111 protein-coding genes, 3 tRNA genes and 1 riboswitch (2 of these 115 running past the window's edge) are annotated in these 115,343 nt (G+C 44.1%); of the genes, 64 read left to right on the forward strand and 50 right to left on the reverse strand.

From position 1 onward, the window contains the following. Window positions 1–984: the 3' portion of an NAD-dependent succinate-semialdehyde dehydrogenase gene (locus ACQP6D_RS02950; protein ID WP_427857388.1), read on the forward strand. Its footprint begins 387 nt before the window's first position; 984 of the gene's 1,371 nt are visible here — the last part of the coding sequence; the start codon falls outside the window, past its left edge; its stop codon occupies window positions 982–984. A gap of 100 nt (window positions 985–1,084) precedes the next feature. Here ACQP6D_RS02950 and ACQP6D_RS02955 read toward each other — a convergent pair whose 3' ends face one another. The 9 genes from ACQP6D_RS02955 to gluQRS all read right to left on the reverse strand — a co-directional run bounded on the left by ACQP6D_RS02955 (window position 1,085) and on the right by gluQRS (window position 10,328). Then, window positions 1,085–1,567, reverse strand: a complete 483-nt coding sequence (locus ACQP6D_RS02955) for a hypothetical protein (RefSeq protein WP_267408193.1) — start codon at window positions 1,565–1,567, stop codon at window positions 1,085–1,087. 29 nt (window positions 1,568–1,596) lie between these two features. Continuing rightward, window positions 1,597–1,959, reverse strand: coding sequence for a DUF423 domain-containing protein (locus ACQP6D_RS02960; RefSeq protein ID WP_427857389.1), 363 nt, complete (start codon window positions 1,957–1,959; stop codon window positions 1,597–1,599). A 263-nt stretch (window positions 1,960–2,222) separates the two neighbouring features. Continuing rightward, entirely contained in the window at window positions 2,223–2,504 is a 282-nt protein-coding gene (locus ACQP6D_RS02965) for a hypothetical protein (RefSeq protein ID WP_427857390.1), read from the reverse strand. A gap of 250 nt (window positions 2,505–2,754) precedes the next feature. Then, the gene (gene cydX / locus ACQP6D_RS02970) at window positions 2,755–2,877 is read right to left on the reverse strand and encodes a cytochrome bd-I oxidase subunit CydX (protein WP_427857391.1); all 123 of its coding nucleotides are present in this window, start codon (window positions 2,875–2,877) and stop codon (window positions 2,755–2,757) included. 58 nt (window positions 2,878–2,935) lie between these two features. Continuing rightward, window positions 2,936–4,084 carry a cytochrome d ubiquinol oxidase subunit II gene (gene cydB, locus ACQP6D_RS02975; protein WP_427857392.1) on the reverse strand — a complete coding sequence of 383 codons (1,149 nt, stop codon included), beginning with the start codon at window positions 4,082–4,084 and terminating at the stop codon, window positions 2,936–2,938. Window positions 4,085–4,093: 9 nt separating this feature from the next. Beyond that, window positions 4,094–5,638, reverse strand: a complete 1,545-nt coding sequence (locus ACQP6D_RS02980) for a cytochrome ubiquinol oxidase subunit I (RefSeq protein WP_267408195.1) — start codon at window positions 5,636–5,638, stop codon at window positions 4,094–4,096. Between the two features lie 399 nt (window positions 5,639–6,037). Next, a complete protein-coding gene (locus tag ACQP6D_RS02985; protein ID WP_427857393.1) occupies window positions 6,038–7,696 on the reverse strand; it encodes an amino acid ABC transporter ATP-binding/permease protein in 1,659 nt (552 codons plus the stop codon). Further along, a complete protein-coding gene (gene cydD, locus ACQP6D_RS02990) occupies window positions 7,693–9,396 on the reverse strand; it encodes a thiol reductant ABC exporter subunit CydD (protein ID WP_427857394.1) in 1,704 nt (567 codons plus the stop codon). Before cydD ends, ACQP6D_RS02985 begins: the two co-directional genes overlap by 4 nt. Window positions 9,397–9,434: 38 nt before the next feature. Further along, the gene (gene gluQRS / locus ACQP6D_RS02995) at window positions 9,435–10,328 is read right to left on the reverse strand and encodes a tRNA glutamyl-Q(34) synthetase GluQRS (RefSeq protein ID WP_427857472.1); all 894 of its coding nucleotides are present in this window, start codon (window positions 10,326–10,328) and stop codon (window positions 9,435–9,437) included. 247 nt (window positions 10,329–10,575) lie between these two features. Between gluQRS and tsaB the strand changes: the two genes are divergently transcribed. The 10 genes from tsaB to ACQP6D_RS03045 all read left to right on the forward strand — a co-directional run bounded on the left by tsaB (window position 10,576) and on the right by ACQP6D_RS03045 (window position 20,150). After that, window positions 10,576–11,259: a tRNA (adenosine(37)-N6)-threonylcarbamoyltransferase complex dimerization subunit type 1 TsaB gene (gene tsaB / locus ACQP6D_RS03000; RefSeq protein ID WP_427857395.1), complete on the forward strand. Its 684-nt coding sequence runs from the start codon at window positions 10,576–10,578 to the stop codon at window positions 11,257–11,259. Next, window positions 11,256–11,687 (forward strand): ribosomal protein S18-alanine N-acetyltransferase, encoded by a 432-nt coding sequence (rimI, locus tag ACQP6D_RS03005; protein WP_427857396.1) that lies wholly within the window; start codon window positions 11,256–11,258, stop codon window positions 11,685–11,687. The genes tsaB and rimI overlap by 4 nt, the downstream gene beginning before the upstream one ends. After that, window positions 11,681–12,532 (forward strand): uracil-DNA glycosylase, encoded by an 852-nt coding sequence (locus tag ACQP6D_RS03010; RefSeq protein WP_427857397.1) that lies wholly within the window; start codon window positions 11,681–11,683, stop codon window positions 12,530–12,532. Before rimI ends, ACQP6D_RS03010 begins: the two co-directional genes overlap by 7 nt. A gap of 90 nt (window positions 12,533–12,622) precedes the next feature. Then, the gene (locus ACQP6D_RS03015) at window positions 12,623–14,596 is read left to right on the forward strand and encodes a cation:proton antiporter (protein ID WP_370389360.1); all 1,974 of its coding nucleotides are present in this window, start codon (window positions 12,623–12,625) and stop codon (window positions 14,594–14,596) included. A gap of 65 nt (window positions 14,597–14,661) precedes the next feature. Continuing rightward, a tRNA-Val gene (locus tag ACQP6D_RS03020) sits at window positions 14,662–14,737 on the forward strand. A gap of 32 nt (window positions 14,738–14,769) precedes the next feature. After that, window positions 14,770–14,846 (forward strand) — tRNA-Asp (locus ACQP6D_RS03025). Window positions 14,847–15,826: 980 nt separating this feature from the next. Then, window positions 15,827–16,777: an ABC transporter ATP-binding protein gene (locus tag ACQP6D_RS03030; protein WP_427857398.1), complete on the forward strand. Its 951-nt coding sequence runs from the start codon at window positions 15,827–15,829 to the stop codon at window positions 16,775–16,777. Next, on the forward strand, window positions 16,777–17,577 hold the full coding sequence (locus tag ACQP6D_RS03035; RefSeq protein WP_427857399.1) for an ABC transporter permease: 801 nt from the start codon (window positions 16,777–16,779) through the stop codon (window positions 17,575–17,577). Before ACQP6D_RS03030 ends, ACQP6D_RS03035 begins: the two co-directional genes overlap by 1 nt. Before the next feature lie 399 nt (window positions 17,578–17,976). Continuing rightward, window positions 17,977–18,948, forward strand: a complete 972-nt coding sequence (locus tag ACQP6D_RS03040) for a LysR family transcriptional regulator (protein WP_427857400.1) — start codon at window positions 17,977–17,979, stop codon at window positions 18,946–18,948. A 194-nt stretch (window positions 18,949–19,142) separates the two neighbouring features. Next, window positions 19,143–20,150, forward strand: coding sequence for an aldo/keto reductase (locus tag ACQP6D_RS03045; protein WP_370389680.1), 1,008 nt, complete (start codon window positions 19,143–19,145; stop codon window positions 20,148–20,150). Between the two features lie 88 nt (window positions 20,151–20,238). On the opposite strand, the gene ACQP6D_RS03050 is transcribed toward ACQP6D_RS03045, so the two are convergent. The 5 genes from ACQP6D_RS03050 to ACQP6D_RS03070 form a co-directional block, all read right to left on the reverse strand. Continuing rightward, window positions 20,239–21,279, reverse strand: a complete 1,041-nt coding sequence (locus ACQP6D_RS03050; RefSeq protein ID WP_427857401.1) for a zinc-dependent alcohol dehydrogenase family protein — start codon at window positions 21,277–21,279, stop codon at window positions 20,239–20,241. Between the two features lie 808 nt (window positions 21,280–22,087). Next, a complete protein-coding gene (locus ACQP6D_RS03055) occupies window positions 22,088–22,765 on the reverse strand; it encodes a protein-L-isoaspartate(D-aspartate) O-methyltransferase (RefSeq protein ID WP_323811382.1) in 678 nt (225 codons plus the stop codon). Further along, window positions 22,759–23,511, reverse strand: coding sequence for a 5'/3'-nucleotidase SurE (gene surE / locus ACQP6D_RS03060; protein ID WP_427857402.1), 753 nt, complete (start codon window positions 23,509–23,511; stop codon window positions 22,759–22,761). The genes ACQP6D_RS03055 and surE overlap by 7 nt, the downstream gene beginning before the upstream one ends. 411 nt (window positions 23,512–23,922) lie before the next feature. Then, window positions 23,923–25,059, reverse strand: a complete 1,137-nt coding sequence (locus ACQP6D_RS03065) for a polyamine ABC transporter substrate-binding protein (protein ID WP_427857403.1) — start codon at window positions 25,057–25,059, stop codon at window positions 23,923–23,925. 176 nt (window positions 25,060–25,235) lie between these two features. Then, complete coding sequence (locus ACQP6D_RS03070) at window positions 25,236–26,813, reverse strand: inorganic phosphate transporter (protein WP_267404546.1); 1,578 nt, start codon at window positions 26,811–26,813, stop codon at window positions 25,236–25,238. A gap of 650 nt (window positions 26,814–27,463) precedes the next feature. Here ACQP6D_RS03070 and ACQP6D_RS03075 point away from each other — a divergent pair. Then, complete coding sequence (locus ACQP6D_RS03075; RefSeq protein ID WP_267408206.1) at window positions 27,464–29,107, forward strand: lactate permease LctP family transporter; 1,644 nt, start codon at window positions 27,464–27,466, stop codon at window positions 29,105–29,107. A gap of 55 nt (window positions 29,108–29,162) precedes the next feature. On the opposite strand, the gene moaA is transcribed toward ACQP6D_RS03075, so the two are convergent. Beyond that, window positions 29,163–30,137, reverse strand: coding sequence for a GTP 3',8-cyclase MoaA (moaA, locus tag ACQP6D_RS03080; RefSeq protein WP_367434498.1), 975 nt, complete (start codon window positions 30,135–30,137; stop codon window positions 29,163–29,165). A gap of 185 nt (window positions 30,138–30,322) precedes the next feature. Between moaA and ACQP6D_RS03085 the strand changes: the two genes are divergently transcribed. The 4 genes from ACQP6D_RS03085 to ACQP6D_RS03100 are packed head-to-tail and all read left to right on the forward strand — an operon-like array spanning window position 30,323 to window position 32,823. Continuing rightward, on the forward strand, window positions 30,323–30,571 hold the full coding sequence (locus ACQP6D_RS03085) for a MoaD/ThiS family protein (protein ID WP_267391244.1): 249 nt from the start codon (window positions 30,323–30,325) through the stop codon (window positions 30,569–30,571). Between the two features lies 1 nt (window position 30,572). Beyond that, complete coding sequence (locus ACQP6D_RS03090) at window positions 30,573–31,034, forward strand: molybdenum cofactor biosynthesis protein MoaE (protein ID WP_367434115.1); 462 nt, start codon at window positions 30,573–30,575, stop codon at window positions 31,032–31,034. After that, window positions 31,025–31,609, forward strand: a complete 585-nt coding sequence (mobA, locus tag ACQP6D_RS03095) for a molybdenum cofactor guanylyltransferase (protein WP_427857404.1) — start codon at window positions 31,025–31,027, stop codon at window positions 31,607–31,609. Before ACQP6D_RS03090 ends, mobA begins: the two co-directional genes overlap by 10 nt. A gap of 23 nt (window positions 31,610–31,632) precedes the next feature. Next, the gene (locus tag ACQP6D_RS03100; RefSeq protein ID WP_427857405.1) at window positions 31,633–32,823 is read left to right on the forward strand and encodes a molybdopterin molybdotransferase MoeA; all 1,191 of its coding nucleotides are present in this window, start codon (window positions 31,633–31,635) and stop codon (window positions 32,821–32,823) included. A gap of 493 nt (window positions 32,824–33,316) precedes the next feature. Here the strand turns inward: ACQP6D_RS03100 and ACQP6D_RS03105 are convergent, their stop codons facing one another. The 7 genes from ACQP6D_RS03105 to fdnG all read right to left on the reverse strand — a co-directional run bounded on the left by ACQP6D_RS03105 (window position 33,317) and on the right by fdnG (window position 42,259). Then, on the reverse strand, window positions 33,317–33,877 hold the full coding sequence (locus ACQP6D_RS03105) for a hypothetical protein (RefSeq protein ID WP_267404555.1): 561 nt from the start codon (window positions 33,875–33,877) through the stop codon (window positions 33,317–33,319). Between the two features lie 141 nt (window positions 33,878–34,018). After that, window positions 34,019–34,948: a formate dehydrogenase accessory protein FdhE gene (locus ACQP6D_RS03110; RefSeq protein WP_370389672.1), complete on the reverse strand. Its 930-nt coding sequence runs from the start codon at window positions 34,946–34,948 to the stop codon at window positions 34,019–34,021. A 252-nt stretch (window positions 34,949–35,200) separates the two neighbouring features. Next, window positions 35,201–36,526 carry a cation:dicarboxylate symporter family transporter gene (locus tag ACQP6D_RS03115; protein WP_100139801.1) on the reverse strand — a complete coding sequence of 442 codons (1,326 nt, stop codon included), beginning with the start codon at window positions 36,524–36,526 and terminating at the stop codon, window positions 35,201–35,203. Between the two features lie 89 nt (window positions 36,527–36,615). Beyond that, window positions 36,616–37,428: a formate dehydrogenase accessory sulfurtransferase FdhD gene (gene fdhD / locus ACQP6D_RS03120; RefSeq protein WP_427857406.1), complete on the reverse strand. Its 813-nt coding sequence runs from the start codon at window positions 37,426–37,428 to the stop codon at window positions 36,616–36,618. 134 nt (window positions 37,429–37,562) lie between these two features. Then, entirely contained in the window at window positions 37,563–38,225 is a 663-nt protein-coding gene (locus ACQP6D_RS03125; protein WP_427857407.1) for a formate dehydrogenase subunit gamma, read from the reverse strand. After that, window positions 38,225–39,139: a formate dehydrogenase subunit beta gene (gene fdxH, locus ACQP6D_RS03130; protein ID WP_100139798.1), complete on the reverse strand. Its 915-nt coding sequence runs from the start codon at window positions 39,137–39,139 to the stop codon at window positions 38,225–38,227. Before fdxH ends, ACQP6D_RS03125 begins: the two co-directional genes overlap by 1 nt. Before the next feature lie 12 nt (window positions 39,140–39,151). After that, window positions 39,152–42,259 (reverse strand): formate dehydrogenase-N subunit alpha, encoded by a 3,108-nt coding sequence (fdnG, locus tag ACQP6D_RS03135; RefSeq protein WP_427857408.1) that lies wholly within the window; start codon window positions 42,257–42,259, stop codon window positions 39,152–39,154. A gap of 473 nt (window positions 42,260–42,732) precedes the next feature. Between fdnG and modA the strand changes: the two genes are divergently transcribed. From modA to ACQP6D_RS03155, 4 genes are read left to right on the forward strand one after another with little or no spacing between them, the layout of a single operon-like run. Beyond that, window positions 42,733–43,500, forward strand: a complete 768-nt coding sequence (gene modA, locus ACQP6D_RS03140; RefSeq protein ID WP_427857409.1) for a molybdate ABC transporter substrate-binding protein — start codon at window positions 42,733–42,735, stop codon at window positions 43,498–43,500. A gap of 51 nt (window positions 43,501–43,551) precedes the next feature. After that, window positions 43,552–44,232 carry a molybdate ABC transporter permease subunit gene (modB, locus tag ACQP6D_RS03145; RefSeq protein ID WP_100152280.1) on the forward strand — a complete coding sequence of 227 codons (681 nt, stop codon included), beginning with the start codon at window positions 43,552–43,554 and terminating at the stop codon, window positions 44,230–44,232. 56 nt (window positions 44,233–44,288) lie between these two features. Then, window positions 44,289–44,978, forward strand: a complete 690-nt coding sequence (locus ACQP6D_RS03150; protein ID WP_427857410.1) for a sulfate/molybdate ABC transporter ATP-binding protein — start codon at window positions 44,289–44,291, stop codon at window positions 44,976–44,978. Then, complete coding sequence (locus ACQP6D_RS03155) at window positions 44,896–45,765, forward strand: TOBE domain-containing protein (protein WP_427857411.1); 870 nt, start codon at window positions 44,896–44,898, stop codon at window positions 45,763–45,765. The genes ACQP6D_RS03150 and ACQP6D_RS03155 overlap by 83 nt, the downstream gene beginning before the upstream one ends. A gap of 438 nt (window positions 45,766–46,203) precedes the next feature. Here ACQP6D_RS03155 and ACQP6D_RS03160 read toward each other — a convergent pair whose 3' ends face one another. From ACQP6D_RS03160 to ACQP6D_RS03175, 4 genes are all read right to left on the reverse strand, one after another. Then, window positions 46,204–46,725 (reverse strand): TPM domain-containing protein, encoded by a 522-nt coding sequence (locus tag ACQP6D_RS03160; RefSeq protein ID WP_427857412.1) that lies wholly within the window; start codon window positions 46,723–46,725, stop codon window positions 46,204–46,206. Between the two features lie 440 nt (window positions 46,726–47,165). After that, window positions 47,166–48,095, reverse strand: coding sequence for a DnaJ domain-containing protein (locus ACQP6D_RS03165; protein ID WP_427857413.1), 930 nt, complete (start codon window positions 48,093–48,095; stop codon window positions 47,166–47,168). Then, complete coding sequence (locus ACQP6D_RS03170) at window positions 48,088–48,222, reverse strand: hypothetical protein (protein WP_427857414.1); 135 nt, start codon at window positions 48,220–48,222, stop codon at window positions 48,088–48,090. The genes ACQP6D_RS03165 and ACQP6D_RS03170 overlap by 8 nt, the downstream gene beginning before the upstream one ends. After that, window positions 48,219–49,088 (reverse strand): TPM domain-containing protein, encoded by an 870-nt coding sequence (locus ACQP6D_RS03175; protein WP_267408220.1) that lies wholly within the window; start codon window positions 49,086–49,088, stop codon window positions 48,219–48,221. Before ACQP6D_RS03175 ends, ACQP6D_RS03170 begins: the two co-directional genes overlap by 4 nt. A 600-nt stretch (window positions 49,089–49,688) precedes the next feature. On the opposite strand from ACQP6D_RS03175, the gene ACQP6D_RS03180 reads away from it, so the two are divergent. Continuing rightward, window positions 49,689–50,282: a glutathione S-transferase family protein gene (locus tag ACQP6D_RS03180; protein ID WP_267404571.1), complete on the forward strand. Its 594-nt coding sequence runs from the start codon at window positions 49,689–49,691 to the stop codon at window positions 50,280–50,282. Window positions 50,283–51,117: 835 nt separating this feature from the next. Here ACQP6D_RS03180 and ACQP6D_RS03185 read toward each other — a convergent pair. Next, the gene (locus ACQP6D_RS03185) at window positions 51,118–51,708 is read right to left on the reverse strand and encodes a LemA family protein (protein ID WP_180295865.1); all 591 of its coding nucleotides are present in this window, start codon (window positions 51,706–51,708) and stop codon (window positions 51,118–51,120) included. Between the two features lie 144 nt (window positions 51,709–51,852). Between ACQP6D_RS03185 and ACQP6D_RS03190 the strand changes: the two genes are divergently transcribed. Continuing rightward, window positions 51,853–52,074, forward strand: a complete 222-nt coding sequence (locus ACQP6D_RS03190) for a YdcH family protein (RefSeq protein WP_100139789.1) — start codon at window positions 51,853–51,855, stop codon at window positions 52,072–52,074. Window positions 52,075–52,100: 26 nt separating this feature from the next. Here the strand turns inward: ACQP6D_RS03190 and ACQP6D_RS03195 are convergent, their stop codons facing one another. From ACQP6D_RS03195 to ACQP6D_RS03215, 5 genes are all read right to left on the reverse strand, one after another. Continuing rightward, a complete protein-coding gene (locus ACQP6D_RS03195; RefSeq protein WP_267408223.1) occupies window positions 52,101–52,562 on the reverse strand; it encodes an acyl-CoA thioesterase in 462 nt (153 codons plus the stop codon). A gap of 6 nt (window positions 52,563–52,568) precedes the next feature. Further along, a complete protein-coding gene (gene pyrC, locus ACQP6D_RS03200) occupies window positions 52,569–53,603 on the reverse strand; it encodes a dihydroorotase (RefSeq protein ID WP_267408224.1) in 1,035 nt (344 codons plus the stop codon). A gap of 138 nt (window positions 53,604–53,741) precedes the next feature. Beyond that, the gene (locus tag ACQP6D_RS03205; RefSeq protein WP_427857415.1) at window positions 53,742–53,981 is read right to left on the reverse strand and encodes a sulfurtransferase TusA family protein; all 240 of its coding nucleotides are present in this window, start codon (window positions 53,979–53,981) and stop codon (window positions 53,742–53,744) included. An 820-nt stretch (window positions 53,982–54,801) separates the two neighbouring features. Continuing rightward, window positions 54,802–56,463 carry a DNA repair protein RecN gene (gene recN / locus ACQP6D_RS03210; protein ID WP_427857416.1) on the reverse strand — a complete coding sequence of 554 codons (1,662 nt, stop codon included), beginning with the start codon at window positions 56,461–56,463 and terminating at the stop codon, window positions 54,802–54,804. A 240-nt stretch (window positions 56,464–56,703) separates the two neighbouring features. Then, window positions 56,704–57,594 (reverse strand): NAD(+) kinase, encoded by an 891-nt coding sequence (locus ACQP6D_RS03215; protein WP_427857417.1) that lies wholly within the window; start codon window positions 57,592–57,594, stop codon window positions 56,704–56,706. A 495-nt stretch (window positions 57,595–58,089) separates the two neighbouring features. Here ACQP6D_RS03215 and miaA point away from each other — a divergent pair, with 495 nt between their 5' ends. From miaA to ACQP6D_RS03240, 5 genes are all read left to right on the forward strand, one after another. Further along, window positions 58,090–59,034, forward strand: a complete 945-nt coding sequence (gene miaA, locus ACQP6D_RS03220; protein WP_427857418.1) for a tRNA (adenosine(37)-N6)-dimethylallyltransferase MiaA — start codon at window positions 58,090–58,092, stop codon at window positions 59,032–59,034. A gap of 354 nt (window positions 59,035–59,388) precedes the next feature. Further along, window positions 59,389–60,906 (forward strand): acetyl-CoA hydrolase/transferase family protein, encoded by a 1,518-nt coding sequence (locus ACQP6D_RS03225; RefSeq protein WP_267391265.1) that lies wholly within the window; start codon window positions 59,389–59,391, stop codon window positions 60,904–60,906. A gap of 331 nt (window positions 60,907–61,237) precedes the next feature. Further along, window positions 61,238–62,488 carry a serine hydroxymethyltransferase gene (gene glyA, locus ACQP6D_RS03230; protein WP_100139781.1) on the forward strand — a complete coding sequence of 417 codons (1,251 nt, stop codon included), beginning with the start codon at window positions 61,238–61,240 and terminating at the stop codon, window positions 62,486–62,488. 279 nt (window positions 62,489–62,767) lie between these two features. Further along, window positions 62,768–62,974 carry a hypothetical protein gene (locus tag ACQP6D_RS03235; protein ID WP_100139780.1) on the forward strand — a complete coding sequence of 69 codons (207 nt, stop codon included), beginning with the start codon at window positions 62,768–62,770 and terminating at the stop codon, window positions 62,972–62,974. Window positions 62,975–63,266: 292 nt separating this feature from the next. Beyond that, window positions 63,267–63,518: a GlsB/YeaQ/YmgE family stress response membrane protein gene (locus tag ACQP6D_RS03240; protein ID WP_100139779.1), complete on the forward strand. Its 252-nt coding sequence runs from the start codon at window positions 63,267–63,269 to the stop codon at window positions 63,516–63,518. A 58-nt stretch (window positions 63,519–63,576) separates the two neighbouring features. On the opposite strand, the gene ACQP6D_RS03245 is transcribed toward ACQP6D_RS03240, so the two are convergent. Further along, window positions 63,577–64,194 carry an MlaC/ttg2D family ABC transporter substrate-binding protein gene (locus tag ACQP6D_RS03245; protein WP_370387153.1) on the reverse strand — a complete coding sequence of 206 codons (618 nt, stop codon included), beginning with the start codon at window positions 64,192–64,194 and terminating at the stop codon, window positions 63,577–63,579. An 87-nt stretch (window positions 64,195–64,281) separates the two neighbouring features. After that, the gene (gene alaS, locus ACQP6D_RS03250) at window positions 64,282–66,909 is read right to left on the reverse strand and encodes an alanine--tRNA ligase (protein WP_427857419.1); all 2,628 of its coding nucleotides are present in this window, start codon (window positions 66,907–66,909) and stop codon (window positions 64,282–64,284) included. Between alaS and ACQP6D_RS03255 the strand changes: the two genes are divergently transcribed. Then, window positions 66,908–67,177, forward strand: coding sequence for a hypothetical protein (locus ACQP6D_RS03255; protein ID WP_100152267.1), 270 nt, complete (start codon window positions 66,908–66,910; stop codon window positions 67,175–67,177). The genes alaS and ACQP6D_RS03255 overlap by 2 nt on opposite strands. Window positions 67,178–67,232: 55 nt before the next feature. After that, window positions 67,233–68,396 (forward strand): polyamine ABC transporter substrate-binding protein, encoded by a 1,164-nt coding sequence (locus ACQP6D_RS03260; RefSeq protein WP_267391268.1) that lies wholly within the window; start codon window positions 67,233–67,235, stop codon window positions 68,394–68,396. Between the two features lie 87 nt (window positions 68,397–68,483). On the opposite strand, the gene ACQP6D_RS03265 is transcribed toward ACQP6D_RS03260, so the two are convergent. Continuing rightward, a complete protein-coding gene (locus tag ACQP6D_RS03265; protein ID WP_427857420.1) occupies window positions 68,484–68,981 on the reverse strand; it encodes a hypothetical protein in 498 nt (165 codons plus the stop codon). A 238-nt stretch (window positions 68,982–69,219) separates the two neighbouring features. On the opposite strand from ACQP6D_RS03265, the gene ACQP6D_RS03270 reads away from it, so the two are divergent. Together ACQP6D_RS03270 and ACQP6D_RS03275 are read left to right on the forward strand one after the other, a co-directional pair. Then, complete coding sequence (locus ACQP6D_RS03270) at window positions 69,220–69,855, forward strand: flavin prenyltransferase UbiX (protein ID WP_367440243.1); 636 nt, start codon at window positions 69,220–69,222, stop codon at window positions 69,853–69,855. 199 nt (window positions 69,856–70,054) lie between these two features. Then, on the forward strand, window positions 70,055–70,630 hold the full coding sequence (locus tag ACQP6D_RS03275; protein WP_267391271.1) for a hypothetical protein: 576 nt from the start codon (window positions 70,055–70,057) through the stop codon (window positions 70,628–70,630). A 9-nt stretch (window positions 70,631–70,639) separates the two neighbouring features. Here the strand turns inward: ACQP6D_RS03275 and ACQP6D_RS03280 are convergent, their stop codons facing one another. Beyond that, the gene (locus tag ACQP6D_RS03280) at window positions 70,640–71,032 is read right to left on the reverse strand and encodes an Lrp/AsnC family transcriptional regulator (RefSeq protein WP_267408230.1); all 393 of its coding nucleotides are present in this window, start codon (window positions 71,030–71,032) and stop codon (window positions 70,640–70,642) included. Between the two features lie 105 nt (window positions 71,033–71,137). Between ACQP6D_RS03280 and ACQP6D_RS03285 the strand changes: the two genes are divergently transcribed. After that, on the forward strand, window positions 71,138–71,695 hold the full coding sequence (locus tag ACQP6D_RS03285) for a cysteine hydrolase family protein (RefSeq protein WP_370387149.1): 558 nt from the start codon (window positions 71,138–71,140) through the stop codon (window positions 71,693–71,695). 330 nt (window positions 71,696–72,025) lie between these two features. On the opposite strand, the gene ACQP6D_RS03290 is transcribed toward ACQP6D_RS03285, so the two are convergent. Beyond that, entirely contained in the window at window positions 72,026–72,955 is a 930-nt protein-coding gene (locus tag ACQP6D_RS03290; RefSeq protein ID WP_427857421.1) for a peptidoglycan DD-metalloendopeptidase family protein, read from the reverse strand. Between the two features lie 144 nt (window positions 72,956–73,099). Continuing rightward, window positions 73,100–73,984 (reverse strand): 16S rRNA (cytidine(1402)-2'-O)-methyltransferase, encoded by an 885-nt coding sequence (gene rsmI / locus ACQP6D_RS03295; RefSeq protein ID WP_367418081.1) that lies wholly within the window; start codon window positions 73,982–73,984, stop codon window positions 73,100–73,102. A gap of 243 nt (window positions 73,985–74,227) precedes the next feature. On the opposite strand from rsmI, the gene ACQP6D_RS03300 reads away from it, so the two are divergent. The 3 genes from ACQP6D_RS03300 to ACQP6D_RS03310 all read left to right on the forward strand — a co-directional run bounded on the left by ACQP6D_RS03300 (window position 74,228) and on the right by ACQP6D_RS03310 (window position 76,141). Then, on the forward strand, window positions 74,228–74,815 hold the full coding sequence (locus ACQP6D_RS03300; RefSeq protein ID WP_427857422.1) for a D-sedoheptulose-7-phosphate isomerase: 588 nt from the start codon (window positions 74,228–74,230) through the stop codon (window positions 74,813–74,815). Between the two features lie 31 nt (window positions 74,816–74,846). Continuing rightward, the gene (locus ACQP6D_RS03305; protein WP_267391276.1) at window positions 74,847–75,473 is read left to right on the forward strand and encodes a BON domain-containing protein; all 627 of its coding nucleotides are present in this window, start codon (window positions 74,847–74,849) and stop codon (window positions 75,471–75,473) included. Window positions 75,474–75,616: 143 nt separating this feature from the next. Continuing rightward, window positions 75,617–76,141: a hypothetical protein gene (locus ACQP6D_RS03310; protein WP_267391277.1), complete on the forward strand. Its 525-nt coding sequence runs from the start codon at window positions 75,617–75,619 to the stop codon at window positions 76,139–76,141. A 260-nt stretch (window positions 76,142–76,401) separates the two neighbouring features. On the opposite strand, the gene ACQP6D_RS03315 is transcribed toward ACQP6D_RS03310, so the two are convergent. Both ACQP6D_RS03315 and ACQP6D_RS03320 read right to left on the reverse strand, forming a co-directional pair. Beyond that, entirely contained in the window at window positions 76,402–76,620 is a 219-nt protein-coding gene (locus ACQP6D_RS03315; RefSeq protein WP_100139765.1) for a hypothetical protein, read from the reverse strand. Further along, entirely contained in the window at window positions 76,620–77,138 is a 519-nt protein-coding gene (locus ACQP6D_RS03320; RefSeq protein WP_367577800.1) for a C40 family peptidase, read from the reverse strand. The genes ACQP6D_RS03315 and ACQP6D_RS03320 overlap by 1 nt, the downstream gene beginning before the upstream one ends. A gap of 94 nt (window positions 77,139–77,232) precedes the next feature. Between ACQP6D_RS03320 and ACQP6D_RS03325 the strand changes: the two genes are divergently transcribed. From ACQP6D_RS03325 to ACQP6D_RS03350, 6 genes are all read left to right on the forward strand, one after another. Further along, complete coding sequence (locus ACQP6D_RS03325) at window positions 77,233–78,897, forward strand: ABC1 kinase family protein (protein WP_427857423.1); 1,665 nt, start codon at window positions 77,233–77,235, stop codon at window positions 78,895–78,897. 115 nt (window positions 78,898–79,012) lie between these two features. Next, a riboswitch (PreQ1 riboswitch) is annotated at window positions 79,013–79,058 on the forward strand. Window positions 79,059–79,144: 86 nt separating this feature from the next. Next, the gene (gene queD, locus ACQP6D_RS03330) at window positions 79,145–79,567 is read left to right on the forward strand and encodes a 6-carboxytetrahydropterin synthase QueD (protein WP_367644291.1); all 423 of its coding nucleotides are present in this window, start codon (window positions 79,145–79,147) and stop codon (window positions 79,565–79,567) included. A gap of 2 nt (window positions 79,568–79,569) precedes the next feature. Continuing rightward, entirely contained in the window at window positions 79,570–80,184 is a 615-nt protein-coding gene (locus tag ACQP6D_RS03335; RefSeq protein ID WP_370388609.1) for a 7-carboxy-7-deazaguanine synthase QueE, read from the forward strand. A 210-nt stretch (window positions 80,185–80,394) separates the two neighbouring features. Next, complete coding sequence (locus ACQP6D_RS03340) at window positions 80,395–81,087, forward strand: Bax inhibitor-1 family protein (RefSeq protein WP_367577795.1); 693 nt, start codon at window positions 80,395–80,397, stop codon at window positions 81,085–81,087. A gap of 147 nt (window positions 81,088–81,234) precedes the next feature. Next, window positions 81,235–82,341, forward strand: coding sequence for a methyltransferase (locus ACQP6D_RS03345; protein WP_370388608.1), 1,107 nt, complete (start codon window positions 81,235–81,237; stop codon window positions 82,339–82,341). A gap of 334 nt (window positions 82,342–82,675) precedes the next feature. Beyond that, the gene (locus ACQP6D_RS03350; protein WP_100139759.1) at window positions 82,676–83,020 is read left to right on the forward strand and encodes a DMT family protein; all 345 of its coding nucleotides are present in this window, start codon (window positions 82,676–82,678) and stop codon (window positions 83,018–83,020) included. A gap of 45 nt (window positions 83,021–83,065) precedes the next feature. Here ACQP6D_RS03350 and dcd read toward each other — a convergent pair whose 3' ends face one another. Together dcd and ACQP6D_RS03360 are read right to left on the reverse strand one after the other, a co-directional pair. Next, a complete protein-coding gene (gene dcd, locus ACQP6D_RS03355) occupies window positions 83,066–83,632 on the reverse strand; it encodes a dCTP deaminase (RefSeq protein ID WP_100139758.1) in 567 nt (188 codons plus the stop codon). Between the two features lie 89 nt (window positions 83,633–83,721). Then, the gene (locus tag ACQP6D_RS03360; protein WP_267391284.1) at window positions 83,722–84,624 is read right to left on the reverse strand and encodes a recombination-associated protein RdgC; all 903 of its coding nucleotides are present in this window, start codon (window positions 84,622–84,624) and stop codon (window positions 83,722–83,724) included. 411 nt (window positions 84,625–85,035) lie between these two features. Here ACQP6D_RS03360 and ACQP6D_RS03365 point away from each other — a divergent pair, with 411 nt between their 5' ends. The 3 genes from ACQP6D_RS03365 to ACQP6D_RS03375 are packed head-to-tail and all read left to right on the forward strand — an operon-like array spanning window position 85,036 to window position 90,996. Further along, window positions 85,036–87,438 carry a TerB N-terminal domain-containing protein gene (locus tag ACQP6D_RS03365; RefSeq protein ID WP_427857424.1) on the forward strand — a complete coding sequence of 801 codons (2,403 nt, stop codon included), beginning with the start codon at window positions 85,036–85,038 and terminating at the stop codon, window positions 87,436–87,438. Window positions 87,439–87,445: 7 nt separating this feature from the next. Then, window positions 87,446–88,759: an ATP-binding protein gene (locus tag ACQP6D_RS03370; RefSeq protein WP_100152253.1), complete on the forward strand. Its 1,314-nt coding sequence runs from the start codon at window positions 87,446–87,448 to the stop codon at window positions 88,757–88,759. Next, window positions 88,759–90,996, forward strand: a complete 2,238-nt coding sequence (locus ACQP6D_RS03375; protein WP_427857425.1) for a DEAD/DEAH box helicase — start codon at window positions 88,759–88,761, stop codon at window positions 90,994–90,996. The genes ACQP6D_RS03370 and ACQP6D_RS03375 overlap by 1 nt, the downstream gene beginning before the upstream one ends. Before the next feature lie 28 nt (window positions 90,997–91,024). Here ACQP6D_RS03375 and ACQP6D_RS03380 read toward each other — a convergent pair whose 3' ends face one another. Then, entirely contained in the window at window positions 91,025–92,641 is a 1,617-nt protein-coding gene (locus ACQP6D_RS03380) for a phosphoethanolamine transferase (RefSeq protein ID WP_427857426.1), read from the reverse strand. Between the two features lie 143 nt (window positions 92,642–92,784). Here ACQP6D_RS03380 and ACQP6D_RS03385 point away from each other — a divergent pair, with 143 nt between their 5' ends. The 6 genes from ACQP6D_RS03385 to ACQP6D_RS03410 all read left to right on the forward strand — a co-directional run bounded on the left by ACQP6D_RS03385 (window position 92,785) and on the right by ACQP6D_RS03410 (window position 99,060). Next, window positions 92,785–93,483, forward strand: a complete 699-nt coding sequence (locus ACQP6D_RS03385; RefSeq protein ID WP_427857427.1) for a VIT1/CCC1 transporter family protein — start codon at window positions 92,785–92,787, stop codon at window positions 93,481–93,483. 5 nt (window positions 93,484–93,488) lie between these two features. Continuing rightward, window positions 93,489–94,151 carry a response regulator gene (locus ACQP6D_RS03390; protein ID WP_267391293.1) on the forward strand — a complete coding sequence of 221 codons (663 nt, stop codon included), beginning with the start codon at window positions 93,489–93,491 and terminating at the stop codon, window positions 94,149–94,151. After that, window positions 94,148–95,506: an ATP-binding protein gene (locus tag ACQP6D_RS03395; RefSeq protein WP_267391294.1), complete on the forward strand. Its 1,359-nt coding sequence runs from the start codon at window positions 94,148–94,150 to the stop codon at window positions 95,504–95,506. The genes ACQP6D_RS03390 and ACQP6D_RS03395 overlap by 4 nt, the downstream gene beginning before the upstream one ends. A gap of 312 nt (window positions 95,507–95,818) precedes the next feature. Then, on the forward strand, window positions 95,819–96,403 hold the full coding sequence (locus ACQP6D_RS03400) for a hypothetical protein (protein WP_267391295.1): 585 nt from the start codon (window positions 95,819–95,821) through the stop codon (window positions 96,401–96,403). 231 nt (window positions 96,404–96,634) lie between these two features. Then, window positions 96,635–98,221, forward strand: a complete 1,587-nt coding sequence (locus ACQP6D_RS03405) for a hypothetical protein (protein WP_427857428.1) — start codon at window positions 96,635–96,637, stop codon at window positions 98,219–98,221. 263 nt (window positions 98,222–98,484) lie between these two features. Continuing rightward, window positions 98,485–99,060, forward strand: a complete 576-nt coding sequence (locus ACQP6D_RS03410) for a hypothetical protein (protein ID WP_427857429.1) — start codon at window positions 98,485–98,487, stop codon at window positions 99,058–99,060. A 409-nt stretch (window positions 99,061–99,469) separates the two neighbouring features. Here ACQP6D_RS03410 and ACQP6D_RS03415 read toward each other — a convergent pair whose 3' ends face one another. Both ACQP6D_RS03415 and ACQP6D_RS03420 read right to left on the reverse strand, forming a co-directional pair. After that, complete coding sequence (locus ACQP6D_RS03415) at window positions 99,470–99,628, reverse strand: hypothetical protein (protein WP_427857430.1); 159 nt, start codon at window positions 99,626–99,628, stop codon at window positions 99,470–99,472. A 249-nt stretch (window positions 99,629–99,877) separates the two neighbouring features. Then, window positions 99,878–100,108, reverse strand: coding sequence for a hypothetical protein (locus ACQP6D_RS03420; protein WP_427857431.1), 231 nt, complete (start codon window positions 100,106–100,108; stop codon window positions 99,878–99,880). Between the two features lie 558 nt (window positions 100,109–100,666). Here ACQP6D_RS03420 and ACQP6D_RS03425 point away from each other — a divergent pair. Next, window positions 100,667–100,742 (forward strand) — tRNA-Glu (locus ACQP6D_RS03425). A gap of 232 nt (window positions 100,743–100,974) precedes the next feature. Here ACQP6D_RS03425 and ACQP6D_RS03430 read toward each other — a convergent pair. Continuing rightward, window positions 100,975–103,020: an OPT family oligopeptide transporter gene (locus ACQP6D_RS03430; RefSeq protein ID WP_427857432.1), complete on the reverse strand. Its 2,046-nt coding sequence runs from the start codon at window positions 103,018–103,020 to the stop codon at window positions 100,975–100,977. A gap of 308 nt (window positions 103,021–103,328) precedes the next feature. Here ACQP6D_RS03430 and serB point away from each other — a divergent pair, with 308 nt between their 5' ends. Both serB and pip read left to right on the forward strand, forming a co-directional pair. Then, window positions 103,329–104,171, forward strand: a complete 843-nt coding sequence (gene serB / locus ACQP6D_RS03435) for a phosphoserine phosphatase SerB (RefSeq protein ID WP_427857433.1) — start codon at window positions 103,329–103,331, stop codon at window positions 104,169–104,171. Between the two features lie 101 nt (window positions 104,172–104,272). Beyond that, a complete protein-coding gene (gene pip / locus ACQP6D_RS03440; protein ID WP_427857434.1) occupies window positions 104,273–105,214 on the forward strand; it encodes a prolyl aminopeptidase in 942 nt (313 codons plus the stop codon). An 85-nt stretch (window positions 105,215–105,299) separates the two neighbouring features. Here the strand turns inward: pip and ACQP6D_RS03445 are convergent, their stop codons facing one another. Further along, window positions 105,300–105,839, reverse strand: a complete 540-nt coding sequence (locus tag ACQP6D_RS03445; protein ID WP_427857435.1) for an NAD(P)H-dependent oxidoreductase — start codon at window positions 105,837–105,839, stop codon at window positions 105,300–105,302. Window positions 105,840–105,943: 104 nt separating this feature from the next. On the opposite strand from ACQP6D_RS03445, the gene ACQP6D_RS03450 reads away from it, so the two are divergent. The 11 genes from ACQP6D_RS03450 (at window position 105,944) to iscX (ending at window position 113,369) form a co-directional block, all read left to right on the forward strand. Beyond that, on the forward strand, window positions 105,944–106,306 hold the full coding sequence (locus tag ACQP6D_RS03450; protein WP_427857436.1) for a winged helix-turn-helix transcriptional regulator: 363 nt from the start codon (window positions 105,944–105,946) through the stop codon (window positions 106,304–106,306). 197 nt (window positions 106,307–106,503) lie between these two features. Continuing rightward, window positions 106,504–106,974 carry an Rrf2 family transcriptional regulator gene (locus tag ACQP6D_RS03455; protein WP_100139742.1) on the forward strand — a complete coding sequence of 157 codons (471 nt, stop codon included), beginning with the start codon at window positions 106,504–106,506 and terminating at the stop codon, window positions 106,972–106,974. 38 nt (window positions 106,975–107,012) lie between these two features. Further along, a complete protein-coding gene (locus ACQP6D_RS03460; protein WP_100139741.1) occupies window positions 107,013–108,227 on the forward strand; it encodes an IscS subfamily cysteine desulfurase in 1,215 nt (404 codons plus the stop codon). Between the two features lie 135 nt (window positions 108,228–108,362). Further along, complete coding sequence (gene iscU, locus ACQP6D_RS03465; protein WP_025330175.1) at window positions 108,363–108,746, forward strand: Fe-S cluster assembly scaffold IscU; 384 nt, start codon at window positions 108,363–108,365, stop codon at window positions 108,744–108,746. A gap of 7 nt (window positions 108,747–108,753) precedes the next feature. After that, on the forward strand, window positions 108,754–109,014 hold the full coding sequence (locus tag ACQP6D_RS03470) for a TraR/DksA C4-type zinc finger protein (protein WP_267391371.1): 261 nt from the start codon (window positions 108,754–108,756) through the stop codon (window positions 109,012–109,014). Window positions 109,015–109,057: 43 nt separating this feature from the next. Beyond that, complete coding sequence (iscA, locus tag ACQP6D_RS03475) at window positions 109,058–109,378, forward strand: iron-sulfur cluster assembly protein IscA (protein ID WP_100139739.1); 321 nt, start codon at window positions 109,058–109,060, stop codon at window positions 109,376–109,378. Between the two features lie 158 nt (window positions 109,379–109,536). Continuing rightward, complete coding sequence (hscB, locus tag ACQP6D_RS03480; protein ID WP_267391372.1) at window positions 109,537–110,040, forward strand: Fe-S protein assembly co-chaperone HscB; 504 nt, start codon at window positions 109,537–109,539, stop codon at window positions 110,038–110,040. Between the two features lie 86 nt (window positions 110,041–110,126). After that, window positions 110,127–111,995, forward strand: coding sequence for a Fe-S protein assembly chaperone HscA (gene hscA / locus ACQP6D_RS03485; RefSeq protein ID WP_370388597.1), 1,869 nt, complete (start codon window positions 110,127–110,129; stop codon window positions 111,993–111,995). A 52-nt stretch (window positions 111,996–112,047) separates the two neighbouring features. After that, window positions 112,048–112,674: a glutathione S-transferase family protein gene (locus ACQP6D_RS03490; protein ID WP_370388596.1), complete on the forward strand. Its 627-nt coding sequence runs from the start codon at window positions 112,048–112,050 to the stop codon at window positions 112,672–112,674. A gap of 78 nt (window positions 112,675–112,752) precedes the next feature. Then, complete coding sequence (fdx, locus tag ACQP6D_RS03495) at window positions 112,753–113,094, forward strand: ISC system 2Fe-2S type ferredoxin (RefSeq protein ID WP_100139735.1); 342 nt, start codon at window positions 112,753–112,755, stop codon at window positions 113,092–113,094. Between the two features lie 80 nt (window positions 113,095–113,174). Then, window positions 113,175–113,369, forward strand: a complete 195-nt coding sequence (gene iscX / locus ACQP6D_RS03500; protein ID WP_370388594.1) for a Fe-S cluster assembly protein IscX — start codon at window positions 113,175–113,177, stop codon at window positions 113,367–113,369. Window positions 113,370–113,502: 133 nt separating this feature from the next. Here the strand turns inward: iscX and ACQP6D_RS03505 are convergent, their stop codons facing one another. The 3 genes in view from ACQP6D_RS03505 to ispH are tightly spaced (each overlapping or abutting the next) and all read right to left on the reverse strand, a layout consistent with a single transcriptional unit that may run on beyond the window. Next, on the reverse strand, window positions 113,503–114,312 hold the full coding sequence (locus ACQP6D_RS03505; protein ID WP_100139733.1) for an ABC transporter permease: 810 nt from the start codon (window positions 114,310–114,312) through the stop codon (window positions 113,503–113,505). Beyond that, entirely contained in the window at window positions 114,312–115,016 is a 705-nt protein-coding gene (locus ACQP6D_RS03510) for an ABC transporter ATP-binding protein (protein ID WP_427857437.1), read from the reverse strand. The genes ACQP6D_RS03505 and ACQP6D_RS03510 overlap by 1 nt, the downstream gene beginning before the upstream one ends. Next, a protein-coding gene (gene ispH / locus ACQP6D_RS03515; protein WP_427857438.1) for a 4-hydroxy-3-methylbut-2-enyl diphosphate reductase crosses the window boundary here: on the reverse strand, window positions 115,013–115,343 show its final stretch. Its footprint extends 611 nt past the window's final position; only the last 331 of its 942 coding nucleotides appear in the window; its start codon lies beyond the right edge, outside the window; its stop codon occupies window positions 115,013–115,015. The genes ACQP6D_RS03510 and ispH overlap by 4 nt, the downstream gene beginning before the upstream one ends.

Consider the following 115,343-nt stretch of genomic DNA (forward strand, 5'->3'; position numbering starts at 1 on the left):
GAACCATGGAATTTTCCAATATATCAATTGATTCGTGTGATTGCGCCAGCAATGGCTGTTGGCAATCCAGTGGTTGCCAAACATGCAAGCAATGTGCCGCAATGTGCACAACTGATGGAAGATTTGCTGCACGAAGCCAATGCACCAGCCGGCGCCTATACCAATTTGTTTGTTAGCACACAGCAGATTGCCACTATTATTAGCGACAAGCGCGTACAAGGCGTGGCACTCACCGGTTCTGAAGGTGCCGGCAGCATAGTAGCCGGACAGGCTGGCAGCAAATTGAAAAAAGCCACCATGGAGCTGGGTGGCAATGATGTCTTTGTAGTGACTGAAGATGCAGACGTGGCAGCAGCAGCACATACGGCCGTTGGTGGCCGCCTGTTCAATGCCGGACAAGTATGTATCGCCGCAAAACGATTTATCGTGCATGAACAAGTGGCCGAAGAGTTTATCCGAATTGTCAAAGAAGATTTTGCCAATGTGGTAATGGGAGATCCACTAGATGAACATACCACACTCGCACCGCTATCATCTCGCAAGGGCAAAGAGGATTTGCAGAAACAACTTGATGCAGCTATCAGCCATGGCGCCAAAGTATTATGCGGCAATCAACCGGCTGAAGGTAACTTCTTTACCCCTACCCTGATTACTGATATCAGCCGCGACAATCCAGCTTATTTTGAAGAATTTTTTGGTCCGGTAGCGCAGCTGTATGTGGTGAAAAATGATGATGAAGCTGTCGCTCTGGCCAATGATTCTAATTTTGGGCTGGGCGGAACTGTGTTTTCGAAAGACATCGAACGCGCTAAAAAACTGGCTTCCCGTATCGAAACCGGTATGGTATTCATCAACCGCTTTGGGGATTCAGTGGCTGAGCTGCCATTTGGCGGAGTAAAACGCTCCGGTTTCGGCCGCGAACTGAGCGATCTGGGCATTAAAGAATTCGTAAACCACAAACTGGTAGTAGTTGGTCAGGAATAAATTTTCTTTATTAAAAAAAGCAGTCTGTTATTCAGACTGCTTTTTTGCACTTCACCTATGCCATCTCTAGAACACATCAACACCCAACTCAAACAAATATTTATTTTCGGATATTAAAATCCACCTGCTGAGGCAAATTTTTTGGCACAATCAATAATACAAACGGATGCATCTGATAATCAAGCGCGGTACCGTTGTGGATACGTATATCTAATATCAGTTTATCCCGCGTGCGACTGAGTGCCATAGGGGTGATATCAAGCTGCCGCTGCACAATTCCAGCATCATAAACCAGAACATCGTGAGTGTTAAAATCAATCGGTGTTGGCTGACCATTAGGTCCCATAGTTGCAGCCATAGCAAAATAACGTGAAAACTCGGATGCAGTATTGATATGCCTTGGTACCGGCCGGTTGACCGTATTTTTAATAAAATAGTGTCTTGCCTCTTGATAAGGGACGGTAGTAACAGCCTGTGCTTGGGGCACCAAACCTTTTGCCGCTTTTGCTGTAACTCGATGACAGGCACTCAGAAAAGCAGCCACAAACCAAGCCAACATTATGACGTAAACCGTACTGCGCATACCATACCTCCTGTCTGGCAAAATTGCCGCTAAGACTGCTTAAACGCCATCCAAGCTAGCGTTAACCAGCCAATAATCATTGTTACCCCACCTACTGGTGTTACAGCACCCAGCCAGCGCGGTAAACCTAAAGCCATCAGATACAATGAGCCACAAAAAATAATTAGCCCCAGCTGCAACAGCCAGAATGGAGTTTTAACGGCAAAAGCCGGTACAGTTCTGGCCAGCACACCGAGCATCAGCAATCCCAGTGCATGCCAAAAAAAATACTGTGTGGCTGTATGCCACCATTCAAGCTGCTGTGCACTGGCCATCTGCTTTAAACCATGTGCACCAAATGCACCGAGCATTACCGCTAGAGCTAGATTTATTGCTGCCGTACCTAACCACATATCATTCCCCTTAATTTATTCAATCATAAAATCTGTTTTACTGATCATATATCAGACACCCATATACTCTGTTTCTGCCAGATAATCACAGTATATCTTCCACCCGTGTGGATAACAAACCACATTACTACTAGGTGACCCACCACCGATCGAGCATCAATCGCTTATACCATCGCCCTGAGCCAAATTGCCAGTAAAAAACAGGCCAATCCCAACGATTGGCCTGTTTTATATTCTTTACAGGAAAAGCTTGAATCAGCAGCTTATTTGCAACTGATACCAGCAATCTGCGGTGTCTGTCCTGTGCCTACTTTAATCACACATTTAGTACTGCTGGCGCCAGATACTGTCAGACTTCCAGCGGCCAAATTCATATTCAGAGGCTCTTTCACACCCATTTTTACAGCAGTGCTGGCCAGCTTTTGCACTTCTTCCGGTGCATAGGAAGTATTGTTGCCGTCAATTTTAATATCCTTAGCGCCAGCGCTCATAGCCAGCAGCATAGAAACAGAAAACATCAAGCCATTACGTATCAATTTATTCATCGGAGTCCTTTCCGAAGAGAATATCCATCAAACATAATAATATAAAAATGCAAAAATTTCCAGAAAAATTAATCTCTTCAACCCACATTTACCGCAAAAGGAGCAACCATCTAGATACTTTCACCACTCAATGAATATACGCCGTAAGCAAAAAAAGCTGTATACCCGTTACATAGGTATACAGCAAACCAAAGGAACTGTTCAGATTACCTGAGCTTATTCCGCTCAGCCTGATTCTGCATAAATTTTCTTATGGTTCTGATGAGTTCTGCTCTAAAGAATCTCTATCCTGCTGATATTCGCCCCATAATGCATTCACTACACCCAGCAATATGGCAAAACCAATGCCCAAACACCAAGCAAAATACCACATAATATACTCCCGTCTGTTTAGCCATACCTGCCGGTGCGCACCGGCAGGTACTACGTTATCAATATGCGCTGTGATCGTTGCGGCGGATATGCTCACTGGTTACCTTACCGCGCATCACACGGTAGCACCAGCTGGTATAAAACAGCACAATCGGCACAAAGATAACTGCAGCCACCAGCATTACTTTCAAAGTAAATTCACTGGAGCTAGCATCCCATACTGTTAAACTCGAACGCAAATCGGTATTGGATGGCATGATAAATGGAAACATAGCCACACCAGCAGTAGCAATCACTCCAGCTAGACCCAGTGCAGACGACCAAAACGCTGCAAATGCTTTACCATTTTTGGCCAGCAGCCAAGCCAGAATAAAGCCCAGATAAGCCAGCACCGGAATCACCAGCAACAGCGGATATTGCTGATAGTTTTGCATCCACGCACCCGTGGCGGTGACCACTTGTTTGTGGAGTGGGTCGGGTGCGGCTGCTGGTAGATAGCTACCAGCTACCATGCTGTAACCCTTGATACCAAAATTAATCCACAGACCAGCCAAAGAAAAGGTCACCACTACCACTATTAGCGCGATGGTACTTGCTTGTAGCGCACGTTTTTTCACCACATCTTCCGTACGTAAAGCCAGATAAATGGCACCGTGGAAAATAATCATTGCTGCTGAAACCACACCGCACAATAGACTAAATGGATTTAGCAGCCCCCAGAAACTACCGGTGTAGAAAGAACGCAAATCATCATCAAAATGAAATGGCACCCCTAAAAGCAGATTGCCGAATGCAACACCAAAAATCAGCGGCGGCACAAAACTGCCTACAAACAATAACCAGTCCCAGCTGGAGCGCCATAGAGGATTATTAATTTTACTGCGGTAATCAAACCCCACCGGCCGGAAAAACAGCGCCCACAATACGGCCATCATGGCCCAGTAAAAACCGGAAAAAGCAGTAGCATATGCATATGGCCAAGCAGCAAAAATCGCGCCACCTCCAGTAATAAACCATACTTGATTGCCATCCCAATGCGGGCCTACCGTATTAATAATCACACGGCGCTCATTATCGTTTTTGCCCACAAACGGCAGCAAAGCGCCAACCCCCATGTCTTGTCCATCCATTATGGCAAAGCCGATCAGCAGCACGCCCAGCAGTAACCACCAGATGAATTTCAATACCGGATAATCCAAGAATTCCATGCTCAACTCCTAATGCTCTGCTTCATTGGCATAACGACCCGTGCCCAGCGAGCCCGGTCCCTGACGCGAAAACCGTACCATCAGATAAACTTCCACAATCAGCAGTATCGTGTACAAAGTCACAAAGCCGAAAATAGAACCCCAGATGTTGGCGGCAGTTAACGAAGATACAGACAGATTAGTGGGCAGCACGCCGTATACCGTCCATGGCTGGCGGCCATATTCGGCCACAAACCATCCTGCTTCACAAGCCAGCCATGGCAGAGGCAGACTCCAGAACGTCCATTTCAGCAACCAGCGCTTTTCAGCAAAATTATTTTTAACCGAAGCATAAAATGCCACTGCCATCAATAACAGCATCAGAAATCCGCACAGCACCATAATGCGGAAACTCCAGAACATCGGAGCCACACGCGGAATAGTTTCCCGCGCCGCATGTGCAATATCAGCTTCAGTAGCCTGCCGCACATCTGGTACATATGATTTCAGCAGTAAACCAAAGCCTAAATCATCACCATATTTTTTCAGGTTTTCTTTAGCCAGCTCATCAGAACGATTTTTACGCAATGCTTCCAGTGCAATTACTGCTTCACGTCCGTTACGGATACGCTCAATGTTGTCAACAATGATTTCCTTAATTCCCGGAATTTGCTTATCCAACGAGCGCGTACCAATCAAGCCCATTGCCCATGGAATCCGGACTGTAAAATCATTTTTCATCGCATCTTCATTGGGCAGAGCAATTAAATTAAAAGAAGCTGGCGCCGGTTCTGTTTCCCACATGGCTTCTAGCGCAGCCATTTTGGTTTGCTGTGATTTACCAACCGTATAGCCGGATTCATCACCAAGCACTATCACCGACAAAATCGAAGCCACACCAAAACCCACCGCGATACGGAAACTTTTCTTAGCAAATTCCACATCCTGACGCTTCAACATATACCAGGCAGAAATCGCCATCACGAAAATTGCACCAGTCACATAACCGGCGGAAACTGTATGCACGAATTTATTTTGCGCCACCTCGTTCAGAAAGATTTCCGAAAAGCTGGTCATTTCCATGCGCATAGATTCAAAATTGAAATGCGCACCCACCGGATCCTGCATCCAACCATTGGCTACCAAAATCCACAATGCAGACAAATTGGTACCCAGCGCCATCAGCACCGTAACCAGCAGATGGCCAGGACGACTCAAGCGATCCCAAGCAAAAAAGAACAAACCTACAAACGTAGATTCAAGAAAGAAAGCCATCAGACCTTCAATTGCCAGAGGGGCACCAAAAATATCACCCACATAATGTGAGTAATAAGACCAGTTGGTACCAAACTGGAATTCCATGGTAATACCGGTAGTCACCCCAAGTGCGAAATTGATACCGAATAATTTACCCCAGAAACGCGTCATATCCTTATAAATTTGCTTGCCGGTTAGCACATATACTGATTCCATAATGACCAGAATCCATGTCATCCCAATTGTGAGCGGCACAAACAAAAAATGATAAAGCGCGACTAGAGCAAACTGCAGCCGAGACAGCTCCACCAAATCCATAGCCTTGTTCCTTGTTTTAATTAATTAAATTTTATTCAGTAAAATCACAGCCCGAATAGCACATATATCCCAATTACATAGATAAAATAATACTATTCAAATCGAGAATATGAAACTTAACATAAAATTTTTCAAATACTTATAATTAGAATAAATTTAAAATTGTAAAGTTTGATTATAAATTACCGAAAAGATATCACACATAATTAGAAAATACTTACTCTACAACTTAAAAAATTCATACACATATAAGTATAAATTATAAAACAATGGATTTATCAATATTTATTATCTGCACAGCATTAACTTGATTTAAATCAAACAACGTGTTTCTTTTCAAAATAAAAACAGCCACAATGTGGCTGTATCAATACGCATACTGCAATAAAGACATACCGCTCAACTCGTGCCTACTTGCAAAACCTGTGCTTGTGGCCATGGATTAGCTTGATGGCTGGCCACAACCAAAATGCCATGCTGCTGATGTTGCTGAAGCATTGCAGCCAGTGCAAACTGCGTATCTTCATCCATACCTGCAAAAGGTTCATCCAGAATCAGCAGCACATAAGGGCGCAGCAACAATCGAGCCAGTGCAATCCGTCGCGCCTGCCCGCCTGAAACTGCGGCACCGTATTCTCCCAGCGGCGTATCCAGCTGCTTAGGCTGATGCTCAGCCCACACCATCAGCCCCACACTGGCCAGCACTGCCCATAGCTCTTCATCAGTCGCGTCCGCTTTGCCCAGCCGCAGATTCTCTGCCAGCGTTAAATCAAAAATATCTAGCTGCTGTGCCAGATATCCCACCTGCCTTGTCCATTGCCAATGCGCAAACGGCCTACCATTACAGCTTAGCTCACCATCATTTGCCTCCAGCTCTCCGGCCAGCACCGCCAGTAAAGTAGACTTACCGGCACCGGAGGCACCTTGCAACAATAAAATATCCCCGTTTTTCACATCGAAACTAATATGCTCAGCACCATTCAGTGCCTGCGGCCAGCGCGCACACAAATTTCTTGCCTGCAAATGCAGTTGCAGAGGTAAATCTTTTTTTGGTTCAGACACCGGCACACCGCTGGGCACAATCGCATTGAGACGGGTACAGGCGGCGCGACACAAACCAAAAGTCATCACATTCATTCCCAGCACCAATACCAGCTCAGCAAAGCCGAATATTGCCAGCAGCAAAGCTAGCAACATCGCCACAGACAACTTTCCCGTACTCAACAAAGCACTACCCTGCCACAATAGCACCGCAGCCGCTGCTGCGAGACACAACTGCTGTAGCAGCACCACTTTACCCGCCAGCCGCTGCTGACTTAGCTGCGCGCCAACATAACTCCCATCCTCTGCAAAAAATGCAGTCGCAAAACGTGGCCATTGCTGCCATTGCAATAGTGCGGTTAGCGCCTCCAGTGGTTGCAGTAAAGCAGTTCGTCGAATTTCTGCCTGCATCGCTTGCCGACGACCCCAATTCTGCCCGTAGCCAGCAGCCAGTGCCGGAATTACCAGTGTTGCCAGAACCAAAGGAATACTCAGAGCCAGCGTTAGCCCGCCACCGGCTACAACCAGAGTTAAACCAAGAATACCCAGCAACAACATAAACGCCCACAACCATGGCAACACCACATTTAGCGGCCAATTATTCAAGAGTTCAATATCACTTAATAACCGATGCATCTGCTGAAGCGAGCTCACTTGCTGCTGTCTGGCAGCGGCCAACCGCGCAAACAGACCACTACGCAAATCAGCCAGCAATCCCAGTACCGCATCGTGCGAACCCAGACGCTCGCCATAGCGTCCAGCCGTACGTAAAATAGCCAGCAAGCGGATAACTCCTGCTGGCGTAAAATAATTAAAGGTATAAGCCGTAGCCAGACTCACCATTCCTGCCAGCCCTGCCGCCGTAATAAACCAGCCGGACAGAGCCAGCAGAGCAATACCAGCAATTGCCGTAGCCTGCCCTAGAAACCACGCCAGAATCCACGCACCCTGCTGGCTGCGTAAAAGACCCGATAACTTCAGCTCCCGCCCCGACCACAACAAATCATAACGTTTCATCGCACCCGCTCCTGCTCAGAAGACAGCATTATTTCTCGGTCAGTCCAACATGCATAACTCACATCATGGCTCACTAGCAACACCGTCTTGCCGTAGCTGAGTCTGTCCAGTAACCGCATAATTTCTTCTGCTGTTTGCGCATCCAAATGTGCAGTCGGCTCATCCAACAGCCACAAAGGGGAATTGCGCAGCAGCATCTGTGCCAGCGCTAGACGTTGCAACTGGCCACCTGACAATCCTTTGCCTCGCTCACCCAATAGCGTATTTAACTGAGCCGGCAGCCTCTGTACCAGCACCCACAAACCCACCTGCTGCAACACTTCACGCAACTGCTCATCTGAAGCACTGGCATTAGCCAGCCGCAAATTATCAGCAATCGACAACGCCAAAATCGGCGGCGACTGCGCCAGATAAGCCACCGATTGTCTGAGTAGTGGCAGATTCAAATCGACATAATCATATTGATTAATCCGTAAAATACCGGAGTAAGGTGCAAATCCAAGCAAAGCCTGCAACAGACTCGACTTACCACTACCACTGGCGCCCCGCAGCAGCACCCGCTCGCCAGCCTGTACACTGAAACTAAACTGAGGCAACCTCACCCGCTTATCTCGCCCGTAAACCACCAGATATTCACCTCGCAGCTCAGGCGGACTCTGCAATACAAAATCCACCTCAGCAGTGGACGCTGTCACCGTTTCAGTAACTTCAAACAAAGGGATTAATGCCTCTGCTGCCGCTTCCGCTTTGGCCTTATCATGATAATTCGCACCTAGCTGGCGCAGCGGCGCATAAAATTCAGGAGCCAGCAGCAAAATAAACAACGCCCCCTGATAAGGTACCGGCACCTGACCATTTGCCCACGGCAACACACCCAGTAGCCCCAATCCCAGATACACCGCCACCAGTGCAATCGCCAAGGAAGCAAACAACTCCAACACCGCCGTAGACAGAAATGCCAGACGCAGCACTGCCATAGTACGCTTGCGGTAGGTATGAGCAGCCGAATCAATTGCCTGCTGCGCAATCTGCTGTGCCCCCAGCCGACGTAACGTCGGCAGACCACGCAATAAATCTAGAAACCGACCGCTCAATGCAGCAAGCGCCGACAATTGCGCCCGATTTTTTCGCGCAGCAGCCTGCCCTAGCAGAATCATAAACACCGGCACCAATGGTGCCGTCAGCAACAACAAAGCCGCTGCAAAAGGACTGTAAAAACAGGTTGCCGCTGCAATCAGCAATGGCATCAGTGCTGCCAACTGCTGTTGCAGCACATAATGGCTAAAATAACCATCTAGCGCATCCACCTGCTCCAACACCAAGGAAGACAGCGCGCCATCACTGCCATATTGGCTGCGTTCCGGCCCCAGAAAAGCCAAAGCGCTTAACAACTGGCTGCGTAGCTGCATGCGGATAGACGCACTGGCTTGCGCCACCAACCGATCTTTAAAATAATTCAGCAACGGTCGCAGCAACCAACACACCAGCAAATAAGGCAGAAACTGGCGGAGAACCGCCATCACATTCTCACCACCCAGCCACAATGCAAACAGATTGGCCAATAAAGCACTTTGCACGATAATTAATACCGCTGCCGTCAGCATCAGCACCCATGCCAGCCGGAAAGACCGACGCTGGCGCTTTTGCCACATACGCAGATAAAAACGCGCAGAAAATGCTTGAACATTTGGTGTAGCCAACCTGCTTCTCCCTTTAATCTAAAATCCCTTACCTAAAACTATTCAGCCACAATAGCGTGTGGCCGAACACGCTCTAGCCGCCAATGCAATACCGCCCATTCCAGCAAATCCGCCAAACTATCCACTTGCGGCGCCAGCGGCAGCCCCAGATAAAGCAAAACCTGCCGTAACAAATCCTCACGTCGACGCAAATCCAGTGCCGGTGCCCGCGTCTGCTTCGACCACTTCTGACCCTGCGCATTTGTTAACAACGGCAAATGAGCATACTCAGGCTGAGCAAGACCTAACAACTGCTGTACATAAATCTGCCGTGGCGTCGACACCAGCAAATCCTGACCACGCACCACATGATTTACACCCTGTGCTGCATCATCGACCACCACCGCCAGCTGATAAGCCCAGCAGCCATCCGCACGCAGCAAAATAAAATCGCCCGTATCACTAGCCAGACACTGCTGCTGCCAGCCCTGTACCGCATCCTGAAAACCGATAATGGCTGTATCTGTGCGTAAACGCCATGCCGGAGGCTTATGCGCAACTGCATATATCGCTGCATCATTTAATGCACATCTACCACCATAAATTACGCCATCCACACCCATACCCCGTGCTTCAGCCTGCACCGTCTTACGACTACAAAAACAAGGATAGACTCTATTCTGTGCACGCAAGGCATCCAATGCCGCTGCATACAAATGATGGCGGCGGCTCTGATACACCACCTCACCATCCCAGTACAGCGAAAATGCCTCCAGTGTCGACAAAATAGAAGCAGCCGCACCGGGCATTTCCCGCGGCGGATCCAAATCTTCCATACGCACCAGCCAACGTCCCTGCCGGCTGCGTGCATCCAGATACGAAGCCACAGCCGTCAGCAGTGAACCAATATGCAATAAACCAGTCGGACTGGGCGCAAACCGCCCCACATACATCTCAGCCACAAACCGCTTCCATCCTGAACATCACCTGCAACTTGACATTCCATTTGCAAAAGAACAAACCACCCAATTCACATAGCAGCAAGCTCTGCAAGATAAACAATTAATTATTAAAATTTACCCCATAATAGCATTTATTAGCCCTGCCCCGGTCATAATGGATACAGCAAACTCAGACATCAGGGTCATTTAAAAAGCTATAAAAAGGTATAATCCACCCATCTAAACATTCTGACACACCATGATCAGTACCAATTCACGTCTGCTGGTGATCGATACCAGCACCGGCTACCTATCATTAGGCCTTCATCACAACGGACATACCCACAGCATTTACGAAGCAGTGGGCGCAAAACAGTCTGAACTGATATTACCGCGTATCCGGCAACTGCTGGAAACAGCAAACCTAACCCTAGCCGACCTGAATGGCATAGTCTATGCACAAGGGCCGGGGGCTTTTACCGGTCTTCGCATCGGACTGGGGGTAGCAACCGGTTTAGCTTTGCCGAACAACCTATCTCTGATTGGTATACCTTGTCTGGACGCTGTGGCTGCACAGATGCCAGATCAACCATGCGTACTGGCGGCTACCGATGCCCGCATGAACGAACTCTTTTATGCCTGGTATGACACCCGTAATCTGAACCGCCTCACTGATTATCGCGTTGACAGTGCCAGCAACATCCACCTGCCAGACGGCCATCTCCATGGCACCGGTGTCGGCAACGCTTATGCATTGGATATTGAGTTACCCGTCACAGGGCAAAACCAAATGCCACAAGCAGACGTATATGCACAACTGGCTTTAACCGGGCGCTATCCCGTAACCACCGCTGCAGAAGCAAGCCTACATTATGTGCGTAACAAAATTGCCTTAACCGCCACCGAACAAGCGGCCAGACGTTCAACAGGACAGCCAGCATGACCATACGTCCTGCTCAACTAACCGACATTCCAGTTTTGGAAACGCTAGAACAGCTTTGCAATCCATCACCATGGTCTACAGCACAGCTAACCACCATTATCTCTGCACCGCAACCCGTTTGGGTTGTCGACCTACCCGAACATGGCATCGTAGCCATGCTAGTATGGCAAAAAATACCGAATGAAGCAGAAATTCACCTGCTTGACACCCATCCGGCACACAGACGCCAAGGCTATGCTCAGCAATTATTAAATCATCTCTTTCACTGTGTACAATCAGAGACTATCGACCGTATATTGCTCGAAGTACGCACCAGCAACATGGGCGCCATCAAGCTGTACAAGTGCAATGGTTTTGAAAACTGTGGCTTGCGCAAAAGCTATTACCAAAATGGTGAAGATGCCATAATCATGGAAAAACGATGTTAGACAGCCGTTATCTGTATTTACACGAAGCACTCGGGCTGGGACCGATGTGGTTGGCACAGACTGCCTGCCTGCTCCCCGTACAGCCAGCTCCGGCACAAACCGTCACAGCTAAGCAACCTGCACCGCCTGGCGAATCCGTACATTCCAGTACCAGTGCCATACAGAATCCAACAACAAAAGAAACTATCCATCATTCACACCACGCAGCCCTTCAACACATCATCAGGCAGCCACCTCAAGCAGCTAGAGATACCACGACCACCACTCAAACTGAAGAACGGCAAAACTTCTGCAGCCAGAGCACAACAGACAATTTAAAACTCAGCTACGAAGCCATACCCGAAGCATTAGCTGCCTGCACTCGCTGCAACCTCCATCAGGAGCGCTGCACGCCCCTATCTGGCTATGGTTCGGCAAATGCTCGTCTACTGGTTATCAGCACCAATCCGGCACCACCTGACGACAGCAATCAGCAACTATTCAGCGGCGAAGTCGGCCAACTGCTTAGCAATATGCTCGCCGCCATCAACATTAGCTCAGATGAAGTTTTCTATACCAGTCAAGTAAAATGTGCGCCCAATGTTAGTCTTAAAGTAACCAGCGAACAGCTGCAAGCATGTCTGCCTTATCTGAGTGCACAAATCAAACACATTCAGCCTCAGGCAATATTACTTTTAGGACAAACATTCAGCCGCCTTGATCAATCAGTGCTGGCTCAGAATCTGCACAACATTCCCTATGTCATCTCTCCTCATCCGGCAAGATTATTGCGCCAAAGCCATTTAAAAGCCACAGCATGGACCGCATTAAAACAATTGCGCAAATATTTACATAAACTCACCTGAAAAAATCAGCAATACTCAGGATTATCCGCACAAGCCAAAACATCTATGTTAAAATATGATAATAAAATTTTAATTAAATAAAATCAAAGAATTATGCATATTTCTCTTGGCCCTGTCGTGATGATTCTTTTGGTAGCCGTTTTGGCCGCCATCATCTGCCGACGTCTGCACATTCCCGCCATGCTTGGCTATCTCGTCGTCGGTTTTATGGCCGGTCCGGGCTGGCTGCATTTAATTAACCAAAGCCATGCCACTGAATTCATCGGTGAAATCGGCATCACCTTCCTCATGTTCAGCATCGGACTTGAATTTTCCATTGGCAAACTCAAAGCCATGCGCCGGCTGGTACTTGGACTAGGAGGACTACAAGTTATCCTTACGCTCCTAGCCCTGTTTATCATTTTTGGGCTGATGGGGATTCAACTTACATGGGCTTTTACCCTTGCTGCTGCCATGACGATGTCGTCTACCGCTATCGTCAGCCGCATTATGGTTGAAAAAAACGAACTCAGCCAACATTACGGCCACATGATTATGGGCGTACTGCTGATGCAGGACATAGCCGTCGTACCCTTAATGATTCTGTTTCCAGCACTAGCACACAGTAGTGACGGCCTAATACTGCAAATGGGCAAAGCACTTCTAACTATGGCACTGGCACTTGGTTTGTTGCTGATAGTCGGCAGCAGAATCATGCCCGTATGGTTTCGCTTAATTGCACGTACCAAGTCCAGTGAACTTTTCATGATAAACGTATTGCTGGTGACCCTTGGCGTGGCCTATCTCACCCAATTAGCCGGCCTGTCACTGGCACTTGGTGCATTCGTTGCAGGCATGCTGATATCCGAAACCGAATACCGTTATCAAGTAGAAGACGACATTCGCCCCTTCCGCGACATTCTCCTCGGTTTTTTCTTTATCACCATTGGCATGAAGCTAAACATACAAGTATTACAATCCAGCTGGCTCATGATACTGGTTCTATGTGCTCTTCTCATTGTCCTTAAAGCAGGGGTTCTCTACGGCATTGGCCGCTACATGAAAGAAAACAGCAGCGACAGCACAAAAACAGCCTTGTATCTGGCACAAGGAGGCGAATTTGGTTTTGTTATGCTTGCCATCAGCGGTGCGCTTGGACTTATCTCACTCAATTTGCAACAAGCTGCCATCGCCGCCATCCTACTCTCCATGATACTGGCGCCCTTTATCATGAAAAGTGCAGATAAACTCTCAGGATTATTGGTAAAACGCAGCTGGGACGAACAGGCTGCAGACTTGCAAACCATACTCGTTGAAACCATGAGCAAGTCCGACCACATCCTTATCATCGGCTTTGGACGTTGCGGCCAGAGCATCGCCCGCATATTGCAACAAGAAGACACACCCTACTATGCCATTGATTTGGATGCTGAGCGCGTTGCCACAGCCAAAGCGGCCGGTGAACCAGTCACCTTTGGTGATGCCAAACGACAGGAAGTTTTGCAGGCAGCAGGCTTGAAACGAGCCAATACCGTACTCATTACCATCAACAACATGACCGAGGCCAAACACATCCTCAACAACATCATGCTTATTGCACCCACCATGCCTGTAATCGTGCGCGTAACCAACGACGACAACATTCCAGTGTTTACCAACATGGGTGCAGACGACATCGTCTCCGACGAAAAAGAATCAAGCCTGACATTGGCCAGCCAAGCATTGCTCAGTTCCGGAAAACCATTTGATGAAGTGTATCAAATCATGCAGCGCATCCGCCAAAACCGCTACCAAGCGCTCGAAGGCCTGTTTGCTGGCAGCGATGATGAACTGTCCGAAGAAAACATACATTACTATCGTCAAGCCTTCACCCTACCACCTGATGCTTTTCTCGTCGGCAAAAGCATCAACGAACTCCCACTTGAGAAACTAAAAATCAAACTACTTTCCGTACGCCGCAATGCACATCAGCTACGCGCATTCAGTCCTGATTTTCAGTTTAAGGCCGAAGATACACTTGTCGTACTTGGTCCTAGAGACAAAGTAATACTCTTTGAAAACTGGTCATTACAAGGTACAAGCTAATTTTTTCACATCCAACACTTGCCAGCCGACAGCATATCTGGTTTAATAGCGTCTTTCCCAAGTACGGGTGATTAGCTCAGTTGGTAGAGCGTCTGCCTTACAAGCAGAATGTCGGCGGTTCGACTCCGTCATCACCCACCAGTTTTTGTTTTATGCAATAGCGTAAAACTTGCGCGGTGGTAGCTCAGTTGGTTAGAGTACCGGCCTGTCACGCCGGGGGTCGCGGGTTCGAGCCCCGTCCGCCGCGCCAAATAATATAAAAAAGCACAGCTTATGCTGTGCTTTTTTATTATCAGCCCTACCCAAGAATTTTCACACTAGCCAATCTTGTTAAGAATTCAACAAATATACTCCCAGTAGCGATCAACTTGTATTCTGCTCTAGAGCTAAAAATTTCTACTTCAGCATCATCCAAACAAGCCAGCACTCAAGCACTATCCTGCTTGCCAAGCTTCAACACAAATTGGGGCTACATTCCAGTATTCATACTAATTAGTAAAAAAGCAATATAATCCAAATTTTTCAGAATCCTAATAAACCAAGAACTTTAGAACCAACAAAGACAAAATTGCTAATCTTTTAATAAGCCTTAAATAAACCTTGTTGCCCTAATAAAAATGTTTTTAAATCATTATTGAGAAATAAACGATATCAAAAATTTAAAGAGGTACCTAAAATACTGGTTATAAAATCAAGCAAATATATACCAATATATTTATTAATATAAAAATATTCAAAAAAATTTAAAAACAACTTTTATACTAATGTAACCAATCAATTGATTTAAAAAAGATTACAACGAACTAATAAAAAACAGCGACATATTAGTAGCCATGCCTTTATTTCTAAAAAAATGCGGACGCAATACCTCCGTGTAAAATCATTAATCTGAATAAAACACTTGGTTACTTATCAAGGTCTAATCCGTAACAAAAAAATCAAACCCTTTTAGCTGTAGATTAAATCAATTTCACAAGTTATCTGTTAAATATCCTGGCCCAAAAAAACCACAAAAATCAAAACTCATACATATCAACTAATGCGCACAAACATAAAAGTTACTCTGCATATTTATTAGATATAATTGTTAATTTTTGTATAATACATTATTATTTAAAAATATTTTGAAATCATTATTCATATATCTTTTCATCGGAGACAAATATGCAAAACTTGAAACTCTTGCATCAAATCGATTCACAACAAAACAAACAATAAGAAAGGCTTATCGTGAGCAATACTGATTATCTGATAGAAGTAAACCAAGTTTCCAAAAAAATTTCAGGCCGGCAGATTCTGGAAAACATCAGCTTTAAAATTGCCCCCGGACGCATCATGGGATTTATAGGGCCAAATGGCGCTGGTAAAACCACCATGCTGAAAATGCTTACCGGCCTAATGTTTCCCAATAGCGGAGAAATCAAAATCTGTGGTTATGATATCCAGAAAGATTTTGAAAAAGCGGCATTCAATTTAGGCACAATAATCGAAAACCCAGAATTCTATAATTACATGTCTGGTTTCAGAAATCTGCAAATTTTTGCCAATATGAGCCGCCGGGCCATCACCAATGAAGAGATCATGCAAACATTGGCCCATACTGGACTTAAAGGCGCAGAAAAGAAAAAAGTAAAAGGCTTCTCCCTAGGCATGCGGCAAAGATTAGGTGTTGCCAATGCCACCATTCATCAGCCTAAAGTTCTTATTCTGGACGAACCCATGAATGGGCTTGATCCTGAGGGAATAAAAGATTTTCGTAGCCTAATGAAAGACTTTGTCCGCGACGGCAACAGCATTATTATTTCCAGCCATCTCCTCTCCGAATTACAGGAAATTGTTAACGATATTTTCATTATCAATCGAGGAAAACAAATATATGCAGGCTCCATACATGATTTTCTAGGGAAATCCAATAATATCATTCATCTAGAAGTCGGAGGAAACATATTACAGGCTGAAGAAATACTTCAGCAACATGGTTATCAGGTAAACAATCAGCTTAACAGTCTCGAAATCATGATTAACCAATCTGAAGAAGACCCAAGAGCACAAATAGCCAAACTACTAATTGAACACAATATACCCCTGCTGAGCATAAAACTAACCCAAAGCTCACTGGAAGAATCATTCCTCAGCATCATTCATAACGATAATCAAAAGTATCAAAAAGGAATTAAATAATGAAGTTAATTTTAAATGAATGGCGTAAATACCTTAGTAAATCCACCTACACAATTGTTATGCCATTAATATTATTGTTTGTATATATCTTTTATTATGGCGGAATATATCTAGCCGTCAGCAAATCAGATACAGCTATTACACCTGAAAAATCAGAAAAGATATTTATTTGGGGGATGACAATATGCTATTATTATTCTAATTATATTGCCATATTAATGGCATCTAATACACTGAGCACAGAAATATCCCGTGGTACAATCAAATTTATTCTTACTCGCCCCTACCAGCGTTATAAAATACTACTAGCAAAAATAGGCTCCATTATTCTGTTTATGCCGGTATTACAGATATTAAGTGCAATCGGTGTTTTATTATTACAGCTATTGGCCACAGCTCATCTGCCCGAATTCAATGCAATATTGAAAACGATCGTGTTATTTATTGCACTCTCATTAGTCGTAACGATATTTTACTCCTCTCTAGCACTACTACTTTCAACCTTCACCAACAGTACCGCCTTTATAACCGCCTTCTGTTTTATCTATTATTTCTTTGCAGATATTCTGTGGAAAATTATAAATTTACGCTATTTTGATTTATCCCCAGATAGTTTAATCTATAAATTATCCCCTCTAAACGCAAATAATTATTTGATTGAATTGATCAAAAACACATACTTTCAATCTATAGATAAAGATTTATATATTACCTTTACGGCCAATATTGTCTATACCTGCATCTTATTTCTTATAGCAGTAATGATATTTAGACGGCGGGATATATCTTTAGCCAATTAAACTTAATCTAATAAAGAAGTTCACGAGCTGAATTGGCATTGCAAACCTACCAATTCAGCTAAACTTACTCACACGCTGCTCTTGATATTCATCTGTAGTGTTGGTATAGGCCATTAGATTAAGCCAGTATCCACTTCTCTTATACCTGTTTTATTACACCCATTCTTCAGTGTAAAAATTTCACTGTCTGGGTCTTTGTAACTGGCTTCATTTTTTTAGATACTGCATCATCAGTTGCTCAGAATGAATTTTTTTCAACAGATTGCAAATACCGGCAAAATTATGAAAATAAATAAATAAATTAACATTTCGTAACCAGAATACATATATTTTTTTGAAATTAAATTGATTTATACTATCTCTATTGCTGTTTTTTCATTACTTTAAACAGGGGAAAATATGCTTTATTCATCACCGCCTCAGGAACAATTACATCCAGACAATTCAGTTCTTTACAGTCGGCATCTGCCAACTATAAAGCAGCTGCAATACTTTCTGGCAGTGTGTGAAGAAGGTAATTTCCGGAAAGCAGCCAGCCGCCTAGGCATTAGTCAGCCGCCGCTATCTATGCAAATCAAGGAATTGGAACAAAAACTGCAAACTACTTTGCTGGTGCGCAATACCCGTTATGTGTTGCTGACCGAACAAGGCAGAGAATTCAGGGAAAAAGCGAAAAGCTGGCTGGAAGGTTTATCACAGGCAGTCAATTATGTGCATAATTTGCCTGCTGGTAAGGTAACAATGGGTATTACCAAGATTCTTGGTTTTAATTTTATTCCACTGTTCAGTGAATTTATCCGCCGCTTTAATCAACATATCGACTTGTTACAGCAAGATTATACTTGCAAAGAACTTATGGCTGAATTTAATAAAAGCAATATAGATATGGTGATTATTTCTGAATATAAAAACACCAGCCTTCAAGCCAAAAGTTTATTAGTTCATAGGGAAAAACTGGTTTTGGCTTTGCCCGAGCAGCATCCTGCCAGTGTAGAGCAAGAAATTAATTTAAATATGGTGCAGGATTTGCCGCTGTATTGGTGTAAGCGTTATCAGCATCCTAATTTGTACGATAAGTTACAAAAGGTAAATAGTCAACTTAGCAAGCCACTGTTGCTAAAAGAAAAGTTACCTAATTTTTTGACTATGCTTATGGAAATAGCTATGGGCAGAGCCATGTTGCTACTACCTGATTCAATGGCACAGGCTCAAGTAGCAGGCGTGGTATATAAAAAACTGACTGCGAAATATGAACAAATGCTTTCGATGGATATGCATCTTCTGTGGCATACTTCAGCTATGGATAATCCTACTATTCTGGCCATCACGGAATACTTTACACAACAAGATTTACCTAAAGAATCAGCATAAGCTAATGTTTGTGATAAGTAAAAATTTACAACCACATTGATATGTTTTTTGTATCAATAATTTTGTATTTCTCTAAACAGATTTGATTAATTACTATCAGTATCAGCAATTAAGCATTGTTCAGAGCTGCGCCGAAAAGATAAATTCCTGAAAGACACAGTTCTGGCATTATTTCACTGATAGGAAAATCAATAATGACTCAATCTCTACCACAAAGAAAACTTGGCCAGCATTTAACCGTTTCAGCTATTGGCTATGGTGCCATGGGGCTGAGTGAATTTTATGGCGACATTGATACAGCTAAAGCAAGCTCAATGTTGCATGAGGTAATCGACAGCGGCGTTACGCTAATTGACACAGCCGATATGTATGGGCGCGGAGCTAATGAAAAGCTGATTGGTTCAGTATTAAAAACCCTGCCGGCTTCAACCCGCGCTGGGCTGACAATCGCGTCTAAGTGCGGTATAGACAGAAACAGTACTTCCGGATATAACCGCAATATTAATAACCATCCAGACTATATTAGAAAATGCTGTGATGAATCTTTGGCACGACTAGGTATTGAGCAGATTGATCTCTATTATATCCATCGTATTGACCCAGATGCGGTAATAGAAGAAACCATGCAAACTTTGGCTGATCTGGTAAAAGAAGGCAAAATTGCCAATGTTGGTTTATGCGAAGTATCTGTGCCTGTATTACAGCGCGCCTGTGCTGTTTATCCGGTAGATGTAGTTCAAACCGAATATTCTTTATGGACACGCGAAATTGAAGATGACATCCTTCCAATTTTGAAAAAATCAAATATTGGTTTGGTGCCCTACTCTCCACTGGGTCGTGGTTTCCTGACTGGTAAAATTCAAAACAAAGACGAATTGTCTGAAAATGATTTCCGCCGCACTAACCCACGCTTTCAGGATGAAAATCTTGAACATAATAAACGGCTGCTACAGGCACTCGAACCAATGACAGTTAAATACAACTGCACTATGGGACAAATTGCACTGGCCTGGTTGCTGGCACAATGGGAACATATCGTACCAATTCCAGGTACCAAAAACCCTAAATACCTGCACGAAAACAATCAGGCAAGTCTGTTAAAGCTCGACGCAGCTGATGTTCAGACTTTAAATGATTTAAAAAATACTATCAACATTCAGGGCGAACGTTATACCCCTGAAGGCATGAAAGGTATCTTTTAATTTTAAAGCATAGCAATGTAAAACATTATTGAAAAAATATATTCCCTGCCAGATAGTTAATTACCGGCAGGGAATTTTTTATCATCAATTAATTATCAATAACTAACAAAGACTTAATCGCCTTACGCTGATCCATGGCTTCATATGCAGCCTGAATATCATTTAAAGCAAAACGCTGGGTAAATACTTTTCCCGGCTGAATTTTTTCATCCAACACTGCTTGAAGCAACAAATTCTTATCGTAAGTGGTTACGCTGGCGATACCGCCACGCAGCCCTATATTGCGCCAGAAAATATCACCTGTTTTGATTTCGTTTTGATGCGGCACGCCAACACAACCTACAACAGCTCCTGGCCGCGCAACCGCGATAGCAGTTTGTAAAGATTCTTCACTGCCTACACATTCCAGCACCGCATCCGCGCCTGCTCCAGCCGTCATGGACAAAACTTTTGCAACAGCTGCTTCGCCGCGTTCGGGCACAATATCTGTGGCACCAAATTCCTGTGCCAGCAATGCCCTGTCCGGATGGCGACTCATGGCAATAATGCGTTTTGCTCCACGTAGTTTGGCTGCTATTACACCACACAAGCCGACGGCACCATCTCCCATCACCACCACAGTATCCCCTGCTTTAACTTCAGCACTGGAAGCCGCATGATAGCCGGTAGCCATCACATCAGCCAGTGTTAGCAACGAATTGAGCACTGCGTCTGAATAATCCTGTGGCTGACCAGGAATTTTTACCAGAGCCCAGTCAGCATTACTGAAACGCAGATATTCACCTTGATAGCCGCCATTGCCACCATCTTGTTTGTTCAGGCAGTTACCATCAAAACCAGCCTCACATGCAGCGCAATGGCCGCAGCCATGGGTGAAAGGGACGATAACAAAATCACCTTTTCGAATATGAGTTACGGCATCGCCAACCTCATCCACCACACCAATGGCTTCGTGACCCACTGTGCTACCAGACTCGCGCTGGCTGATACCGCGAAACCACCATAAGTCTGAACCACAAACACAGGCACGAACAATACGAATAATGGCATCAGTGGGCTGCTGTATAACTGGTTTGTCCATTTCTCGTATGGCTACTTTACCGGGTTCCACAAAAACGGCAACTTTCATCTTTATCTATCCCTATCTTATTGAATCGGTTGATTCCAGATTCATTAAATTGCTTATAGCGGATAATTCATCTGCTTTGATTATCTTACTTCTCCCACCGGCACTGGTAAAGATGATACAAACTCTGCCCTAACTGACAAACCAATTTTCAGAGCAAATTTTGTTCATATCGCTTTTCCAGTAATTCTGTTTTATACAGGATTTTATTAATAGGGTAATAATTAAAGTTGTTTAGGAAATATAAAAAGTCTATTTTAGTGCTATTGTTTTTGCTGCGGTCAGGCTGTTGTACCTTCCATTTATTAGTAGTATCTGAAAGATGAGCGCAGCAACAGTGTGAATGTTTGCATCAGCATTGTAATCTAACCAATAATGAAGATATGACCAAATATTTCAGTGCGTTAAAGTTAGCAAAAGCTATTATTACAAGTGTTTTAAGCCTAAGCTGCCTATCAGCTACGAAGGAAGAAAGGTTATTTCGACACTTCGTTTGCCGATGGCGCTGTTGATACTACAAATATTTGCGGCCATTTCATCGTGGTTAGACAATACAGCCTGCATAAGAAATATGATTATTTTCGGCTGCTATGCCTATGGACATGAGGACATTATTTGCCAAGTACCTGAACACCAAATTGAGATAGCACCGCAAATCTCAATCTTGATGGCAGTAGTTTTGGTAATTTTCTGTTAATTTACACAGATGGTATTTTGCTATCTGCGAAAAATGTAATCTTAATATCAGTAAGCAGCCTTTGGCTCACGGCAGAGTTGTTAACATCAAGCTTAATTTTTTACAAGGATAGATTTATTTATCATTCACCAATGGCACAAATAAAGTCTGTTGGACACAGGTTTCCTGATAGCCTTCGGCTGTTTTATCAATTACCCACAAAAACTGCACGCCTCCCTCATCCAGTGGCAACACCATGCGCCCGCCAATAGAAAGTTGCTGCAACAGCGGCAAGGGGACTTCTTTCGGTGCAGCGGTGAGAATAATGCAATCAAAAGGTGCTTCCTGAGGTAAGCCCAGATAGCCATCGCCACATACCAGCCGTGCATGGGCAAGTAAACGAACTGCACGCAGGTTTTGTTTGGCGCGCTCATGTAGCGGACGCAACCGCTCAATAGAATAAATTTCGCGTAAACCCAGTGCTTGTAGAATAGCCGTCTGATATCCGCAGCCGGTCCCGATTTCCAGAATACGCAGACTCGGGTTGATAGCGCGTCTGGCAAACAACAACTGCGTCATCACTGCCACAGTATACGGCTGGGAAATGGTCTGTCCCAACCCTAAAGGCAGCGACATATCATCATACGCATGCGAACGCAGTGCTTCTTCAACAAAAACGTGACGCGGCACAGCAGTCATAGCGGATAACACTTCCGTGCGGGTAATTCCCATTTGGCGCAGTCTTTCTACCATCCGTGCCCGCCGGAATTCATAGCCTGTCCAGCTCACGCCTTGTCCCACTTCTGTCACCACTGAACATCTTGCAAAAAAGTGCTGACTGCACCCATTTGCTGATAATCAGTTAAATCAAGGGTAAGCGGTGTAATAGTCACGAAACCGGCTTCATTGTCGCTAAAATCCGTATCCTGCCAGCTGGTATCGGCAGGCCCTACACCACCAATCCAATACATGGTTTCGCCGCGTGGACTATCTAACGGCACAATACACTGTTCGTGATGCCGTCGGCCGAGTCTGGCCACACGATAACCCTGAACACTCTCTGGAGTAACAGCCGGAATATTGATATTCCATAACAACGGTTGGTCTGGCTGCTGTGCGCATATTTTGGATAAAACAGTAGCTACCGATTTTTCAGCTGTCTCCCAGTAGCGGCCACTGCGGTCATTAATCGAAAAGGCCAGTGCCGGTATACCCATCAAAAATGCTTCGGTAGCAGCAGCTACGGTACCGGAATACAAGACATCATCGCCCATATTGGCGCCATGATTGATGCCAGAAAGCACTAAATCTGGTTTGAAATCGGACATGGTATGCAGCGCAACGTGGATACAGTCAGTGGGCGTGCCGTTGACATAAAAAAAGCCATTAGCAGCTTTTTTTATCGACAGAGGACGATTGAGGGTAAATGAGTTACTTACACCACTTTGGTCGCTTTCCGGTGCCACGACTCTTACTTCGGCAAACTCTGCCGCCACCTTCGCTAGTAGAGCTAATCCTGCGGATAAATATCCATCATCGTTACAAATTAAAATTCTCATACCTATCCCAGTTAAAAATCTTTGTCTTGCTACAACTGGGCTACTTTAAGCCCATAGAAATTGCTGGTAGCCTGTTTCAATTATTGAAATAAAAGGCTGGAGACACCTGAAAGCCATCTGCAGGCAACTGCCAGAATCTCTGCTGAAACCTATCTGCTTTAAGCTCAGCCACTAATTATAAGGGTTTACACCTGTTCTGACAGCTATATATGCTGATTTTGTGCCAACAAACAAGCATGCAATGCAGATATTCTGTGTAAAACGACCAGACAGGATGTATTGATTAACTGTTATCAATGGAAACTGTGTAAAAGTAATAACATAAAAAACGAACCGAAACGGTTCGTTTTTTTAGACTACTAAGATGTAGGCAATGAAAGAATTGAGCATTTGCATTTCAGCAATCAATCGCTATTGACCTGCTTTTACCTGCTGAAACAGGCGTACCGCCAGACGCACTGCATCCTGAGATTTGGGTGATACCACAAAACTTTTATCCAGCACTGCCTGTGTGGGGAATATACTTGGATCACTACTGATTTTGCTATTCATCAGAGCCCGTGCCGGTTTGCTGGCCGGAGCAAACGTTACATAATTACCATTTTTGGCAGCCACTTTAGGATCAAGAGTGTAATTGATGTATTTAAGCGCATTGGCAACATTCTGAGCATCTTTGGGAATCATAAATGAATCAATCCAAATACCCACTCCCTCTTTCGGTGCCAGTACCTCTAAATGAACGCCGCTTTTGGCATCCTCAGCTCGTTTTTTGGCTATATTCAGGTCGCCGCCATAGCCTGTAGCTACACACAGGTCTCCGCGCGCCATATCATCTATATAGCCTGAAGAACTAAAGCGCTTGATGTCATTACGCACAGATTTAATCAAATTGGTTGCCGCACGGATATCCTCCGGCGCACTACTGTTCGGGTCTTTACCCAGATAATGCAGAGCCAGAGGATACAGCTCGGTAGGGCTGTCAAACAGCGAAATGCCACAGCTTTTGAGTTTATGCGTATAGGCAGGATTGAATACCAAGTCCCACAGATTATCTGGCAGCTTGCCGTCCAGTGCTTTATCAACCAGAACCTTATTGATGCCAATGGTATTCATACCCCAGAAATAAGGTACTGCGTATTTATTACCTGGATCGACCTTATCCATCATTTTTAGCAGATTAGGGTCGATATTATTGTAGTAAGACAGCTGGCTTTTGTTAACGGGCTGATAGGCGCCCGCCTTGATTTCGCGGCCGACATTGGCTATAGACGGCACCACCAAATCATAGCCGGAACGGCCAATCAGGATTTTAGCTTCTAGTGTTTCGTTACTGTCATAATAGTCGTAACGAACTTTGATTTTATTTTCTTTTTCAAAAGTTTTTACGGTATCAGGGTCTACGTAATCCGACCAGTTGTAGATATTGAGCTGATCTGTGGGATTCATGACTCCGTTAGTGGAGGCCGCATTTTTGTTTGCTGTACCGGCATCCGAGCATGCAGCAATCAGCACACTGACGATGGCTGACAATACCAGTGATTTTTTCATACACGATTTCCAATTTGTATGCCCACAGTAATGAGGGAAGCAAGTATCTATATGACGTGCACCAGCACAGCCACCTCTAAACCGACATTAAACTGTGAAATACAGCACCACGCAAGAGTATTTGGCAAATTATTACAGTGTATGCACCCAGCAAGGACACAAACTTGCCCGATATGCTAAAAAATCGTACGGAAAAACCAAAATAATACACCGGCCAGCAGTATGGAAACAGGTAGGGTCAATACCCACGCCATAACCAGATTGCGGATGGTAGACTTTTGCAATCCACTTTTATTGGCAGCCATGGTACCGGCAATACCCGAAGTCAGTACATGTGTGGTGCTGACCGGTAAGCCAAAACGGTCGGCAGCAAAAATCAGCGAAGCAGTCACCAGCTCGGCAGAAGCACCCTGTGCATACGATAAATGAGTTTTACCGATTTTTTCGCCCACTGTTACCACAATTCTCTTCCAACCCACTAGTGTACCTAGTCCCAGCGCTAGTGCCACCAGTACCTTCACCCACACCGGAATATACTTGGTAGCATGATCTATAGACGTATGATAAGCCTTCAAACTCGCTATTTGTGCCGAATTAAGATTATATTGGCGATGCAAGCTATTTTTTTGCAGCAAGGTTAGCGATTCTGACACCAGATACATATCATTGCGAATATTGCCTACCTGCTCCGGCGGCAGATTACGCAGGCTGTCGCTTTTACTGACATCATGCGCCACAATATGCACCAGCTGCGCGAGCGCTGCCAGCTGCTGCGGCGTACCCTGCTTGTCTTCTACCAAAGCAGTGACCTCAGCACGTGCATCTGCATTTTGCGGCAGTACCAAGCCCGCTGGCAGCAATCCTTCTATAGTTTGCTGGGCAGAAAGCGAATTAGCCGAAAACTTCACCCATTCTTCTCTGGGCACAGCATGATTCAATGCATAGGCCATTGGGACGGTTCCTATCAAAATCAGCATAATTAGTCCCATGCCTTTCTGACCATCGTTCGAACCATGTGCAAAGCTTACCGTGGTACAGGTAAAAATCAGCAATAGGCGTATCGGCCACGGTGGCGGAGCGTCATTTTCCGGTGCACGGTACAAGGCTGGTATTCGCAGCAATTTTTTCGATAAAATCAGCAGCAGACCAGCCAGCACAAAACCAAGCAGCGGAGAAAAAAGCAGGGATTCGCCCACATTGATCACCTGTTTCCAGCTCACGCCACTGGTACCCAGATGAGCAGACATTAGCTGATTGGCCACTCCGACACCGATAATCGAACCAATCAACGTATGCGAACTGGATGCAGGCAAACCCAGCCACCAGGTACTAAGGTTCCAGATAATTGCTGCGGACAATAATGCAAATATCATTGCATATCCGACGCCACTGCCCATATGTAGAATCAGTTCAACCGGCAGCAGTGAAATCACACCATAAGCAACAGCACCGGTAGATAGCATTACCCCGAGAAAATTAAACACACCAGACCAGATTACAGCAGTATTAGGACTGAGCGAGCGCGTGTAAATCACGCTGGCTACGGCATTGGCCGTATCATGAAACCCATTCACAAACTCAAATGCCAGTGCAATCAGCAAAGCAACTGTTAATAAGGCATAGACCAGCAATGAAGACCGGGGAATACCCTGCAGATCATGATAGATACACACCGCAGCATAAGCTAATCCGCTAAGCAATATCAGCAGAAACAAAACAATACTTACTTTACCCGTTTTCCCAGATACAGACATAATTGCCCCAGACGACGAGGTCGTAGACGAAGCAGACACAGTTTTCTCCCTATTAGCAGGTGCTATCCTGACTTATTGTAAAAGACCAACATGACAACTTTGTGACAGACACAATAATTTTGCCGGCTGTTGGTTTTTCTCCTTAAAAGCCTATTTTTTTTCGCTGTTCAAGCAGCGACTTATCACATACTAATCTCAGCAAGACACAGCTTTGCTTAGCCTCAACCATATGGAATTCATTCGCTATTTTGTTACATTGAGTATACAGACAGTCTATATAATCTGCCACGATTTACCGGAGTCAATCTGTTTACTACCAGATACAGTGTCAGCCAATTCTCAGTGACGTACATACTTGTGCTACTGCCGCAAGCTTATCTAGCCGGCTTTCTCAATCACACATTTAGCTCATGCAGATAAACATTTATTAGCCGCAACAGCCACATTCAGTCAGTCGTTTATCATTACATTTATTGAAATAAAACCACAAACATTGACGATAACATTTTTATTTCTTAAAGTAACAGTCACAGCAGCATTACGGCCACAATACCATTAATTTGATTCATAAAAATCAACACTAATCACAAATATTCCGCATATACCAATCAATTTTAAGCCAACATACTCACACATTGAGGAGAAACCACATGCAAACATGGGTACAAAACTACTCGGCATTAGGCAACAGTGTCTACCTGACCCTACTGGCTGCCCTGTTACCCATAATATTTTTCTTCGTGGCACTTACTGTCTTGCGCATGAAAGGCCATATTGCCGGAGCCATCACCTTGGTTCTTGCAATTATCGTGGCCGTAGCAGCCTATAAAATGCCGCCGGTACTTGCATTATCGTCCGCATTATATGGTTTTTTCTATGGCCTGTGGCCAATAGCTTGGATTATCATTACAGCCGTATTTCTGTATAACCTGACCGTTAAAACCGGCCATTTTGACATCATCCGCGCTTCGATTCTCTCTATCACCGAAGATCAGCGTCTACAACTGCTGCTCATCGGTTTTTGCTTCGGCTCCTTTCTAGAAGGTGCAGCTGGATTCGGAGCACCGGTTGCTATTAGTGCGGCACTGCTGGTAGGGTTGGGTTTCAGACCCTTGTTTGCAGCTGGCTTATGCCTGATTGCAGATACTGCTCCGGTAGCCTTTGGGGCACTGGGTATTCCGATTCTGGTCGGTGGACAGGTTTCTGGTATCGATCCCTTTCATATTGGCCAGCTGGCCGGTCGCCAACTGCCAATGATGTCTGTTGTTATACCGTTTTATCTGATATTTATCATGGATGGCATGCGGGGTATTCGCCAAACCTGGCCGGCACTGCTGGTGTCTGGCGTATCCTTTGCCGGCACACAGTTTATTACCGCCAATTTCATTGGCCCCGAATTACCTGATGTAACTTCAGCCCTCGTTAGTATGGTGTGCCTGACTCTGTTTTTACAAAAATGGCAGCCCAAACAAATATTCACCTTTAACGGCATGCAGCAGTCCAGCACTGAGCGCAAAACCACAGAATATAGTAAAAAACAAATTATGCTGGCATGGTCACCGTTTGTTATCCTAACTGTGTGTGTGGCCGTATGGACAATCAAACCGCTGCAATCATGGTTGAATTCATTCAGTCAGATTAAGATTCACTGGCCAATGCTGGATAATTTGGTTATCAAAACAGCTCCTATCGTTGCTGAAAACGCTCCGATAGCGGCTGAATTCAAGCTGAATATTCTTGGCGCGGTTGGTACCTCCATTCTGCTGGCCGCCATCATTTCCGTGCTTATCCTGAAAATTAAACCACGTCTTGCCATTGATACATTCAAAAGCACTCTGTACGACCTGCGTTTTCCGGTGCTTTCTATCGGGCTGGTATTGGCCTTTGCCTATGTGGTTAACTACTCAGGCCTATCCTCAACACTGGCTCTGGCACTGGCTGATACCGGCAAAGCATTTCCTTTTTTCTCACCATTTCTCGGCTGGGTAGGCGTATTCCTAACCGGCTCCGACACTTCTGCAAATGCCCTGTTTGGTGCACTACAGGCCAATACAGCCTTGCAGGTAGGCATGGATCCTGTATTGGCTGTGGCAGCCAATTCTGTTGGTGGGGTAACTGGCAAAATGATATCCCCACAATCTATTGCCATTGCCTGTGCCGCAGTGGGACTGGCGGGCAAGGAATCTGACTTGTTCCGCTTTACTGTGCGTCACAGTCTGTTTTTCTGTCTGATTGCCGGTATATTTACATTGGTGCAAACCTATTTACTTCCATGGACACTGACTCTGTTTTGATTGACACAAAAACGCCCGCTAAACCAGCGGGCTTTTTTAGGGCGTAACTTCAGTATCAGCCACCTGTTTTGGCCATAATGCGCACAATCTTATCCGGCTGCTCATTAAATTCATGCTTTTCCGGCTTTAAATCCACTGCATGCCGGATGGCTGCTTCTAATTGCTCATCGCTACAGCTTGCAGCCAGCAAAGGCTTCAGAGCCATACTTTGATCCTGACCCAGACACAGATACAACGTACCATCAACCGACATCCGCACCCGATTGCAGGTAGCACAGAAATGCTGCGAGCGCGGTGTAATTAACCCTAGCGTAAAACGGCCATCAACACTTTCCCAATATTTAGCTGGCCCGCCACCATAAACACGCTGGCTCTCATGCAACTGATATTTTGGCCGCAGATTTTCAATTAGTTCGAGCAGATTGAAATACTCCAGTTTACGTCCGCTCATACCCATTGGCATAACCTCAATCAGGCGCAAAATAAAGCCGTTTTCAATACAGAACGCCACCATATCGTCAATATCAGCAGTATTAACGCCGGGCAGCGGCACCATATTGATTTTAATCCGTTCAAAACCAGCATCGCGTGCCGCCTGCAAACTGTCTATTACTTTATCAAAACTATCCTTGCCGGATATCTCCTGCACACATTCTCGTCGCAAGGAATCAAGACTAACATTCAGCCGATTGAGCCCTGCTTGGCGCAAATCAGAAGCATATTTCTTTAGCTGCGTGCCATTGGTGGTTAAAGACAAATCCTCTACCCCTGGCAATGCTGCCAGCCGTGCCACCAGTTCAGGCAAATTTTTTCGCAGCAACGGCTCACCGCCGGTTAACCGAAACCGCGACACCCCCATGCGCGCAAAAGCTCCGGCCACCCGCTCGATCTCCGCAAACGACAACCAGTTTGCTGGCTTTTCAAATTCTGTAAATCCTTGCGGAATACAATAAGTACAGCGTAAATCGCATTTATCCGTTACCGAAATGCGCAGATAATCAATACGTCTGTTGAAGCGGTCAATCAGCATGAGTAAAGTAAGTGCCTGATAAAGAATATTATTCCCGTAATGGCAAATTTCTAGAAAACTTGAGAAAAAACAGCTATTTTATATTATTTTTCTGCATAAATACAATTGCATCAACAGCAGCCATCTGCCACAGCAGGAAAAAAAACGGCATAATAAACCATTATTGATTGCTATATGTTTGCTTCATGATTACCGTGATTTATCTGGCACGCTTTGCCGAAGAGCTTGGTCTGACACAGGAACAGCTTCCTCTAAACTTTACCGACACTAATACCCTTCTCTCACACCTACGTCAGCGCGGCAAACCTTGGCAACAGGTACTGGCTGAGGGGAATGTCTACAAAATTGCCGTCAATAACGTTATCCGGCATGGCAATACCAGCCTACAGGACGGAGACAGCATCGCACTGCTGCCACCAGTAACAGGAGGCTGATATGCAGACAAGGATTCTGATACAGACGGAAGATTTCAATCTCAGCCACGAACTGGCACTGGCAGAAGCCAGTGCACCAGATTGTGGAGCTGTCGTCAGCTTCATTGGCAAAGTGCGAGGTAATGACAATCCGCAGCAGCCTCTCAGCCACCTTTTTCTCACCCACATGCCCGAAGTTACAGAGAATGAAATCAGCAATATCATCACTCAGGCGGCACAACGCTGGACATTACCTTATGTTTGCGTGATTCATCGCATCGGCAACTTGCCCGTAGGCGCTCAAATCGTACTTGTCCTTACCGCCAGTGGCCATCGCGAACATGCTTATCAGGCCAATCACTTCATCATGGATTATCTTAAAACCGAAGCACCATTCTGGAAAAAAGAATGTTTTGCCAATGGTAAACAGCATTGGGTAGAAATGAAACACAGCGACCAACAGCGTAAGCAATCATGGCAATAAATGCTCAGCTTGGCCTGATTATACTGGCCGGCGGACTCGGTACTCGTGTTGGCGGAGCCAACAAAGCCCTACTGCCACTTAACGGACAACCTCTGCTCACGCTTGTTCTACAACAGCTGCACCATTGTAGCGAGCACATCATTATTAGTGCCAATCGCGATATCGACAAGTTGAGCCGCTACGGATATCCCGTCTGTACCGATCTACCCGACTATCAGCAAATGGGACCACTGGCCGGTATAGTCAGCGCTGCACAAACCTTACCATCACACATCGAATATGTGCAGATAGTACCTTGCGACCTGCCCTTTCTAAGCGCTGAGATTATTAACGGCCTGTCTCAGACACTGTATCAACAGCCAGAGCTGGATATCGTTTGTGCCGCAGACAATAGCAATCTGCATCCCATTGTCTGCCAGATGCGCCGGCATCATTTAGCAGCTATTCAACAACAACTGCACAGCAACGGCTCACACAGCATGCGCTCTATTATTCAACCATACCGCCATGCTATCGTTACCTTTGCCAACAGCCACCCTTTTACCAACTACAACAGCAGCGCCATGTTTACCTGACTACGCTGCGGAGTAACAACATCATGATGGATTTTTATCAGGGACAGGAAACCCTGCTACAACAGACCGTCCGCGTAGTAGATAGCGAGACTGTAACACTGAATCAGGCTGCCGGTCGCATTTTGGCACAGACGCTCATCGCCACGGCCGATGCGCCAGCTTTCGACAACAGTGCCATGGACGGCTACGCCGTGTGCGGACTGGACTGCAAAGAATGGCAGCTTATTGGCACAGCTGCGGCTGGAGACAACCGGCAACAGACCTTGCAACACGGACAGGCTATGCGCATCTACACCGGCGCCGGCATTCCGCTTCAAACTGACGCCGTTATCATGCAAGAAAAAACCAGCGTCAATGGAAACATTCTTACCAGCACCCATACAGTTAATACTGGTGAAAACATACGCCGTCAAGGCGAAGAACTAAAGCAGGGCACTGTTTTACTACCGGAAGGTGCTTTGCTTACCCCTCAGGCCATCGGGCTAGCAGCTTCACAAGGTGCCTGTGAACTGCCAGTGTACCGCAAACTACGCGTCAGCGTATTCACCACCGGCGATGAACTGGTAAGTGGCAATTACAAGCTCGAGCAGCATCAGATATACGACAGCAACCGGCCAATGCTGCTAGCTTGTTTGCGCCAGTATGCATTTATCGAGGTTATTGATGGCGGCATTTTGCCGGATAAGCTCGACATCATTACCGATACCCTCGCCCGCGCAGCAGCCGACAGCGACAGTATTATTATTTCAGGAGGCGCCTCAGTTGGCGACCGCGATCTGGTTAAACCAGCTTTACAGCAGCTGGGCACCATCGAGCACTGGAAACTCGCAATAAAACCCGGTAAACCTTTTGGATGGGGCACAATCGACCTATGCCGTGTCATGCTCCTGCCTGGCAATCCGGTGGCCAGCTTCGTTACCTTCAAACTAATGGGACTGCCAGCACTACAAACCGCCGCCGGCCGCCCTATTCAGCAATCCCTACCCGCATGCTATCAGGCTAAAGCAGCCTTCAGCATCGCTCCAAATCATCAGAAAAGACGAGAGTTTCTACGTGGTACCCTATGCTTTACCAAAAATGGTCCTGAAGTTCAGCTTCTGGATAAACAAGGCTCACATATGCTATCTAGTTGCGTAAATGCTCAAGTTTTAATCGATATTCCACCGCAAACTGATATTCATCAAGGGCAATGGCTGACTGTACATCCCATATAAATTATTTACTCTACTGAAAACTTCAAAAGCCTGTAGAAAATACAGGCTTTTAATTTAATTTCGAAACAATTGAATTATATTCAGACTGAAATTGAATTTAGCCTACCAAAATTCAAACATTTATTTCTATAGCTTGAAATTTTATTCTTGCCTGACCTATGAATGATAAAAAAATAAATTCTCTATCTTTAGGTTGATTAGACCCTTTTTTAAAAGCAAACAATACATAAGTTATGAAAAGCATTAAAGCTTTCTAAACAATTAGCATTTGGCACTACTAAAATTTAAAGTCTTTTAGTCCAATTTTTACATTTATAGCAGAGTATTAAAAATACTTCTTATCGTTTGCTGAAAACATAGTACATCTATATATATTTGTATTAATGTATCCAATAAAATAAAGATCTAATATATCAGATTATATATTATTAAAATACTTTAAAAAATAATAAAATATGGTTACTTAATCAATTAAAACACTGATTAAATTTCACTATCGTTTTAATATTCCTATATCCTTATAACAAATTACGGTAAAATATATTCCAAGCAAAATACACAATAAATCTTCATATATAACATAAGGATTAGGTATATCCGGCAATACTTTCGCATACTCCAAAGGTAAATTTATGTTAGGATTATAAGGATCATAAATGATTTTTTCTGTAGAATATTGATTCGAATCCCATTCACTGGAAGGGATATATCGCATTCTGCCTCTAGTGAGCGCATAGCCCTCGCTAAATACCCGTAGATTATCATTATTATAAGTTTTACCATTAACTTCAAAGTAATAACGATAATGATAAATAGGTGCCCTAAGAGATTTACTATTATTATTTGTTGAATATTCTGAATAACTATATATTATTTGTCCTTCAGTGACACATTTCTTAAGCTTACAATTCAGACTCAATAGATATTTAGCTTTATTTTGTAGTGAAATATAAAATTTTTGTTTATCAACTATGGAATGTACTAAACAAGACATCCCCAGCATGATGATAAATGGCCCGATGGTCATAAAAAAAAATTTCTCAAATTTGGTCATTTAATCTAATTTCTATATACAGATAAATGTTCACGTACGGTTCCGGCTAATAAATGTCTTATTGAAATTGATCGTCCAAATTGACTGTTTAAATCTATTATTTTCAATAAAGGTAAATAATTTAAGAGCTTATCATTAATTTTAATGTTTAGGTATCTTTCCCATCAGTAAAAATGGATTGGCTCCGCCACGTTGCCAGCCTTCATCACTCAGAAGCATATCCAATATCAAAGAAGCCAGATCATCTGCTATTGGATCAGCATACTGCTGTTTAGCCAGACGATAACGTTTACGGTAAGCATTACAGCTGGGGCAACATTCTGCTTCAGTTGCAGCCAGAACACCTTCTGTAGCCTGCTCTATACGCTGTATACCTAAATCACGACTATTATCACAGAAGCTACAGCGAGCGCGCACACTGTGCCAGCGGCTATTGCACAGGCCACAACAGAGATAGCGCAAACCTTCAAGTTCACCATGGCCGATTATCACAGCACCAACGGCATCGGTACCACAGCAAGGACAAAATCCAGGTTCTGGGCATGGTTTTACTGTGTCTGCTGCTAAGCTTCTTGCCACCAATGTGTAGATAATCTGTACAACAGCATTCAACCATATTTGATAATCCTGCTGTGCTAGACCTAGCTGCTGACTGATTGCCTGCTGGCACAACCGGATGCGCTCCTCGCTGCTAAGAGGCAATATTTCCTGCCATACTTGTACCGCCGTAGGTGACAACTGCTCGTGGAGCAAAGTATATAAATCAGTAAACAGCTGGTCGGCTAAGCCACGATTCTCACTCAGCAAAGCCGGTGTGAGTGGTAAATCTCCCTCATTAGTGGCAGGCAATACCCAGTCTGCCTCTGTATAACGCTCTAGTAAACTTTGCTGAGCTGTACATACCTCTGCCATCAACTGCAAATATGGCTGCCAATCGCTATTGTCTTCAGCGGCCAGTTCGTTTAGGCGCAAGGCACGCTGGCTAAAAATATCAGCAGCGGGCTGCTGCCAAAACGGGATATGAAAGAATGCCTGAGCCTGTATGGCTTCCGGTGTTGCTTGTGTTTTCATGTATCTTAGTTTATGTGAAGGATTGCTGCGTAACCATTGCTAACGTTAAACAGCTAGTATTAAGAATCAAAATAACCAAGTTTAACTAAAAACATGTATTTTGTCTGGTTTTACCGCAGTGCCTAGAATTTAATCGGCCATACAACGCCAGTAGAAATATTGCAGTACAGCATATACCTGTTTCGTCTGAATCACTGTAGTACATAAAAAAGGTTCAGATGTCTCTGAACCTTTTTAGTACCTCAAAGCGAATTATTTGATACCCAATGTTTTTTCATAGGCACGCGCTTTTTCATCATCGAAATCATGCTCCCAGCGTGAAATAACCAGTGAAGCCAGTGCATTACCGATTACGTTTACAACGGTGCGGCCCATATCCAGAATACGGTCGATACCAAGGATAAAGCCTAGACCTTCCAATGGTATGGAAGTAGTGGCCAGCGTGGCAGACAATACCAGAAAGGATACGCCCGGTACACCAGCAATACCTTTAGAGGCCACCATCAGGGTAATGACAATCATAATCTGGTCGGTCACAGACAGGGAAATGCCGTATAACTGAGCCAGAAAAATTACGGCAATACTCTGATACAGAGTAGAACCATCCAAGTTAAAGGAATAGCCTGTGGGGATAACAAAGCTGGTAATGGATTTCGGCGCACCATAGGCTTCCATTTTCTCAATCATTTTGGGCAGCGCTGTTTCAGAGCTGGAGGTTGAGAACGCCACAATCAATTCATCTTTAAGAATTTTGATGATGGTGAAAATGTTAAAACGGCAGAAATAGGCTACACCACCCAGTATCACCAGCGTAAACACAATCATGGCCAAATATACAATCAGAATCAGCTTCATCAGCGGTATCAGGGAGCCGAAACCGAATTTGCTGATGGTTACTGTCATGAGACCAAACACACCAATTGGCGCATAGCGCATAATCATATTGGTGATTTTAAACATTACGTCTGAAATGACTTTCAGAAAATCAGAGAAAAACAAACGCTGATTATCCGGCAGTTTGGTCAATCCCAAACCAAAGAATACACAGAAAAAGATTACAGGTAAGATTTCGCCGGTGCTAAGTGAATCAAAGATATTATGCGGAATCATGTCCAGAATCATGACAACAAGGCCATGCGGCTTTTCAGCCAAGGCTTCACTTTTCTGCACATACTGTGTAACGTTGCTGTGCTGCAGATTAGATATATCGATACCACTGCCAGGATGAAACAAATTACCAAACAGCAGACCCACGCCAATGGCAATGGTGGTAATGATTTCGAAATAGAGAATGGTTTTGCCACCTAGTCTACCCAGACTTTTGGAATTACCCAGTCCGGCAATACCAAGTGTGAGGGTACTGAGTATAATCGGCAAAACAATCATTTTAATTAGGCGGATAAAAATATCGCCCATGGGCTGTAATACGTTGACTACCCAAGATTGATAGGTTTTGTAGTATGGATGAGACGGATCTGAAAAGGTATGCAGATACAATCCCACTGCTACCCCCATAATCAGGGCAAAAAGAATTTGCCAGGCCAAATTACGGCTATATCGTTTAATAATCGATAACATAGTCGTCCTTACAGTAATTGGTAATATAGTTCTTATTCAGTCTTACAAGCGAAACAAAAACAATAGAGTATACCCTATTATTTTTAGTTTTATGTATGCGTTAAGGATGAAAAAAATTGAGGGTGGGTATAAATTACTTGGCGATGATGACGCGCAAAACCCACCAGCGTGATATTAGCCTTGTGAGCTAAATCAATGGCATAGGTAGTGGGCGCAGATACAGCCACGATACACCCGATACCGGTAATTGCTGATTTCATTACCATTTCAAAACTAGCGCGACTGGACAATACCACAAAACCCTGCTTCCAATCCACTTTTGCTTGCAACCCCCAGCCAATTAGTTTGTCCAAAGCATTGTGTCGGCCAATGTCTTCACGCGCGGTTACAATTGTGCCATCACCATCAGCCCACGCCACACCATGAACGGAACCAGTTTGCGCGCGCAGGCGTTGATGATGGTTAAAATCGGTCAAAGCAGCGCCTATTTTGCTAAATTCGAGATTCACTGAACGCATTATAGGGGTAATTGCCGGCTGTACGGCAGCGAGGCTGTCAAGACCACATAAGCCACAGCCGCTACGTCCACTCATTTGCCGGCGCCGGTTTTTCAGGCGGGCAAAAGCAGCACTGGCCAGCTCAATGTCTGCTACCAAACCATGCTGTTGTTCGCTAATTTCAATGGCGTAAATCTGTTCCTTGTTTTCAATGATACCTTCACTAAAGCTGAATCCGAGAGCTAGCTCGGCAATGTTATCCGGCGTAGCCATCAGTACCACGTGGGATATACCGTTATAAACCAGTGCTACTGGGATTTCGGCACTGATATCGTCACAGATGCTGCTGCATTTTCCGTCCTGAGCTACCCAGACAGTACGGCTTTCGGCGGGAGTGTGAATCATGGGATTTAGGTCCCTACATGCAGGGAGTAGTGCTAAGAGGCTGTCCTGAATATTCTTCAGGACAGATTAGAGAATCAATATTTACCTGTCTTAATAATGTCACCAGACAGGCTAGCTGCATAAAGGCACGCGTTTTATTCGCTACTTTGCGTCGTAGATGTACGCTGCGCTTTGGCGGCTTTTTTGGCCATCATTTCACGATACCAGCGCGGATGATGTTTTTTCGCCCATTCCTGCGTCACTACACCTTCAACCATAGCTGGAATGGTGCCTTTTATCCACAGAGCCGCATACACATGGATAATGATACCAACTATCAACAAAATGGCAGAAGCCGAATGCACCAGCAAGGCAATCCGCACCACCCAAATAGGAAAATAGCCGGAGAAAAACTGCCGCCACGCAATCAGACCACTGATAAACAGCAGCGCCATGCTAATCGTCATCAGCCAAAACATGCATTTCTGTCCGGCGTTGTATTTACCGGTATCACCGATTTCCTTACCCAGCAGGATGTGCTTGATACCCAGCATCCATTTGATATCGTCGCGCTCGAAAAAATTATGTTTCACATAGCGGAAAAACTGGATAAAAAATCCTAAAAACATAATGACGCCGATAAACGGATGCAAGATGCGCGCCAGCTGCGGAGAACCAAATACTTCAGTGAGCCAGAAAAAAGAGGGATAGAAAAAGCCAAGACCGGATACGGCCAGCAGTACGAAACAGCCGGCCACAACCCAGTGGTTAAAACGCTCGGATTTTTTATAGCGCTGAATTAATAATTTTTTTGTCATTATGCGTCGCCTTTGTCTTCGAGGATTTCACCATCACGATTCAGAACTTCCTGTTCATCATCATCAGGACGATTGGGACCAATGGTAATGTAATGTAGCCAGCCAGCAAAAGCGGCGGCGGCAATACCAAAGGCGGCTATTGGTTTAAGCATACTTTTCCATAGCTTAACTGTGGTACTGATATGCGGATTATCCGGCAAACCGTGATACAGGCTGGGTTTATCGGCATGATGCAAAACATACATTACATGGGTACCGCCTACTCCCTGCGGGTCGTAAAGTCCGGCCTTTTCGAAGCCACGCTGTTTTAAATCCTTGATGCGTTCACTAGCCAAAAACTTCATGTCTTCCTTGCTACCAAAATGTATGGCACCAGTAGGACAAGTTTTCACACAAGCCGGTTCCTGCCCCACGGCCACACGGTCGGAACACAATGTACATTTGTAGGCACGGTTGTCTTTTTTGGAGATACGCGGGATATTGAAAGGACAGCCGGAAATACAGTAGCCACAGCCAATACAGTTTTCCTGATGAAAATCCACAATACCATTCTCATATTGAATGATGGCACCTGGAGAAGGACAGGCTTTCAGACAGCCAGGATCGGCACAGTGCATGCAACCATCTTTACGAATTAACCATTCCAGCTTGCCGTTTTCTTCAGTTTCTGAAAAGCGCATAACGGTCCAACTATCAGCGCTTAGGTCGATTGGATTATCGTAAACGCCATGATTAGTACCAATTTCGTCGCGAATGTCATTCCATTCGGAACAAGCTGCCTGACAAGCCTTGCAGCCGATGCAAGTAGAAACATCTATTAGTTTGGCAATTTCTATGGGCTTACGAGCCTGCGGTAGCGGCGTGAGCTGATTAGTGGCCGAACGCCGTTTAATATCTAATGATTGTAAAGCCATGATTTATTCCCCTCACGCTTTTTCGATATTGCACAAAAAGGTTTTGTATTCCGGTGTCTGAGTGTTGCAGTCACCGACAAATGGTGTGAGTGTATTGATGAGAAATTGTTTTTTCTCACCAACATTCACCCAGCCACCATGCAGGGGAATACCAATCTGATGCACGGTCTGGCCGTTGATGTCCAGAGGGCGCAAACGTTTGGTTACCACGGCTTTGGCTTCTACCCAGCCGCGTTTAGTACTGATTTTAACGGTATCACCTTTGGCAATTTTCTTTTCTGCTGCCAGCTCTTCGCTGATTTCCACAAACTGTTCTGGCTGAGCAATCATCAGCAATTTCACAGACTTGGTCCAAAACTGGAAATGCTCAGTAAGGCGATAGGTGGTACCAACACATGGGAATTCGTCTTTGTTTCCGATGCGTTCTTTTACGCTGTCAAACAGGCGTACAGCGGGCGTATTGAGAACTTTCGGATACAGTAAATTTTTACCTACTGGCGATTCCGTGGGTTCGTAGAATGTCGGGAATGGACCATCCACCAATTTTTTAGTACAAAACAGACGGCCTACACCTTCTTCATTCATGATAAACGGATTCATATCCGTATCCGGTGCCTGATCAGCTTTGTAGTCGGCCACATCAGCACCAACCCATTTGCTGCCATCCCAGTGAATCAGTTTACGTTCGGGATCCCACGCTTGGCCAGATGGATCGCAGGACGCACGGTTATACAGGATACGGCGGTTGGCCGGCCACGCCCATGCCCAGCCGGGGGTATTGCCCAAACCGGCATTACTATTGTCTCGCCGAGCCATCTGGTTTCCGTTTTTGGTCCATGAGCCGGCAAAAATCCAGCATGCACAGGCGGTGCTGCCATCATCGCGTAATTGAGCAAAACTATCTAGCTGCCCACCTTTGGGCACAATAATATTGCCTTGTTCGTCTTTGATATCGGCCAACGCCCAGCCATTGGATTCCTGTGCCATTTCTTCCGGTGTGGGCGAATGCGCTACTTTGTACGGCCAGCTCAGATTGATAATCGGCTCGGGAACTTTTCCGCCTTCTTTTTCATACAAAGCTTTGATACGCAGATGTAATTCGGCCAAAATCTCCAAATCAGCTCTAGCATCTTCCGGTGCTTCTGCGCCGGCATAGTGCCATTGCAACCAGCGTGAAGAATTAACAATAGAGCCGTTTTCTTCGGCAAAACACGGTACCGGCAGACGGAATACTGTGGTGAGAATGGAGCTGGAATCTACATTATGCGCATCGCCGTGATTTTCCCAGAAGGTGGCTGTTTCCGTATTCAGTGGATCCATCACCACCATCCATTTGAGGCGGGAGAAGGCTTCAACGATACGATTGGAATCTGGGAAAGAACCCATGGCGTTGAACCCTTGCACCAGCAGACCATGCATCTGCCCCTGGTACATCATTTCCGCCATTTGGAGGACATCGTACATTTTGTCCCACTTTGGTAGCCAATCGTAGCCCCAATTGTTTTCTTTGGTGGCTTTGTCACCGAAAAACCATTTGAGCAGGCTGACCATAAATTTGGGCGTATTGCTCCAGTAATTGAGCTGCCCCGGGCGCATTGCTTTCAGTGTCTGTACGCTCAGGTAATCTTCAAAAGTGGGATTTTTCTTTTCATTTGGCAGACTAAGATAGCCCGGCAAGCTGGTGGAAAGCAAACCAAGGTCTGACAGCCCCTGAATATTGGAGTGGCCGCGCAAAGCATTCACACCGCCACCGGGCATACCGATATTGCCAAGAATGAGCTGAATCATGGCCATGGTACGGATATTCTGCGAACCATAGGTATGCTGCGTCCAGCCTAATGCATATAAAATCGTACCGGCTTTATTTTTAGCTGAAGTGGCACCCAGAGCCTGACAAACCAGCAAAAAGTCTTTTATTGGTGTGCCAGTAATTTTGTGCATCATTTCCGGTGTGTATTGGGCATAATGGCGTTTCATGACCTGCCACACACAACGCGGGTTTTCTAAGGTTGGGTCGGTTTTGGCAAAGCCGTTTTCGTCCAGCTCATAAGTCCAACTGGCATTATTGTAGACAGCGCTGCCCTTGGCTCCTTTCGGCGCTGCTTCGGGTGTCGGACGTCCATCTGCACTGGTGTAATCAGCATGACCGGAAAATAGTCCTTCGTTAAAACCAAAATCATCAGCAAGAATAAAAGCAGCATTGGTATAGTTTTTAACGTATTCCCATTGCACTTTATCATTCTTAATCAGCCAGTTGATTACTGCGCCCAAGAAAGCAATATCCGTACCGGAGCGTATCGGCAGATAATGGTCGGCTACGGATGCGGTACGGTTGAAGCGCGGGTCACAAACGATAAGCTTGGTACCTTTTTGTTTTTTAGCTTCGATAACCCATTTAAAACCAACAGGATGCGCTTCGGCAGCATTGCCACCCATTACCAGAATAAAATCTGCATTCTGGATATCGGTCCAAGTATTGGTCATCGCACCGCGGCCAAATGTAGCAGCCAGTGCGGATACAGTAGGACCATGACAAACACGTGCCTGAGAATCTGTGCCTACCAGCCCGAGCGAGCGCATGAATTTCTGGGTCAGAATACCGGTTTCATTGGAGCTGGCTGAAGCACACAGCATACCAATTGTTTCTAGCCGGTTTACAGTGATGCCGTCAGCATTTTTTGCAATCAGGTTGGCATCACGCTCGTCTTTAATCAGGCGGGCGATGCGGTCCAGTGCTTCATCCCAGCTAATGTCTTTCCATTCGTTGGTTCCTGCTTCACGCACTTGCGGATGCAAAACCCGATTGGGACTGTTAACAAAATCTATCAGGGAAGCGCCTTTAGGACAAAGACTACCTCGGCTGACTGGATGATCCGGATCGCCCTCTATATGAAATATTTTCTTTTTAGCGTTTTTTGCTCCGTCCCCCAGACTGTACAACAGCGTACCACAGCCTACGGAGCAATAAGTACAGTTATTGCGTGTTTCGGTTGCGCGTAAAAGTTTATATTGACGGACTTCGGCAAAGGCTGTGGCCGGTGCCATGCCCATTACCGCTAATCCTGTCGCACCGGCACCAGCTGCGGTAACCTTGAAAAACTGGCGTCTTGTCAGGTTCATGTGTGTTGGTTCCTAATTAAATTTTTTTTATATCTTGCAGTGAAACTGAATGCTGTCCTGCTTGCTGATAATAGAGAAATTTATAATTTCTAACATTTAACGCCATTATAATACCTTATTTAAACTATTATGTGGTTTTATCTGTTTTTTTTAATTTGAATAAATAATTATAATTTTCATTTAAATTATTTATTTACGTATTGCTAAGATTATTTTAATTTAAACAATACAATTATTAATTGAAAAAATATTGCAAGATTATTACGCTAATTAATTATTTCTCTTAATTATTAATATTTTGTCTTTGAACTCATTAATCATCTAATTTTTTTCGTATTCCAGCTTTTAAGCATAGCCAGCCTGCAATTTAGCATTCGTTATATAGTTAGGTATATTTTGAAACAGTTTTACTTTATAATCAGATAATTTTTAACCCTGCTGGAATATTAGTTCTCTTTGATTAAGGATAATTTATGCGCTCTCTTTCTGCCCGTCTTAGCATTTTGATAACTACTGCTGGTATGTGCGTACTGAGCACCACTTCGCTGGCTGCCGACCTCACCGTTTCCGCTGCCGCCAGTCTGACCAATGCATTTAATGACATTGCCAAAGCGTACCAACAACAATATCCACAGGATAAGGTGCGACTAAATTTTGGCGCGTCCGGTTCATTGCTGCAACAGATTCAGAATGGTGCACCGGTAGATGTATTTGCATCGGCAGATCAGCAGACTATGGATCAGGCACAGGCCAAAAATCTGGTGCGGGCAGCAGACCGAGTTAATTTTGTAAATAATACTCTGGTACTGATTACTCCTAAAAACAGCAATTTAAACATACGCAATATGAAAGACTTGCAACAGGCTAGTATCCACCATATTGCACTGGGCAATCCGGCTTATACGCCAGCTGGCCGTTATGCACAGGCTGCGATGGAGCAGGCAAAAGTCTGGAGTAAGGTACAGCCGAAAATTGTTAATGTGAATAATGTGCGGCAGGCGCTGGACTATGTAGCCAGTCAGTCAACAGAGGCCGGTTTTGTTTTCGGCACGGATGCGGCTATCATGCCGGATAAAGTACAAGTAGCAGCTACTATTCCCACCACTAAAGCAATCAGCTATCCGATTGCCCGCACAATAAATACTAAAGAGCCGGCTGCAGCCAACCGTTTTATTGGATTTGTTCGCTCGGCCAAAGGGCAACAGATTCTTAAACGCTATGGTTTCCAGAGTGTGCGCTAAATAAATAATGCTTTTATCATAAATCAATAAATCTTCCTGCAAGGAGAGAGAATGGCTGCGGCGTGGATTGCTCTTGCCCTGTCGCTTAAAATTGCTCTGTGGGCTACAGTTTTCAATCTGATTCTTGGTGTAGGTATCGGCTATCTGTTTGCGCGCAAAGCGGTGTGGGGACGGGAATTGCTGGATACCCTTCTCACTCTGCCAATGGTGATGCCGCCAACGGTGCTCGGCTATTATTTATTGGTCGTACTGGGTAAAAATGGTTTTATCGGCCAATTCTTACAGCAATATTTAAACATCAATCTGATTTTTACGTGGCAAGGTGCAGTAGTAGCTGCTACGGTGGTTTCGTTTCCGCTGGTTTTTAAACCGGCACGTGCTGCCTTCGATAGTCTGGACCCGCAGCTGGAGCAAGCGGGTCGTGTATTAGGCATCAGTAATGTCGGCGTTTTTCTGCGCATTACTCTCCCGCTGGCTTGGCGCGGTATTCTGGCCGGCGTATTACTCGCTTTTGCGCGCAGCATGGGAGAATTTGGCGCTACGCTGATGGTAGCAGGCAGCATTCCTGGACAGACGCAAACCTTGTCGATTGCGGTTTATGAAGCAGTACAGGCTGGTGATGATCAACTCGCTAATACGCTGGTGCTGATTATATCGGTGGTATGTATTCTGATATTGTTGTTAACCAGCAGACTGCTGTCCGGCAAAGTGCCAGTAGCAAATCTCAGATAAAGCTATGTTCCTATAAGAAGCCGCCTTGGTCATATTTGATTCACTCCAATGACGCTATGTTAGATATCAATTTCCAGAAAAGCATTCATCGTGCCGATGGCAGCCAGTTTACTCTAAACATCAACTTACACACTCAGACACCACATACCATAATAATGGGGGCTTCTGGTAGTGGCAAAAGCCTGATGCTCAAAGCCATTGCCGGCTTGCTGACGCCTGAGCAGGGGTACATTATTGTTAACGGAAAAACGCTTTATCAAAGTGAGCAGCAACTCAATCTGAGTCCGCAAGAACGCAGATTGGCTTATGTTTTTCAGGATTATGCGCTTTTTCCTCATCTGAATGTGCGCCAAAACATCGCCTGCGGCATCCAGCATGGTTTGTTCAATCCGCGCAAGCGCAGCCGGCAGGCAGAAGTTGAACACTGGCTCAACGCCATGCAGCTTGATATGGTGGCAGAACAGTATCCGGCACATTTATCAGGCGGCCAGCGTCAGCGTGTTGCGCTGGCACGTGCACTGATTGCGCGGCCGCATGCTATTTTGCTGGACGAACCATTTTCTGCCTTGGATACCCAATTGCGAGCACAAATGCGCACTGAACTGGCGGCGTGGCAGCAGAAGCTAAATTTGCCCATGCTCCTGATTACCCATGATCCGGCAGATGCCGCTGCTTTTGACGCTGCTATTTGGCACATGGATAATGGTCGCCTACATTCTGCTCCCAATGACCATAGACATGCATGAATTCAATCTGGATACTGAGCTGATTCCCACTATAAACGGCCAACGAATGGGAAACAGCAAACGTATAATCTTGCTCGAAAACATTCAGCGTTTCGGTTCCATTACTCAGGCAGCCAAAGCAGTACCAATGAGTTATAAGGCGGCTTGGGACGCGATTGACGCACTAAACAATCTGGCACCGCAGCCGTTGGTGGTACGCCAAACTGGTGGACAGGGCGGCGGTAAAAGCGCTTTAACTACCTATGGTGCGGCTTTCCTTCAGTATTACCACACCATGCAGCAACGCCATCAACAGTTGATGCAGCAACTGCATAACGAGTCTGACCATAGCCATTATGGCCTGTGGCAAAAAATGAATTTGGACTTGAGTGCCGACAATCAGCTAGCTGGAACAGTAAGTAGAGTTGTAAAAGGCAAAGTAAATCATGAAGTTCATTTATGCTTGAGTAGCGGACAGGAACTGGTGGCCATACTCACACGCCACAGCTGTGAACAAATGGAGCTCACAGAAGGTGTAGATGCTCTGGCACTGATTCAAGCCTCTGCCATCATACTAGCTCGCCCTACTCCCAATTTTAATCTTTCTGCTCGCAATCAAATTCGCGGTCGCATACGCCGTATAGACACTGGTGCCGTGAATAGTGTTGTGACCGTAGATTTAGGTGCTGAGCTGAGCTTGTCTGCCAGTATTACTCGGCACAGTGCTGAAACGATGCAATTGGATAGCGGCGATGAAATCATGCTGCTAATTAAAGCGCCAAGCATAATTCTCGGACGCTTACGCTAAACATTTTTTAGGTACAAACCACAAAGTAATCATGAATAAAATGAAGCCAGAATAACCATTTTAGCAATGAGTTTATTCTGGCTGTTGTGACGCCTGATAGACAGGCTATCAGCGGCCATACATGCGCTCTTTGTTTCAATCTGTCATTTAAAGCCGCAACTTATTGTAAACCCAACCTATCTGTAAATTATATTTTCATTGAAATATTATTCAAAAAAAATTATTTATATCAATTCAGAGAAATTTATTGATAATAAATATCAATAATTACCATTATTGCGTTTTTTCTATTGTGGCAATATTGGATAAAAATATCGTTTCTAATGCCGCTGATCACTTCCGGAGATGAAATTACTTTTCGCACAGAACTAACCAGCCGGATAGCATATAATCTGCGGATACTTACAGATACCCAACTCCCATGTTATTCTTCAAATATCAACGCAAAATCACATCATCGGCCAGTTCGTTTCTTCCAGCCTGAGTACGCGGGAAATACTGCACCAGCAAATCTGTTAGTTCTTCCAGTCCGCGGCTTAAACCATCCACATAATTCTGCTGATGAAAAGCCGTAAGTATGTGCGTGCATATTTCCTGCCATTGCGCAGCACTAACACAGGCATCTATTCCACGATCGGCGATAATTTCTACAGCGCGGTCTGCAAACAGCACGTACACCAGAACGCCACAACGTGCAGAAGTATCCCAAATACCCAAATTGTTGAACCAATACTGCGCACGCTGTCGAGGCGTTGTATGGTGACACAAACTGGCCGTATTGATACGCGATTCAATCACAAAGCGTAATTGTCCGGTATGGCGCTGTTCAGAATTGGCAATGTGTGTGGTCAATTGTTGCAGCACTTCTTCAGGAAAATACTTACTCACCCGCTGGCGCGGATGGATCCAGTGACGCCATAATCGAGGCAACATTCGCATACTCAGTTTATCCGTGCGCATCCTGTCCGCTCTTTTCGCAGTTTCAGAATCAGTATGGTAGCACTTCAAGCTGATTTCGTGGACGCAGAGATAGGGAAAATCAAATTCTGAGAAATATTTATCTCTACACCGAAGACGGAAAAAATACGCTCAACTGTCTACCCTGCGCCGGCTGAATGCTTTTTTACAATCAAGCTTTATACCTCTTTCAGCACGTTAAAAATCAGGTACCAGCCCGTACAAAATATTTTTAAAAAATATCCATACTATCTTCAGAGCAAAGATCCGGCAGGACTACACTGCTGAGAAATGAATTTTCATAGGTGTTGCCATCTTAGAAAAAAACCACTCCGGAATCAGAAATTTCTTGCTTTCAATAACCTATTTACACTGTATCTCGGAATTCCAAATAACAGATTAGCTATTCGATTTCAATCCACAAAAGCAAAGCATCATTTAAGCTAAACAAAACCACGCAACTGTTTCACGTAAGCATAAGCAGCTTGTATACGTTGAGTATGCTCGGTAGCCCGCTGCATTTCTTTTGCAGACAATTTTTGTTTTACTAGTTTATCCGGATGATATTTATTCATCAGGCGGCGGTAAGCCTGTTTGATTTCATGCACACTGGCTTGGGGATTGATACCCAGCACCTGATACGGATCGCCGCCCAGAGGTTCTTCAACAGTCTGATGCTGTTGACGACTGCTCTGCTGCTGTTGCCGGTACTGCTGTTGTTGCTGCCGCGATTGCTGCTGTCGTTCCTTTTGGCGCTTACTCTGACGCTGCTGCTTCCATTGCTCATTAGTTTGCCAGTAATGATTATATTCACTTTCTTGCCCATGCACAGTTTGGCTGGCAAAAATCAGCATCTGCGAGTAAGGGATATGAAACTCATCAGCAATGATATTTAAAATACGCCGTTCATTATTGTGCAGCCTGCCATCAATCAGCGCCAGCTCAAGCATGTGTTTACAAAACAACATCAACGCGCGTTTTTCATTTCGGTAGATACGGTACAACTGCCCCAGTCGAGCTCTAAGCGGATAGTTTTTCAGTTGCCCCATGTTAAAGCCATAGCGCGCCAGAACGGCCAATTCATCATTAAGCTGCAACTTTTTAATCAAGGCATAAACAGATGAACGGTCTTCATCCGTGACATGTCCCTTAGACGCACATATCTGGCCGGCCACTTCAAACATTACCGCTACATAGAGATTTTTATCGGTTGCAATGGAATCTTCAGTACCATCATCTACTATGTGGGCAGCAAATAAATAAAACAAAATCAGGATAATCAGTATAATATCCAGCAACACACCACCAGCACCGAAGAGCAAAGGTAAAAACCACAACAGCAATAAACAGATACCTGCACCGAGATTAGACATGTAGACCAGCCGATTGATAAAATCCGTAAATAGTAAGGTAAGACAAATAACTATACATGAATTTACGCGGAGTCTGATAATTTTTCAGAACTTTAGTCTGCTCAGCATCACCCTGTGCCGCTTTCACCAGCTACCAGAAGCACCGCCTCCACCATATCCACCGCCTCCACCGCTGAAGCCTCCGCCTGACCCGCCACCGCCCCAAAAATTATCATCATGCGGATTGTAATGGTCACTGACAAATACATTTCCGGCAAAAACATAAGTTACGATATAGGAAAAAAGCGCAATAATAACAGCCAGAATCAGGTTCCAACCAATATACCAGCCCAGAGCCAGCACCAGTAAAGCTAAAATGAAACTGCCTAGCCGAGTGCCGAAAATATTCTTTAAAAATGCCCCCCCAAAAAAGACCAACATCATTGCTTCTATAAACATGGCAGAGAAACTTTGCTTTTGCGGAGGCTGCTGTGATACCGCTGGCAGTTTCTCACCATCAATCAGTTTTTCCAGAATGTCTACCGTTTGTCGTACCCCACCATCGGTATTATTTGCACGCAGTTGCGGACGCAGCACATCATCCAGAATACGCTTCGCATACACATCTGGAATAGCACCTTCCAGTCCGCGGCCAGTGGCCAGAAAGGTTTTGTGTTCATCACGCACCAGCAGCAGTAACACACCATCATCAACACCCATGCGCCCCGGCCGCCAGTTATTCATAACTCTGGTGGCGTAATCAAATGGCGTTTCCGGTGCAATAGTAGGGACAGTTAAAATCACAATTTGACTGCCATGCTGGTGACTGAAATCCAGCAACTGTCCATTTAAATCCTCTCGCGTATCCTGCTGCAACATATTTGCAGTGTCCATCACCGGCGCAGTTAAAGCAGGTATCGGCGCCAAATTTTCCGCTTGCGCAGCCATAATATAAAGCACGCAGCTTAGAAAAAAAACCAACAGTTTATGGATGGATAAGCGGATAGTGTTCATATCATTATTACCTAGAAACAGTACTGCAGAGTGGCTCCGCTGACTGTAAAACCAGAATCAGAATCTAATTGTATTTAGACCATGTATCTGAATCATAACCGATAGTCAGCCGTTTCCGCCATCACGGCAGCACTTTGCTAAGAGGCTTTAGACAAAAGATCAATTCGGCTCTGCTAGCACGATTTAATTAAAATCGGTACAGATTTAACACTTAGCAGCAAGCACAAACTGAGGGCAGATAAAATAGCCGGTTAATATCGCATCTATACAACTATATTTCGACAAATCGCTAAACCACCAAAATCATTCTTTTAGCACTACTGCTAAGCATCGTCTAGGGGAGGGATAAAACCTAAATGAATTATATTAATATCTTGCCACCCGAATACTACCTTTTATTTATCAGCATTAAATTAGTAAATTCAAATTGCAAGAAATCTTAGAAGATAAAGATTTTGTTTTATCCAGCAACTACTTTACAATCTGTCATCACATAAGGTGATCATCTAGAGTTGCAATAGGAAATGATCACTTAAACCAAAAATGAATGCTTACTTTTACGCAATACCGATTATTTGATTTATTAAAAGGAGACTAAGCTTGAAAATATACACTGCACCTGGAGCACGATCTTTGGCTGTTATCTGGGCCTTGGAAGAAATAGGTCTTCCTTATGAAGCAATCCGGGTTGAAATACACACAGATAATGCGGTTGTCAAATCACCTCATCCTTTTGGTAAAGTGCCATTTTTAACGGAAGGGAGCTTTTCATTAAGTGAAACGTTGGCCATATGCCTTTATATTTGTGAAAAAAAACAAAATACGTTATACCCTGCGAATTTACAAGAAAAAGCTATCATCAATTCTTTAATCAGTTTTTCGATTACTGACTTAGAAACGCCACTTTCTTGCCTTGCTAAACAGATACTGTTTACTCCTGAAGATCAGCAATGGCCAGAATTTATCAATTACTTTAAAAAACAAACCATTGATGTTTTGTCTAGGATAGAACTAAAAGAAACAAATGCATGGCTCATTGGTGATACCTTTACGTTAGCAGATATCTTTTTATCTCATCGATTAATGTTTGCAAAAGCATTTGGCATTACGTTGGACAAAAAACTTGAAAACTATCTTCAAAGAGCGACGAGTAGACCGGCGTTTTTGAAAGCTCATAAAATAAATGATAATTAATTCTCATTTATTTTACGTTTTTGATTAACCGCTTCATGGCGGTTTTTTTGACTGAACCCTCTTTACTGAATTGGATTTGTTAAGCCGTGAGCAAGTTAAAAGACGCTTTATCGGAATACTCTTCAAGTTTTAAATAAATTAGGCTTCTAACAAATTCTTTATGCGCCCTAAGTATGTCTGATGCGCAAGGCAAGGTTTCACGCATTTCCTCTACTGCTCTTATGAATAAGCAACCATTATAATCACTTTAGAAAACCATTACATGCCATTTAAATATTTCTAAAATCGCATTTTTATCATTAAGTCCTTTGATAAAATCCTCAAGTTTTGAACGAAATATTGAGTATATATATTTCAATACTTCCATTATTAGTAATTATGCCAGAGATAATTCACCGTTTGAGACGTCCGACTATCTCATTATTCAGGCAGTTGAGCAAAAGATATAAAGTGACATGTGAAAGGCATCATCTACATTAAAAAAGATTATTGTTAAAAATAACGATTCTAATGTTGAAAACCATAATAAATGAATTAAAAAGAGAGTTATATTTTTAAATTAGGCATCAATACGGAAGAAGACAATAATAAATATTCTAGCTTAATAGTTTAAATGATTTAATATATAGTGTTCCGCTTGATAGTCCCAAAGCTTATGGTGAAGGGCAGATAATGGCTATACGGCGAGAAGTAACCAATAGTATTAGAAAAAAAATTAATACTTACTATTGTTACACATAAAAGTCCTACTCTATATGTTCTCAGCAAAAGCAAACAGCCAGTTCTTATGAACCGGCTGTCACTTTGTAAAACAATTTGTACCTCTATTCGAGCTTTAAAACTCTACCTGAGGCGCCTGTTTTACAGCGGCTTCGTTTTCCGGCACAAAATTTGGCCGCACATGCATTCCGAAAATTTTCGCCGTCACATTATTCGGGAAAGAACGCAAGGTCGTGTTATACACCTGCACCGTTTGGATATAACGGTTTCGAGCCAGTGCGATGCGGTTTTCAGTACCTTCCAGCTGTGCCTGCAAATCACGGAAGCTCTGATCCGCTTTCAGGTTTGGATAGTTTTCAGTCACAACCAGTAAGCGGCTAAGCGCATTACTCAGATTACCCTGTGCTTGCGAAAACTGCTGCATTTTTGCAGGATCATCCGCATCGCTGCTCGTCATATTCAAACTGCCCACCCGCGACCGCGCATTGGTTACCTCAGTTAACACCTGCTGCTCATGCTTAGCATAGCCTTTAACTGTATTCACCAAATTAGGCACCAGATCGGCACGCCGCTGATATTGGTTCAGCACTTCAGACCATGCAGCATTGGCGGCCTCATCCTGAGACTGCATGGTATTATAACCACAGCCACTCAGGCTCAGAGCCAGAATAAATGCGCTTAAACATCCCATTAAGCGTTTATACATTGTAAACTCCCGTATGTGTTATTGTGTCAGTTTAACATGCCATCGTTACTTTTTTTGCCATTACTAGCGAAATCTTATATACCTTAAGCTATAATGAATGCAAAATAATAAAAATCATTTTTACCAAACTGTAAAGGATGTTATATGTTTCCTGAATATCGTGACCTAATTAGCAAATTAAAGGCGGAAAACACTCATTTTGCTAATGTATTTGAAGAACACAACCGTCTTGATGATAAAATCACCGGCCTGACCAACAATCCGGTAACCAGCGGGTTGGAAAATCTGGATGAACTAAAACGGGAAAAATTACGTCTTAAAGATGAAATTTATGCCATGCTGCGCGAAGCAGATGGCAAAGCCTGATAATTCAGTCCAGAAAAAACCCTGCTTTAAGCAGGGTTTTTTTGGATGCAATCATGTAGCATTAGCGTTTTGAAACGTTGCAAAATAGCAGCAGGAAAAGAAACTGCCTTATTATTTTGCTGATCGAATGCAACAAACGTTACCAATGCCTGAACAACAGTCTGGCCAGTATCTTTCAAAAAGATAGACTGGCAAATTTCGACCTTGCGTGAATGTACCCTACTGAAAGCAGTTTCAATCAGCAAATCATCGCCAAACACAGCACTATGTCGATAGCTGATATTGATATTAATCACTGCCATCCCGCAGCCCGCTTCAGCCAATAATGGCGTCAGCCCAGCCGTATCAAAATATTCCCAGCGCGCTTCCTCTAAAAACTCCAGATATCGTGCATTATTAACATGCTGGTATACATCCACATGAAAACCGCGTACTCGTATTTGAGTCTGATGCACTGTAGCGGACAGTGTCTGCTCTAATTTCTGCATAAGCGCCTAATCCACCAGTGTCCAGCTAATTGTGCTATTTGCACGTAGTGGCACCAAACGCTCATGGCCATACGGGTAATATGCCGGTACCGAGCGATTGGTTTTTACCAGTGTAATGGTATCCGTATTGCGTGGCAGACCATAAAATGCTGGTCCGTTTTCCGATGCAAAAGCTTGTAATTTATCCAGTGCGCCGGCCTGCTCAAATGCTTCAGCGTACAACTCAATAGCGGCAAAAGCACTAAATATTCCGGCACAGCCACAGGCACATTCTTTGTGCGTCTGCGCATGCGGCGCACTGTCTGTGCCAAGAAAAAATTTATGAAATTGTGGGCCACATACTGCCTGTATCAATGCCTGTCGATGATTTTCACGCTTCAGTACCGGTAAACAATAATGATGCGGCTGCATGCCTCCTACCAGCAGAGCATTACGGTTATACAACAGATGCTGTGGCGTTACCGTAGCAGCTACATTCTTACCTGCTGCCGCCACCAGCTGAGCAGCTTGGGCGGTGGTGATATGCTCAAATACTAGTTTCAGTTCAGGCAGACGTTGTAGTAATGGCTGCAACAACTCATCAATAAACACCGCTTCACGGTCAAAAATATCAACTTCACTATCGGTTACCTCGCCGTGCACCAGTAAAGGCATGCCTACTTCGGCCATGGTTTCCAGTACAGGCAGCAGAGCCCATAAATCACTGACACCGGCAGCGGAATTGGTCGTAGCACCTGCTGGATATAATTTACACGCTACGATACCGGCGGCTTTGGCCTCACGAATCAGCGCTGGTGTGCTCTGGTCGGTCAGATATAAAGTCATCAGTGGCTGAAAACTGTTGCCGGCCGGTACCGCGGCGAGTATCCGTTCACGGTAAGCCAGCGCAGCAGCAACGGTAGTTACCGGCGGCTTCAGATTAGGCATAATCACAGCTCGCCCCATTTGACGTGCACTAAAAGGCACCACTGCTTTTAAAGCTGCACCATCACGCACATGAAGGTGCCAATCGTCTGGTCTGGTTAGAGTAAGAGTCTGCATCTGCATCCGTTTCGTTAACAAACTGTTTTACAGCTCAATAATACAGTTAGGTTTATTTAGATTGTAGAACCACCGTAGCCAGCATGGAACGGCTAAACATCGTATTCATGCCGCCATTTATCCGCAGCAGCGCGAAAACTAACGGTGTTTCACCCACATCTGCATCACACCATCTTCGCCATTATGCACTTGCAGAAGCTGATGGCCTGTCTGGCAGCAAAAAGCGGCAAAATCGTCTGGCGCATTTTTATCGGTTGCCAACACTTTTAATATCTTTCCAGCATCCATCGCGGCCAAGGCTTTTTTGGCTCGCAGAATCGGCATCGGGCAATTCAGGCCGATAACATCCAATGTCTCATCACTATGTGGTTCGCTCATCATCAGCTCATCACAGATAATTGAAAAATATGATTATACAACGTGCATGCATTTGCCCAATAGTCTCTGGGCAGAAGCCCAACATATTAATTAGAACAAAGTACAGCTATTTATCATCTGGATATTATTTTCCATGGCCTTCTCTGCCTAACATGTACAGGCTGTGAATAAATAACTACTTACTCTCAAAAATATTCTTTCTGTTTATTAAATCAGATTTAATACCTAAATACAGCACTATTTCGTTGAATCATATCTGAAGCTCATTATCATATTTTGGCTGTTATCTGATAAATGATATTTGTCAGTTTTCTACAGTATCGGATTGCTGGATTAAGCTGAAAATTACTAGAGATAAAAAATCAACCTACTGAGTGATTCTATGATTTTATATTGTGCCGTTAGCAAACATACTTTCTTATACAATACCTCTGCCTAAACCATCCCTGCTTATAGGTGTTTTACGGTGCTCTACCTCCTACCACCGTGGATAATACAAACTCTTTTCTAGCATTGTATCTGTACAATCAAGCTGACTGATTGGGGTTTGTGAAGAAATAGATCCGTAATTCTTTCGCATGTTAGCTGATTCACATCGTTAATTGTTGATTCAGTAAGTCATATACAGTTGTAAATACTTCTCAATAGATAAAATTGTTTATACGGGCGGCAAATTTTTTGTGAAGTTATTTCAAACTATATGATAAAAATATAGTAGTTTACTGTAGGCAAAATCAGCAAAAAAATAAAAATCTACTCCAACCCAAGTACGGCAACCACCGCCTCCTCAGTACCAGATGCTGTATATAGTCAAACCAAATTACTTTTGTGCCAGCGCCAACATCTCGCGAGCATGATTGCGCGTGGTATCAGTAATGGTTTCACCTCCTAGCATTCTGGCAATCTCATCTATCCGGCTATCGGCAGTAAGAACCTTTATTTCACTTACAGTCTGCCCTTTAATGCTGTGTTTGCGCACCTGCCAGTGCTGCTGGCCACAAGCTGCTACCTGAGGTAAATGGGTAACCGCCAGAATCTGACGGTTCTGCCCGAGACTGCGCAAAGCATGTCCAACAACGTCCGCCACTGCACCGCCGATACCAGTGTCCACTTCATCGAAAATCAGCGTAGGAACTTCATTGTACTGGCTAGTTACCATTTGCAGTGCCAGGCTGATGCGCGCCAGCTCGCCACCGGATGCCACTTTACTCATGGCGCGCAAAGGTGTGCCCTGATTAGCGGCTACCTGATATTGCACCTGTTCTAGACCATGCAGAGAGGGAGAAGCACTGAGCAGTTCAATATGAAAACGTGCACCCTGCATGGCCAGATTCTGCATATGAACAGTAGTTTGTTTAGCCAATTTCGCTACTGCCTGATGCCTGCGGGCAGATAATTGCTGGGCTACCTGCATATATTCGTTTTCACGCTCTGCTACTCTCGCCCGCAAAGCCTCAATATCAGCCGCTGCTTCCAGCTCATTTAATGCAGATTCCACTCTGGCCAATTCTTCCGGCAATTGCGGTGGCTCCAGCCGATATTTGCGTGCCATGTTCATTAATTCCTGCATCCGCTGTCCCTGCTGTACCAGCAGATTTTCGTCAGTTTCTACACTGGCACTGGCTTCGCGCAGATAAGCACTGACTTCACCCAGCTCGGCTTCTACCGATTCCAGCAGAGTCACACTATCGGCAAAAGCCGGTGCAGCCTTAATCAATGCAGCCAGTTGCTGGCGGCAGTGAAACAAACGGCTTTGCAAGCCATCATCACCATTGAGAATCTCTTCTACGCTGGCAGCTGTGTGCAGAATATCGGCTGCATGTACCAGCGCATCATGGCTCTGACTCAGCGTTTCCCATTCATTTTCCTGCACATTTAAAGCACTGAGCTCATCCAGGCGCCATTGTAGGCGTTCGCGTTCGATATTCAGGCTGTCAGCTTGAGTCTGAGCTTTTTCCAGCTCGCGTTCGGCTTCCTGCCAGCGCTGGTAGGCTTCTCGCACACGTGCAACTTCCTTATCCGCCCCAGCAAAGGCATCCAGTAAAACGCGCTGCGCAGCTTCACTGTTTAACGAATGATGAGCATTCTGGCCATGGATATCGATCAGTAATTCACCAATTTGGCGCAGTTGTCCCAGTGTCACAGCCTGATTATTGATAAAACTGCGGCTTTTGCCTTTCACATCAATGGTACGGCGGATACTCAGCTGCGTTTCCTGTGCATCCAATAAGCCCTGTTCCTGTAGTAAGGACTGCGCCTGCGGGACATCGCTTACATCAAACAGGGCTGATAACTGCGCTTCTTTAGCACCATGCCGTATTTGGCCGTAATCTGCTTTATCACCCAGTAACAACCCCAGCGCATCCAGTGTGATTGATTTGCCGGCACCAGTTTCCCCTGTCAGAACGGTAAATCCACTCTGAAAACTCAGGTTCAGTTCATCCACAATCACAAAGTCACGTAAAGACAACGCCAGCAGCATAAACAGCCTTTCTTCAAGAAAGCATCCATGATTCAGGGCTGATTTTAGTATTTTTTAAAAAAAGTGCAAGGTATTTTTTAGAAAAAACTAAAATTAATTATAAAAATTTCGATTTTATTAATTTTTACTACATGCCTTACACTTTTAAAGCATTACCATCTGTCATGCCACGTCAGCTAAAGCCTAAAATTAACGTAATTAAATAAGGATGTAGATGTATTAGAAACTATCAGCCACATTTCATACCAGCTGATCACCCCAGTGCAGTTTCTGGCGTAGAGTACGGTAATACTGATAATTCACTGGATGTAAGATACGTAGTGAATTGCGGTAGCGACTAATACGGATTTTATCCATTGTCTGCAAATCAAAAAATGCCTGCCCATCAAAATGCGCACGCGCATCCCCGCCTTTGGTAATCAACACTTCGATTTCACTGGTATCACTTACAGCAATCGGGCGGTTTGACATCGATTGCGGGCAGATAGGCACCAAACTGAATGCACGCAAGGTGGGCTGTAGAATTGGTCCGCCGGCCGCAAGTGCATACGCTGTAGAACCCGTTGGTGTGGACACAATCAGACCATCCGAACGCTGGGTGTAAACAAATTCTTTATTAATGAATACTTCAAATTCAATCATCTGCCCCAGCGCACCACGGCTAAGTACCACATCGTTTAGTGCCAGTGAATGGTAAACGTCTCTGCCTTCTCGAACTACCGTCGTTTCCAGAAGAATACGCTCTTCTGGCAGATATTTGCCCGTCAGCATGCCGGTTAGTTCGCTAACCATTTGAGCACGCGGTACCTGTGTTAGAAACCCTAAGTGCCCCTGATGAATACCAATCAGTGGCACACGATAGGGAGCCAGTTTGCGAGCCACTGAGAGCAGTGTGCCATCACCGCCCAACACCATTACCAAATCACAGCGTCTTCCCATTTCACATTTGGTAATGATCTGGCAGCAATGCAAATTAGCCGCACTGATATGATTATCAGCTTGTGCCTCGCCGTCCAGATACACCGATAACCCTGCTTCACATAAAAAAGCAATAAGTTCATTCAGTACTTCACTCATCATCGGCGTTTGCGGACGGGTCACAATTCCGATATGGTTAAACTGGCTATTCATGAATTACATGTTCCTAACAAAGTAGCTCACCGAGAATTCAACTGCCTTGGTTTTTATGGCTTATTATAAAGGGTAATACATTAATATACTTCCTTATTGTAATCCTCCAATTTCAGCAAAATTCTTATGAATCAGGCGCAACATCACACTCAAGGGCTAATCAGCTGTAAATCCTGATAATTTTAAAATAAATGATTATTACCTTGGCAACAGCGTGTACACAAATCTGATCTGAGTGCTGACTAGCATTTGTCTTCAAATACAAACTATAAAATGCTCACTTTTATTTGCAAACTGTTGAAAAATTAGCATTGATTTTGCAAATATAGCCTAATTTACAGCATAGCTTTGGACTAAAAACAAACAATTTTCTTCGAATACCCACCAACTTCAGATATCGCCACATAAATAGCAGTTATCTGCTGCCATTTAACTATCATTCGCTGATTTAGCTAGTTCAAGCTACAATAATCGTTTAAAAACAGAGTTACTGCGATGGTTACATCTTTGCCTAAAGTATTTGCGCTTCTGGGACCCACAGCTTCCGGTAAAACCAGTTTAGCTCTGAATCTGGCTGCTCAATTTCCGGTAGAAATCATCAGTCTGGATTCAGCTTTGATTTATCGGGACATGAACATCGGCACCGCCAAACCCACACCCGCAGAACAGCAGGCAGTACCGCATCATTTGATTGATATCATTTCCCCATTGGAATGCTATAACGCTGCCCAATTTGTGAGTGACTGTGTACGCCTAGCTAAAGAGATACACAGCCGCGGCCACCTTCCCTTACTGGTGGGTGGCACAATGATGTATTACCACGCCCTTACTCAGGGGCTCAGCAGCCTGCCTGAAGCCAATCCATATATCCGTGCCGAGCTGGAAAAACTAAAACAACAGCATGGCATGGATTATTTATATACTTTATTGCAGAAAGTAGACCCAATTACGGCTGCACGCCTGCCTGCCGGCGATAGCCAGCGCATAGAACGGGCACTGGAAATCTATCATATTACCGGTATCCCGATGAGTAGCCATCTGGCCAATCAGCAAAACCAGCAACCATCTGTAGACGTATGCACACTGGCACTGCTGCCAGCCGACCGTGCTCACCTTCGCGTTCAGATTGGCACCCGCTTCCATACCATGCTGGCACAGGGTTTTGTAGAAGAAGTGCAAGCATTGCGTCTGCAATACCCAGACCTGCACTCAGACCTACCCTCCATGCGTTGTGTCGGCTACCGGCAAGCATTTGATTATCTGAATGGTATCATTGATTACGACACCTTCGTAGAACGCAGTATCGTGGCTACTCGCCAGCTAGCCAAACGCCAGCTCACATGGCTACGCAAGCTCAATCCGCAGCATATGCTTGACCCATTTAATCCAGCCGGACTCTTTGAGCAGACAGCTCATCTGATGCAGCAATTCTTTTCCTGAAATCATCCATTTCAGAAAAATTCTAGCTATGAATATTTAAGCAATAATAGTAAAAATTTATGTAAACATCTGCATGCTTCCCCAATAGACATATTCACAACATGCTGAATTAATTAATCTTACCGATTATTAATCTATAATTATTTATCTATGGGTATAGCACTGCTCCTTACCCATACACAGACAAAACAGCATAAGACAATTATTTACAGTAAAATGCACACCGTTGATAGCGTCATTACGTCTTCTCATTCATTCCGAATGAGACAAACGGCAAAGACAACATTTATCCTTCACGCCTCACTCTAGCCAGGCAAGGGTCAGGCATTTTTGATTTAATAAGGAGAAAACACGATGTCCGTACAGGATCGCATCCGTTATACCTCACTTCATTCCCGTCTGATGTCTGCTGCTCAGGCTGCAACCCTGATTCAAAATGATGCCAATGTTGGCATGAGCGGATTTACCGGAGCCAGCTACCCTAAAGTATTACCGCAGGCAATTGCCGATTTTGCCCGTGCAGAACACGCTGCCGGCCGGCCGTACAAAATCAATGTCTGGACTGGTGCGTCTACAGCACCTGAGTGTGATGGCGTTCTGGCTGATGCACATGCTATTAATCAGCGCCTGCCCTTCAATACCGACCGCCACATGCGGCAGGAAATCAATAATGGCGATGTCAACTTCATCGACATGCATTTATCACATGTTGCGCAGCAAGCTTGGTTTGGCTTTCTGGGTCACATGCACGTGGCTATTATCGAAGTGCTGGGCATCACCGAAGATGGTTTGTTGATTCCGTCTACTGCCATTGGTAACAACCAGACTTGGCTGGATATGGCCGATAAAGTGATTCTGGAAGTGAATACTGGTCTGCCGGTACAGATGGAAGGCATGCACGACATCCCGGTGAGCAATGCCATTCCGCCTCATCGCACTCCAATCAACATGACCCGTGCAGACGACCGCATCGGTGAAAAATACATGAAAGTCGATCTAAACAAAGTGGTAGCCATTGTAGAATCCAATGCTCCAGACCGCGACAATGTATTCAGCGAACCCGATGACAAATCCAAACAGATTGCCGCATACATCGTAGACTTCCTGTCTCAGGAAATCAAAATGGGACGCTTACCGAAAGAAATGCTGCCAATTCAGTCCGGCGTAGGTAATGTGGCCAATGCTGTATTGGCTGGTCTGTTAACCGGTCCGTTTGAAAATCTTTTCGGCTATACTGAAGTATTACAGGATGGCATGCTCGACCTGCTGCGCGCAGGTAAAATGGCCACCGCCTCCGCTACAGCCATCTCTCTGTCTGCCAAAGCATTCAAAGACTTTGCCGACAATATTGATTTTTACCGTGAACGCATTATTCTGCGTCCGCAGGAAATTTCCAATCATCCTGAACTGGTACGCCGCTTAGGCATTATTGCCATGAATTCCATGATTGAAGCGGACATTTACGGCAATATCAACTCTACGCACGTAATGGGTACCAGCATGATGAATGGTATCGGCGGCTCCGGCGACTTTGCTCGAAACAGCTTCCTAAACTTCTTCGTTACCCCATCTACTGCTAAGGATGACAAAATCTCCTGCATCGTGCCGATGGTATCGCATGTTGACCACACCGAGCACGATACACAGATTATTGTTACCGAACAAGGTCTGGCCGACCTACGCGGACTGGCTCCACGGCAGCGTGCAAAAGTGGTTATCGAAAAATGTGCACATCCTGATTATCGCGACCAGTTGCAAGATTATTATGATCGTGCATTGCAGACCGCAAAAGGTATTCATACGCCACACATCCTGACGGAAGCCTTAAGCTGGCACGAACATTTCCTAAAAACCGGTTCTATGAAAATGTAATTCATCATATACCGTATCCAAACAGCCCTGAATCATTCAGGGCTGTTTGTTTATTTAATCAACACACCCCACCATCAGCCAACTAATAGTTTCGTATCCCATACTCGGCAGTATTAAGTACTACATCTTCACAGCATTTTGTACAATAATTTTTCCCACAGTCTGACCCTGACTGCAAAACATTCGCATTGTATGAATTCCCTTCATCATGGCAAGGCATCAAATTCAGCCACACAGCCATCACTATCAGTTAAAATAAGCGCGACTCAATCTCTTTCGCTGCATACAGCAATCTCTTTATTTCTCTACTTTCATAAAAGGAAAGACCGCCATGTTTTCCAAAGCGTTAACCATCGAAAAATTCGACCCACAGCTAGCCGCAGCCATTGCCCGTGAAGACCAGCGCCAGCAAGATCATGTGGAATTAATTGCCTCAGAAAACTATGTTAGCTGCGCTGTAATGGAAGCTCAGGGCAGCCAGCTAACCAACAAATATGCCGAAGGCTATCCAGGCAAACGCTACTATGGCGGTTGTGAATACGTAGACGAAGTGGAACAACTGGCCATAGACCGCCTCAAACAACTATTTGGCGCTACCTATGTTAATGTGCAACCTCACTCCGGTTCACAAGCCAATCAGGCAGTGTACGCAAGTGTGCTGCAACCAGGTGACACCATTCTGGGCATGTCACTGGCTCATGGCGGCCACCTCACTCATGGCGCCAGCGTCAACATTTCCGGACGCTTATATAATGCCATTACCTATGGCCTGGATGAAAACGAAATCCTCGATTACGCACAAGTGGAACAACTGGCTCTTGAGCACAAACCGAAAATGATTGTCGCTGGCGCTTCTGCCTATGCACTGGAAATCGACTGGGCACGTTTCCGTGCCATTGCCGATAAAGTTGGCGCCTATCTGTTTGTGGATATGGCACACTACGCTGGTCTGGTAGCCGGCGGAGAATACCCAAATCCAGTACCGTTTGCCGATTTTGTCACTACCACTACCCATAAAACCCTGCGCGGCCCACGCGGTGGTGTGATTATGTGCCGCAGCGAAGAACATGCCAAAGCGCTTAATTCTGCTATTTTCCCATGCCTGCAAGGCGGCCCACTGATGCATGTGATTGCCGCCAAAGCCGTGGCATTCAAAGAAGCTTTGCAGCCAGAATTCAAACAGTATGCCCGTCAGATTAAAGCCAATGCCAAGGTACTGGCAGAAACCCTGATTGAACGTGGTTTGCGCATCGTATCCGGCCGCACAGAAAGCCATGTATTTCTGGTGGACTTACAGCCGAAAAAACTGACCGGAAAAACTGCCGAAGCAGTGTTGGGACAGGCTCACATCACTGTGAACAAAAATGCCATTCCCAACGACCCAGAAAAACCGTTTGTCACCTCAGGTATTCGTCTAGGTACCGCCGCCATTACCACCCGCGGCTTTACTGAAGCTGATACCCGCGAGCTAGGTCATTTGATTGCCGACGTACTGGACAACGCAGATAATCAGCAGGTAATTTCAGAGGTGGCTGAAAAAGTACAGAAAATTTGCAATAGATTACCCGTTTATGGAAAATAAACAACATTATTAAATTCTTAATATCTAGTTATTGCTTAGATACTATAGAATATTTATACTCAAATAAGGCTACTTTAATATCGATAAAATGATGTTTTAATCTGTTTTCTAATGATATAAACATCAACATGGATTTCCTTACAGGAAAACCAGCTTTAACTAATCAGATATTATCAAAATACCAATAAAGTATTAATATAGCCTCATTGCAAAAGCAAAGTTTACACTTTGCTTTTAAGATTTAAGGTATCTTGATAATAAAATTTGAAAGGAAACAAAATGAAAAAATTAGTTTCTACTGCTTTATTGGCTGCATCTTTAACAATGACTGCTGGTTTTGCTTTGGCTAATTCTCAGAATGACACTACCGATGTGCGCAATTTTGCAGAATCTACTGCTCAAAATGGCCAGAATACTCATGTTTCTGATTCAACTCCTGAAAACACTCCATACCGCACTGTTAATACCTATGCTGGTAATCACTAAATAGTGAGTAATAATCAAAAAGCATAACTTTTCAGTTATGCTTTTTTTTCGTCCATCTCATCAATATTTGCTATTAGATATTCACTCACGTTTCTTGTTTCGATGCATAATCAAACATAAACTAAAATATTATTCTCATACCAAAAAACCGCCTTACCACCCAAAACATAACATACTGATAACACATATTGATTTAAAATAAGCATTTCAATTAGTGATTTTACATCAGTAACGAACATCTCATAAGTTTCAAGGATTAAGATAAAGTTTCCTTATTCTCAGGGAGTACAACATGGGCTTAATCTGGACAATTGTAGTAGGTTTCATTATTGGCGTGATTGCCAAATTGATTTATCCAGGCAAACAACAAATTGGCTGGATTGTTACCACACTACTGGGTATTGGTGGTTCCTTACTCGCTGGATATGTTGGTCAGGCTTTTGGCTGGTATCATGCAGGAGAAAAAGCCGGTTTAATCGCTTCGATTATCTTCGCCTGTATTATTTTGTTTATTTACGGCAAAATTAAAAACCGGCCATTATAGAATAAAAAAAACGGTGACGAATACATTATTTGCCACCGTTTTTTCAACAAATATCTCTTTACTTCTTCATCTGCACCTTAGTCAGCCCCTTTTCCCGAAGTTGAGCAATCGTTGCATCAATACCCTGCTGCTGAATTAACTGATCAAACTGATTACGGTAGACCGTCACTAAACTAGTGCCGTTCACACGAAAATTATAAATCTTAAATACCCCATTAGAATAATACATCTGATAACCCACGGTATAATGTTTATCACTGGCACTGACAATCTCAGTGAAGGTTTCCAGTTTGTTATTACCCTGATTCACCACTTTGGGCAGGACTTTTACCGTTGCATTGCTGGCACCCATCAAAGCAGAATGTGCGTAAATTCGTACAATCATATTCTTGAAAGCCGCGCTGAAATCCTGCCGCTGCTGCGCAGTAAATTGCCGCCACGGCAACCCTACTGCCAAAGCTGATATACGCTCGTAATCCAAATACTGATCCGCATAGCGCTCAATCTGACTGATTCGCTGCTGCTCATTCAGACTTTTGTCACGTGCTACCGACAACACCGCATCCACATTCTGCTGCAATTGCTGTTGCGCCAGCTGTTCTTGCGTTGCGGCAAACGTACACACCGATACCATCAGCATCCACGCAGCCAGACAAGCTTTAACATACCTCTGCATTTTTCATTCTCCTATTGGTAAGCAAAAAAAACGGCTTATGTAATTATCTTCCATAAACCGTTTGCTGTTTTCATCTGCGAAATATCTCTACACTGCTTTAGCAGCTAACCAGTCAGTTACACTGGCCAGTGCCTTCGGCAACGCTGCCACATCATGGCCGCCTGCCTGTGCCAAATCAGGACGGCCACCGCCTTTTCCACCAACCTGCGCAGCCACATAATTAACCAGCTCTCCTGCTTTAACTGTTTTACTCAGGGCTTTCGATACACCTGCAGTAACGGCAATTTTACCATCATTTACAGCAGCCAAAACCACCACAATATTCTCACCCTGTGAAACCAAATCAGCAGCGATATCGCGCAACGCACTACTGTCAGCATCGATCTGGTTCAGTATTAGCCGCGCAGTGCCCACAGCCTGAGCCTGTGCCAGCAGCGCACTGCCCGCATGTCTGGCTAGCTCTGTTCTGGCTTCGCTCAGTGCTTTTTCCAGCTGTTTCATTTGGCTGTGCATGCTTTGCAGTTTAGGCACTAGATCTTCAGCAGTCTGAGCCTTCACCTCCACTACTGCGGCTTTCAGCAAATCTTCCTGCTGTTGTACATACTGTAGCGCATTCAAGCCGGTTACCGCCTCAATGCGACGTACACCGGCGGCAATACCACTCTCAGATACTATCTTGAACAGGCCGATATCACCGGTACGTGCCACATGAGTACCACCACACAGCTCGGTGGAAAATTCACCCATGCTCAATACACGCACTTCATCGCCGTATTTCTCACCAAATAGCGCCATGGCACCAGCGGCAATGGCATCATCAAAACTCATATTCTGAGCACAAACCGGCACATTGGCCACAATAGCCTGATTTACACGGCGTTCCACTTCTGCCAATTGGGCGCTGGTTACCGGCTGCGTATGTGAGAAATCAAAGCGTGTACGCTCTGCATTCACTAGCGAGCCTTTCTGCTCAACATGCGTACCCAGCACTTCACGCAGGGCACGATGCATCAGATGAGTCGCACTGTGGTTACGCATACTTGCTTCACGCAAAGCACTATCTACCTGAGCAGTAACCGCATCGCCGACTTTCAGGCTGCCAGAAACCATTTCTCCAAACTGACTAAACACTTTTGCCTTAATTTTCTGCGTGTCATCTACTTGAAAACGGTTTTCACCAGCAAAAATATAGCCCATATCACCTGTCTGACCACCAGATTCGGCATAAAATGGCGTGAAATCAATCACCACGGCACCAGTTTCACCTGCGTGCAACTGTTCAACTGCCTCACCGTCTTTATACAAAGCCAAAATCGTGCTTTCATTCTGACGCTCATGATAACCAGTGAATTCAGTATCTGCTCCATCATAAGCCAACTGGGTATTGGCTTTGAAATTTTGCGCCGCACGCGCACGCGCACGCTGAGCAGCCATTTCGCGCTCAAACCCTGCTTCGTCCAGACTAATATTGCGTTCACGGGCAATATCAGCAGTTAAATCATAAGGGAATCCATAAGTATCATACAGCTTGAAAATCACTTCACCGGCAAGCGTATTACCACCATCCTGCAAAGCATTTTCCAATAAGGCCATACCCGTTTCTAGCGTCTGCGCAAAACGGCTTTCTTCTTGTTTCAGCACCTCGCTGATTTGTACCTGTTTTTCTACCAGTTCTGGATAGGACGCACCCATTTCCTGCACCAGATCAGCTACCAGCAAATGGAAAAACGCCTGTTTACAGCCCAGTTTGTAGCCATGGCGTACCGCGCGGCGAATAATGCGCCGCAATACATAGCCACGTCCTTCATTGCTCGGCAGTACACCATCAGCAATCAAAAAGGCACAAGAGCGGATATGGTCGGCAATCACCTTCAGGCTGGGTACTTCCTGACTGTAAGGCACGCCAACCACACGAGCTACAGCATGCAGTAAATGCACAAACAAATCGATTTCATAATTACTGTGCACCTGCTGCAATACCGCAGACACGCGCTCTAGTCCCATACCGGTATCGACCGAAGGTTTTGGCAGCGGATTCATATTGCCGTTTTCATCGCGGTTATACTGCATAAACACACAGTTCCAGATTTCGATAAAACGGTCACCATCTTCCTCAGGGCTACCCGGAGGGCCTCCCCAAATATGTTCACCATGGTCGTAAAAAATTTCTGAGCATGGACCGCAAGGGCCAGTATCACCCATCTGCCAGAAATTATCCGAAGCATAGCGCGCACCTTTATTGTCGCCAATGCGAATAATTTTTTCTGCCGGTAGGCCGATTTCATTCAACCAAATATTATAGGCTTCATCATCATCTGCATAAACGGTAGCCAGCAGCTTTTCCTTTGGCAGATTAAGCCAGTCCTTACTCGTCAGGAATTCCCAAGCAAAATGTAGCGCATCATGTTTGAAATAATCACCAAAGCTGAAATTGCCTAGCATTTCAAAAAACGTATGATGACGCGCAGTGTAGCCTACATTTTCCAGATCGTTGTGCTTACCTCCGGCGCGTACACATTTCTGTGCCGTGGTTGCGCGGCTGTACGGACGCTTGTCAAAACCCAGAAACACATCTTTAAACTGATTCATGCCTGCGTTGGTAAACAACAGGGTTTTATCATCCTGAGGTGGAACCAGCGAAGAAGACGGCACCACCTGATGCCCCTTACTGGCAAAAAATTTAAGAAAATTAGAACGTAAATCTGCTGTTTTCATGGTAGTTTCAGTTGAACGGGCGATTAATCGTATTCAGGCAGTCTGTATACACACAGACTGCCTGAATATGGATATTAAAAACAGGACACTGGATAAACTATCCCAACTACCGCCCTTGTTAAAATCATGTGCTTATCTTACCGCAGTTTTACGCATAAGCATACCAGAACTGGCTAAAAACCATGCCAAAATGACAAATCCGACAACACCCCTACCCGATTACGGTATAGTTAGCCCTAAGCACACAGAATATGAAGTTACAAGGTGATCATACCCCATCACCATGCCAGCCTAAAACAGGCGCATCTTTGAAAAGGACAAACATGAAAAACACAGCCAGCCTGAGTTTATCCAGTTTGATTTTATGCATACTGGCCGCCTGCAGCGGTTCTCATGAAAATAGCGGCACCAAGCCGGCTTCTGCCGTAGCGGCCAGCAGCACCGGCACATTGAACGAAACTAAAACACTGAAAATCTACAATTGGTCTGATTATGTGGACCCAAAAACCATCAGTGAATTTGAAAAGAAATACGGCATAAAAGTTACCTACAACTATTATGACAGCGACGAAACACTAGAAAGCAAAATCCTAACCGGACAGTCTGGCTACGACATCGTTGGTCCGTCCAACTCCTTTGTCGGCCGACAGATTAAAGCTGGCGCTTATCAGCCGCTAGACAAGAGTCTGATACCCAACTGGAAAAACATTAACCCGAAATTACTTGATTTATTAAAAGATGTCGATCCGGGCAACCAATATGCTGTCCCCAATTACTGGGGTATGAATACCATCGCCATCAACATTGAGAAAGTCAATGCCGCACTGGGTGACACCCCAATGCCAGAAAATAGCTGGGATCTGGTTTTCAATCCGAAATATACAGACAAACTGAAAAGCTGCGGCATCAGCTACATGGACAGCCCTGTAGAAATGATTCCGCTGGCACTGCACTATGCAGGTAAAGATCCCAACAGCCAAAGCAAAGACGATATAGACATGGCTGCCAATCTCATCAAAGCCAACCGCAGCAACGTGCTGCGCTACTCTTCTTCAGGCTACATCGACGATCTAGCTCGAGGAGATGTCTGCGTGGCCATCGGCTTTGGTGGCGATTTAAATATCGCCAAACGTCGTCGGCTAGAAGCCACCGGTAAAAAAGATATTCAGGTTTTAGTTCCTGAACAAGGCGTATCTCTATGGGTGGATACTCTGGCCATTCCCAAAGATGCCGCCAACTTGAAAAATGCTTACCGCTATCTAAACTGGGTTCTCGAACCCCAGATTGCTGCCCGCAATGGCAACCATGTCACCTATGCACCCGCCAGCCTGCCAGCAAAACAACTGATGAAAAAAGAATATCGCGAAGACAGCAGCATCTTCCCATCAGATGAAGTGCTGGCCAACAGCTATCTCGTTTTACCGGCCAAATCCGATACTCTGAAATACGAATTGCGCTTATGGCAAAATCTCAAAGCAGGCAAATAAACCATTAGCCACTATTTGCTCAATACAAAACCCCTCATTTCTGAGGGGTTTTGTATTGCCGGCCGCCGAGGCAGAAATTTTCCACGGCTAACGACAAAGCTCAGGGAATTTCCGCCATGCCTGCGACAACGTCATACCATTTGCATATAAATTAACCGTACTCTGCGCCATACCCGCTTTAACCACATCTATCTGCAATCCTTCTTTACCGGTAAATGGATTAACCAGCGCCAGCGTCTGGCTACCATTCGGATAACTGCTTATTCGATAAAATTCACGTGGAAGATTAAAGCGAGACTGCAACTTATCGTGCAAACACTTGCTGACTTCAATAGCCGGCCGGTCGATATTTAGGCTCACTTCCGGCGGAGTACTACGTTCCGGTTTCAGCACCGTGACATCTTTTGTGACTACCGCACAACGAAAACCTTTACTGCCTATGGGCTGGTCAGCCTGCAATAAAGCTTTGGCCATAGCCTCTGAATCACATTCGCGCTCTTCTTGCACATAAGGTGTGACCTGAGCACACCCCACCAACATGCTGGCACACAGACAAGGCCACCATAATAAATTCTTCCACAACATGTTTGATTTTCCACTGGATGCCTAGAGGTTCTATGCCAAACTGAACCCAGACATAATTTTTCCCCGCCAACAGGCAGCAGGTTTACTGAATCTGCCCAGTTTTATTAACTTCATGGGCATAACATAATGATTAATTGATTAATCTTTGCCAATGCATAAAACACCTGCATAACAAATGTAATATCGAAAGCAAAGTGGCTATAATAACAGCCATATCTTGCCACACACCAGTCTTATCATGATTTTTTCAGCAGCCCGATCCATAAAAACCGTCACCCTCGCCTTAACCGGCGCTTCAGGCATGCCTTATGCCAAAAGACTACTGGCCTGCCTATTGCAAGCAAATATCAAAGTCTGGTTATTGTACTCACAAGCTGCACAGATAGTGGCACAGCAGGAAATCAATTGGCATCTACCTACCAATGCCAAGCAATGTACCGCAGCTTTATGTAGTGAATTCGGGGTCGACCCATCTCAACTCACCGCATTTGGCCGTGATGAATGGTTTGCTCCACCCGCCTCCGGTTCTAATCCCGCAGATGCCATGATCATCTGTCCGGCAAGCATGGGCTGTGTTGCCGCCATTGCTGCCGGTACCTCAGATCATTTGCTCGAACGCGCAGCCGATGTTTGCATCAAAGAACAGCGACCACTGATAATCGTACCGCGAGAAACCCCGCTTTCAGCCATTCATCTGGAAAATATGCTTAAACTCGCACGTCTAGGCGTCTGTATCCTACCACCGGTATCGGCTTTCTATCAGCATCCGCAAAGCGTAGCAGATATGGTAGATTTTGTAGTAGCACGAATTCTGGATCAGTTGCAGATTCCGCACCGGCTGATAGCGCGTTGGGGCGAAGAAAATAATTATTGACACCACTCATTGAATGTTTTACTGTATAAAAATGAAAACTAAACACACTTTCTCTTTTGCTTATTATTGGTACCACACCTCGGTGCGGTGCCTTTTTGCGTTTATTTAAAAAAACATAAGCAAAAACAAAGTGAACCGCCCGGCCAATCCGAGGCGGTTTTTTTATACCATAAACGCCTCGTACACTAAGGCAATAACAATGAATCAACAACTATTGGAGAATAAAATGCCGGTATTACCGCAGAAACGAATGCAGCACACTGAAGCACCTGTACCACAACTTCAGCGCTGGTATATGATTGTAGATGGCAATCAGCACCGAAGCGACCTGTTACAGCTTCAGCCACAATTTCAAAGCCCGTATATGCTTAGTGAAGCACTGATTCCACAGCTGCGGATGGTAGCCATGTTAATAGCCGCACAGCGGCTCAGTTCTGATCAACCTACACCAGACATTATCAGTGAAGAAGCAGACTGGTTTGCTGCCCGTATCCTGGTAATGGGCGTGCGCATTTTTCACCTGGATATCACCTTAATCCCTATGCTGAAAACGGCCAATAGCCGCGCCCGTATGTTTGCACAAAAGCACAACCTTCCCTTTACTCAGGCACAAATGCGTATGAGTTTGCATGCCGGCCGGCCGCAACAGATGTTGATTATCGAAACAGAAGCACAATGTGAAGAAGATAAAGGACTGCTACAAAACAGCATCGATTTTGCCCGTATGCATTGTCTGAGCGAAAACAGCATACTGGCTGCCTGCCACCAGATTTAAAACCTGCACTCATTTAATTCTGCGTAGATTGTGACTAACTTTATATCGGGCATACAACGCCACCTGCTGCAAAAACTGCTCCAGTTCTGCAGCAGCAAAACGAGTATGGATAAAATAACAGCCGTCCCCTGTAATTTTGTGCAGAGCCTCTACCGCAGCAAAGCAACTGACCATATTTTCAAATTCCTCAAACCGGCTGCCGTTCATATAAATCGTAATAAACTGTTCTGACTCATAATATTCTGACACCGTGAACCGCTCAATCACGCCTCTATCAAGCAGGCTCTGTACCCTTAGCCCCACTGCCTGACCACTCAGAAATACTTTTTCCCCAACTTCTTTCCATGACATCCGGCTATTGATTTTCAACAAATCCACAATTGCCCGGTCTTTTTTATCCATATTTTCATCCTGAAAATAAATCCTGCCTACTGCTTTCATATACCCGTTCAGTATTGCATGCTAATTACAGATAATAGAAGCCTCACAACAAACATGAAAACATATATGAAACAAGCACTCCTTATCATCGATGTGCAAAATGATTATTTCCCCCAAGGAAAAATGGCATTGCATCAGCCACAAATGGCATTGGAAAATATACTCAGATTGCGCCAACAGTTTCGCCGGCTGCAGCTACCAATATTCTATATTCAACATATCAATATTCGTAATAATGCAACTTTTTTCCTGCCGGATAGCCATGGAATAGAGCTTCATCCACAGCTACTGCCCATCTCCACTCAGACAGAATGGATTATCCGCAAAAATTTCCCCAACAGCTTTGTACAAACCGATCTACTAACGCAGCTACAAAAGCAGGCAGTAGAACAATTGGTTATCTGCGGAATGATGACCCATATGTGCATAGATTCCACTACCCGCCAAGCAGCAGAACTTAATTTTCAACCTATTCTAATTGCCGACGCCTGTGCCACACGTGATCTCGAACTGAATGGCGAGACGATACCGGCAAAAACTGTACAGCATAGCTTTATCGCGGCTTTGAGTTTTTTTGCTGACATCCAGTTCGCCAGCCAGTTCTTAAATCCATCCAATGCCTAAATCATTTCTGAAGCTTTTTATCAGCCATCACAAATAAAAAGAAAGAACTGCCCGTCTATTTGACACATAATTGTCAGACAACAAGGCAGTTATCAGCCTTCAACCTATTGTTTTTATATTAAAACTGTCAATATATATTGTGATTATTCTGAAATTTTAAAAACAAATATACCGGTACTGTAATATGCACAAATAGCCACGGATACCATTAGTTATTCGCAAAAAAGTAGATGTAAAATTTCAAATTAACAAAGATAAAAAAAGCATCTGTTTTTGAAATTCAGAAAACAGATGCTTTTCAGTGCCAATCTGCTGATTGGATTTAATTGCTTACATTGGGATATAGCGGCTCGGGTCCTGCGGCTGACCATTCTCACGTAATTCAAAATGCAGTTGGGTGCGCTTAGCATCAGTGCTACCCATCGTGGCAATCTGCTGACCACGTTTCACCTGCTGGCCTTCTTTCACCATAATACTCTGGTTATTGCCATAAGCAGTCAGATAGGTTTGATTATGCTGCACAATAATCAGATTACCATAGCCGCGCAAACCATTACCGGCATACACCACCTTACCGGAAGCGGCAGCCATAATTGGCTGGCCAGCATTGCCACCATAATCGATTCCCTTACTGCTGCCGCCGAAGCTTTGCAGGATATTACCGGCAGTCGGACGCTGCCATTCAATACCACTTACACTGCGCACACCACCAGTGCTTACGGTTTTACTTGTTGAGACAGTAGTAGAGCTAGATGGTGTAGTCGTCGTGGTTGTACTGGTGGTCATTGTCACATTCGCTGTGCTTACCGGCGTCGTTACCGTAGTGGTGGTATTTTTGCTTCCGGCCGGTGCAACATACCCAGCCGGTTTCACCCGCAGCACCTGCCCCAGACGAATATTGTTATCAGCCAGATTATTCCAAGCACGCAAATTATCCTGCGTAATCTGATAACGTTTTGAAATATTGTATACCGTGTCACCACGCTGTACCGTATGCGTAGCAGCATTGATATCAACCGGTGAATAATTGCCTACATAACCAGTGGCTGTGGCGCCAGCATTGGGCGTATAAGCCGGAGGCGTATCTGTCGGTGGTGTATAAGGCGGGGCACCATAAGGATTGTCGGCAGTGGTAGCAGCAGTACCGGCGTTACTGCTGCCCGTTTCTGTCGGTGCTGCCGGTTGTTTGAAAATAGTACAGGCACCTAATGCCAGCACCAGCAAACACCAGCTGGAACGAATTACGTTTTTTTTCAACATAACGGTTTACCTTAAATCATTGCAATGTTCAGGGGGTGCCAGCGCGATAGCGGCGGCAACAGCCAATTCAGACATTATCATAAACAATGCCCAGCATTGTGTAAAATAGCATCAAGGTTAAACTATTTTAACATGTCCTAATAATTATGTATTATACAGGCTGTTTTTCTCAGCAATTGCCCAGTCATACAGTGCTTTTTTACTCTCACCACTGATTTCCGCAGCCAAAGCGGCGGCTTGCTTGGTAGGCAGTTCCTGCACCAAAATCTGCATCACACGGATAGCCTCAGCAGACAAATCAGCCTGCTTTTCAACTTCGGCCGGATGCAGTACCAGTACCATCTCGCCACGTTTCTGATTAGCATCCGTCTGTAAAACCGTCTGGATATGCGCCACCGTACCCGTTATATAAGTTTCATGCGTTTTACTAATTTCACGCGCCAAAAGCATACTACGTAGAGGATACAACACAGCCATCTGTGCCAGCGTATCCATAATCCGGTGAGGAGTTTCAAACATCACCACCGGACAAACTGCTTTTTGCCACTCCTTTAAACGCTGCTGACGTTCACCACTTTTGGCCGGCAGAAAACCTGCAAAATAAAAATCAGATTCCGTCACTCCAGCCACGCTTAAAGCAGCCATCACCGCACTGGGACCAGCCACAGGTGATACCGCAAATCCAGCTTCTCGCACCCGCGTAACTAAACGGGCACCGGGGTCACAAATCGCCGGTGTACCGGCATCCGAAACCTGTGCCACAACTTCTCCTGCTGCCAGTGCATCAATCACTCGCTGCGCCATACTTTGCTCATTCTGCTCACGCACACTAATCAGCCTGCCCGAAATACCATAAGCCCGCAGCAATTGCTGAGTTACCCTTGTATCTTCGGCACAAATCAAATCAGCTCGCGACAACACAGCCAGAGCATGAAAGCTTAGATCGGCCAGATTACCAATTGGAGTAGCCACTACATAAAGGGTTTGCGGTACAATGCTGGCAACAGCTTTCTGGTAATGGACTTGCATTTATCAATCCGTAATCTGGTTAAGTGATCATTTAAGTGTCAAGGCAGAATACCGGCAGCACTCAGCCTTACTTAAATGAATACTATACCACGATGTCACATTGCATTCGTATTCAAGCACCAACCAGAAATAACTGACCACCACTAGAAATACTATTTAACCGAACAACGGGCACATTATCCGGCTGCCTTATCGGCTCAAAACACAAAGCGCAAATTCATATTAATTGACACATAAACTTATATGACAGAACCCATTTCCGCCCATCAACACTTTGTCGATAGCGCCCAGCTACTAAACGAATGCGCTGATTTATTGGCAGAACCCATTGCCGATGTGGCTCAGGGCATTCTCATGGCTCTGATGAGCGATGGCAAACTGCTGATAGCCGGCAATGGCGCCTATGCTTCTCTGGCCAACACACTGGCCGCTTATATGGTTACCTGCCTGCAACAGGATCGCATGGCTCTGGCTGCCTTATCTCTCTGTACCAATCCTTCCGTAATCAGCACGCTAACAGATAGCGAACCCAAAGATGTCTTTGCTAAACAGATTCATGCGCTCGGCAAACAGCACGATATGCTGTGCGTACTCTCTGCCGATGGCCAGAGCCTAAATCTCGTCAGTGCAATCAAAACTGCCCACGAACGCGATATGCGTGTACTGGCCATTACCGGCGGCAGTGGTGGCGAAGTAGCCGCCTTACTACGAGATGATGACCTGTGGCTAAACGTCCCTGGAGACCATCCCCTGCGCGTACTTGAAGCACATCAGGTTACCATTCATGCCCTGTGTGCACAGATTGACCAATTATTGCTCGGTGGTTTATAAACAGCATCAATACATATTACAGGTGTAACTCATGAAAAAATACTTGTCTGCCCTGGCATTGGGGCTGTGTCTGACCACCACCCTCACAGGTTGTCCAGCTGTTCTGGTAGGCGGAGCTGCCGTTGGCACCCTGTCAGTCACCGATCGGCGCACTACCGGCGCTCAGACCGATGACAAAATAATGGAAGTACGCATTCACGATGGCGCCATTTCCTATCTCAACAGCCAAGCACAGGAAAGCAAATTCCAGCCAACCTTATCCGTTATCAGCTACAATCGGCAAATCCTGCTACTCGGACTAGTAGCCAACGAAAATGACAAAAATCTCGTGGAACGCGTAGCCCGTGCTCAGCCTGCTGCACAGAAAGTTTACAACTACATAGACATCGCCAGTCAGAACCGTAAATTGAGCCATGTGACGGACGACACATGGATTACATCAAAAGTCCGTTCCAACCTGCTCAATACCAAAGGCGTCTCACCAAATCACGTCAAGGTTGTTACCTTTAACGGTGTTACCTACGTCATGGGTATTCTGACACCAGCAGAACAGCAGGCTGTCACCGCAGCCATCAGCACCACCTCCGGCGTGCAAAAAGTGGTTACTCTATATCAGACCTTTGAAAATACCCCCACTACCACAGCAGCCAGTTCCTGATAAGCGCCCAGCTGCTGCAATCAAATGCTCACAAACGGCCGGTTGCAGCAACTAAAAAGTAAAGTATCTGATTAGCGTAAACACAATTTTGCGTATAATAACTGCCTTACACCCGACGATATCCCTTAAAGGATTACCACATCATGAGCACAAAACCCACCGCACCCGAAAGCAAAAACAAAAAAAACGCGGTTAAAGCTGGCCTAAGCACCTTCACTAAAATTCTTCTCAGCCTGTTTCTGATTCTGGCTATTTTTGTTGTCTGGTTTGTTTTTCATGCTTGGCAGGTGCTGAACAATGCACCAGATACAGCCGGCTATGCCTCACAGGCTAGTTTTGAAATTCTTACACCCAATGGTGCTCCCGGAAACAACAATACCACGCAATCACCGGTATTTATTCCCAATGCTACTGTCACCACTGCTTCTGACAGTGATAACAATGACAGCGCCTCAGCTCCGCAGACTCCGGCCACACCTATAAAAAATAGCACTAAGCCAAAAGCCAATGCGGACAACGAAGAATTACAGCCACTGGTACCCACCAATGCACCTGCTGCTACCAACAGAGACAACAATCCGGAAACTCCAGCCGCACCAGCTCCTGCACCTAAACCCAAATCATCCAACAACAGTGCCAATGGCAAACCATTAGACAACCTGTTCTGATAACACTCCAGTATAAACAACAATGCCCGTCCTTAAGACGGGCATTGTTTTTTGTCAGCTTACATTGAAAACATGCAATCCAGACACCTGCCTAAGCAGCTACTGCAAAATATCGGCAAGAGCATACATATGTAATGGTACATTACATCGCCCATTACCATGTAATTACCGCACACTGAAGCTGCACAAAACACGCCGCTACAACGGAATAAATCGTAATCCTGTATTTAGCTGCCAGCAAAGTTCAGATACAGCTAAAATTATTTCTGATAGGGATTATCCAATGTAGCCATCAATTCAGCCAGATAAGCACGCAGCTGCTTTTCCTGACAACCCATCAGCAATCCATCTTCAAAGGCTTCCTGTGCCAGCTCATAGATTTCTTGCATATTTTGCTGCATCACTTTAATTTTTTCCGTGCAAGAGACCACATTACCGGCATCATCCACCCATCTGGGCATCGGAGGTAAAGGTTTCATCAATGTTTCACCCTGCGCGCTGTGACAAAAGCTTTAGACCAGTACCCCTGCTCAATACTGGTAATTTCGATATTCTTGCCCGTACGAGGCGCGTGAATCATTCTACCATTACCAATATACATACCCACGTGCGAAATCCCACCACCGCCAGGGCTGAAAAAAACCAGATCACCCGGTTGCAGTGCAGCACGGCTTACCACTTCACCAACCGTAGCCATCTGGCGCGAGCTACGCGGCAGCGTCACCCCCATACTGCGGCGGAAAATATATTGCATAAATCCACTGCAATCCAGCCCACTGGTGGGTGAATTACCACCAAAGTGATAGGCCACCCCAAGCAACCCCATCGCATTCATAATCAGGTCACTGGCATCATCACCCGTACGTACGGCTGGTGCTGCTGTTCTGTCACGAATCAGACGCTCCAGTGCAGCATTATCCAGTCCCTCGTCAGGCGCCGCCATCACCGGCGGCACCAAAATGAAACCGGCGCATAGGCATACAGTTGCCGTTTTCATTAATTTTTTTATCCACTTCATGCCAACATTATTCCATCTGTTCATCAAACAATTCTGCTATCCTGTAAGCAGACTTTGTTCGGGACATAATCATATGTTTTCACCCAGCTCATCCCGCATTAGCGACTGGACTCGTATGCGTGAAATTCTTACCATTTTGGCCAAACACGGTCTGGGTGAATTTCTTGTTCGTATCAAACTGCCGATACGCCGGTACAAACATACCGACCCATCGGCTCAGCAGGGCTATCTCAGTACACCGCGGCGCGTGCGCCTTGCCTTTGAAGAGCTGGGACCCACATTCATCAAACTCGGACAAATACTCGCCACTCGTACAGATGTTTTCGGAGAAGAATGGACGGAGGAATTTGCTCAACTCCAAAACAATACCCATCCTCTTTCCATCATAGAAATCAAAAACATCATTCAGGCTCAGCTCAACCAGCCACTGGAAAGCATCTTCAGCCACATAGCAGCTCAACCCATCGGCAGCGCATCCATCGCACAGGTTCACCGAGCCACACTCAGCAGCGGCGAGCAGGTCGCCATCAAAGTGAAACGACCGGGAATAGAATCCACCGTAGCCGCCGATCTGCGTATTCTTAACCACATAGCTCAGCTACTGGAATCAGAAATACCTGAATCCAGACGCTACTATCCGGTACAAATGGTGCAATACTTTGCCCGCTCACTTGAAAAAGAAACAGATCTCACTGCTGAACGTCGCAATATGCAACATTTTGCCCGTCTTTACAACCACCAACAGCAAATCCATATACCGCAAACTTATGCGGCGTATTCTAACCGTCAAATACTGGTACAAGAATATATTGACGATACTTTACTTAAAAATCTTGCTCTCAGCAGCTGGAGCAAAGAACAGCGACGCAAGCTTGCTGCCGCACTGGTTGATATTTTACTCGACATGATATTACAGCACGGCCTGTTTCATGCAGACCCCCACCCCGGTAACATCTTAGTACGAAACGATGGCCGTATCACCCTAATAGACTTTGGCCTTATCGGCCGCCTAAGCCAGCAGCGCCATCAGGAAATCATCTCCCTTATTCAAGCCCTGCTGGAACGCGACCAGTTTGCTTTACAATATATTCTCTCCAACTGGGCACAAGGCGAACCACTTAACGAAAATCAGCTCGGCAGCGACGTATTCGAAATGCTGCTCAACTATGAACAGCTCAGCAGCGGCGATATCAGCATTAGCCAGATTATCAATGATATCACCTACATCATCCGCGAACACGGCCTCACATTGCCGGCCGACCTGGTAATTTTATTTAAATGCTTAATTACCCTTGATGGCGTCATCAAACAGATAGATGGCGAGTTCGAACTTCTTAGCCATGCCCAGAACTCCATTCACAACGTATTGCGTCAGCGTTTCAACACCCGCACATTCTGGCGTCACAGCAAAATGCAGCTGCATCTACTCTCACAACTCATAAACAGCCTGCCTCAAAACCTGTTGCAACTAAATAAGCGCATTCAGCATGGCCAACTTCCCGTCAGTATCAACATTCAGCATATCGACAAATTCAACAACCAGCTAGACAAAGTAGCCAACCGGCTAACCATGGGGATCGTTACCGCGGCACTGATCATCGGTTCTTCCATCGTAATGAACATCAACGCCGGTCCAAAAATCTTCGGCTTGTCTTTTTTCGGCCTGATTGGCTATCTGCTCGCATTCAGTAACAGCCTGTGGGTCATCTGGTCTATATGGCGCTCAGGCCGGCACTGACACCCATCTCACCTCAAAGTTACCCTTGTTAAACCCCACCCGTTTCCATTAAAATATATATTCATATAGAAGCAAAGCATCATCAATCTGCATATAGTGTTATTAACAACAGAATAACCACGTGGTTCGCAATCCATCCCACGCAAAAAAACTAGGAGCCTCAATTCACATGTCTCAGCTGAATCCAGCCATATTTTCTGCTCATTACGGTTTTAGTCTTTCAAACAGCCGCTGAAGCAGAAGCAATATGTACAAAATCGCCAAAGAATTCCAATTCGATGCCTGTCATATGCTAGATGGACATAAAGGCAAATGTCACAATCTCCATGGCCACACCTACCGGCTGATAGTCGAAATCAGTGACCAGCTCCGGCCACACGGCTCCAGCAAAGAAATGGTAATGGACTTTGCCGACATTAAAACCATTATCAACCAAAGCATCATCAGCCAGCTAGATCACGCCTACCTGTATGACGCCAGCAATAGCAACGAATGCAAAATAGCCGCCCTGCTACAACAGATGCAGCGCAAAGTATTCGCCTTTCCCTGCCGCACCACTGCCGAAGGCATGAGCCGCTTCATCTTCAATCAGCTCTGCGACAAACTACCCGTATCCAAAATCACCCTGTGGGAAACGCCCACATCCTATTGCGAGTATCAGCAAAGCTAGACATGACTCAATTCAACATTGTCGAAATTTTTGAATCACTACAAGGCGAAGGCTACAACACTGGCATGCCCGCCATTTTCATCCGTCTGGCCGCCTGCAATCTCAGATGCCTATGGTGCGATACCGACTACATGCATTATCAAAGCATGTCTTTGCAACAAATCCTCAACACCGTTCAACAGTATCAGAGCAAAAACATTATCATCACCGGCGGTGAACCCACCATCAACAAAAAACTACCCCTGCTCTTACAGCAGCTTAAACAATTAGGCTATTACCTTGCCATAGAAAGCAACGGACTGGGAAAGATAGATTCTCAAATAGACTACATTTCACTAAGTCCCAAATTTCACTACCGCCAGCACTATCCGTTTCCAGCTCAGAATCAGGCTGATGAAGTACGCATCGTCGTAGAAGACCATCCCGAATTTCTAGCATTCTGCCTAAAAATCGAACAACACATACAGGCCAGACATTACTTCCTCTCACCCTGCGAACAAAACGGTCGCTTCAACATGCTTACCACTTTGCAAGCATTAGGTCAGCTCAACCAACATCGTCACGACAATAAATGGCTGCTCAGCTTGCAGACACACAAACTGGCCGATATAGCTTAAATCTTCAACGTATTTTTTATCAAATATCCCAAAAACCATTGAAATTCAGCAAATCAACACAATATCATAAGCAAGATAATTTACTTCAAAATTAAAAAATTCAACTTTACTACTTACAATGCAACCACATTGTGCATATATGCCAACAATTGTTACAATATAATCAACCTGAGAAATTATTTACCCACAAAATCACGGAGAATTACACACATGCAACCACGCAACAGCTATGATTTCACTCAGCTTGGACAAGCTAGTGAAAACCCACAAACCGTAGTGCTGCGCAAAGCCTATGCTCTACTTGGTCTCTCATTCCTGCCTTGCGCAGCTGGTGCTTACGCTGGAACATATGTAAATTTCTATGCATTGTTTAGCAATTCTTGGCTATCTGTCGTCGCCTTTTTCATCTTTGCCTACGGCCTCATGTTTGCCATAGAAAAAAACCGTTACAACAACTTGGGTATTGGTTTACTGATGGTATTCACCTTCGGCTTCGGATTTTTCCTTAGCCCCATCTTACAATTTGCTCTAGCCTCTAGTATCGGCGGACAAATCGTTGGTATGGCTGCCCTGATGACCGCGGGGGTATTTTTCACTATGGCCACCATAGCACACCGTTCTAAATCAAGCATGAATGGCATTGCTCAGTTTCTGACTGTAGGTGCAGTCGTTCTTATCATCGGCATGATTGTCAACATGTTTATGAACGTACCTGCACTTGGATTAACCATAGCAGCTGGTTTTGTTATCTTCAGCTCACTTATTATCATGTGGCAAATCCGTGCCGTCATTGCCGGCGGTGAAGATAGCCCCACCAGCGCAGCCCTAACCCTGTTTATTTCCATTTACAACATTTTTACCAGCCTAATCCAAATTTTGTTGGCCGTAATGGACAATCGCTGATATCACCAACATAACATGAAAAACTGCCTGAATCCTATATCGGTTCAGGCAGTTTTGTTTTACCCAGCAAAGCAAAGTTTAAACCTCTCAGAACACACCATTTAACCTAGCATTTTCTTATAATAGACTTTTAAGCACAGAATCAACATGAACCAAACCATACATTGGACAGAACACGGTCAGAGCATGCAAGCCATGTGGGGCGGTGACAGCCGCCATCCGGCACCCACCCAAATTCAGACAATCAGCCAAATCAGTGCAGAACAAGCTTTGCAGCAGATGCGCCAGAATATCGCACTGCTTTGGCGGGGTGATTACCACCAAGGCAAACAGCTACTGGCAGCAATCAAAAAACGTGTACATAGCAAAGCACGCACGCACAACGATTTTCACAAACACCGCCTGCAACAGGCACAACACAGCCGCCTGTTTCAGCAGCTACTTATAGAAATTCAACCAGACGGACAAATATCCAATAATCGTGCACCTAACGTTGCAGGCGCAATCACCGATGTATATGGCAGTCCCAACCATACCAACTTACTTCTCCCCCTTCATTTGCTACTCGGCTACATTGGCGCACATGAATGGCATAAAACAGGCGTCAGCATACCCGCACTCAACGGGCAGAAAATCCATGTTCCCTATGGCGTTTTTTCACCTGTACGTGGTGAATATCTGCAACTAGTAGCCGAAGCTCACCTGCCTGAGCCCTGCCACAGCGCATGGGATATCGGTACCGGCAGTGGTGTACTGGCTGCCATACTGGCACAGCGCGGTATAGCTCATATAACTGCCACCGATAACAACCCACGCGCCATAGCATGCGCACAAGCCAACATTCAACGCCTCGGATTAGCTGGACAGATTCACATCCAAAACACCAGCCTATTTCCAGATGGCCGCGCCGACCTCATTATTTGCAACCCGCCATGGCTACCTGCCAAAGCAAGCAGCGATATTGAAACTGCCCTTTACGACCCGGCACACCAAATGCTGCAATCCTTTCTCAGTCAGGCACTCAACCACTTGAATTCGAATGGACAGGTATGGCTGATCATGTCCGATATTGCTGAACATCTGGGTTTACGACCTACAGAAGCATTACCGCAGTGGATACAATCAGCCGGCTTAAAAGTGATACACAAAACCGATATTCAACCAACACATCCAAAAGCTCACCAACACCATCTCCCACTGGCCAATGCACGCAACCGCGAAATTACTTCCCTATGGCAGTTATCAGCACAATAACACTGTAACTAAAACGAGAAACAAATTTAACTCAATAGCATAAATTTTAGTGTTTTTAATTTCTCGATTTTAATCTATTTTTATAAACCGCTTTATTTATACCAATCTCTTAGCAAAAACCCAGTTGCACATTAAATCAGAATAAAACCTATTCCGATAACTCAGCAATTGGGTAGCTGCTACTTTTTTACTCAACAACAAAAAAGTTACTAATCCATTATTCCAATCGAGATTACTCTGAGTGAAATTGCTATTCTTTTCTGCAAATCAGCTAAATTCATATTATATTACAGTTAATGTCTTAAATCGTTTTGGATGATCCACCTACACTACTATGCATTATTTAATCGTTATCGGTCTGCTGACTGCTTCCAATCTAGTGATGACAACAGCATGGTACTGGCACATTAAGCCAAGCAATAACATTTTTCCGCTGTGGCAAATTATTCTTATCAGCTGGGGTATTGCCCTGTTTGAATATTGTCTAGCAGTGCCCGCGAATCATCTTGGCGCACAATGGGGTATTAAACCTTTTCAGCTAAAGATTATCCAAGAGGTTGTTACACTAGTAGTATTTACACTGTTTGCAATACTGTATCTAAAAGATGAATTCCGCCTAAATTACCTGATCAGCTTTGCATTCATTCTCGGCGCAGTTTATTTTGCTTTTAAACGATAATCCAATAAAAAAGGACGCATCTGCGTCCTTTTTTAAATTCGCCTATCAGGCCTTCGGCAAAGTCACACCGGTTTGTCCCATATATTTGCCGGCACGGTCTTTATAAGAAGTAGCGCACTCTTCGTCACTTTCAAAAAACAACACCTGCGCTACACCTTCGTTGGCATAAATTTTAGCTGGCAGCGGCGTGGTGTTGGAAAACTCCAGAGTGACATAGCCTTCCCACTCCGGCTCAAACGGCGTAACGTTGACGATGATGCCACAACGCGCATAAGTGGATTTACCCAGACACACAGTGAGCACATTGCGCGGAATACGGAAGTATTCCACTGTACGAGCCAGGGCAAATGAATTGGGCGGAATAATGCAGAAATCATCCTCAACGGTAACAAAATTGCGCGTATCAAAATTTTTCGGATCAACAATGGTGCTGTTAATGTTGGTAAAAATCTTGAATTCACGGGCACAGCGGATATCGTAGCCATAGCTTGAAGTGCCATAGGATATGATTTTTTCACCGTTTACCTGTTTAATCTGGTTCGGTTCAAATGGTTCAATCATGCCATGCTCTTCGCTCATGCGGCAGATCCACTTGTCTGATTTAATACTCATGACGATACCCTTGATAAATTTAGCGCATTATACCGAAGCCTATGCTGCTGTTGCAGGCCTATTGCGGCAATTTACGCCTGCATATACATTTAATCGGCCATCCAGCCACCAAGATGATGAACCAGCTCAGCCAGCAGATCGCCCAAAGCTTCAGCCATCAGAATTTGTGAAGCAAAAGTTATGCTCTGTATATCATCACCCTGACCAGCTGCTTCTTCTTGAATCACGTCCAGAAACTGGATGCGCTTCAGAGTAAAATCCTGTGTGAGCACAAAGCGCACTCTATCCTGCCAGCTTAGCCCCAGCTGAGTAACAACTTTACCGTTTTTCACCAGATTAACCACTTCTTCGGCAGTCAAATCCTGATGGCTGATGCGCACCACCGGTGCAGCATCACCCAGACCTTTCAGTTCACAATCACTGTCGAGCTCAAAATGGCCGGCTGCAGCACCATTCAGCAGCCACTCTGTCATCAGACTGCCCGGAGATTGCTGGGTTCGCGGTAGCCTAGCTTCCAAACCGCCCAATGCATCACGCAATTTGGTAAGCAGCATTTCTGCGCGATTGGTGTTGGCCTGATTAATCAGCAGCAGACCACGCTGCGTATCAATTAACGCTTCTGTTTTGCTGCTTTTGGTAAAGGCACGCGGCAGTAAATCATCTGTGATGGTTTCTTTTAGTTCCATCTTTTCCTTGCGGCCAACATTACGCCCTTCTGCTTCCCGGATTTCGCTGATTTTTTCTTCCAAAATATCGCGTACCACTGCAGCCGGTAATACTTTTTCTTCTTTTTTTAATGCTATACGCAAAGTGTTCTGTGCCGGAAACACCATTTCCGGGCTAAATGATACTGGGCTGGCAAATCCGATGCTATCCCAGTCCAGCCCCATACATGGCTTGAATTCAGCTTGAGCGAGTTTGTCGGCCAAAGTTTCCAGAGCCGGTAAATTCTCTTTATTAAGCGGATAAATAGTTAATTGCTTAAACCACATGCGTTATGTCTTTCACATTCAACTGAGAAAGTGGAGATTATACGGCAGCTTGCACCACAGCGTCCTGAAGCTGGACGCTGATAAGGTAATTAATTTTTAAGGTGTGAACCAGAGCAAAGCGATGCAAATATCAGTCAACATTGTTCGAATATTATTTTGTAGTGCTTCAATTATTAATTTACATTTTTCATGTTTAATTAAAGTTTTGTGTAGATGCAACACTTACTTCCTAAACCATTTTTTTTCCAAATTATAAGAACAATAAACTTGGCGAAGGCATAAATCATGTCGTACTATCAAAAGCATATTTTCTATAAATTTGTCTTTTATGGTTAATTTTATCTGGGTGGTATGGTTGCGGTGATGTAATTTTTTAACCTTTGAATTATAAAGTGGGATGGCGTTTTAAAAATGGCATTTTTAGCTTGTATCGTTGTCGTTATCAGTTTGATTGTGCTTCTATCCAATATAAATAACTCCACGCCCCCAGTATCTCGACCACGTAAACCTCATTCAGATAAGCGTTCTGCTGCCAGAAAATCTTCGGCTGCTAACAAATGTGCTATGCAGACAGAAGAAAGTAATCAGCCGGTACAACAGTCCAGTCAGACTGATGCCAGTGCCGTGATTGAAGAATTACTGACCCAGATTAAAGGTCATAAAAACACCGTTACTCCAGACAGAGATGATGAGCTTACTACTTTTGTTATCAGCTCGGGCAAAGACAAATCGCGAACCACTACCGCTGGTGCAAAAAAAGGCCGGTGGCTAGGAGCATTAGAATCGGTTTCTATTCATAATAGGAAATTATCTAAAGGCTTTATTTTCTATGGACAAAGCCTGAAAGGACTGGATGGTTACAGTTCGGAAGATTGTCTGATCGACCCTAATCTGCCGGCTTTTCTGCCCAGCAACCTGGATAACTGCAAAGAAATTTATTCCGATGCTTCATTGTGCTATTGGCCTAGTTATTCGGGGCTGTCTCAGCAATGCCGAGGAGTTTATCTCGACTGGCTGGCATCAGAACGGACACATCCAAACATGCCAATCGGTTATATATTTCTTTATTTTTTCGGTCTGGAAAGACGTATTCTGGCTTGTAAAAATGCTATTCAATCCATTGATAATCAGGAATATCTCGATATTTTTCATGAAATAGTGCGCTTACGCCGAATTTACAACGGCAATCACTCTTTTAATAATTATTCAGGTAATTTACTAGCCCTGATGATTTATTTGCGGCCTGCTGTCACTAATCACCTGAAAAATGAATTATTTCAGTTTTCCAATGAATTATTTTTCAAGTTGATTCTGGCGGTAACGGTAAAAAATGAGAAACCAATAAAAGCCAGTCTGGCTCTGGACTGGGTACGCTATTCCGACGATTATTATTTCAGAACAGCTGCGCGACGCTGTAAAGAAGAATTTCAGCAGCTATTTTATGCCAAATTTAAGGAATATTTTGCCGATGGAATGTTGGTTTGCCCTAACAAAACCAGTTTAAAAATCGAATATCGCGCTGCAAATCGCTCCAGTGGCCTGCATCAATGGAATAATACTGATCTACCTGACCCCAGTATTCTAAAAAAACCCTTAAAAGACTTAATCGCCATTGCAGAACATTGCACCGAACTACTTGGTGAATTCAGCCGCTATTTAGCCAGAGAAAATTCTTCCCGTGACGATTTTGCTGCTTTAATGCTGCTGCCGGATGAATTACTGAATGCTTCTGGTTTCCTTGTACTGAATCAGTTCAAGCAATGGGTAGATACGGTTCTGAACAAGCATAATGGTGTAACCTCCGTACAGGACTTCTGGAAAAATATTCATACCGATTTAAACAAAGCAATCAATAAAAAAGAAAATGAGCTGATGCAGCGGGTAGCAAACAGATTCAAACTAGTGCTTGTGCCAGACAGCCGTGTTCAGCAGATTAAAATCAAACCTGACGGACTAATTGTATTGTATCGGGCACACAATGGTACTGGTTTTCAGCCAAGTAATGAGTTCCGAAATACCGAGCTGCTGCTAAGGCTGGGGGTGCTTGTAGCCAATATTGATGGGGTGGTTCATGCTAAAGAAAAAGAACTTCTCGCACGTTTTATTGATTCGAATGAATCTTTGCAAGATGCAGAAAAACAGTATCTACATGCTTTTCTACTGTGGTGCCTAAATAATACTTATGGAATGCAGGGTTTAAAAGATAAAATCGAGAAACTTGATTCAAACCAGAAAAAAATAATTAGTAACTTGCTAATTTCCATTGCAATAGCTGATGGCGTAATTGAAAACAAGGAAATCAGACAGCTTGAGAAACTTTATACTGCTTTGGGTCTGGACAAATCCACAGTAGCTAGCGATATCCATAATCTATCAGTATCCACTGCTCCGCCTGTAGCCACTCAGCCAACAACAATTTCGAAACAGACCAAACCTGCAGTTGAATCGGAAAATACCATTTTAGACACAGCTGTGCTCAGACTACATGAAAGCCAGACGAGCGATGTGCAGTCGTTACTGGGCTCTATTTTTAGCTCTGACAATGAAGACGATGAACCCCAGCCTCCTCCACCCGTGCCTCAAAACCAGCATATGCTTGATAATGCTCACCAACAATTGTTCGATAAATTGATTACGCAGGAACATTGGTCACGTAATGAATATATTGGACTGTGTAAAGAGCTTGATTTATTGCCGGACGGAGCCATCGAAACCATCAATGACTGGGCATACGAACGCGTAGAAGCCCCTTTGATTGGGGAAGATGATGATATTTATATTGATTTTGAAATAGTCGCTGAACTACAAGGATAAAATAAAGATGCAAAAGCGAATCAGAGCAAAAGAAAGAGATGCCATCATTCAATCACTGAAAACCGGCGTTACCCCGAAAATCGGCATACAGCATATACAGGTCGGACGCGTGAATGAATTGAAAGCCATGATACAAGATATCAAACGCATCGAGGATGGTGGAGCAGCATTCAGACTGATTATTGGTGATTATGGATCAGGAAAAACGTTTTTTATGAGCGTGGTGCGGGCAATTGCACTCGAAAACAAATTTGTCACAGTACATGCCGATTTATCTCCTGACCGGCGCCTCCATGCCACCAATGGGCAGGCCAAAAATCTGTACTCCGAGCTTATGATTAACATGGCTACTCGCAATAAACCTGATGGCAATGCTCTGACCAGTGTAGTAGAGAAATTTATCACTCAGGTGCAAAAAGAGGCTGATAGCACAGACAGCAGTGTGGAAAAAATTCTGCACCAGAGACTGTCAGCCATTTCGGAAATGGTCGGTGGCTACGATTTTGCCAAAGTTATCGAAGCCTACTGGAAAGCCAGTGAACAGGAAGATGAGCAACTAAAGGCCTGTGCGATTAAGTGGCTGCGCGCTGAATACAATAGCAAAATAGAAGCTCGTAACGATCTGGGTGTCCGAACTATTATCTCGGATGCTTCTTTTTACGATTCACTAAAAATCATGAGCCTGTTTGTGCGGCAGGCTGGCTACAGCGGACTACTGGTCAATTTAGATGAAATGGTCAATCTGTATAAACTCAACAGTTCACAGGCCAGAAAATCCAATTATGAACAAATATTGCGCATGTTAAATGATTGTTTGCAAGGTAATGCGGAATACATTGGCTTTTTATTAGGTGGCACACCAGAATTCCTGCTAGACCCACGCAAAGGTTTGTACAGCTATGAAGCTTTGCAAACACGGCTGGCTGACAATAATTTTGCCAAACAGGCCGGCGTGATTGATTACTCCTCCCCCGCCCTGCATCTAGCCAGCCTCACACCGGAAGAGCTGTACATTTTGCTAAAAAACCTGCGCCATGTTTACGCATACGGCGACACCAGCAAATATCTAGTACCTGATGAATCATTGAAAACTTTTTTGGTGCATTGCAGCCAAACCATCGGCGACGCTTATTTCCGTACCCCGCGCAACACCATCAAAGCATTTCTAGATATGCTGGCTGTTATTGAACAAAACCCAGATATTTCATGGCAGCAACTGCTTGATTCTGTGGAAGTGGAAGAAGAAAAAGACTCTGATATCGATATGGAGTACACAGAAGATGCACAAGAAGATGACGAACTGACTGATTTCAAACTGTAATGGACAGCTATCAATTACTTAATCATAAAGTAAAAAAATGGATATACCAGCAGGGCTGGCAGAGCCTGCGCGAAATCCAGCAATTAGCCATTCCACCCATTCTGGCCGCCAAGACTGATGTCTTAATCACAGCCTCCACTGCTGCAGGCAAGACAGAAGCAGCTTTTTTACCTGCCTGCAGCCAATGCATGAATATAACAGACAGCATCAGTATTCTATGTATTAGTCCGTTGAAAGCACTGATCAACGACCAGTACCGACGCCTGCACAGTTTGGCAGAAATAGTATCAATGCAGTTGACACCGTGGCATGGCGACATCCCTGCCAGCAAAAAAAACAAACTGAAAAAATCACCATCCGGAATTATTCTGATGACTCCTGAATCGCTGGAAGCACTTCTTATAAATGATTCCGGCTGGTTCCGCACTGCATTTAAGTCACTGCAATATATCATTATCGACGAATTCCATGCTTTTGTCGGGCGTGAGCGAGGGCAGCAATTACTATCCTTGCTCACTCGTGTTGAGCATTTGCTCGGCAAATTACAAACAACAATTCCTCGTATCGCCCTTAGTGCCACGTTAGGCAATATAGAAAGCGTACCTGCATCACTACGCCCCAACCAGCGATTGCAATGCCAGATTATTCGTGAGACACAAGCCCGCTCCCTGATAAAACTGCAGCTCAGAACCTATATAGAACCACAAGAGGCCACCCGTACAAAAGACCTTCCTGACAAAAGCCCCACCTATTCTGCCCTTTCTCAGATGTGCCAAGATCTGTTCCGCTTATGCCGCAACAGCAATCATCTGGTATTTGCTAACACCCGCGCAAATACTGAGTCTGTCGCTGTTAGACTCAGCGATATGTGTGAGCAAAACAATTTGCCCAATGAATTCTTTCCTCACCATGGTTCTTTAGACAAATCATTGCGTGAAACGCTAGAAAAACGTTTACAGCAGGACAAACTGCCCACCACAGCTATCTGCACCTCTACATTGGAGCTGGGGATTGATATCGGTAAAGTCAATTCGGTTATCCAGATAGGTTGTCCCCATTCCGTATCTAGTCTGCGCCAGCGTGTAGGACGCAGCGGCAGGCGTGGTAATGCTGCTGTATTACGCATGCTGATCACTGAACGGGAAGTCACAAAAAAATCAGATATCACGGACTTATTACATCTGGAGCTAATACAGGCACTGGCCATGGTACGCCTGCTAATCAGCAGTAAATGGTTTGAGCCAGCCAATCCCAAATTACTACATTTTTCCACTCTTTTGCACCAGATATTGGCCACACTGGCACAATGGGGAGGTGTCAGAACCGAACAGCTGTATCATATATTATGTAAAGAAGGCCCATTTCAGAACATTACCACCTATCAATTTAAAATCCTGCTCAGCCACATGGGTATACAACAATTGATTACCCAAACACACAACAATATTCTGGTCTTAGGCGTGAATGGCGAAAAACTCGTCAACCACTATACATTTTACAGCGTTTTTCACACTCCCGAAGAATACCGTTTGATAACAGAAAATAAAATTCTTGGTTCCATACCGATGCTAGGATTCCTGACCGTAAATCAAAATATCATTTTCGCCGGACAGCGCTGGCAAATCATTGATATCAACACTGAAGACAAAGTTATTCTGGTTCGGCACACCAAAGCCGGAAATCCCCCCAGATTTGCAAGCAGCAGTCTGAATATCCATGATGCGATTCGAGAAGAAATGTACAAAATATTATGTGCAGAGGATTTCAGAATACCGGTAGGACAGGGAAAAGCAGACTTCACCGACGACACCACAAAAAAAATGTTTACAGGAAGCTGTCAAATATTCAAAGCTCTAAAACTGCATAAAGAAAACCTCATCCAGCTTGGTAATAAAGTTTATTTATTTCCATGGAAAGGCGATAAAATCGTCAATACCCTCTTTGCCTTGCTTAAACGTGAAAAACTAGAGCCAGACATAAATGCTGGTTTCATTACCATTCCAAATTCCTCCATTCAGCAAGTAAAAACTATTCTGCAACATCTGGCACAAGCCCAGCAGGATGAAGCGTGGGTACTGGCCGAGCAGGTACCGGAAAGAAAACTGGAAAAATATGATGCGTACTTGCCGGATAACCTCCTATTAATGAGCTATGCCAGTCAGGCCTTTGATACCACTGCAACGCACCAATGGCTACAGCAATTTATCCCCACCCAGCCCGAAACCGACCAAACCTAAACATTTATTACCAACTCAACTGAATTATTTACTCTTTCGACCGGCACTCTGCAAATAAATCAAGCTGTGACTGATATTCATTAGTGTGCACATCCATCAATCCAAGCACTGAGTGAAAAATATTATCGTGTGAGTAGGCCTGCTGCTGAGCATGCCGGCGCAGACAGCCCATATCCAAATGGCTGACACGGGCAAAATCCTGATTAGCCCAAAACACCATCGGCACGTGGGTCTGTTCTGCCGGCGCGATTGCGTATGGTGTGGCATGCAGATACATTCCATTTTCGCCCAAAGATTCACCGTGGTCAGAAAAATACCACATGGCACTGGCCATTCCCTTTTCCTGCTGCAACAGCTTAATCAATTCAGCCAGCACATGATCCGTATACAGCACCGTATTATCATAAGTATTGCGCAATTCCTCATTACTGCACTGCTGAATCTGATTGGTATCACAGGTAGGCGTAAACCGCCGAAACGCATCTGGATAACGCTGATAATAAGCTGGCCCGTGGCTACCCATGGCATGCAGTACAAGCACGGCATCATCCGGTAAATCAGCAATCGCAGCCCGTAAATTAAGCAACAGACTCTCATCCAAACACCCATCACTGTTGCATTCCAGATTCGGTGCCCAATCTCGTACATCTACATGGCGAATGCGCTCGCACACCCCTTTACAACCGCCATCATTATCACGCCACAGCACATCCACACCCGCACGCTGCAAAACATCCAATAAACCTTCCTGATGTTTAGCCAAATTAGCTTTATAGTACTGACGTGGCATATTGGAAAACAGGCATGGTAAAGATATCGCCGTTGCCGTACCACAAGAAGTGACTTGCGGAAAATTAATTACTTGTTCTCCCATCGCCGCCAGCTCCGGCGTAGTCTGGCGCTGATAACCATTCAGGCCCCAGCTTTGTGCACGCGTGGTTTCTCCCATCACCACCACAAGCAACCGCTTCGGCCCCTGCTGCTGATGACGGGCATCCAGCCCAATTTTCTGTAACGGCTGGTGCGCATCATAAGCGTTATAAGCGGTTTTCAGTGCCGCACCCACAATATTTGTCGGTACAATCAGATGATTCACAGCCTTATTATTACGAAAAAAAGAAATATAGCTACCATATGCCAGAAAAATAATCGCTGCCACCATAGCCAGAGAACCACCCATCATCAACAAACGCCCACCTAGCTCACGATACCAAGGACGAGCATAGCCAATCTTTATCCCCCAGCAATACCACTGTGCCGGTAACAAACCCGTTATCCCCAGCCACATCCAAAATTGTGGCGTCAACCAAGCTCCAGCCTCCCCAACATTAGTCTGAATAATATTTTGCAGCATATTCGCATCAAAATAAATATTCTGCATCATTACCGCATAGCTTACCGCCGAACCTAGTAGCAGCAACAAAGGCACCATCACCCGATGCAAATAAGGCCAAAACAGCAATTGCATACAGAAATTCATCGCCGCCAGCAGAAAAAAGGGTATAGTTAACCATAATATGATGTTGTGATTAAAACTAACATGCTGCACCAGATATTTCCAGAAGCCTAAATTCAAAACTACAGAAATATAAACACTCAGCAATAACACCGTTCGATTACTGCTCAAAACCCATTTAGACTGCATTTGCTAGCCCCTGTTAACCAAACAGTGGCAAGTGTAAAAAAACAGCCTTAAGTGAAGCTTAAGGTAAACCGTACCCACACCCCATAGCGATGTGATACGGTATAGAACAAAAAGCATTAACCTGTACATATCAGGAGCCACAAATGAATCAATCCTGGCATGAAGAAAAACATTTTTCCAACCGTAATAACTGGCTGCGAGCCAGCGTACTCGGTGCCAATGATGGCCTCATTTCTACAGCCAGCCTGTTGATGGGTCTGGCCGCTGCTGAACCAAACCACCAAACCCTGCTCATTACCGGTATTGCTGCCCTTGTATCCGGTGCTGTCTCCATGGCCGCCGGTGAATATGTTTCCGTATCCAGCCAACGCGATACTGAAGCTGCCGATTTACGCAAAGAACTCGACTCTCTCACTCGCTATCCCGAAATTGAGCTGGCAGAACTTACTAATATATACAGGCAGCGCGGCTTAAATCAGACACTGGCACAGCAAGTAGCAGAAGCATTAACCAAACACAACGCCCTCGAAGCCCACGCCCGCGAAGAAATCGGCATCACCGAAGTTAGTAAAGCCAACCCTTTGCAAGCAGCGATGGCTTCTGCCTTTTCTTTTGCTTGCGGCGCCCTACTACCCGTATTACTATCACTACTAAGCTCAACCGTTTGGCTAATGAGCACACTGGCTGTCACCACCGTAATCGGTCTCGGCATCCTCGGTTGCATCTCAGCCCATCTAGGTGGGGCACCCAAACGACCGGCAGTCATCCGCATCATCATCCTCGGTGCTCTGGCACTCGCTTTTACCAGCATGATCGGTCGAATAATCGGCATAACAATATAAAAAGCATGCGCATACTGATACTCGAAGACGACAGCGATATTGCAGATGGCCTGCATGCAGGCTTACACCAGCATGGCATGGCCTGTGATATCTTTGCTTCCGGACGTCTGGGTGAACAAGCGCTGAGCGCTGCTCCATACGACGCCGTTATACTCGATTTAAGTCTAGCCGAAACAGACGGTATGGACGTACTCAGACACTGGCGCGAACAGGAAATCAATACTCCCGTACTCATTCTTACTGCACGGGATGCCTTGCCAGACCGGCTAGCTGGTCTCAATGCCGGAGCAGATGATTACCTATGCAAACCCTTTGCCTTAGATGAGGTCATTGCCCGCCTTCACGCCTTGATAAGGCGCAGTCAGGGCATCAGCCAGACCCAAATCAGCTTTGGCCAGCTTATCCTTAGTCTCAACAGCTGTAGCGCCAGCTTATATGGCCAGCCACTAAATCTCACCCAGCGCGAATGGTTGCTGCTGCAACTACTCGTTACTCACCCCCAGCGCGTATTTACGCGGGCTCAGATCGAAGACAAACTTTATAGCTGGGAGCAAGAAGTTGAGAGCAACGCCGTAGAAGTTCACGTACATCATTTACGCAAAAAAATCGGTGCCAGCATCATCCGCACCCGCCGCGGTCTTGGCTATCAGCTCGGAGAGGCACCATGAAGCCCACCACCGCCATCAGCCGGCGATTACTTATCTATCTTGGTGCCACCCTGCCCATTTTGTGGCTAGTCACTGCCTTTATTAGCGCAGCAGCCGTCATGCATGAAATAGACGAAGCCGGCGATACTCAAATGAGCCAGCTCGCACAGCGGCTGATGCATACTCCCATCAACCTTGATACCAGTCATTACCCAACCCTGCCGGAAATACCACAAAAACAACGAGGACTCATCGACAGCAAAGAATCCGGCTATGCCATCTGGTACAAAGGACAGCTTATCAACGCAGACCAGACCGGTCACAGCATCCCATACCGCAACAACTACCAAGGCTTCATCAATCAGGGGGAATGGTGGCAAAGTCACGCATGGCGCCTCTTTTACCTGAATAACCCTCAGCAGCAACTTCAAGTAGCTGTATCCTTCAGCATGCATGAACGCCTGCAAACCGTCTTACGCGCCGTATGGTCACAATTGGCCGTATCTATCCTTGCCATCCCTCTGCTGCTATGGCTCATAGTATGGGGCGTCCGTCGAGGCACCAAACCTCTGCAAAAATTAACCCAGACTCTATACCAGCGAGATCCGCATAGCGTCACGCCCATTACCAGCGCCGTTCCCAGCGAAATACAACCCATGATTAACGCGCTGAACGACTTACTCCAGCGTATTGAACAAACCCGAGCCCGTGAGCTGCGTTTTACTGCTGATGCCGCACATGAACTGCGCAGCCCGCTGGCTGCCCTCAAAGTACAAACAGAAGTATTGGCATTAACCAGCCTCAGCGATGCCCAACAGCAACGCGTACGCACCATCGAACACAGCATCGACCGCACCACCCATCTGGTCGACCAGCTCCTCACTCTTTCCCGCCTCGACCCTCTCACAGCCCCGCCTTATACCACCGCAGTAAACTGGACAGAAATCACTAATGAAGCCATTGAAAGCGTCAGTCTTCAAGCACGCGAACGCCATTGTCGCATCCAGCGCCAGTATCAGTCCGAAACAGCATACATACTACCCCTGACCGGCGACCCGACCCTGCTGACCATACTTATCCGCAACTTACTGGATAATGCGATCCGCTACAGCCCCGAACACAGCACCATCAACCTCACCCTAGCAGCCGACAGTATCACCATCACAAACCCCTGCAACGCCATCGCCCCCGAAAACCTACCACGCCTGCGCGAACGGTTTTTCCGACCGGCCGGACAGGAAAGCAGCGGCAGCGGGCTAGGGTTATCTATTGTTGATGGAGTGGCTCAATTGCATGGATTAAAGGTGAAAATAAATATCCTTAATAAAAATCTATTATTTAAGAATAAATTCTTAGTCACAATATATAATAAATGAATATATCTCTTTAGCATAAAAATTAGTTTCATTCTCAACTTTATCCCCTCTCCCCATACCCCTCTCCCAACCAATAAGAACATATTACTAAGAATAATAGATAACTATAGTACATATATAATATTTTAATTATTTGTTTTTTTTGAATTTTATTTAAATATTTTGCAACATATAATACATTTCAAATAATATTTTTGAAAATTTTGTTGCATTTCATAAATTTTTAAATCAAAATATCATGCAACACAAGTAATAAAATTCTCAAAAATATTTTAGTTATATATGTTAAATTCGAAACATGAAAGGAAGGCCATGGACAGCACAAAACCAACCAAAATTGAAAAGAAGGAGGATAGCGAAAACAAAAATCAAACAGAAAAAGTTGTCAACAAAAAATTTAGAAAAACTCCAAGAACTATTGCACAGGAAAAGTTCGTAGAAATTGACCCAGTATCTTTTAGTAACAACGATTATTGGGATAGAAAGAAAATGATTGGCTATTCTACTATTCCGAGAGTATTACCCATTACCATGCAAATATTGGATGTATTAACTAAGGGAAAACCAGTAGGACATACTTATTTTTGTTTATGGGCCAGATTACCGGATTTCAGTTTTATGAAAATTGATAACCCAGAATTATTTGCCAAGGAAGCCGGTTTTACAGGTCAAAGGGCACAAGACACATGGAAAGGCAGAATGCTCAAACTTGTTGAATACGGATTTATTAAAAACTATGAAGGCCATACCGGTCCATTTCATTATATTTTGATGAGAAATCCTGTCAAAGTAATGAAAGAATTAAATGAAAAAGGCGAATTTAACCAAGGAACTTTAAAAACGCTCTACGAACGATTTAAAGAAAGAGCTGAACAAGTGGGGGCTAATGATAATTAACAGCCCCAATCCCACTAACATTTATTTCAAAGAAAGGAGGAAGAATGTTTATACAAATTATTGTTGAATTAGCAAAACTCATAAATTCAATTAATAATTTCATATCGTTGATCATTTACGTTTTTAACAACTTTTAAAAAAACGTAATACAACAAGGTGCGCCAACACCTTGTTGTTTTGTTTCTCTATATAGTATATACAAATTATTTCTTTTTATCTAGCTATTAAAAAATGGACAATAAATATACTAATATCTTTAATCATATAGCTAACGATGCTAACGGATACCCCATCGTCTGGGAAAAATCACTACCAAGTATTTATAAGATTCTCTTGCCCTATAAAGATGCAGATACTCTGCCTGAGGAAGCACAAAAACTACCAGATGAATCGCAAAACGAAGATGAAATCAAATGGATAGCAGGAGCCCAGGACGGAACAACCATTTATCATTGCTCTTATAGCGCAGATGAAAAAAAATTAAATAAAATATTGTCTCTCCTTAAATCCTTGTCTGAACAGATCAATGAGCATGATATTAGCCAACTGTATTCACTAGTAAAAAAAGGAACCACTTTAACCATAATTGATAGCCTTTTAAAAAAATTACCTCAGGAAGATATTAACTTACAAAAGCTTTATTCATTTTTTTACTGGCTGACTCTTAATAGTCCTGACAGAGAAGTCATTAAATTTTCCATAGCCTTACTAGGCTCATATTCTATAGAACAAACTGAATTATTTCATTTACTAGGCATGCATGAAGAATTTACCTTATATTCTGCCGTTGCCTTAACTAAAACCCTTAAAAATCCTGAAGAAATAGAAAAAAATCTTTTATCATTAGCCAAAAAAGTAAATGGATGGGGTCGTATCAACGTAGTGAGGTATCTGATTGAAAACCCATCAGCAAAAACTAAAGACTGGCTCTTAAGAGAAGGATATAAAAACAAAGTAATGAACGAATATCTCGCCTACTCATGTGCCAAAGCGGGTGAATTAAAAATTGCTTTAGAACAAAACAATGTGGATACATCATTTCTGAGCAGCGCAGCCCAAATCATCCTAGCATTAATTAATGGTGGCCCTGCAGAAGATTTATATGATTATGAAGATGGTGGATTAGTATGTTTAAATTACCTCAAACATTTAACCAAACATACCTTAACAGATATAAAAATTCTCCATTCTGTCATCGTCATCATTGACTTTATTACCACAGAGCTTGATGACAGCAATTTAAACTGGGATAGAAACATCAAAACAATAATTACAGAAAAAGCACAACAAATTATTCAACAAAAACATTGGATACCTCTAATAGAAAAAAATCTTCAAGATAAGAACGATTTAAAATTTAATTATGCAGCTTATATTTATTCACAACTAGGATATGACTCCTGGCAAATACGTTTCAACCGTCAAAAAAAATATAAAACCAATCAATGGCTATTCTTAATGCAAACAGAAGTCATACAAAAAATAGAACAAGTAATACAATTGGCCAAAGAACAAAATGATTTTTCTACCATTCCTACTGGTCCAACATTAAAATTATTTACTGACAGTAAGTATGCGGTACACGATGTGCTTGATACCATATTGCAAGAACTAGACCGATTTCCTGGTTTAGCTGAAGACTTAATATTAATAGGCTTACAAAGTCCATTAATCAGAAACCGGATAATGGCCTTAAACGCCATAGAAGCTTTAGAGCGCCAACAATGTTCAAATAAAATGTTAGTAAATTTAAAAAAACTGGCCAAAATTGAACCTGATGAAGAAATTCAACAACGCCTTGTACGTATACTTTCTTAAACAAACTACTGAATGCGCCAAATCTACATATAAAGCTGAAGCATAAATTTAAACAAAAGGTAAAAACCAGTATTCCAAGCATCGAAAATAGAAATTTATAGAAACTTTTAAAGGTAAAACAGATGATAACTGATAATTAAGCAGTATTAAAATTTATAGCGATGTAAGCCATATAAATTTTTAGTGAGATTATATTAAAAAATTTAATTATGATGTATTATAATGAATATTTTTGCTATTTATACCAAATACATTAGATAGAAATGTTTGAAAAGTTTTTTTTATTAATTTTTTTATTATGTGGGCTAAATAAGTTTGTTTGGTCAGAAGATAACTTAAATCATACTAATCCAGCAAATCAAAGTAAATTAAAATTACAAGAAAAAGATGCAGATATAGAACAGAAAAAGCCAGAATTTTATTCAAGCATGACACCCCAACAAGCAAAGCAATTTGCGGTTGATTTGTTTCATAAAATCGATATTGATGAAAAAAATATTTTAAATGCTTATAAGCAAGGTGATTATAAGACAATAAATCAATATCTAATGTATGATATAAATGATTACATAACAAAACCATATAGCGAAGTAGAAGACAAATTTTGTCTCATAAAAAAATATTTTCCTTTCAATGAGGAGATGTTTCCTTATCTTCTTTGTGATAGAGCATTGATAAATTTTACTACCTATACAACTAGTCTTTTAAATAAATTACAATACCCAGATGATGAATATCATGATGCTTTAGTATTAAAAAATAGGCTTAATTTTGAGAAAGCAAAGTATTTATGCTACATGAAAATTACTATGGATTATGAGGAAGCTTCAAAAGATTAATACATTTACTATGCTCTTAGTAAAATAAAAGTTATAAATTGAAAAATATTTTTCAAATTTATATTTTATAAAATTAAGTATATAACATATTTAAATAATAACTAAATTTTTTTATAAAAATATTATTTCTTTTTTGATGTTTATACACAGAGTTAGAAAATAAGTTTTATATTAACAACAAATGACAAATATACACTTAAACCGAAACTAAATCATTTCAGCTTGATAGGATAATTCTTCAAATTTTTAAAATTATTCGTTTCGATAGAAATAAATTTTAACGGATAAATTTGAACTATACTTTTTAATAACTCTATAAATTAATCACATTTGTATAAACAGCGTTTCAAAACTATTATTTAAACATTCTTTCTAATAAAAACGCATTCCAAAAGGTGTTTTTACTCAATCAAACGTTATAATTCTGCTTCAATACCAGCACATTGCCCTTAATCTCAGCAATACACTGCCCCAAACCACCATCCAGCGCACTGAGATAGCCATTGAACTGGAGCATTTCCTTAGCATCCACCAACGCCATACAACCTAAAGCATTGCATTCGGCCAACAGCTTACTCTGCGTATGCGCTATTTCATGCAGAACATGTACTTCTTCACCACAACAACCGAGTGAATAATTAATTACCGCTGGGCTGATATTTTTTCTGTTCAGCGCTTAATTAATTGTTGCAAATAATAGACATAGCCGCGGCATTTTGCAACAAAGAAGTAGCGCCATCATGAAAATCAGAGTTAATGGAATTTATATTTCCGCCTTAGACTATCCAAAACATAAAGCTTTGCAAATAAACAAATCTTACGATTCCTGCTTTACCCGATAGGTCGGCTGATTTTCCTCTATTTCAATTTTTTTCAGCTTGTCACAACTGGGCGTACCAGCAAAATCTTTAAAAGGCGACTCCTGCTCATTTTTGCAATTTTCTTTAAGCCTTATTTTATCAAACTGCGAAGGTTTATAAGCAAAAACATTGCTTAAAGAGCAAGATAACAATATAGCCAGAACAATAGAGGCAAAACCGTTTTTCATTACCTTTAATCCTTTGTCACCAGATAATATTTAACCTGTTAATTGAATTTGTGTTTTGCTGTGATTCAAATAACAGACAAAATCATCACTTTTACTTATTAATTTGTTTAAGTCCTTTATATAACGGTATAAATGAAACCTGAATCCATTACCATAATACAATATTACCATCAATAATTAAGTAATTTCCATTACTAACAGATAAATTGAAAATAAATTAATTTTCTTGTTTCATAGTAAAATTTTTATTTTGCCCTTTTGAATGATTTAATTTATAAAAATAATTTAATACCGGTAAATTAAGTCTGTTTTGATTAGATTTAGAAATAAAGAATATTTTTATTCAAATTAATTTGACATTACTTATAAAATACTATTTTTATTTGTATCTAATTTTGAATAAAACCGCAGATGAATTTAAAGTAGATTGAATAAAGTTTATTACATTTTTATTTGATAAATATACTGGTATATTGATATTTTAGCAAAAATCCACTCACCCACACAATTTGACACATCTATGCCCACTTAGGGATAATTCGCACGCTTATTAAGCACGCGCCTATCGTCTAGTGGCCGAGGACACCGCCCTTTCACGGCGGCAACCGGGGTTCGAATCCCTGTAGGCGTGCCAAATTGCGAAGCTAAATTAATTGCTTAGATTATAAATCTGATTATTCAATTTTTTTAAGTATTGTTCAAAATTTTATCAGTCCAATTCTATTTATTTTTAATTACTGCATTCCTTAACTATTTTCTCTATGTTGTTGACTAGGATTGTATCTTGGTTAAAGGCAGTCTAATTAAGCTACCGTAACAAAAAAACAGCGTTTTAACACGCTGTTTTTTTGTTACTTCTCTAATTTCTATTTTCTAATAATGCGTCTTATCAAGAAAATAATAGCGCAAGCAAAGAATACCAGTCCCAATAGCTCACTCATTTTATCCCAGTTATGCAAATTCAGAGCCAGCGGCGCTTCTCCTTCACCTAACGCAATGGAAACCACAATTACCATGGCCATGACCACGCCAACAATACTTTCACCAACAATCAAGCCAGCTGCCAGTAAAGTTCCACGGCGGTCAGTGCCTTTTAGCTCACGCTGCTGTGTTTTAGGGTCGCTGTATCGATTTCTAATGTGACGCATACAGAAGTATGAAAGTACGGTGCCAATAAAAATGGGCATATTTACAGAAGCAGGCAGGTAAATGCCCATACCTACTGCCAATGGAGGCACACTCCAGCCCGGGCGCAGTTTTTTGACTACTAAATCCAGAAGGATAAGAAATATACCTAGGAAGACACCTATTTTAATATAGGTCCATTCCAGATTATGGGAGAAAATACCTTTGGCTATAGTAGTCATCAGCGTAGCCTGCGGCGCAGACAATGCCTGTGCTGCATCCATATTTGCTCTTGGCAACGCGCCAGTAAAGCCATAAGCGTTATATAGCAATTCCAGTACTGGCGAAATAACAATGGCACCAACAATACAGCCGATAATCAGGGCAACCTGTTGACGCCATGGAGTGGCGTGCACGAGATGGCCGGTTTTTAAATCCTGCAAATTGTCATTTGAAATAGTAGAAATAGCCATGACTACAGATGCTGTAAACAACGCCAGTGCGGTCATAAACTGGTTGCCACCTGCCATAGCAAAGATGCCACTTGACTGGCCAATTACCATGAATACTAAAGATATAATAACAATTGAAACGATTCCGATACTGGATATTGGGCTTGAAGAAGAACCAATCAGGCCGGCCATGTAGCCACTGGCCGCAGCCACAAGAAAACCAATAATAAATGCCATAATTGTGGCACAAGCTACCAGCGCACAGGCAAGTCCAACGGATATATGCACAGAGGAAATAAAACTATAAAAGGTGGCTGCCAAAATAATCAATGTAGCAAGCACAATAAGTAGCATGGTTTTAGGAGATAAATCCTGATTCACCCGTTCCTGTGTCTGTGCGCTATCTGAGCTGGAACTAAAAGCCAGAAAAGATAGCTTCATGCCCTCAAGCATTGGTTTGAACAGGGTGATTAAAGTCCAGATTGCTGCCACGGCTATTGCCCCAGCGCCAATATAACGAACTTTGGTAACCCACAAATTGATGGCAAAATCAATCATGCTTGCATGTTCAGGCATGGGTGTGGTGCTGGTAAAATACGGTACTGCTATGCCCCATGAGAAAAACATACCCAATAAGACGGCTATACCACCCGTAATTCCTACCAGCCAGCCGGCACCCAGTAGAGCAAGTGAGAATCCCATGGGTACCTGAAAAACTGCGCCCCCTACTTTAAACCAAGCGCTAGCGCTTTCGCTAATTATGCGCAATCCACTGACCAAAAAGCTGAATATACCTGAGAGTATACCGCCGGTAACAATTTGTTTTACTCCACTTTGTGGTTCCTGAGCATCAGCATCGTTCTGCGGCTGATTGTGATCTCCGGCTTTGAGTATTTCGGCAGCAGCCAAGCCTTCTGGATAAGGTAAATCACTTTTAACAACCAGTACATGGCGCAGGGGTACGGTAAAAATAACACCCAAAATACCACCAGCCACACATATTAAAGTGGTCTGCCAGAAGGGAAAGCCTTGCCAGTAGCCAATCATCAGCAGGCCGGGTAAGACGAAAATTATTGAAGACAATGTTCCGGCGGCTGAAGCCTGTGTTTGTACCATATTGTTTTCAAGAATATTTGAGCCTTGAAAGCATTTGAGTACAGCCATGGATATCACGGCTGCTGGTATGGATGATGCAAATGTCAGGCCGACTTTTAGCCCCAGATATACATTAGATGCTGTAAAGATAACAGTGATGAGTGCACCTAAGATCATGCCGCGAATGGTTAATTCCCGGTATTGATCGACCGCCGATGAGGTGGTTGAGGGGTGTTGCATGTAATAACTCCATAAAGATGCGGACTGGAATAATAGCAATAATTCTGAAATTTCTGGATATTAATTTATTCTTTTACCGCCGCTATTTTGGACAAAAAGCTGCATTGTACAAACTGGTCTGTGTTTTTTCATTAGATTTTAAGAATCTAATGTAAATAATATTTATTTTATTTTTTATTAGGTTAATTGGGTTTAAATCAGCTGGTGATATTTCATTATTTATTGAAATCGTTTCTTTTCCAGCCGTTTGTTGTCAAGCCTGATACTGATGTCTATACTGGGCATTTTTATCAAGCTGTGTATTTGTCATGAGTTTCGTTCTGGTTTTACAGCATGCTGATTTGCTTTCCTGTGATTTGTCTGCATTAGATGCAATTATGCCTATTTCACCTGAGTACAGTTTCAATAAATCAGTATTACGCTTACCAGTACAGAAAGAATTCAAGCTTGAAGAGGCAGTACAAGCTAAGCTACTGGCACAGCATATTGATTTTGCTATTCTACCGGATGAGCGTTTTGCTGACTTGGGACTGATTGTCAGCGATATGGATTCAACCCTGATTACGATTGAATGTGTGGATGAAATTGCGGCCGGCGTAGGTCTGCAGGCAGAAGTTACAACAATTACTGAACGCTCAATGCGCGGAGAAATTGACTTTGAGCAATCATTACGTGCTCGGGTAGCATTGTTAAAAGGGTTACCGGTTACTGAACTTAACCGAGTATATGACGAAGTTTTGAAATTATCACCGGGAGCCGAATGGCTGCTACAGCAATGTCGAGAATATGGGGTAAAGTTTATGCTGGTTTCAGGTGGCTTTACTTACTTTACTGATCGTCTCAAACAGCAATACGGGCTTGATTACACATATGCCAACCAATTAGTAGTGCAAAACGATATGTTAACTGGCGAGCTAACCGGCCGTATTATCGATGCACAGGCTAAAGCAGATTTACTGGCAGAATATTCAGCAATGCTAGGATTGGCTAAGTCTCAGATTGTGGCTATGGGTGACGGTGCCAATGATATTCCGATGTTACAAGCTGCTGGTTTTGGTGTAGCTTATCATGCCAAACCCAAAACTCAGGCTGCCACGACCATTAGTGTCCGTTTTGGTGGTTTGGATGCGGTGCGCAAATGGTTCCGCTGATATTTAGTTTTGTCTTACAGACTTGTATTAAAAACTCATTGCAATTAATTTAGAATTAAGAATAATCACATAGTTACATAGATATTTTTAGGAATACACTTATGTACCCGATAGCTGAGCCATATCAGTCTGGCCTGTTGCAAGTTTCTGCAATTCATCAGATTTACTGGGAAGCAAGCGGTAATCCGGCTGGCAAGCCGGTAGTTTTTTTGCATGGCGGACCGGGTGCAGGAGCTTCACCAGCTTGCCGAGGTTTTTTTAATCCAGAAAAATACCGCATCATTATAATAGACCAGCGTGGCTGCGGCCGCTCCCTACCTTATGCTTGTATTGATGACAATACCACTTGGGATCTGGTAGAAGATATAGAAAAAGTACGCCGAATGCTTCAGATTGAGCGATGGCAAGTCTTTGGCGGTTCTTGGGGCAGTTCGTTGGCATTAGCCTATGCTAAAACTTATCCGCATCGAGTGACCGAGCTAGTACTTCGAGGAATATTTTTATGCCGTCCACATGAAATGGATTGGATCAATCAGCAGGGTGCCAATCGTTTTTTTCCTGAAGCATGGAAAAATTACCTTGCTCCGATTGCTGTGGATAAACAACACAATCTGATTGATGCCTATCATGAGTTGCTTTGCCATCCCTATACCGACGAAGCCTCCCAGCTTAATGCAGCTCGAGCATGGGCACAGTGGGAAAGCAATATTGTTCATTTGGAACCAGATCAAGCCGGTGTGGATGAATATGACGATTCTTATAAAGCATTAGCAATCGCTCGCATTGAAAATCATTATTTTGTTCATCGCTGCTGGCTGGCGAGTGAATTTGCTTTACTAGAAAATATTCAAGTGTTGGCTGATATACCGATGGTGATTGTTCAAGGGCGCTATGATATGTGCACACCGTTTGAAAGTGCTTGGGAGTTAAAACAGGCTTTGCCTCATGCCAAGCTGGTGGTCACCATAGCGGGACATTCTGGATTTGAACCAGCCAATCAAGCGGCATTGGTGGCTGCTACAGATGCTTTTGCTAATCAATAGTTAACCTATACAAGATTAAGCTTTAATTAAAAAGGCCTGATTCGAATCAGGCCTTTTATGTTGATCAAAATTAACTTTATCTTGCTTAGCAAAATTTCTGAATCAGACTGTATAAACTGCCACTGTGCTGTTCAGCTTTTGCTGCTATGGCATTTTTTGCTATACCCGATACTGGAGAAATGCCATATAAGGCAGTATACCCAAGGTAATTCATTTGCGTATATTCCGCAGATTGTTTTACTGATTGTAAAAAATCATCGATGAGAAAATGATTTACTTTTTGAAAATTAATCTCTGGTTGACCAACCGTCATAGAGACGAGTAATTTTTTATCTTTCAATTTGTTTCCTAGTGAACCATAGGCAAATTGATAAGTGAACACTTGATCAAACCAAATTTTTAATATAGCGGGCATATTAAACCAATACATTGGGTATTGAAGAATAATAAGCTTATGACGAAGCAAAGCTTGTTGCTCGGCATCAACATCAATCTGATAATCAGGATATAAGTTGTAAATATTTCTAATCTCTATATCCGGTAGTCTTACAGCTAAGGATTCGGAGATTGTTTTGTTTGCAATAGAGTTTTTAAAATCTGGGTGCGCCAGTATCATTAGGGTCATGATTTTTCCTCAATAAACTATAAAAATTTTATGTACTCAAATAATTTTAGTAGAATTTAGAAAAAATACTATAACTATCAAATATGAGAGTTAGGAAAAAAATCATGCATACAGATGATTCCTGTGCGATTACCCATCGTGGTAAACGCTATCATTGCAATATTAGTTTAGCTATGAATCTAATTGGCGGTAAATGGAAAGGTGTGATTCTTTATTATTTAGGTAATCAACCAAAAAGATTTAGTGAACTCAGAAAAAATATGCCAGATATTACTGAAATGACGCTAAGCCTTCAGCTTAAACAGCTAGAGAAAGATGAGTTAATTACTCGAACGGTGAAAGGTGATAAACCTCCCGTACAAGTGAGCTATGCACTTACCAACAAAGGTCATTTACTTAGCCCGATTTTAATGTCTCTATGTAACTGGGCCGAAGTGATTAATGATAAAAATCAAAAAATGCTTTAGGTTTAAGCAGATAAATAATTTTCAATTATGATTTCTGGCCGGTTTATACGATCTGAATGGGTTGGTTTAAATTTGATTCTTTTATTTTGGCTGGTTTCGGCTCTAGCATAATTACTTGATTTAGCCACGAATAAAGTTGACTAAAATTGTCGGGTATTAGATAATTCAGCCATTGTCAATCTATTTCGGGTTTTGTCATGCGTTTAACCACCAAGGGGCGTTTTGCTGTTATTGCCATGCTGGATTTAGCCATGCATGCGCAATCTGGTGCGGTAAACCTGACTGCGATTAGTGAGCGCCAGCGTATTTCCTTATCTTATCTGGAACAGCTTTTTGGCAAATTACGCCGTGCAGGGCTAGTAGAAAGTATCCGTGGACCGGGTGGCGGTTATGTTTTAAGTCATGCAGCCGACCATATCAATATTGCCGATATCATTGCAGCTGCCGAAGACACGATGGATGCAACATTGTGCGGCGGCCATGCAGACTGTCAGGATGGTACGCCTTGCCTGACTCACGATTTATGGGTCAACCTAAATAAAACCATAGACGATTATCTGCGCGGAATTACTTTGCAATGTATCCTGAATCAACAATCTTACCGAAATATCAGTAATGAACAAAAAAGCAGCCTTGAGCAGCCGATTACCTTGATTAATCTGCACTAAAACCAGCGCTGTGATAGATATTTAAAGAGAACACGACAATGACCGTAAAACTTCCTATTTATCTGGATTATTCAGCCACCACGCCAGTAGACCCGCGTGTAGCAGAGAAAATGATTCCCTATCTGACTGAATTCTTCGGCAACCCCGCTTCAAACAGCCACAGTTTCGGCTGGCAGGCAGAAGAAGCAGTAGAAAATGCCCGGAATGAAATTGCTGCATTAATTGGTGCTGATTCTAAAGAAATTATTTTTACGTCCGGTGCCACTGAATCGGATAATCTGGCATTGAAAGGAGCCGCTCAGTTCAACGCCAGTAAAGGCAAACATCTGATTACGGTCAGAACTGAGCACAAAGCTGTACTGGATACGATGCGTGAGCTGGAACGTGAAGGTTTTGAGGTCACTTATCTCGGCGTAAAAGAAAACGGTCTAATTGATTTGGATGAACTGAAAGCAGCAATCCGTCCAGATACAACTGTTGTTAGTGTGATGTGGGTGAATAATGAAATCGGCGTGATTCAGGATATTGCCGCTATCGGAGCAATCTGCAACGAAAAAGGCGTAATTTTTCATGTTGACGCCGCGCAGGCTACCGGCAAAGTACATATTGATGTAAAAGCCAATCAAATTGGCTTGCTCAGTATGTCGGCTCACAAAACCTATGGTCCTAAAGGGATTGGTGCTTTATATGTACGGCGCAAACCGCGTGTACGTCTGAATGCACAGATGCATGGTGGTGGTCATGAGCGTGGTTTCCGCTCTGGCACGCTGGCTACTCATCAGATTGTTGGTATGGGTGAAGCATTCCGTCTGGCACGTTTGGAAATGGATAAAGATAATGCGCATGCTAAAGCTCTGCGTGACCGTTTTCTTAATGCCATCAAAGATGTTGAGGAAGTGTATATTAATGGCGACCTTGAACATCGTGTTTACCAGAATCTGAATATCAGCTTTAATTTTGTGGAAGGTGAAAGCCTGATTATGGCGGTGAAGGATATTGCGGTATCCAGCGGTTCTGCTTGTACTTCAGCAAGTCTGGAACCGAGCTACGTGCTGCGCGCTCTTGGCCGTAATGATGAATTGGCGCATAGTTCGCTGCGTATTACTTTTGGGCGCTTTACTACTGAAGAAGAAGTGGATTACGCTGCCGAACTGATAAAATCCAAAATCGGTAAATTACGCGAGTTGTCACCATTGTGGGAAATGCATCAAGAAGGTATTGATTTAAGTAGTGTGGAGTGGGCAGCTCATTAATCTGCGTGCAATAGTAACCTTCGGTTTCTGCTTTAGTAATCCCGTACAAGGCAACATTCCCTCTAAACCGAGGGCTATTTGATGTGCAGAATTGGATTTTGCCTCTCAGCATAATAATTGTTAAAGGAACATATCATGGCCTACAGCGATAAAGTCATTGATCATTATGAAAATCCACGCAATGTTGGTTCGTTTGAAAAGGGGGACCAGAGCGTGGGCACTGGCATGGTGGGTGCACCGGCCTGTGGCGATGTAATGAAGTTGCAAATCAAGGTAAGCGATAACGGTATCATCGAAGACGCTAAATTCAAAACTTATGGTTGTGGCTCGGCTATCGCCTCTTCCAGCCTAATTACAGAATGGGTAAAGGGCAAAAGTTTGGATGAGGCGCTGGCCATTAAAAACAGTGCCATCGCAGAAGAACTGGCATTGCCACCGGTGAAAATCCACTGCTCAATTTTGGCCGAAGATGCCATCAAGGCTGCTGTAGCAGATTATCGAAAAAAACATAACGAGTGATATGACAATGTTAAGCAGTACCGCAAACAATGATGAATCCACTACGGAAAAAAATGATAATCAGCAGGTTAATGCAGTACGCCTAAACAATATCAGAATGTGTTCCAATCAATTTTGTCTTGAATGTAACGAACCCATTTCACCCGAACGCCAGTTTCAATATCCTGGCACGCGTTTTTGTAGTAATTGTGAGGAAAAAATCGCCGTTAAACGCTCTTTTCTCTCTTCCTATAAACGCCGTTTTAACCGTAACCGTAATCAAACCTGAATGACTAACGCTCATTCAGGCCTCAGTTCTGACAGGAGAGAATATGATTTCTCTGACTGAAAAAGCCGCCCAGCACATCAGTAATTATTTGACCAAACGTGGTAAAGGCGAAGGTATTCGCCTAGGAGTCAAGAATAGCGGTTGTTCAGGCATGGCCTATACACTGGAATTTGTCGACCAAATCCAGCCGGAAGATTTAATTTTTGAGCAACATGGTGTCAAAGTCTTTGTAGACCCCAAAAGCCATGTCTATCTGGATGGTACCGAGCTTGATTTTGTTAAAGAAGGTTTGCAGGAAGGATTTAAGTTTGCCAATCCCAATGCAAAAGATGAGTGTGGTTGTGGCGAAAGTTTTCACGTATAAGCACGAAATATTGCTACCAATAGCGATCACCTACTACCTTGTATCGCATCACAACGAGACATTGACTGCAGAAAAAGCAGATTAACAATCACAAAATTTGCCTTATTACTTTGATGTGACTTCTGCTTCTATCCTGTTATCACCACAAGGTGAAATACATGAACCAATACTTTGCTTTGTTTCAGCTACCCGAACAATTTAACATTGATATTAAACAGCTCGAACAGAATTATCATTTACTGGCTGCACAGTGCCATCCTGACAAATTTGCAGCCAGCAGCAGCTTTGAGCAGAAACAAGCCATGATGATGGCAGCCACGGTAAATGAAGCTTATCGTATTCTATGCAATCCCTTGGATCGTGCGGCCTATCTGTTACAACAGAAAGGCATAGATGCAGATGCACCGGAACACACTCATTTTCCAGCCGAATTTCTGATACAGCAAATGCAGTGGCGCGAAACATTGGAAGATGCACGAGCTGAGGCGGATACAGCTACTCTACATGAATTGGCAACAACCATTCAGCAGGAACAAAACCATTTATATCAAAAACTTGATACCGCTTTTGCGCAGAATCAGGCGGATAAGGCAGCTGAACTGGTGCGTCAGGGGCGTTTTTTATACAAATTAAATGCTGAAATACAAGCTGCATTGCTCTGACACCGTTAACTTCCGCGTCAGAAATATGATTTAAAATAAGTTTAAATCATAAAAGTAACATCTAAAATCAGGACTTAGTTCAAATTATGGCTTTATTGCAAATTGCCGAACCCGGCCTTTCTGCCGCCCCGCATGAGCACCGACGTGCCGTGGGAATCGATTTAGGCACCACCAACAGTCTAGTGGCCACTGTACGCAGCGGTCATGCAGAATGTTTAGCAGACGAACAAGGGCGAATTACCCTGCCTTCAGTAGTCCGTTATCAGCAGAATTGTGCTCCAGAAGTAGGTACAGATGCATTAAAAGCCCAGCGCATTGATCCTTCCAATACCATTAGTTCGGCCAAACGCCTTATTGGCCGAAGTCTGGACGACATTAGAAATCAGCCTGAAACCCATTACCTGCCCTATCGTTTCACCGATGAAGAACGCATCATCAGTATTCAGACCCGCGCCGGTAATAAAACACCTATAGAAGTTTCTGCGGACATTTTGCGCGTGCTGAAAACACGGGCAGAAAATAGTCTAGGTGGCGAACTGGCTGGCGCTGTAATTACCGTACCAGCATATTTCGATGATGCCCAGCGGCAGGCCACCAAGGACGCAGCGCGCCTAGCCGGCTTGCACGTCCTTCGTTTACTTAATGAACCTACTGCCGCTGCCATTGCCTATGGTCTGGATAATGCCGCCGAAGGAACGTTTATTGTTTACGACCTTGGCGGAGGTACATTTGATGTTTCCGTTCTAACATTAAGCCGTGGCTTATTTGAAGTAAAAGCCACCAATGGCAACAGTGCCTTAGGTGGGGATGACTTTGATCAGCGCCTTTTTTGTTGGTTATTAGAACAAAACAAATTGTCTCAGCTTAATGCACAGGACAGCGCCCTACTGCAATCACTTTCGCGCGCAGCTAAAGAATCTTTAACCACTGAACAATCAACCACCATAGCTGCTACGCTTTCCAATGGTCAACAAATAGTCACTGATATTAGCCGAGATACGTTCCATCAGCTTACACAACCACTGGTAGCCAAAACACTGGAGCCGGTTAAACAGGCTATGCGTGATGCGAATATCAGCAAAAACGATATAAAAGGCGTTATTATGGTTGGCGGAGCTACTCGAATGCTGCATGTACAGCAGGCTGTAGCTACCTTTTTTGGCCAAACGCCACTGAATAATCTCAATCCCGATGAAGTAGTTGCGCTCGGTGCTGCCATGCAGGCTAATGTGCTGGCCGGAAATAAAAACGATGATGAATGGCTGCTTCTGGACGTTACTCCCCTCTCATTGGGGCTGGAAACGTATGGCGGTTTGGTTGAAAAAATCATTCCGCGCAACAGCACCTTGCCCACCGCTCGCGCCCAAGATTTCACTACATTTAAAGACGGACAGACCGCAATGATGATTCATGTAGTACAGGGAGAACGTGAATTGGTTTCGGATTGCCGCAGTCTCGCCCAATTTACTCTGCGCGGTATCCCGCCAATGGCTGCCGGTGCTGCACGCATTCGGGTGACCTTTCAGGTAGATGCCGATGGCCTGTTATCTGTTTCCGCAAGAGAACAAACTACCGGCGTACAGGCTCATATTGAAGTTAAGCCCTCATACGGATTGGATGATACCGTTATTACTCAGATGCTAAAAGACAGCTTTACCCATGCACAGACTGATGCGCAGCAACGCGCCCATGCGGAAGCAATAGTAGAAGCTGAAAGCATTATTGGCGCAGTCAGCAGCGCCCTAAATCTTGATGCTGATTTACTCAGTACTGCCGAACAGCAAATCATCGACACAGCCTTGGCACAAATCAAATACCAGATGGAAATTGGCAATGCACAGGACATCCGCGATGCCATACAAAAGCTTAGTCATGCCACAGATGAGTTTGCTGCCAGACGCATGAACCGTAATATACAGCGTGCATTACAAGGTAAAAACGTTAGCGATATATAGAATTCAACCACAGACAGCTAAAACTATCTGTACTTACACAGGAGATAAAACAATGTTAAAACTATATTACCTACCAGGTGCATGTTCATTTGTCCCCCACGTAGCTCTACAATGGAGTGGACTGGATTATGTAGCAGAAGAAGTAAGTCGCGATAAAATAAAATCTGCAGAATATCGGGCTCTGAATCCGCAAGGTCAGGTACCTTTACTTGTAGATGGAAACTGGGCACTAAGTCAGAATATAGCTATTATTGATTATATTAATGATTTAGCACCCGATAAAGGTATCTATGGCGCTGCATCAGCTACTGACCCTAAAATACGTGCCAAGGCTCGGCAATGGCTGGCTTTTGCCAATAGTGACCTACATACAAAATTCAAGCCTCTATTCGGGGCAACCAGAATGGTTGATGGTGAAGCTGCTCAGAACAATCTTATTGCTTATGCTAGTAGTGATGTTGAAAACACATTTGCATCGTTAGATAAAATGCTGGCTCAGCAAGATTATTTAACAGGTAATAGCATCAGTATTGCCGATGTTTACATTTTCATTGAAATGCAATGGGCTCAGAGATGTAAAATTGATCTTAGCAAATATCAGCATTTGACTTCTTTTGCTCAGCGGGTAAGCGCTGACAATGGTGTCAACACAGTGCTGAAAGCACAAGGCTTGATATAATAATACTCACTCCGGCGTGGCTGGTAGCAAGAATAGACACCAGCCACGCCTTGCATCATTATGAATGACGGAACAACCATGCCCAAAATCACTGTACTGCCTCACCCACAACTTTGTCCTGAAGGAAAAATATTAGACAATATTCCGTCCGGCACCTCAATTTGTGATGCATTACTTGAGCATGATATTGAAATTGAACACGCCTGCGAGCAATCCTGCGCCTGTACCACCTGCCACGTGCTCGTGCGTCAGGGCTACGACAGCCTACCTGAGCCAAGCGAACAGGAAGAAGATTTACTCGATCAGGCATGGGGGCTCGAAGCCGATTCACGTCTGAGCTGTCAGGCACGTTTGGCAGATAGCGATGTAACCATTGAAATCCCCAAATACACTATTAACCATGCACGTGAAGAACACTGATATCAGAGCACAGCTCAAAATTAACGCTTGGCATCAATATTTTTTTCACTAATTCTTAACAATTAATACAGAATCACATCATGAAATGGACTGATATACATCAGATTGCCGAAGAACTGGCAGACCTTCACGAAGACATCGACCCTACCACCATCCGCTTTACTCGATTGCGCGAACTAGTATTGGCCTTACCAGACTTTGATGACCAGCCAGAGCATTGCGGTGAGCGCGTACTTGAAGCCATTCAGCAAGCATGGATAGATGAAACTGACTGAGCAGAAAAGCATACCAGCAATCAAACCATATCTATCATGACATTTTAAGCAACAAACTCAACTGATAACAGCCAGAACACTATAGCCACCCTTAAGGGCAAATGTTCTGGCTAAAAATAAATTATCCAAATATCTAAGCTTTTTCTGTATTACGCCGTTGCAAACGCCAGCTACAAAACTGCCAGCAGCGGTTGAACACATGGCGATACACAAAAATCGCACACAGCAGGCAGCCACCGGCAGAACCAGCACAAATCAGAAACATGGTCAGCAACTGAAAACGAATGGCCTGATCAGGTGAAGCACCGGCCAGAATCTGTCCGGTAATCATTCCCGGCAGACTCACTAGCCCTACTACACTCAACTGATTAATCGTCGGCAACATCCCAGCGACAACGGCAGATCGTGCCGTATCCCGATAAGCTTCCCAACCACTGGCGCCCATGGACAATAACACTTCTACCCTAGCCTGCTGCTGGCGTAAGTCCTGTGTTAACCGGTCCAGACATAAAGCTACAGCAGTTAAACAATTACCAAGCACCATACCCAAAATCGGAATGACATACTGCGGCGAATACCATGGATGGATATGAAGCACCGCATACAGTCCTACAGCCGCACTTAACCAAGAAGCCAACCACACCGAAGACAGTGCATCACGAGTCAGACCACGATAAACATAGCTACCACGAGAGCGCGCCGAAAATCCGGCTATTAAGGTCATCACAGCAATAATCAGCAGTACCCAATACCATTGATTAGCCGCAAAAATCCATTTAAGCAACAAGCCTACAATGGATAACTGCACCACAGCACGCACAGCAGATATCAAAATCCGTTTCGTTAACCCTAGCTTTAGCCATAATGATACACCGGCACTCACCAAAATCAGCAAAGAAGCCAGAGCCAGCTCAGCAACACTAATATAATTAGTTCCTTGCATTATTGCCTCCCATTCTTTACCGAATGCTTGATGTGCGTTATTCGTCCGGCATCAAAATACCAGATTTCATCACCCACTTCGCTAACTTGTTGCTCACTATGCGAAACCCACATATAGGCAGCCTGCGGATTTGCCCGTTGCCACTGATTAACCAGTTTCTGTACCGTGCGTGCAGAATCCTCATCCAGAGAAGCTGTGGGTTCATCCAGCAACAATACCGGTGGATTCAACTGTAAAATACGCAGCAGACAAACCAATTGCGCTTCACCACCCGATAAATCGGTACCGTCACGCTCCAGAAAATGCTCATCCTTACCCAGATTCTGCAAAACCTGAAGCACATGTTCCGGCTGAAACGTCAAATGCTGATAATGATGCAAAGTATAAGGTAACTGCAAATTATCACGCACCGTACCCGGAATCAATACCGCCTGCTGACGCACATAAGCAATCTGGCTACGGTGCCGTGCAATACTATGTGCATTCAAATTCACAGGCTGATTCTGACAATACAACGTACCAGCAGCAGGTAAATCTAGCAAAGAAATTGTACGTAAAAAAACCGATTTTCCTGCTCCGGATGCACCGCTGATTGCCACACGTGCCCCAGCTCTGAGCTGAAAATCGATGTCCTGTAATAACATTCTGCCATCATCATGGGCGCGCTGACACACACCCTCACCAGATAAAATTGGCGTATTCATGACGAACCACGCAGTTCTTTCGGCAGCACAAACATAATATTTTCCTCCACACCCTCACCTTCGGTAACTGTTGGATATCCCCAGGAAACAATCGTCTGTACAACATCATTAACCAGTACCTCCGGTGCTGACGCACCGGCAGTAACACCTACACGGCGCTTGCCGGAAAACCACTCAGTCTGCAGACAGCTGGCATTATCTACCATATAAGCATCAACACCCAGCAAAGCTGCCACTTCGCGTAAACGATTACTATTCGAACTGTTAGGAGACCCTACCACAATTACCACATCACAAGTAGCGGCTAACTTCTTTACCGCCTCCTGA

Source organism: Snodgrassella sp. CS2 (assembly GCF_050310315.1).
Classification (GTDB): domain Bacteria; phylum Pseudomonadota; class Gammaproteobacteria; order Burkholderiales; family Neisseriaceae; genus Snodgrassella; species Snodgrassella alvi_E.

Excerpts from the sequence above, each read along its gene's own strand:
- ACQP6D_RS02955 (WP_267408193.1), bottom strand. The coding sequence starts at position 1,567 with ATGCGCAGTACGGTTTACGTCATAATGTTGGCTTGGTTTGTGGCTGCT.
- ACQP6D_RS02960 (WP_427857389.1), bottom strand. The coding sequence starts at position 1,959 with ATGTGGTTAGGTACGGCAGCAATAAATCTAGCTCTAGCGGTAATGCTC.
- ACQP6D_RS02965 (WP_427857390.1), bottom strand. The coding sequence starts at position 2,504 with ATGAATAAATTGATACGTAATGGCTTGATGTTTTCTGTTTCTATGCTG.
- cydX (WP_427857391.1), bottom strand. The coding sequence starts at position 2,877 with ATGTGGTATTTTGCTTGGTGTTTGGGCATTGGTTTTGCCATATTGCTG.
- cydB (WP_427857392.1), bottom strand. The coding sequence starts at position 4,084 with ATGGAATTCTTGGATTATCCGGTATTGAAATTCATCTGGTGGTTACTG.
- ACQP6D_RS02980 (WP_267408195.1), bottom strand. The coding sequence starts at position 5,638 with ATGGATTTGGTGGAGCTGTCTCGGCTGCAGTTTGCTCTAGTCGCGCTT.
- ACQP6D_RS02985 (WP_427857393.1), bottom strand. The coding sequence starts at position 7,696 with ATGAAACGTTATGATTTGTTGTGGTCGGGGCGGGAGCTGAAGTTATCG.
- gluQRS (WP_427857472.1), bottom strand. The coding sequence starts at position 10,328 with ATGTATGTGGGGCGGTTTGCGCCCAGTCCGACTGGTTTATTGCATATT.
- tsaB (WP_427857395.1), top strand. The coding sequence starts at position 10,576 with ATGATCAGTACCAATTCACGTCTGCTGGTGATCGATACCAGCACCGGC.
- rimI (WP_427857396.1), top strand. The coding sequence starts at position 11,256 with ATGACCATACGTCCTGCTCAACTAACCGACATTCCAGTTTTGGAAACG.
- ACQP6D_RS03010 (WP_427857397.1), top strand. The coding sequence starts at position 11,681 with ATGTTAGACAGCCGTTATCTGTATTTACACGAAGCACTCGGGCTGGGA.
- ACQP6D_RS03035 (WP_427857399.1), top strand. The coding sequence starts at position 16,777 with ATGAAGTTAATTTTAAATGAATGGCGTAAATACCTTAGTAAATCCACC.
- ACQP6D_RS03040 (WP_427857400.1), top strand. The coding sequence starts at position 17,977 with ATGCTTTATTCATCACCGCCTCAGGAACAATTACATCCAGACAATTCA.
- ACQP6D_RS03045 (WP_370389680.1), top strand. The coding sequence starts at position 19,143 with ATGACTCAATCTCTACCACAAAGAAAACTTGGCCAGCATTTAACCGTT.
- ACQP6D_RS03050 (WP_427857401.1), bottom strand. The coding sequence starts at position 21,279 with ATGAAAGTTGCCGTTTTTGTGGAACCCGGTAAAGTAGCCATACGAGAA.
- surE (WP_427857402.1), bottom strand. The coding sequence starts at position 23,511 with ATGAGAATTTTAATTTGTAACGATGATGGATATTTATCCGCAGGATTA.
- ACQP6D_RS03065 (WP_427857403.1), bottom strand. The coding sequence starts at position 25,059 with ATGAAAAAATCACTGGTATTGTCAGCCATCGTCAGTGTGCTGATTGCT.
- ACQP6D_RS03070 (WP_267404546.1), bottom strand. The coding sequence starts at position 26,813 with ATGTCTGTATCTGGGAAAACGGGTAAAGTAAGTATTGTTTTGTTTCTG.
- ACQP6D_RS03075 (WP_267408206.1), top strand. The coding sequence starts at position 27,464 with ATGCAAACATGGGTACAAAACTACTCGGCATTAGGCAACAGTGTCTAC.
- moaA (WP_367434498.1), bottom strand. The coding sequence starts at position 30,137 with ATGCTGATTGACCGCTTCAACAGACGTATTGATTATCTGCGCATTTCG.
- ACQP6D_RS03085 (WP_267391244.1), top strand. The coding sequence starts at position 30,323 with ATGATTACCGTGATTTATCTGGCACGCTTTGCCGAAGAGCTTGGTCTG.
- ACQP6D_RS03090 (WP_367434115.1), top strand. The coding sequence starts at position 30,573 with ATGCAGACAAGGATTCTGATACAGACGGAAGATTTCAATCTCAGCCAC.
- mobA (WP_427857404.1), top strand. The coding sequence starts at position 31,025 with ATGGCAATAAATGCTCAGCTTGGCCTGATTATACTGGCCGGCGGACTC.
- ACQP6D_RS03100 (WP_427857405.1), top strand. The coding sequence starts at position 31,633 with ATGATGGATTTTTATCAGGGACAGGAAACCCTGCTACAACAGACCGTC.
- ACQP6D_RS03105 (WP_267404555.1), bottom strand. The coding sequence starts at position 33,877 with ATGACCAAATTTGAGAAATTTTTTTTTATGACCATCGGGCCATTTATC.
- ACQP6D_RS03110 (WP_370389672.1), bottom strand. The coding sequence starts at position 34,948 with ATGAAAACACAAGCAACACCGGAAGCCATACAGGCTCAGGCATTCTTT.
- ACQP6D_RS03115 (WP_100139801.1), bottom strand. The coding sequence starts at position 36,526 with ATGTTATCGATTATTAAACGATATAGCCGTAATTTGGCCTGGCAAATT.
- fdhD (WP_427857406.1), bottom strand. The coding sequence starts at position 37,428 with ATGATTCACACTCCCGCCGAAAGCCGTACTGTCTGGGTAGCTCAGGAC.
- ACQP6D_RS03125 (WP_427857407.1), bottom strand. The coding sequence starts at position 38,225 with ATGACAAAAAAATTATTAATTCAGCGCTATAAAAAATCCGAGCGTTTT.
- fdxH (WP_100139798.1), bottom strand. The coding sequence starts at position 39,139 with ATGGCTTTACAATCATTAGATATTAAACGGCGTTCGGCCACTAATCAG.
- fdnG (WP_427857408.1), bottom strand. The coding sequence starts at position 42,259 with ATGAACCTGACAAGACGCCAGTTTTTCAAGGTTACCGCAGCTGGTGCC.
- modA (WP_427857409.1), top strand. The coding sequence starts at position 42,733 with ATGCGCTCTCTTTCTGCCCGTCTTAGCATTTTGATAACTACTGCTGGT.
- modB (WP_100152280.1), top strand. The coding sequence starts at position 43,552 with ATGGCTGCGGCGTGGATTGCTCTTGCCCTGTCGCTTAAAATTGCTCTG.
- ACQP6D_RS03150 (WP_427857410.1), top strand. The coding sequence starts at position 44,289 with ATGTTAGATATCAATTTCCAGAAAAGCATTCATCGTGCCGATGGCAGC.
- ACQP6D_RS03155 (WP_427857411.1), top strand. The coding sequence starts at position 44,896 with ATGCCGCTGCTTTTGACGCTGCTATTTGGCACATGGATAATGGTCGCC.
- ACQP6D_RS03160 (WP_427857412.1), bottom strand. The coding sequence starts at position 46,725 with ATGCGCACGGATAAACTGAGTATGCGAATGTTGCCTCGATTATGGCGT.
- ACQP6D_RS03165 (WP_427857413.1), bottom strand. The coding sequence starts at position 48,095 with ATGTCTAATCTCGGTGCAGGTATCTGTTTATTGCTGTTGTGGTTTTTA.
- ACQP6D_RS03175 (WP_267408220.1), bottom strand. The coding sequence starts at position 49,088 with ATGAACACTATCCGCTTATCCATCCATAAACTGTTGGTTTTTTTTCTA.
- ACQP6D_RS03185 (WP_180295865.1), bottom strand. The coding sequence starts at position 51,708 with ATGTATAAACGCTTAATGGGATGTTTAAGCGCATTTATTCTGGCTCTG.
- ACQP6D_RS03190 (WP_100139789.1), top strand. The coding sequence starts at position 51,853 with ATGTTTCCTGAATATCGTGACCTAATTAGCAAATTAAAGGCGGAAAAC.
- ACQP6D_RS03195 (WP_267408223.1), bottom strand. The coding sequence starts at position 52,562 with ATGCAGAAATTAGAGCAGACACTGTCCGCTACAGTGCATCAGACTCAA.
- pyrC (WP_267408224.1), bottom strand. The coding sequence starts at position 53,603 with ATGCAGACTCTTACTCTAACCAGACCAGACGATTGGCACCTTCATGTG.
- ACQP6D_RS03205 (WP_427857415.1), bottom strand. The coding sequence starts at position 53,981 with ATGAGCGAACCACATAGTGATGAGACATTGGATGTTATCGGCCTGAAT.
- recN (WP_427857416.1), bottom strand. The coding sequence starts at position 56,463 with ATGCTGCTGGCGTTGTCTTTACGTGACTTTGTGATTGTGGATGAACTG.
- ACQP6D_RS03215 (WP_427857417.1), bottom strand. The coding sequence starts at position 57,594 with ATGAATAGCCAGTTTAACCATATCGGAATTGTGACCCGTCCGCAAACG.
- miaA (WP_427857418.1), top strand. The coding sequence starts at position 58,090 with ATGGTTACATCTTTGCCTAAAGTATTTGCGCTTCTGGGACCCACAGCT.
- ACQP6D_RS03225 (WP_267391265.1), top strand. The coding sequence starts at position 59,389 with ATGTCCGTACAGGATCGCATCCGTTATACCTCACTTCATTCCCGTCTG.
- glyA (WP_100139781.1), top strand. The coding sequence starts at position 61,238 with ATGTTTTCCAAAGCGTTAACCATCGAAAAATTCGACCCACAGCTAGCC.
- ACQP6D_RS03235 (WP_100139780.1), top strand. The coding sequence starts at position 62,768 with ATGAAAAAATTAGTTTCTACTGCTTTATTGGCTGCATCTTTAACAATG.
- ACQP6D_RS03240 (WP_100139779.1), top strand. The coding sequence starts at position 63,267 with ATGGGCTTAATCTGGACAATTGTAGTAGGTTTCATTATTGGCGTGATT.
- ACQP6D_RS03245 (WP_370387153.1), bottom strand. The coding sequence starts at position 64,194 with ATGCAGAGGTATGTTAAAGCTTGTCTGGCTGCGTGGATGCTGATGGTA.
- ACQP6D_RS03255 (WP_100152267.1), top strand. The coding sequence starts at position 66,908 with ATGGTAGTTTCAGTTGAACGGGCGATTAATCGTATTCAGGCAGTCTGT.
- alaS (WP_427857419.1), bottom strand. The coding sequence starts at position 66,909 with ATGAAAACAGCAGATTTACGTTCTAATTTTCTTAAATTTTTTGCCAGT.
- ACQP6D_RS03260 (WP_267391268.1), top strand. The coding sequence starts at position 67,233 with ATGAAAAACACAGCCAGCCTGAGTTTATCCAGTTTGATTTTATGCATA.
- ACQP6D_RS03265 (WP_427857420.1), bottom strand. The coding sequence starts at position 68,981 with ATGTTGTGGAAGAATTTATTATGGTGGCCTTGTCTGTGTGCCAGCATG.
- ACQP6D_RS03270 (WP_367440243.1), top strand. The coding sequence starts at position 69,220 with ATGATTTTTTCAGCAGCCCGATCCATAAAAACCGTCACCCTCGCCTTA.
- ACQP6D_RS03275 (WP_267391271.1), top strand. The coding sequence starts at position 70,055 with ATGAATCAACAACTATTGGAGAATAAAATGCCGGTATTACCGCAGAAA.
- ACQP6D_RS03280 (WP_267408230.1), bottom strand. The coding sequence starts at position 71,032 with ATGGATAAAAAAGACCGGGCAATTGTGGATTTGTTGAAAATCAATAGC.
- ACQP6D_RS03285 (WP_370387149.1), top strand. The coding sequence starts at position 71,138 with ATGAAACAAGCACTCCTTATCATCGATGTGCAAAATGATTATTTCCCC.
- ACQP6D_RS03290 (WP_427857421.1), bottom strand. The coding sequence starts at position 72,955 with ATGTTGAAAAAAAACGTAATTCGTTCCAGCTGGTGTTTGCTGGTGCTG.
- rsmI (WP_367418081.1), bottom strand. The coding sequence starts at position 73,984 with ATGCAAGTCCATTACCAGAAAGCTGTTGCCAGCATTGTACCGCAAACC.
- ACQP6D_RS03300 (WP_427857422.1), top strand. The coding sequence starts at position 74,228 with ATGACAGAACCCATTTCCGCCCATCAACACTTTGTCGATAGCGCCCAG.
- ACQP6D_RS03305 (WP_267391276.1), top strand. The coding sequence starts at position 74,847 with ATGAAAAAATACTTGTCTGCCCTGGCATTGGGGCTGTGTCTGACCACC.
- ACQP6D_RS03310 (WP_267391277.1), top strand. The coding sequence starts at position 75,617 with ATGAGCACAAAACCCACCGCACCCGAAAGCAAAAACAAAAAAAACGCG.
- ACQP6D_RS03315 (WP_100139765.1), bottom strand. The coding sequence starts at position 76,620 with ATGAAACCTTTACCTCCGATGCCCAGATGGGTGGATGATGCCGGTAAT.
- ACQP6D_RS03320 (WP_367577800.1), bottom strand. The coding sequence starts at position 77,138 with ATGAAAACGGCAACTGTATGCCTATGCGCCGGTTTCATTTTGGTGCCG.
- ACQP6D_RS03325 (WP_427857423.1), top strand. The coding sequence starts at position 77,233 with ATGTTTTCACCCAGCTCATCCCGCATTAGCGACTGGACTCGTATGCGT.
- queD (WP_367644291.1), top strand. The coding sequence starts at position 79,145 with ATGTACAAAATCGCCAAAGAATTCCAATTCGATGCCTGTCATATGCTA.
- ACQP6D_RS03335 (WP_370388609.1), top strand. The coding sequence starts at position 79,570 with ATGACTCAATTCAACATTGTCGAAATTTTTGAATCACTACAAGGCGAA.
- ACQP6D_RS03340 (WP_367577795.1), top strand. The coding sequence starts at position 80,395 with ATGCAACCACGCAACAGCTATGATTTCACTCAGCTTGGACAAGCTAGT.
- ACQP6D_RS03345 (WP_370388608.1), top strand. The coding sequence starts at position 81,235 with ATGAACCAAACCATACATTGGACAGAACACGGTCAGAGCATGCAAGCC.
- ACQP6D_RS03350 (WP_100139759.1), top strand. The coding sequence starts at position 82,676 with ATGCATTATTTAATCGTTATCGGTCTGCTGACTGCTTCCAATCTAGTG.
- dcd (WP_100139758.1), bottom strand. The coding sequence starts at position 83,632 with ATGAGTATTAAATCAGACAAGTGGATCTGCCGCATGAGCGAAGAGCAT.
- ACQP6D_RS03360 (WP_267391284.1), bottom strand. The coding sequence starts at position 84,624 with ATGTGGTTTAAGCAATTAACTATTTATCCGCTTAATAAAGAGAATTTA.
- ACQP6D_RS03365 (WP_427857424.1), top strand. The coding sequence starts at position 85,036 with ATGGCATTTTTAGCTTGTATCGTTGTCGTTATCAGTTTGATTGTGCTT.
- ACQP6D_RS03370 (WP_100152253.1), top strand. The coding sequence starts at position 87,446 with ATGCAAAAGCGAATCAGAGCAAAAGAAAGAGATGCCATCATTCAATCA.
- ACQP6D_RS03375 (WP_427857425.1), top strand. The coding sequence starts at position 88,759 with ATGGACAGCTATCAATTACTTAATCATAAAGTAAAAAAATGGATATAC.
- ACQP6D_RS03380 (WP_427857426.1), bottom strand. The coding sequence starts at position 92,641 with ATGCAGTCTAAATGGGTTTTGAGCAGTAATCGAACGGTGTTATTGCTG.
- ACQP6D_RS03385 (WP_427857427.1), top strand. The coding sequence starts at position 92,785 with ATGAATCAATCCTGGCATGAAGAAAAACATTTTTCCAACCGTAATAAC.
- ACQP6D_RS03390 (WP_267391293.1), top strand. The coding sequence starts at position 93,489 with ATGCGCATACTGATACTCGAAGACGACAGCGATATTGCAGATGGCCTG.
- ACQP6D_RS03395 (WP_267391294.1), top strand. The coding sequence starts at position 94,148 with ATGAAGCCCACCACCGCCATCAGCCGGCGATTACTTATCTATCTTGGT.
- ACQP6D_RS03400 (WP_267391295.1), top strand. The coding sequence starts at position 95,819 with ATGGACAGCACAAAACCAACCAAAATTGAAAAGAAGGAGGATAGCGAA.
- ACQP6D_RS03405 (WP_427857428.1), top strand. The coding sequence starts at position 96,635 with ATGGACAATAAATATACTAATATCTTTAATCATATAGCTAACGATGCT.
- ACQP6D_RS03410 (WP_427857429.1), top strand. The coding sequence starts at position 98,485 with ATGTTTGAAAAGTTTTTTTTATTAATTTTTTTATTATGTGGGCTAAAT.
- ACQP6D_RS03420 (WP_427857431.1), bottom strand. The coding sequence starts at position 100,108 with ATGAAAAACGGTTTTGCCTCTATTGTTCTGGCTATATTGTTATCTTGC.
- ACQP6D_RS03430 (WP_427857432.1), bottom strand. The coding sequence starts at position 103,020 with ATGCAACACCCCTCAACCACCTCATCGGCGGTCGATCAATACCGGGAA.
- serB (WP_427857433.1), top strand. The coding sequence starts at position 103,329 with ATGAGTTTCGTTCTGGTTTTACAGCATGCTGATTTGCTTTCCTGTGAT.
- pip (WP_427857434.1), top strand. The coding sequence starts at position 104,273 with ATGTACCCGATAGCTGAGCCATATCAGTCTGGCCTGTTGCAAGTTTCT.
- ACQP6D_RS03445 (WP_427857435.1), bottom strand. The coding sequence starts at position 105,839 with ATGACCCTAATGATACTGGCGCACCCAGATTTTAAAAACTCTATTGCA.
- ACQP6D_RS03450 (WP_427857436.1), top strand. The coding sequence starts at position 105,944 with ATGCATACAGATGATTCCTGTGCGATTACCCATCGTGGTAAACGCTAT.
- ACQP6D_RS03455 (WP_100139742.1), top strand. The coding sequence starts at position 106,504 with ATGCGTTTAACCACCAAGGGGCGTTTTGCTGTTATTGCCATGCTGGAT.
- ACQP6D_RS03460 (WP_100139741.1), top strand. The coding sequence starts at position 107,013 with ATGACCGTAAAACTTCCTATTTATCTGGATTATTCAGCCACCACGCCA.
- iscU (WP_025330175.1), top strand. The coding sequence starts at position 108,363 with ATGGCCTACAGCGATAAAGTCATTGATCATTATGAAAATCCACGCAAT.
- ACQP6D_RS03470 (WP_267391371.1), top strand. The coding sequence starts at position 108,754 with ATGTTAAGCAGTACCGCAAACAATGATGAATCCACTACGGAAAAAAAT.
- iscA (WP_100139739.1), top strand. The coding sequence starts at position 109,058 with ATGATTTCTCTGACTGAAAAAGCCGCCCAGCACATCAGTAATTATTTG.
- hscB (WP_267391372.1), top strand. The coding sequence starts at position 109,537 with ATGAACCAATACTTTGCTTTGTTTCAGCTACCCGAACAATTTAACATT.
- hscA (WP_370388597.1), top strand. The coding sequence starts at position 110,127 with ATGGCTTTATTGCAAATTGCCGAACCCGGCCTTTCTGCCGCCCCGCAT.
- ACQP6D_RS03490 (WP_370388596.1), top strand. The coding sequence starts at position 112,048 with ATGTTAAAACTATATTACCTACCAGGTGCATGTTCATTTGTCCCCCAC.
- fdx (WP_100139735.1), top strand. The coding sequence starts at position 112,753 with ATGCCCAAAATCACTGTACTGCCTCACCCACAACTTTGTCCTGAAGGA.
- iscX (WP_370388594.1), top strand. The coding sequence starts at position 113,175 with ATGAAATGGACTGATATACATCAGATTGCCGAAGAACTGGCAGACCTT.
- ACQP6D_RS03505 (WP_100139733.1), bottom strand. The coding sequence starts at position 114,312 with ATGCAAGGAACTAATTATATTAGTGTTGCTGAGCTGGCTCTGGCTTCT.
- ACQP6D_RS03510 (WP_427857437.1), bottom strand. The coding sequence starts at position 115,016 with ATGAATACGCCAATTTTATCTGGTGAGGGTGTGTGTCAGCGCGCCCAT.